The organism is Stenotrophomonas sp. Steno-Z2 (genome assembly GCF_056393235.1).
In genome coordinates this window covers 1-112,738 of record NZ_JBWJOY010000001.1, presented here as the reverse complement: position 1 = coordinate 112,738, position 112,738 = coordinate 1, and the positions used below count along the sequence as shown (strand labels likewise).

The 112,738-nt window shown below is 69.9% G+C and carries 100 protein-coding genes and 1 riboswitch (1 of these 101 cut by a window edge); of the genes, 45 read left to right on the top strand and 55 right to left on the bottom strand.

Annotated features, from left to right (window positions below; genetic code table 11):
- Nucleotides 1-287, top strand: the 3' end of a protein-coding gene (sucD, locus tag AC06FP_RS00500; protein WP_456116844.1) for a succinate--CoA ligase subunit alpha. 589 nt of this gene lie to the left of the window's left edge; only the last 287 of its 876 coding nucleotides appear in the window; its start codon lies beyond the left edge, outside the window; it ends in the stop codon at nt 285-287.
- 154 nt (nt 288-441) lie between these two features.
- On the opposite strand, the gene AC06FP_RS00495 is transcribed toward sucD, so the two are convergent.
- The 5 genes from AC06FP_RS00495 to purM are packed head-to-tail and all read right to left on the bottom strand — an operon-like array spanning nt 442 to nt 4,293.
- Nucleotides 442-1,125, bottom strand: a complete 684-nt coding sequence (locus AC06FP_RS00495; RefSeq protein ID WP_478074092.1) for a DUF3108 domain-containing protein — start codon at nt 1,123-1,125, stop codon at nt 442-444.
- Nucleotides 1,126-1,127: 2 nt separating this feature from the next.
- Nucleotides 1,128-1,898, bottom strand: a complete 771-nt coding sequence (locus tag AC06FP_RS00490) for a DUF3108 domain-containing protein (protein ID WP_478074091.1) — start codon at nt 1,896-1,898, stop codon at nt 1,128-1,130.
- Between the two features lie 60 nt (nt 1,899-1,958).
- Nucleotides 1,959-2,618 carry a phosphoribosylglycinamide formyltransferase gene (gene purN, locus AC06FP_RS00485; protein WP_478074731.1) on the bottom strand — a complete coding sequence of 220 codons (660 nt, stop codon included), beginning with the start codon at nt 2,616-2,618 and terminating at the stop codon, nt 1,959-1,961.
- The gene (locus AC06FP_RS00480) at nt 2,615-3,223 is read right to left on the bottom strand and encodes a DUF2238 domain-containing protein (protein ID WP_478074090.1); all 609 of its coding nucleotides are present in this window, start codon (nt 3,221-3,223) and stop codon (nt 2,615-2,617) included. Before AC06FP_RS00480 ends, purN begins: the two co-directional genes overlap by 4 nt.
- A gap of 11 nt (nt 3,224-3,234) precedes the next feature.
- Nucleotides 3,235-4,293: a phosphoribosylformylglycinamidine cyclo-ligase gene (purM, locus tag AC06FP_RS00475; protein WP_478074089.1), complete on the bottom strand. Its 1,059-nt coding sequence runs from the start codon at nt 4,291-4,293 to the stop codon at nt 3,235-3,237.
- A 46-nt stretch (nt 4,294-4,339) separates the two neighbouring features.
- Here purM and AC06FP_RS00470 point away from each other — a divergent pair, with 46 nt between their 5' ends.
- From AC06FP_RS00470 to hda, 3 genes are read left to right on the top strand one after another with little or no spacing between them, the layout of a single operon-like run.
- Nucleotides 4,340-5,500: a DUF2066 domain-containing protein gene (locus AC06FP_RS00470; RefSeq protein ID WP_478074088.1), complete on the top strand. Its 1,161-nt coding sequence runs from the start codon at nt 4,340-4,342 to the stop codon at nt 5,498-5,500.
- Nucleotides 5,497-6,672: an AI-2E family transporter gene (locus tag AC06FP_RS00465; RefSeq protein ID WP_478074087.1), complete on the top strand. Its 1,176-nt coding sequence runs from the start codon at nt 5,497-5,499 to the stop codon at nt 6,670-6,672. Before AC06FP_RS00470 ends, AC06FP_RS00465 begins: the two co-directional genes overlap by 4 nt.
- On the top strand, nt 6,669-7,364 hold the full coding sequence (gene hda / locus AC06FP_RS00460) for a DnaA regulatory inactivator Hda (protein ID WP_456116837.1): 696 nt from the start codon (nt 6,669-6,671) through the stop codon (nt 7,362-7,364). Before AC06FP_RS00465 ends, hda begins: the two co-directional genes overlap by 4 nt.
- A 101-nt stretch (nt 7,365-7,465) precedes the next feature.
- Here the strand turns inward: hda and murU are convergent, their stop codons facing one another.
- The 4 genes from murU to AC06FP_RS00440 all read right to left on the bottom strand — a co-directional run bounded on the left by murU (nt 7,466) and on the right by AC06FP_RS00440 (nt 11,105).
- The gene (gene murU, locus AC06FP_RS00455; RefSeq protein WP_478074086.1) at nt 7,466-8,176 is read right to left on the bottom strand and encodes an N-acetylmuramate alpha-1-phosphate uridylyltransferase MurU; all 711 of its coding nucleotides are present in this window, start codon (nt 8,174-8,176) and stop codon (nt 7,466-7,468) included.
- On the bottom strand, nt 8,173-9,186 hold the full coding sequence (locus tag AC06FP_RS00450; RefSeq protein WP_478074085.1) for an aminoglycoside phosphotransferase family protein: 1,014 nt from the start codon (nt 9,184-9,186) through the stop codon (nt 8,173-8,175). The genes murU and AC06FP_RS00450 overlap by 4 nt, the downstream gene beginning before the upstream one ends.
- A gap of 91 nt (nt 9,187-9,277) precedes the next feature.
- Nucleotides 9,278-9,547 (bottom strand): GlsB/YeaQ/YmgE family stress response membrane protein, encoded by a 270-nt coding sequence (locus AC06FP_RS00445; protein ID WP_054667206.1) that lies wholly within the window; start codon nt 9,545-9,547, stop codon nt 9,278-9,280.
- A gap of 64 nt (nt 9,548-9,611) precedes the next feature.
- A complete protein-coding gene (locus AC06FP_RS00440) occupies nt 9,612-11,105 on the bottom strand; it encodes a M20 family metallopeptidase (RefSeq protein WP_456116834.1) in 1,494 nt (497 codons plus the stop codon).
- Between the two features lie 127 nt (nt 11,106-11,232).
- Here AC06FP_RS00440 and AC06FP_RS00435 point away from each other — a divergent pair, with 127 nt between their 5' ends.
- Entirely contained in the window at nt 11,233-11,637 is a 405-nt protein-coding gene (locus AC06FP_RS00435; protein WP_456119465.1) for a ComEA family DNA-binding protein, read from the top strand.
- 617 nt (nt 11,638-12,254) lie between these two features.
- On the opposite strand, the gene AC06FP_RS00430 is transcribed toward AC06FP_RS00435, so the two are convergent.
- Entirely contained in the window at nt 12,255-13,661 is a 1,407-nt protein-coding gene (locus tag AC06FP_RS00430) for a GntP family permease (protein ID WP_478074084.1), read from the bottom strand.
- Between the two features lie 163 nt (nt 13,662-13,824).
- On the opposite strand from AC06FP_RS00430, the gene AC06FP_RS00425 reads away from it, so the two are divergent.
- Together AC06FP_RS00425 and AC06FP_RS00420 are read left to right on the top strand one after the other, a co-directional pair.
- Entirely contained in the window at nt 13,825-16,062 is a 2,238-nt protein-coding gene (locus AC06FP_RS00425; RefSeq protein ID WP_478074083.1) for a TonB-dependent receptor, read from the top strand.
- A gap of 282 nt (nt 16,063-16,344) precedes the next feature.
- Nucleotides 16,345-19,704: a PAS-domain containing protein gene (locus AC06FP_RS00420; protein ID WP_478074082.1), complete on the top strand. Its 3,360-nt coding sequence runs from the start codon at nt 16,345-16,347 to the stop codon at nt 19,702-19,704.
- On the opposite strand, the gene AC06FP_RS00415 is transcribed toward AC06FP_RS00420, so the two are convergent.
- On the bottom strand, nt 19,652-20,050 hold the full coding sequence (locus AC06FP_RS00415) for an ArsR/SmtB family transcription factor (RefSeq protein WP_478074081.1): 399 nt from the start codon (nt 20,048-20,050) through the stop codon (nt 19,652-19,654). The two genes, AC06FP_RS00420 and AC06FP_RS00415, sit on opposite strands and share 53 nt — an antisense overlap.
- Before the next feature lie 81 nt (nt 20,051-20,131).
- Between AC06FP_RS00415 and AC06FP_RS00410 the strand changes: the two genes are divergently transcribed.
- Genes AC06FP_RS00410 through AC06FP_RS00400 form a run of 3 tightly spaced genes read left to right on the top strand, consistent with a single transcriptional unit; the run spans nt 20,132 to nt 21,848 of the window.
- Nucleotides 20,132-21,019 carry an MBL fold metallo-hydrolase gene (locus tag AC06FP_RS00410; RefSeq protein ID WP_478074080.1) on the top strand — a complete coding sequence of 296 codons (888 nt, stop codon included), beginning with the start codon at nt 20,132-20,134 and terminating at the stop codon, nt 21,017-21,019.
- A complete protein-coding gene (locus AC06FP_RS00405; protein ID WP_456116828.1) occupies nt 21,016-21,429 on the top strand; it encodes a YeeE/YedE family protein in 414 nt (137 codons plus the stop codon). The genes AC06FP_RS00410 and AC06FP_RS00405 overlap by 4 nt, the downstream gene beginning before the upstream one ends.
- A complete protein-coding gene (locus AC06FP_RS00400; RefSeq protein ID WP_478074079.1) occupies nt 21,426-21,848 on the top strand; it encodes a DUF6691 family protein in 423 nt (140 codons plus the stop codon). Before AC06FP_RS00405 ends, AC06FP_RS00400 begins: the two co-directional genes overlap by 4 nt.
- 10 nt (nt 21,849-21,858) lie before the next feature.
- On the opposite strand, the gene AC06FP_RS00395 is transcribed toward AC06FP_RS00400, so the two are convergent.
- Both AC06FP_RS00395 and AC06FP_RS00390 read right to left on the bottom strand, forming a co-directional pair.
- Nucleotides 21,859-22,521, bottom strand: a complete 663-nt coding sequence (locus tag AC06FP_RS00395) for a response regulator transcription factor (protein WP_456116826.1) — start codon at nt 22,519-22,521, stop codon at nt 21,859-21,861.
- A 119-nt stretch (nt 22,522-22,640) separates the two neighbouring features.
- The gene (locus AC06FP_RS00390) at nt 22,641-23,438 is read right to left on the bottom strand and encodes a 3-hydroxybutyrate dehydrogenase (RefSeq protein WP_456116825.1); all 798 of its coding nucleotides are present in this window, start codon (nt 23,436-23,438) and stop codon (nt 22,641-22,643) included.
- 213 nt (nt 23,439-23,651) lie between these two features.
- Between AC06FP_RS00390 and AC06FP_RS00385 the strand changes: the two genes are divergently transcribed.
- The 3 genes from AC06FP_RS00385 to AC06FP_RS00375 all read left to right on the top strand — a co-directional run bounded on the left by AC06FP_RS00385 (nt 23,652) and on the right by AC06FP_RS00375 (nt 26,541).
- Nucleotides 23,652-25,385 carry a 3-hydroxybutyrate oligomer hydrolase family protein gene (locus tag AC06FP_RS00385; RefSeq protein WP_478074078.1) on the top strand — a complete coding sequence of 578 codons (1,734 nt, stop codon included), beginning with the start codon at nt 23,652-23,654 and terminating at the stop codon, nt 25,383-25,385.
- A gap of 105 nt (nt 25,386-25,490) precedes the next feature.
- On the top strand, nt 25,491-26,084 hold the full coding sequence (locus tag AC06FP_RS00380; RefSeq protein ID WP_478074077.1) for a HutD/Ves family protein: 594 nt from the start codon (nt 25,491-25,493) through the stop codon (nt 26,082-26,084).
- A gap of 70 nt (nt 26,085-26,154) precedes the next feature.
- Nucleotides 26,155-26,541, top strand: a complete 387-nt coding sequence (locus tag AC06FP_RS00375) for a DUF1801 domain-containing protein (protein WP_478074076.1) — start codon at nt 26,155-26,157, stop codon at nt 26,539-26,541.
- An 82-nt stretch (nt 26,542-26,623) separates the two neighbouring features.
- Here AC06FP_RS00375 and AC06FP_RS00370 read toward each other — a convergent pair whose 3' ends face one another.
- From AC06FP_RS00370 to AC06FP_RS00280, 19 genes are all read right to left on the bottom strand, one after another.
- Complete coding sequence (locus AC06FP_RS00370) at nt 26,624-28,231, bottom strand: sulfite reductase subunit alpha (RefSeq protein WP_478074075.1); 1,608 nt, start codon at nt 28,229-28,231, stop codon at nt 26,624-26,626.
- Nucleotides 28,228-29,199, bottom strand: a complete 972-nt coding sequence (locus AC06FP_RS00365; RefSeq protein WP_478074074.1) for an FAD:protein FMN transferase — start codon at nt 29,197-29,199, stop codon at nt 28,228-28,230. Before AC06FP_RS00365 ends, AC06FP_RS00370 begins: the two co-directional genes overlap by 4 nt.
- A gap of 195 nt (nt 29,200-29,394) precedes the next feature.
- Nucleotides 29,395-30,249, bottom strand: a complete 855-nt coding sequence (locus tag AC06FP_RS00360; RefSeq protein ID WP_478074073.1) for a DUF4198 domain-containing protein — start codon at nt 30,247-30,249, stop codon at nt 29,395-29,397.
- A gap of 24 nt (nt 30,250-30,273) precedes the next feature.
- The gene (locus AC06FP_RS00355; protein WP_478074072.1) at nt 30,274-30,792 is read right to left on the bottom strand and encodes a DUF2271 domain-containing protein; all 519 of its coding nucleotides are present in this window, start codon (nt 30,790-30,792) and stop codon (nt 30,274-30,276) included.
- 26 nt (nt 30,793-30,818) lie between these two features.
- A complete protein-coding gene (locus tag AC06FP_RS00350; RefSeq protein WP_478074071.1) occupies nt 30,819-31,472 on the bottom strand; it encodes a PepSY-associated TM helix domain-containing protein in 654 nt (217 codons plus the stop codon).
- 134 nt (nt 31,473-31,606) lie between these two features.
- Nucleotides 31,607-34,033, bottom strand: a complete 2,427-nt coding sequence (locus AC06FP_RS00345) for a TonB-dependent receptor domain-containing protein (RefSeq protein ID WP_478074070.1) — start codon at nt 34,031-34,033, stop codon at nt 31,607-31,609.
- 107 nt (nt 34,034-34,140) lie between these two features.
- Complete coding sequence (locus tag AC06FP_RS00340) at nt 34,141-34,548, bottom strand: hypothetical protein (RefSeq protein ID WP_478074069.1); 408 nt, start codon at nt 34,546-34,548, stop codon at nt 34,141-34,143.
- 132 nt (nt 34,549-34,680) lie between these two features.
- A complete protein-coding gene (locus AC06FP_RS00335) occupies nt 34,681-35,358 on the bottom strand; it encodes a Fe2+-dependent dioxygenase (protein WP_478074068.1) in 678 nt (225 codons plus the stop codon).
- A gap of 9 nt (nt 35,359-35,367) precedes the next feature.
- The gene (locus AC06FP_RS00330) at nt 35,368-36,093 is read right to left on the bottom strand and encodes a tetratricopeptide repeat protein (RefSeq protein ID WP_478074067.1); all 726 of its coding nucleotides are present in this window, start codon (nt 36,091-36,093) and stop codon (nt 35,368-35,370) included.
- Between the two features lie 97 nt (nt 36,094-36,190).
- Entirely contained in the window at nt 36,191-38,473 is a 2,283-nt protein-coding gene (locus AC06FP_RS00325) for a TonB-dependent receptor (protein WP_478074066.1), read from the bottom strand.
- 126 nt (nt 38,474-38,599) lie between these two features.
- Nucleotides 38,600-39,037 (bottom strand): hypothetical protein, encoded by a 438-nt coding sequence (locus AC06FP_RS00320; RefSeq protein WP_478074065.1) that lies wholly within the window; start codon nt 39,035-39,037, stop codon nt 38,600-38,602.
- Between the two features lie 72 nt (nt 39,038-39,109).
- Nucleotides 39,110-39,442 carry a non-heme iron oxygenase ferredoxin subunit gene (locus AC06FP_RS00315; protein WP_456116810.1) on the bottom strand — a complete coding sequence of 111 codons (333 nt, stop codon included), beginning with the start codon at nt 39,440-39,442 and terminating at the stop codon, nt 39,110-39,112.
- On the bottom strand, nt 39,439-39,975 hold the full coding sequence (locus AC06FP_RS00310; protein ID WP_478074064.1) for a GNAT family N-acetyltransferase: 537 nt from the start codon (nt 39,973-39,975) through the stop codon (nt 39,439-39,441). The genes AC06FP_RS00315 and AC06FP_RS00310 overlap by 4 nt, the downstream gene beginning before the upstream one ends.
- 102 nt (nt 39,976-40,077) lie before the next feature.
- Entirely contained in the window at nt 40,078-41,334 is a 1,257-nt protein-coding gene (locus tag AC06FP_RS00305; protein WP_478074063.1) for a cysteine desulfurase, read from the bottom strand.
- Nucleotides 41,331-42,593: a Fe-S cluster assembly protein SufD gene (gene sufD, locus AC06FP_RS00300; RefSeq protein WP_478074062.1), complete on the bottom strand. Its 1,263-nt coding sequence runs from the start codon at nt 42,591-42,593 to the stop codon at nt 41,331-41,333. Before sufD ends, AC06FP_RS00305 begins: the two co-directional genes overlap by 4 nt.
- Nucleotides 42,593-43,357 carry a Fe-S cluster assembly ATPase SufC gene (gene sufC, locus AC06FP_RS00295; protein WP_456116806.1) on the bottom strand — a complete coding sequence of 255 codons (765 nt, stop codon included), beginning with the start codon at nt 43,355-43,357 and terminating at the stop codon, nt 42,593-42,595. Before sufC ends, sufD begins: the two co-directional genes overlap by 1 nt.
- A gap of 38 nt (nt 43,358-43,395) precedes the next feature.
- Complete coding sequence (locus AC06FP_RS00290) at nt 43,396-43,806, bottom strand: lysozyme inhibitor LprI family protein (protein WP_478074061.1); 411 nt, start codon at nt 43,804-43,806, stop codon at nt 43,396-43,398.
- A complete protein-coding gene (gene sufB / locus AC06FP_RS00285; protein WP_456116804.1) occupies nt 43,803-45,278 on the bottom strand; it encodes a Fe-S cluster assembly protein SufB in 1,476 nt (491 codons plus the stop codon). The genes AC06FP_RS00290 and sufB overlap by 4 nt, the downstream gene beginning before the upstream one ends.
- A 17-nt stretch (nt 45,279-45,295) precedes the next feature.
- A complete protein-coding gene (locus tag AC06FP_RS00280; protein ID WP_478074060.1) occupies nt 45,296-45,742 on the bottom strand; it encodes an SUF system Fe-S cluster assembly regulator in 447 nt (148 codons plus the stop codon).
- Between the two features lie 154 nt (nt 45,743-45,896).
- On the opposite strand from AC06FP_RS00280, the gene AC06FP_RS00275 reads away from it, so the two are divergent.
- Nucleotides 45,897-46,364 (top strand): SET domain-containing protein, encoded by a 468-nt coding sequence (locus AC06FP_RS00275; protein ID WP_456116803.1) that lies wholly within the window; start codon nt 45,897-45,899, stop codon nt 46,362-46,364.
- A 97-nt stretch (nt 46,365-46,461) separates the two neighbouring features.
- Here the strand turns inward: AC06FP_RS00275 and AC06FP_RS00270 are convergent, their stop codons facing one another.
- The 3 genes from AC06FP_RS00270 to AC06FP_RS00260 all read right to left on the bottom strand — a co-directional run bounded on the left by AC06FP_RS00270 (nt 46,462) and on the right by AC06FP_RS00260 (nt 48,168).
- A complete protein-coding gene (locus tag AC06FP_RS00270; RefSeq protein WP_456116802.1) occupies nt 46,462-47,049 on the bottom strand; it encodes a DUF1439 domain-containing protein in 588 nt (195 codons plus the stop codon).
- Nucleotides 47,050-47,139: 90 nt separating this feature from the next.
- On the bottom strand, nt 47,140-47,445 hold the full coding sequence (locus AC06FP_RS00265; RefSeq protein ID WP_456116801.1) for a DUF3861 family protein: 306 nt from the start codon (nt 47,443-47,445) through the stop codon (nt 47,140-47,142).
- Between the two features lie 324 nt (nt 47,446-47,769).
- Nucleotides 47,770-48,168 (bottom strand): HU family DNA-binding protein, encoded by a 399-nt coding sequence (locus AC06FP_RS00260; protein ID WP_456119464.1) that lies wholly within the window; start codon nt 48,166-48,168, stop codon nt 47,770-47,772.
- 334 nt (nt 48,169-48,502) lie between these two features.
- Here AC06FP_RS00260 and AC06FP_RS00255 point away from each other — a divergent pair, with 334 nt between their 5' ends.
- From AC06FP_RS00255 to AC06FP_RS00235, 5 genes are all read left to right on the top strand, one after another.
- Nucleotides 48,503-48,937 (top strand): OsmC family protein, encoded by a 435-nt coding sequence (locus tag AC06FP_RS00255; protein WP_456116800.1) that lies wholly within the window; start codon nt 48,503-48,505, stop codon nt 48,935-48,937.
- 106 nt (nt 48,938-49,043) lie between these two features.
- Complete coding sequence (locus tag AC06FP_RS00250) at nt 49,044-49,736, top strand: glycine zipper 2TM domain-containing protein (RefSeq protein ID WP_478074059.1); 693 nt, start codon at nt 49,044-49,046, stop codon at nt 49,734-49,736.
- A gap of 122 nt (nt 49,737-49,858) precedes the next feature.
- Entirely contained in the window at nt 49,859-51,547 is a 1,689-nt protein-coding gene (locus AC06FP_RS00245; RefSeq protein WP_478074058.1) for an amidohydrolase, read from the top strand.
- Between the two features lie 588 nt (nt 51,548-52,135).
- Nucleotides 52,136-54,823, top strand: a complete 2,688-nt coding sequence (locus tag AC06FP_RS00240; protein WP_478074057.1) for a TonB-dependent receptor domain-containing protein — start codon at nt 52,136-52,138, stop codon at nt 54,821-54,823.
- Nucleotides 54,824-54,855: 32 nt separating this feature from the next.
- A complete protein-coding gene (locus AC06FP_RS00235; protein ID WP_478074056.1) occupies nt 54,856-56,802 on the top strand; it encodes a S9 family peptidase in 1,947 nt (648 codons plus the stop codon).
- A gap of 44 nt (nt 56,803-56,846) precedes the next feature.
- Here the strand turns inward: AC06FP_RS00235 and tolA are convergent, their stop codons facing one another.
- Both tolA and gshB read right to left on the bottom strand, forming a co-directional pair.
- Nucleotides 56,847-57,737, bottom strand: coding sequence for a cell envelope integrity protein TolA (gene tolA / locus AC06FP_RS00230; protein WP_478074055.1), 891 nt, complete (start codon nt 57,735-57,737; stop codon nt 56,847-56,849).
- The gene (gene gshB, locus AC06FP_RS00225; protein WP_456119463.1) at nt 57,734-58,684 is read right to left on the bottom strand and encodes a glutathione synthase; all 951 of its coding nucleotides are present in this window, start codon (nt 58,682-58,684) and stop codon (nt 57,734-57,736) included. The genes tolA and gshB overlap by 4 nt, the downstream gene beginning before the upstream one ends.
- A gap of 247 nt (nt 58,685-58,931) precedes the next feature.
- Here gshB and pilG point away from each other — a divergent pair, with 247 nt between their 5' ends.
- From pilG to AC06FP_RS00190, 7 genes are all read left to right on the top strand, one after another.
- Complete coding sequence (pilG, locus tag AC06FP_RS00220) at nt 58,932-59,333, top strand: twitching motility response regulator PilG (RefSeq protein ID WP_054667142.1); 402 nt, start codon at nt 58,932-58,934, stop codon at nt 59,331-59,333.
- Between the two features lie 16 nt (nt 59,334-59,349).
- A complete protein-coding gene (locus tag AC06FP_RS00215) occupies nt 59,350-59,712 on the top strand; it encodes a response regulator (protein ID WP_456116794.1) in 363 nt (120 codons plus the stop codon).
- A complete protein-coding gene (locus AC06FP_RS00210; protein WP_456116793.1) occupies nt 59,712-60,242 on the top strand; it encodes a chemotaxis protein CheW in 531 nt (176 codons plus the stop codon). The genes AC06FP_RS00215 and AC06FP_RS00210 overlap by 1 nt, the downstream gene beginning before the upstream one ends.
- Before the next feature lie 41 nt (nt 60,243-60,283).
- On the top strand, nt 60,284-62,320 hold the full coding sequence (locus tag AC06FP_RS00205; RefSeq protein WP_456116792.1) for a methyl-accepting chemotaxis protein: 2,037 nt from the start codon (nt 60,284-60,286) through the stop codon (nt 62,318-62,320).
- A gap of 108 nt (nt 62,321-62,428) precedes the next feature.
- Nucleotides 62,429-69,094, top strand: a complete 6,666-nt coding sequence (locus tag AC06FP_RS00200) for a hybrid sensor histidine kinase/response regulator (protein WP_478074054.1) — start codon at nt 62,429-62,431, stop codon at nt 69,092-69,094.
- Nucleotides 69,081-70,439: a chemotaxis protein CheB gene (locus tag AC06FP_RS00195; RefSeq protein WP_478074053.1), complete on the top strand. Its 1,359-nt coding sequence runs from the start codon at nt 69,081-69,083 to the stop codon at nt 70,437-70,439. Before AC06FP_RS00200 ends, AC06FP_RS00195 begins: the two co-directional genes overlap by 14 nt.
- A gap of 25 nt (nt 70,440-70,464) precedes the next feature.
- On the top strand, nt 70,465-70,935 hold the full coding sequence (locus AC06FP_RS00190) for a chemotaxis protein CheW (RefSeq protein WP_456116789.1): 471 nt from the start codon (nt 70,465-70,467) through the stop codon (nt 70,933-70,935).
- A gap of 212 nt (nt 70,936-71,147) precedes the next feature.
- Here the strand turns inward: AC06FP_RS00190 and AC06FP_RS00185 are convergent, their stop codons facing one another.
- A complete protein-coding gene (locus tag AC06FP_RS00185) occupies nt 71,148-71,882 on the bottom strand; it encodes a 16S rRNA (uracil(1498)-N(3))-methyltransferase (protein WP_478074052.1) in 735 nt (244 codons plus the stop codon).
- A 124-nt stretch (nt 71,883-72,006) separates the two neighbouring features.
- On the opposite strand from AC06FP_RS00185, the gene nudE reads away from it, so the two are divergent.
- The 11 genes from nudE to AC06FP_RS00130 all read left to right on the top strand — a co-directional run bounded on the left by nudE (nt 72,007) and on the right by AC06FP_RS00130 (nt 79,358).
- The gene (nudE, locus tag AC06FP_RS00180) at nt 72,007-72,555 is read left to right on the top strand and encodes an ADP compounds hydrolase NudE (RefSeq protein WP_478074051.1); all 549 of its coding nucleotides are present in this window, start codon (nt 72,007-72,009) and stop codon (nt 72,553-72,555) included.
- The gene (cysQ, locus tag AC06FP_RS00175; protein ID WP_478074050.1) at nt 72,552-73,358 is read left to right on the top strand and encodes a 3'(2'),5'-bisphosphate nucleotidase CysQ; all 807 of its coding nucleotides are present in this window, start codon (nt 72,552-72,554) and stop codon (nt 73,356-73,358) included. The genes nudE and cysQ overlap by 4 nt, the downstream gene beginning before the upstream one ends.
- A gap of 53 nt (nt 73,359-73,411) precedes the next feature.
- A complete protein-coding gene (mazG, locus tag AC06FP_RS00170; protein ID WP_478074730.1) occupies nt 73,412-74,188 on the top strand; it encodes a nucleoside triphosphate pyrophosphohydrolase in 777 nt (258 codons plus the stop codon).
- The gene (locus tag AC06FP_RS00165; protein WP_433854199.1) at nt 74,188-74,517 is read left to right on the top strand and encodes a YnfA family protein; all 330 of its coding nucleotides are present in this window, start codon (nt 74,188-74,190) and stop codon (nt 74,515-74,517) included. Before mazG ends, AC06FP_RS00165 begins: the two co-directional genes overlap by 1 nt.
- A gap of 37 nt (nt 74,518-74,554) precedes the next feature.
- Nucleotides 74,555-74,857, top strand: coding sequence for an Mpo1-like protein (locus tag AC06FP_RS00160; RefSeq protein WP_456116786.1), 303 nt, complete (start codon nt 74,555-74,557; stop codon nt 74,855-74,857).
- Between the two features lie 64 nt (nt 74,858-74,921).
- The gene (locus AC06FP_RS00155; protein ID WP_478074049.1) at nt 74,922-75,890 is read left to right on the top strand and encodes an SPFH domain-containing protein; all 969 of its coding nucleotides are present in this window, start codon (nt 74,922-74,924) and stop codon (nt 75,888-75,890) included.
- 3 nt (nt 75,891-75,893) lie between these two features.
- Nucleotides 75,894-76,325 (top strand): NfeD family protein, encoded by a 432-nt coding sequence (locus AC06FP_RS00150; RefSeq protein WP_456116784.1) that lies wholly within the window; start codon nt 75,894-75,896, stop codon nt 76,323-76,325.
- 86 nt (nt 76,326-76,411) lie between these two features.
- A complete protein-coding gene (gene gcvT / locus AC06FP_RS00145; protein ID WP_478074048.1) occupies nt 76,412-77,533 on the top strand; it encodes a glycine cleavage system aminomethyltransferase GcvT in 1,122 nt (373 codons plus the stop codon).
- 63 nt (nt 77,534-77,596) lie between these two features.
- Entirely contained in the window at nt 77,597-77,992 is a 396-nt protein-coding gene (gene gcvH / locus AC06FP_RS00140; RefSeq protein WP_456116782.1) for a glycine cleavage system protein GcvH, read from the top strand.
- Between the two features lie 282 nt (nt 77,993-78,274).
- The gene (locus AC06FP_RS00135) at nt 78,275-78,610 is read left to right on the top strand and encodes a hypothetical protein (protein ID WP_478074047.1); all 336 of its coding nucleotides are present in this window, start codon (nt 78,275-78,277) and stop codon (nt 78,608-78,610) included.
- Nucleotides 78,611-78,893: 283 nt separating this feature from the next.
- Nucleotides 78,894-79,358 (top strand): hypothetical protein, encoded by a 465-nt coding sequence (locus tag AC06FP_RS00130; protein WP_478074046.1) that lies wholly within the window; start codon nt 78,894-78,896, stop codon nt 79,356-79,358.
- Between the two features lie 485 nt (nt 79,359-79,843).
- Here AC06FP_RS00130 and AC06FP_RS00125 read toward each other — a convergent pair whose 3' ends face one another.
- Nucleotides 79,844-81,256 (bottom strand): serine hydrolase domain-containing protein, encoded by a 1,413-nt coding sequence (locus tag AC06FP_RS00125; protein ID WP_456116780.1) that lies wholly within the window; start codon nt 81,254-81,256, stop codon nt 79,844-79,846.
- A gap of 291 nt (nt 81,257-81,547) precedes the next feature.
- Between AC06FP_RS00125 and AC06FP_RS00120 the strand changes: the two genes are divergently transcribed.
- On the top strand, nt 81,548-82,849 hold the full coding sequence (locus AC06FP_RS00120; RefSeq protein WP_478074045.1) for an NTP/NDP exchange transporter: 1,302 nt from the start codon (nt 81,548-81,550) through the stop codon (nt 82,847-82,849).
- Nucleotides 82,850-82,882: 33 nt separating this feature from the next.
- On the opposite strand, the gene AC06FP_RS00115 is transcribed toward AC06FP_RS00120, so the two are convergent.
- The 4 genes from AC06FP_RS00115 to AC06FP_RS00100 form a co-directional block, all read right to left on the bottom strand.
- On the bottom strand, nt 82,883-83,266 hold the full coding sequence (locus AC06FP_RS00115; RefSeq protein WP_478074044.1) for a hypothetical protein: 384 nt from the start codon (nt 83,264-83,266) through the stop codon (nt 82,883-82,885).
- A 3-nt stretch (nt 83,267-83,269) separates the two neighbouring features.
- Nucleotides 83,270-83,746: a hotdog fold domain-containing protein gene (locus AC06FP_RS00110; protein WP_478074043.1), complete on the bottom strand. Its 477-nt coding sequence runs from the start codon at nt 83,744-83,746 to the stop codon at nt 83,270-83,272.
- A 67-nt stretch (nt 83,747-83,813) separates the two neighbouring features.
- Nucleotides 83,814-86,285 carry an acyl-CoA dehydrogenase gene (locus AC06FP_RS00105; RefSeq protein WP_478074042.1) on the bottom strand — a complete coding sequence of 824 codons (2,472 nt, stop codon included), beginning with the start codon at nt 86,283-86,285 and terminating at the stop codon, nt 83,814-83,816.
- The gene (locus AC06FP_RS00100; protein ID WP_456116775.1) at nt 86,282-87,172 is read right to left on the bottom strand and encodes an alpha/beta fold hydrolase; all 891 of its coding nucleotides are present in this window, start codon (nt 87,170-87,172) and stop codon (nt 86,282-86,284) included. The genes AC06FP_RS00105 and AC06FP_RS00100 overlap by 4 nt, the downstream gene beginning before the upstream one ends.
- Nucleotides 87,173-87,357: 185 nt before the next feature.
- On the opposite strand from AC06FP_RS00100, the gene AC06FP_RS00095 reads away from it, so the two are divergent.
- Nucleotides 87,358-87,960 (top strand): TetR/AcrR family transcriptional regulator, encoded by a 603-nt coding sequence (locus AC06FP_RS00095; RefSeq protein WP_456116774.1) that lies wholly within the window; start codon nt 87,358-87,360, stop codon nt 87,958-87,960.
- A 40-nt stretch (nt 87,961-88,000) separates the two neighbouring features.
- On the opposite strand, the gene AC06FP_RS00090 is transcribed toward AC06FP_RS00095, so the two are convergent.
- From AC06FP_RS00090 to hslO, 6 genes are all read right to left on the bottom strand, one after another.
- Nucleotides 88,001-89,287 carry a putative 2OG-Fe(II) oxygenase gene (locus AC06FP_RS00090; RefSeq protein WP_478074041.1) on the bottom strand — a complete coding sequence of 429 codons (1,287 nt, stop codon included), beginning with the start codon at nt 89,285-89,287 and terminating at the stop codon, nt 88,001-88,003.
- A 21-nt stretch (nt 89,288-89,308) separates the two neighbouring features.
- Nucleotides 89,309-91,225 (bottom strand): O-linked N-acetylglucosamine transferase, SPINDLY family protein, encoded by a 1,917-nt coding sequence (locus AC06FP_RS00085; RefSeq protein WP_478074040.1) that lies wholly within the window; start codon nt 91,223-91,225, stop codon nt 89,309-89,311.
- Entirely contained in the window at nt 91,218-92,210 is a 993-nt protein-coding gene (locus AC06FP_RS00080; RefSeq protein ID WP_478074039.1) for a class I SAM-dependent methyltransferase, read from the bottom strand. The genes AC06FP_RS00085 and AC06FP_RS00080 overlap by 8 nt, the downstream gene beginning before the upstream one ends.
- A 156-nt stretch (nt 92,211-92,366) precedes the next feature.
- Complete coding sequence (locus AC06FP_RS00075) at nt 92,367-95,012, bottom strand: TonB-dependent receptor plug domain-containing protein (protein WP_478074038.1); 2,646 nt, start codon at nt 95,010-95,012, stop codon at nt 92,367-92,369.
- Nucleotides 95,013-95,249: 237 nt separating this feature from the next.
- A complete protein-coding gene (locus AC06FP_RS00070) occupies nt 95,250-96,113 on the bottom strand; it encodes an XOO1806 family protein (RefSeq protein WP_478074037.1) in 864 nt (287 codons plus the stop codon).
- 119 nt (nt 96,114-96,232) lie between these two features.
- Nucleotides 96,233-97,126 (bottom strand): Hsp33 family molecular chaperone HslO, encoded by an 894-nt coding sequence (gene hslO / locus AC06FP_RS00065; protein WP_478074036.1) that lies wholly within the window; start codon nt 97,124-97,126, stop codon nt 96,233-96,235.
- Nucleotides 97,127-97,203: 77 nt separating this feature from the next.
- On the opposite strand from hslO, the gene mtgA reads away from it, so the two are divergent.
- From mtgA to AC06FP_RS00050, 3 genes are read left to right on the top strand one after another with little or no spacing between them, the layout of a single operon-like run.
- Nucleotides 97,204-97,935, top strand: coding sequence for a monofunctional biosynthetic peptidoglycan transglycosylase (gene mtgA, locus AC06FP_RS00060; protein ID WP_456116767.1), 732 nt, complete (start codon nt 97,204-97,206; stop codon nt 97,933-97,935).
- A 58-nt stretch (nt 97,936-97,993) separates the two neighbouring features.
- Nucleotides 97,994-99,013, top strand: a complete 1,020-nt coding sequence (locus AC06FP_RS00055) for a glycosyltransferase family 2 protein (RefSeq protein WP_478074035.1) — start codon at nt 97,994-97,996, stop codon at nt 99,011-99,013.
- Nucleotides 98,973-99,404, top strand: coding sequence for a CBS domain-containing protein (locus AC06FP_RS00050; protein WP_478074034.1), 432 nt, complete (start codon nt 98,973-98,975; stop codon nt 99,402-99,404). The genes AC06FP_RS00055 and AC06FP_RS00050 overlap by 41 nt, the downstream gene beginning before the upstream one ends.
- A 20-nt stretch (nt 99,405-99,424) precedes the next feature.
- On the opposite strand, the gene AC06FP_RS00045 is transcribed toward AC06FP_RS00050, so the two are convergent.
- The 4 genes from AC06FP_RS00045 to AC06FP_RS00030 form a co-directional block, all read right to left on the bottom strand.
- Nucleotides 99,425-101,395, bottom strand: a complete 1,971-nt coding sequence (locus AC06FP_RS00045) for an AsmA family protein (protein WP_478074033.1) — start codon at nt 101,393-101,395, stop codon at nt 99,425-99,427.
- A gap of 108 nt (nt 101,396-101,503) precedes the next feature.
- Nucleotides 101,504-102,157, bottom strand: a complete 654-nt coding sequence (gene trhA / locus AC06FP_RS00040; RefSeq protein WP_478074032.1) for a PAQR family membrane homeostasis protein TrhA — start codon at nt 102,155-102,157, stop codon at nt 101,504-101,506.
- Nucleotides 102,158-102,269: 112 nt separating this feature from the next.
- A complete protein-coding gene (locus AC06FP_RS00035; RefSeq protein ID WP_456116762.1) occupies nt 102,270-103,874 on the bottom strand; it encodes a peptide chain release factor 3 in 1,605 nt (534 codons plus the stop codon).
- Between the two features lie 58 nt (nt 103,875-103,932).
- On the bottom strand, nt 103,933-104,760 hold the full coding sequence (locus AC06FP_RS00030) for a M23 family metallopeptidase (RefSeq protein WP_478074031.1): 828 nt from the start codon (nt 104,758-104,760) through the stop codon (nt 103,933-103,935).
- Between the two features lie 113 nt (nt 104,761-104,873).
- Nucleotides 104,874-104,993: riboswitch (SAM riboswitch) on the top strand.
- Here AC06FP_RS00030 and metX point away from each other — a divergent pair.
- The 3 genes from metX (at nt 104,987) to AC06FP_RS00015 (ending at nt 108,395) form a co-directional block, all read left to right on the top strand.
- A complete protein-coding gene (gene metX / locus AC06FP_RS00025) occupies nt 104,987-106,090 on the top strand; it encodes a homoserine O-succinyltransferase MetX (RefSeq protein ID WP_478074030.1) in 1,104 nt (367 codons plus the stop codon). (Overlaps the previous riboswitch by 7 nt.)
- Nucleotides 106,087-107,331: an O-succinylhomoserine (thiol)-lyase gene (locus AC06FP_RS00020; RefSeq protein WP_478074029.1), complete on the top strand. Its 1,245-nt coding sequence runs from the start codon at nt 106,087-106,089 to the stop codon at nt 107,329-107,331. The genes metX and AC06FP_RS00020 overlap by 4 nt, the downstream gene beginning before the upstream one ends.
- A complete protein-coding gene (locus tag AC06FP_RS00015) occupies nt 107,328-108,395 on the top strand; it encodes a homoserine dehydrogenase family protein (protein WP_478074028.1) in 1,068 nt (355 codons plus the stop codon). The genes AC06FP_RS00020 and AC06FP_RS00015 overlap by 4 nt, the downstream gene beginning before the upstream one ends.
- 188 nt (nt 108,396-108,583) lie before the next feature.
- Here the strand turns inward: AC06FP_RS00015 and AC06FP_RS00010 are convergent, their stop codons facing one another.
- Nucleotides 108,584-109,450, bottom strand: coding sequence for a hypothetical protein (locus AC06FP_RS00010; protein ID WP_478074027.1), 867 nt, complete (start codon nt 109,448-109,450; stop codon nt 108,584-108,586).
- 125 nt (nt 109,451-109,575) lie between these two features.
- Entirely contained in the window at nt 109,576-112,671 is a 3,096-nt protein-coding gene (locus tag AC06FP_RS00005) for a diguanylate cyclase (RefSeq protein ID WP_478074026.1), read from the bottom strand.
- Between the last annotated feature and the right edge of the window lie 67 nt (nt 112,672-112,738).

Below are 112,738 nucleotides of genomic sequence, written 5' to 3'. Positions count from 1 at the left end.
TCAACGAAGACCCGCAGACCGAAGGCATCATCATGGTCGGCGAAATCGGCGGCGACGCCGAGGAAGCCGGCGCCGAGTACATCAAGAACCACGTGAAGAAGCCGGTCGTCGGCTTCATCGCCGGTGCGTCGGCTCCGGCCGGCAAGCGCATGGGCCACGCGGGCGCGATCGCCTCGGGCGGCAAGGGCACCGCGGAAGGCAAGTTCGCCGCGATGGAAGCCGCCGGCGTCGTCACCGTGCGTTCGCCGGGCGACCTGGGCGCCGCCATCGCCAAGCTGGTCAAGTAAGACCCGCCGCGACGCGCAACGAAAAGGCCGCCCTCGGGCGGCCTTTTCGTTTGTGCGCTACCGCTGCATTTTTGTAGGAGCGGCTTTAGTCGCGAGGGGCTTCACCGGGAAAGCTTCATCGCGACTGAAGTCGCTCCTACGGGGTTGCCACCGGTCAGCGCAGCGACTTGATCGTCAGGTCCAGCGCGTCCTTGCCGCCTTCGCGCTGCAGCAGGCGCACCGGCACCGGCATGCCCGGCGCGACCCAGGCGATCTGTTCCTTGTTGCCGTCCACGCGCGACACCTTGGTCGCCTCCACGGCCTTGCCGTCGACGGTCATGGTTTCCTTGCCGACGACGCGGTAGGAGAGCGTCTTGATCCGGCCGTCGTCCACCATGCGGTAGTTGAGCGGCCTGCCGGCGGCGACGTCGCGGGCGATGGCCAGGTTGATCAGCAGGCCGTCCATGTCGCCGCTCTGCAGGCGCACCGGCCCGCGCCGGTCCGGCTTCACGTCGCCGCTCCAGGTGGCCTGGCTGCTGCCCCAGTCGTAGCGGGCGTCGACCGCGCGGCGCTTGAACGGAATCACCGACGCGTCATGGCTGCTCAGCGGGCGCAGCTGGCCGTTCTGTTCGTCGAACAGCGTGCTCTGGCTCAGCTCGGCCAGCTGGTTCTTGACCTGCAGCGTGTAGCGCCACTTGCCGCCGTTCTCCGCGGCCAGGGTCATCACGCCGTTGGCCTGCAGGCCCATGTAGCTGGCCTGGTAGTCGGCGGTGAAGGGCTGCATGGCCAGGGCCGGCAGGCTGGCAAGGGCGGCGAGGGCCGCGACGGCCAGCGGAAGGGGGCGCAGGAAGGGTTTCATGCTCAGGCTCCTTGGTATTCGGTCAGGCGCAGGTCGATGGCGTCCTCGCCGTCCTCGCGCTGCAGGATGCGCACGGGGGTCGGTACGCCGTTGGCGATCCACAGGATGGTTTCGTCGTTGCCGCCATTGGTGCGGTACACGCGCAGCGCGTCGTAGCTGAGGTCGCCTACCTGTACGGTCTCGGTGGCGCTGGCGGCCTGGTACTCGTACTGGCGCACCCGGCCCACGTCCACGTAGCGGTAGCGCAGCGGCTGGCCGGGACGGGCATCGCGCATCAGCGACAGGTTGAGCAGCAGCGCGCTCTGGTCGCCGCGCTGCAGCGGGATCGGGCGTTGGCGCTCCTTCTTCAGGTCGCCTTGCCACTGCGCGGTGCCTTCCTGCCAGTTGTAGGTGCCGGTGACCTTCTTGCCCAGGAACAGCGCCTTCTTCACCGTGCTCTGGCTCAGAGGCACGTACACCGCGCCCTCGTTGTCGAAGACCGTGCTCTGTTCCAGGTTCAGGCCGAGCACGCCGGCGAAACCGCGGCGGCCGCGCACGGCCATGTCCACGCGCCAGCGGCTGCCTTCGTTGTGGACCACGCGCATGGTCGCATCGCCCGCTTCCTTGCCCTTGTAGAAGGCCTGGTAGGTGGCGACGAACGGCTCCAGCGCGGGCGGGTTCCATTCGGCCGGCGGCAGCGCCGCCGCGCCGGCGGGCGCCGCGTCCTGGGCCAGGACCGGCAGGGTGGTCAGCAGGCTTGCCAGCAGTACCGGTTTGAGGAAGGCGGTCGTCATGCTCGGATCGGGGCGGGTGGGAAGCGGATCATGCCAGCCTGCGCATCAGCGGCATGTGGATCAGGGCTGCAGCGTTCCGGCGGAATCTAGGCGCAGCGGTCTAAACAGGGACTGACCGTCGAGCAGGACCGTGCCGTCCCGTTCAGCTACGCGCCCTTCGACGAGCAGGCGCACCGTGGCCCGCAGCAGCGGGTGTTCGACCGCCAGTACCCGCGCGGCCAGGGTACTGGCGTCGTCGCCGGCCAGCACCGGCACCCGCGCCTGGGCGATCACCGCGCCGGCGTCCAGCTCCGGCACGACGAAGTGCACGCTGGCGCCATGTTCCGCGTCGCCGGCCTCGATGGCGCGGGCATGGGTATGCAGTCCCTTGTGCAGCGGCAGCAGCGAGGGGTGGATGTTGACCAGGCGGCCGGCGAAGCGCTGCACGAAGCCGGCGCCGAGGATGCGCATGTAGCCGGCGCAGACGATCCAGTCCGGGGCGCAGGCGGCCACGGCGTCGCCGAGCGCGGCATCGAAGGCCGCGCGGTCGGTGTAGTCCCGGGGCGGACGCGCCCAGCGCAGTGCCGGCGCTACCTTGTCCAGCGCCGCGGCGCCGGGTTTGTCGGAGAACACGCCGGCGATGCAGGCGTGCAGCTGACCGGCGGCGATGCCGTCGAGCAGGCACTGCAGGTTGCTGCCGCGCCCGGAGGCGAGCACGGCGATGCGGGCCGGCGCGCTCATCGCCAGGCCCGCCGCACCAGCGGCCATGCCAGCAGGCTGCCGATGGTGGCCAGCAGCATGTCGGCGTGCGCGTCCCAGATGTCGCCCTGCTGGCCGTTGTAGGCTTCGGCGGCTTCCGGCGACAGCGCCAGGGCGATGCCCCATTCCAGCCATTCGTAGACCAGGCTGGAGCACATGACCGCCATCACCGCCAGCGCGAACGCCTGCCCGCCGCGCAGCGCCGGCCAGGCATGGCGCGCCAGCTGGGCCAGCGCCGGGGTGAAGCAGGCACCATAGAGGAAATGGATCAGCCGGTCGAAATGGTTGCGCTGCCAGCCGAACGCCGCGCCGGGCGACCAGCCGGCCAGCGCCTGCAGCCATGCTTCGTACGGCACGTTGGAATACAGCCAGCGTGCGCCGATGCAGTGCAGGGCGACGAAGCCGCAGACCGCGGCGAAGGCGCCGCCGCCCAGTGGCCAGCGCCGGTCCACCCACCACAGCGCCGCCAGCCCGGCCACGGTCAGCGAACTGTGCAGGGCCTGTTCCAGCGGCCACAGCGGTTTGATCCACGTGAGCAGGAACACGGCGAGCACGCCGATGAACGCGGCCTTCTTGGCGGGGGACATGGGGCGGTGGTTCAGCCGATGCGGACGCGCTCGCCGCCGGCGGCCGCGACCACCTTGCCGATCTGCCAGTGCGCCAGCTGCAGCGCATCGAGCGAGGCGCTGATGGCGGCGATGTGGCTGGCCGGCACCAGCAGCACGAAGCCGATGCCGCAGTTGAAGGTGCGCCACATCTCGCTGTCGGCGACGTTGCCCTCGCGCTGCAGCCACTGGAATACCGGCGGCAGGGTCCAGCTGCCGGCGTCGATGTCCAGGCCCAGGCCGTCGGGCACGACGCGGATGATGTTCTCGGTCAGGCCGCCACCGGTGATGTGGGCCATGCCGTGGATGGCCGCGCCGTGTTCCTTCAGCAGCGACAGGATCGGCTTGACGTACAGGCGGGTCGGCGCCATCAGCGCGTCCACCAGCTTCACGCCGTCCTCCAGCACCAGGTCGGCCGGCTGGCCGGCGCGGTCGTAGATGCGGCGCACCAGCGAGTAGCCGTTGGAGTGCGGGCCGGAAGAGGCGATGCCGATCAGCACGTCGCCCTGCTGCACGGCCGAGCCGTCCTTCAGTTCGCTCTTCTCCACCGCGGCCACGGTGAAGCCGGCCAGGTCGTATTCGCCCGGCGCGTACATGTCGGGCATCTCGGCGGTCTCGCCGCCGATCAGCGCGCAGCCGGCCTCGGTGCAGCCGTTGGCTATGCCGCCGACCACCGCCGCGGCGGTGTCGATGTCCAGCTTGCCGGTGGCGAAGTAATCCAGGAAGAACAGCGGCTCGGCGCCCTGCACCAGCACGTCGTTCACGCACATGGCGACCAGGTCGATGCCGATGGTGTCGTGGCGGCCGAGCTGCTGGGCCAGCTTGAGCTTGGTGCCTACGCCGTCGGTGCCCGAGACCAGCACCGGCTCGCGGTACCTGCCCGACAGGTCGAACAGCGCGCCGAAGCCGCCCAGCCCGCCCATCACCTCCGGACGGAAGCTGCGCTTGACCAGCGGCTTGATGCGTTCGACCAGTTCGTTGCCCGCGTCGATGTCCACGCCGGCGTCACGGTAGGTCAGGGGAGAGTTGGCGGAGGTCGGGGAAGTGGTCACGGGCGGCTGCACTGGCGGGGTGAACGGGCGATTTTAACAGGCCACGTTGGCGCCAAGGCCGCATTCGGGCAACAATTCCCTCCGGAACCGTCGAGCAATGGAACCCTCAATGCGTCGCAGCCTGGCCTTTTCCCTGTTTCTGGCGCTCTGCCTGTCCGTCCCGGCGGCGCTTGCGCAGTCCGGCCTGCGTACCGAAGGCGACGTGGCCAGCGCGCAGAACCCCTATGAGGCCGAAGTGCCGGTCAACAGCCAGAGCGACGCCGACCGCAACGGCGCGCTGGCGCGTGCGCTGGGCGCGGTGCTGGGCAAGCTGTCCGGCGACCGCAGCGCGATGACCCGGCCGGGCGTGGCGCAGGCCCTGCGAAGCGCCAGGGACATGGTCGAAAGCTACGACTACCGCCAGGACCAGAGCGTCTCCGCGTCCGGCGCGCCGAGTTTCCGCACCATGCTGGTGGCGCGCTTCCACCAGGACGACGTGGACGGGCTGGTCGCGGCGCTGGGCCTGCCGGTATGGCCGCAGCCGCGGCCCAAGCCGGTGGTGTGGATGGCGATCGACGACGGCAGCGGCCCGCGCCTGGTGGGCGTGCAGCAGGCGAACGCGGCGCGTCCGCTGCTGGACCGCGCCGTCGAGCGCGGCTTCCGCCTCGGCCTGCCCGGCGGCGGCGCGGCCGAGCAGGCGCTGGTCGGCGCGATCTGGCGCCAGGACACCGCGGCCATCGCCCGCGCCTCGGCGCGCTACGCGCCGCCGATGCAGCTGGTGGGCAAGCTGTACCGCGCCAGCGGCGGCGGCTGGATGGCCGACTGGGTATTCGTCGACGACGGCCGCGAGCTGGCCAAGTGGACCACCCGCGACGGCGATGCCCGCCGCGCGATGGCCGGCGGCGCCGACGGCGCGGCCGATGCGCTGGTCAAGCGCTACGCCAAGGCGCCGGTGGCGGGCGCGGCCGGCACCTACCGCATCCGCGTCAGCGGCATCCGCAGCGCGGCCGATTACCTGCGCGTGGCCGCGACCCTGCAGTCGGTGGCGGTGGTGCGCTCGATCGTGCCGGTGCAGGCCTCCGGCGACGTCCTGGAGCTGGACCTGGAACTGATGAGCGGCCTGCAGGGGCTGAACCGCATGCTCGGTAACGATGCCGCGCTGCAACCGATGGCGCCGCCCACCGAGGGCGAGCCCGCGTCCGGCCCGGCCGAGTACCGCGTGCGATGAGCGGCACCGGCACCGCGGACTCGGAAATCGCGCTGTTCCTGCGCCGCCTGCAGCGCGGCGTGCTGGCCGCGTTCGGGTTGTGGGTGGTGTGGCTGCTGGCGCCGATCCTGACGCCGTTCGTGGTCGCGCTGATGCTGGCCTGGCTGGGCGACCCGCTGGTGGACCGGCTGGAGGCGCGCGGCCGCTCGCGCAACACCGCGGTGATCCTGGTGTTCGCCCTGATGATCCTGCTGATCGCGCTGGCGCTGCTGATCCTGGTGCCGATGATCCAGCGCCAGATCGTCACCCTGGTGGCCGCGCTGCCGCAGGCGCAGGAATGGCTGATGGGTACGGCGCTGCCGTGGATCGAGCAGCGTACCGGCGTGGAGATCCTCGGTTGGCTGGAGCCCGATCGCCTGTTCGAATGGGTGCGCACGCATTGGCAGCAGGCCGGCGGTGCGGCGACCACGCTGTTCGGCTACGTATCGCGCTCGGGCTTCGCGATGGTGACCTGGGTGGTGAACCTGGCGCTGCTGCCGATCCTGGCCTACTACTTCCTGCGCGACTGGGACCGGCTGGTCGAGCGCGTCGCGTCGATGATCCCGCGCAACCACATCGAGATCGTGTCGCGGCTGGCGCGCGAATCCAACGACGTGCTCGGCGCCTTCATCCGCGGGCAGATCGCGGTGATGATCGCGCTGGGCGTGGTGTACGCGGTCGGCCTGTCGGTGGTGGGGCTCAACCTCGGCCTGCTGATCGGCCTGGTCGCCGGGCTCATCAGCTTCATTCCCTACCTGGGCGCCACCACCGGCGTGGTGCTGGCGGTGCTGGCCGCGCTGGTGCAGTCGCAGGGCTTCGACGTGAAGCTGCTGGCGCTGGTCGGCGTGGTGTTCGTCGTCGGCCAGCTGCTGGAGAGCTACGTGCTCACCCCGCGCATCGTCGGCGACAAGATCGGCCTGCACCCGGTGGCAGTGATCTTCGCGGTGATGGCCGGCGGCCAGCTGTTCGGCTTCCTCGGCATGCTGCTGGCGCTGCCTGCGGCGGCGGTGATCAACGTGCTGCTGCGCTACGCGCACGAGCGTTACCGGCAGAGCGAGCTGTACGCCGGGCATGGCCCGACCATCGTGCTGCAGTCCAGCGGCGAGCCCGCCCCGGGCATGGGCATCGTGCCGAAGGACGTCGAACCGAAGTGAGCGTGCCGCAGTTGCCGCTGGCCCTGCGCTATCCGCCGGACCAGCGATTGGAGAGTTTCATCGGCGCCCCGGACGGGGCGCTGGCGCAGTTGCGCGCCGCCGCCACCGGCGGCAGCCGCGACTGGGTCTACCTGGTCGGCCCCGCCGGCAGCGGCAAGACGCACCTGGCGCTGGCCGTCTGCGCCGCCGCCGAGCAGGCCGGGCGCGGCTCGGCCTACCTGCCGCTGCAGGCCGCCGCCGGGCGCCTGCGCGATGCACTGGAAGCGCTGGAAGGGCGCGACGTGGTCGCGCTGGACGGCCTGGACGCCATCGCCGGCGACCGCGACGACGAGGTGGCGCTGTTCGATTTCCACAACCGCGCGCGTGCCGCCGGCGTGACCCTGCTCTATACCGCCACGGCCGCGCCCGACGCGCTGGGGCTGGTGCTGCCCGACCTGCGCTCGCGGCTGTCGCAGTGCGGGCGCATCGTGCTGGACGCGCTGGACGACGAGGGCCGCGGCGCCGTGCTGCGCGAGCGCGCGGTCCGGCGCGGGCTGGCGCTGGACGAGGCGGCCATCGACTGGCTGCTCACCCGCACCGGCCGCGACCTGGGCGGACTGGTCGTGCTGCTGGATCGCCTGGACCGCGAGTCGCTGGCCGCCAAGCGGCGCATCACCGTGCCGTTCCTGCGCAAGGTGCTCGACGCGTCCTGAGCGGCGTGGCGCAGGTGCGGAACTGACCCCGCACGGGCTTCGCCGGGGGCAAGTCCCGTAACTGCGGCGTCGGCTTCCCGACCGGTATGGCAGCGCGTGCGCTACGCGTGTCCGCGCAGCGCTTCTTCCAGCGCCTGCAGCCGCTGCGGCGTGCCGACGTCGGTCCACTGGCCGCGGTGGTGCTGGCCGGTGATGCGGCCCTGCGCCATGAAGTGCTTCTGCAGCGGCACCACGCTGAACCGCGGCGGGCTGCGTTCGCTGCCCGGCGCATCGCCGATCACCGCGCGCCAGCCCTCGAGGATCGACGGGCGGTACATGCCGATGCCGGCATAGGTCAGGCAGGGCGCATCGCGGTCGTGGTGCAGCACGCCCTGCGCGTCGATGCGGTAATCGCCCTGCGGGTGCTGTGGCGGGTTGTCCACCAGCACCAGGTGCGCTTCGCCGGCCGGTTCGCGCGGCAGCAGCGAGAAATCGAAATCGGTCCAGATGTCGCCGTTGACCACCAGGAATGGCGCCTGGCCCAGCAGCGGCAGCGCGTTGAGCATGCCGCCGCCGGTTTCCAGCGGCGTGGGCCCTTCGCAGGCGTAGTGCAGGCGCAGGTTCCAGCGGCTGCCGTCGCCCAGTACCTCGGGGAACTGCGCGGCCAGCCACGAGGTGTTGACCACCACATCGCGCACGCCCAGCGCGGCCAGCTTTTCCAGGTGCCATGCGATCAGCGGCTTGCCGCCGGCCTGCAGCAGCGGCTTGGGCGTGTGTTCGGTGAGCGGGCGCATGCGCTCGCCCAGCCCCGCGGCGAAAACCAGCGCCTTCATCGCGCGGCCCGCCCGACCAGCGCCGGCCTGATCCGCCGTTCCAGCAGCGCGTGCAGGCCGGACAGCTGCGGATGGCGCGGCAGCACTTCGTCCAGATAGGCGATGAAGCGCGGCACGTCCTCCAGGTAATGGCTCTTGCCGTCGCGGTAGTGCAGGCGCGAGAAGATGCCGAGGATCTTCAGGTGCCGCTGCACGCCCATCCAGTCGGCATCGCGCAGGAAGGTGGCGCGGTCGGGCACCGGCAGGCCGGCGGCGCGCGCGCGCTCGTGGTAGCGCGCCAGCCAGCCGTCCACGCGTTGCAGCGGCCAGCTCAGGAAGGCGTCCTTGAACAGGCTCACCGGGTCGTAGGCGATGGGGCCGCGCACCAGGTCCTGGAAGTCGAGCACGGCCGGGCCATCTTCCACCGGCATCAGGTTGCGCGGCATGAAGTCGCGGTGGGTCATCAGCTGCGCCTGGCCCAGCGCGTTGTCCATCAACCGCCGCTGCGCCAGCTGCAGCTCTTCGACCTCGCCGCAGTCCAGCTGCAGGCCGAGATGGCGCTGCAGGAACCATTCGTCGAACAGGCCGGCGTCGCGCTGCAGCAGGGCTTCGCCGAACTCGCCGAAACCGTCCGGCACCGGGATCGACTGCAGCCGGACCAGCTGCGCCATGGCGCGGTCGAACCATGCGTCGGCGTTGTCGGCATCCAGCAGCCGCGCCAGGGTCGGCGCGCCCAGGTCTTCCAGCAGCAGGAAGCCGGCGTCCAGGTCCTGCGCGAGCAGCGCCGGCACCCGCAGCCCATGGGCCAGCAGCAGCTCGCGCATGCGCAACCACGGCCGCGGATCTTCCAGGCCGGGCGGGGCGTCCATGACGATGTGGCTGCCGTCACGGCCGGTCACGCGCCAGTAGCTGCGGAAACCGGCGTCCACCGAGGCGCGCTCGATGCTGGCGGTGTCGTCGGCCAGGCGATGGCGGGCCCAGTCCAGGCGCTGCCGCGCGCGCTGCGGGTCGAGGGAAATGTCCGGGGTCATCGGTGGAGCGTGCTCGCAGGTGCCAAGGTGCAGGCCACGGGGCACTGGCGCACCGTGGCGTTGCCGTGTCCGAGGGAAAGGAGTGGAACGTTCAGCGCTTGCCGCTGACCAGCCGCAGCAGCGCCAGCAGGGCGATGGCGCCGATGATGGCGCCGACGAAGCCGGCCGGCTGCCCGGCGGCGTACCAGCCCATCTCGCGCCCGAACCAGCCGGCGAACACCGCGCCGGCGATGCCCAGCACGATGGTCAGCAGGCAGCCCATGCGGTTGTTGCCGGGCATGAAGAAGCGCCCCAGCAGGCCGACCACGAAGCCGACCAGGATGATGTACAGCCAGCTGTCGCTGCCAAACAATCCGCTCATGTGTCCGCCCGCTCCAGGGAAAAACGCAGCCTAGCAAGGCCAGGCTGCGTCGTCATCGCGCCGCTCAGCAGCAGCCGTGGCCGCCGTGGCGGGTGCCGCTGTCGGCCGCTACCGGCGAGCCGCTGGTCTCGCCGCGCAGGCTGGCCGCGTGGTGGTCGAACAGCACCTTGGACACGCAGGCGGTGACGCGCTTGCCCATCGGGATGTGCAGGAACTCGTTCGGGCCGTGCGCGTTGGAATGCGGGCCGAGCACGCCGGTGATCATGAACTGCGCGCCGGGGAACTTCTCGCCCAGCATGCCCATGAACGGGATCGAGCCGCCTTCGCCCATGTACATGGCCGGCTTGCCGAAGAAGGCCTGGCTGGCGTCGTCGATGGACTTCTCCAGCCACGGCGCCATGGCCGGGGCGTTCCAGCCGGTGGAGGCCTTTTCCAGGTCCAGGGTGACGTGAGCGCCGTTCGGCGGGTCGCGCAGCAGCGCTTCCTTCAGCAGCTCGCCGCAGGCCTTGCCGTTGGCGGTCGGCGGCAGGCGCAGCGACAGCTTCACCGAGGTTTCCGGGCGCAGCACGTTGCCGGCCGATTCCAGTGGCGGCATGCCGCCGATGCCGGTCACCGACAGCGCCGGGCGCCAGGTGCGGTTGAGCACCAGTTCGGTGAGGTCCTCGTTCATCGGCTTGAGGCCGTCGACCAGCGGGAACTTGTCGAAGATGGCGGTATCGACCACCTCGGCGGCGCGCCGGGCCTGCTCCAGGCGCTCGGCCGGGATCTCGGCGTGCAGGCCTTCGAGCAGGATGCGGCCGGTGTTCTCGTCCTCGATGCGCGACAGCAGCTGGCGCAGCAGGCGGAAGGAGGACGGCACCACGCCGGACGCGTCGCCGGAGTGCACGCCTTCGTTGAGCACCTTCACGGTGAAATTGCCGCCGGTCAGGCCGCGCAGCGAAGTGGTGCACCACAGCTGGTCGTAATTGGCGCAGCCCGAGTCCAGGCACACCACCAGCGACGGCTGGCCGATGCGCTCGGCCAGATGGTCCACATAGGCTGGCAGGTCGTAGGAGCCGGATTCCTCGCAGGCCTCGATCAGGATCACGCAGCGGGCGTGCGGCAGGCCCTGTTCCTGCAGGGCCAGGATCGCCGCCAGCGAGCCGAAGATGGCATAACCGTCATCGGCGCCGCCACGGCCGTACAGCTTGTCGCCACGCAGCACCGGCTTCCACGGGCCCAGGTCGGCGTCCCAGCCGGTCATTTCCGGCTGCTTGTCCAGGTGGCCGTAGAGCAGCACGGTGTCGTCGCCGGTCTCCGGACCGGAGGCCGGGATTTCCAGGAAAATCAGCGGGGTGCGGCCTTCAAGGCGGACCACTTCGACCTGCAGGCCGGGGATCTTCTGCGCCCTGGCCCAGCTTTCCATCAGCGTCACGGCCTGGTCCATGTACCCGTTGGCAACCCAGTTCGCATCGAACATCGGCGACTTGTTGGGGATGCGGATGTAGTCGACCAGCTGCGGGACGATGTCGTTGTCCCACTTGTCGCTGAGAAATTGGCCGAGCTTGGCGCTGTCCATTCGGGAACTCCGGTTGCAAGGTTTCAGATGCGCCCATTCTACGCCGTCCGTCTTGTAGGAATTTTCCTACAAGGAATCGGGCGGTTTGCCGGCTGTGGGCCGGAGGCGCGGCGGATAGGCTGTGTTCATGTGGCGCGGAACACTGGTCTTGCCGGCGGGGATGCCGGCATTCCAGTCCAAGCCACAAGGAGTTGCAGCGATGAAGCTTTTCACCGTGATGCTGAAGTCACTGGTTCTGGCGTTGTTGTTGACCGCATCGGCGCAAGCCACGGACAAGGTCGACATCAACACCGCCACCGCGGCGGAGCTGGACCGGGTATTGGTGAATGTCGGCGCCACCAAGGCGCAGGCGATCGTCGAATACCGGCAGGCGAACGGTCCCTTCAAGAGCGTCGAGGAACTGGCGCTGGTCAAGGGCATCGGGTTGAAGACGGTCGAACGGAATCGTGACCTGATCGGCGTGGGCGCAGGAACCGCCTCCGCCGCCGGGAACGCCAAGGCGGCGACGGCCAGACCGGTCGAGAGGCGTTGAGCGGAAGGGAATCGCAATTGTGCGTCGTCCGGATGACGGCCACACGGAGAACCCCGTACAGCCAGGAGGCAGGGGAGAGGCAGGAAGCCTACAGGGATGTGAAGTCGCCCGGTGTTGCACAGTGACGTGCAGCCGGGCGATCTTTTTTTGGGGCGGTGTCGGACGCCGGATGCCGGGTGACGGCACGGACTGTATCGGCGCCGGGTGCGGGCGCTCGCCGACTGTAGCGCGTGAGCCGTTTTCCGCTTCGCGGCCATGCAATGAAGCAGGCGACGCATGGCGAAGGCTGAGTCCGCCAGGCGCCTGAAGCCGCTGAACGGCCAGCGGGCAACGCGGGCAGGCAGGGCGTTGGTTGCCTTGTCGCGGGGCGGGCTTTGCCGGCTTTCCTGATCCTTCCATCCGGCCGGCGGCGGGCGTCAGCCTGCCAGGAGGAAGAGCATCGCCTCGCGGATGCATGACCCCCGGCGGCGACTGCGTGGTGTTGGCATCCGCCACCGCCGAGGCGCCCAGGGCGCCGGGCGTTGCGTTCCGGTACCGCCGGTTGTCAGCTGGCTTCGAGCCGGATGCCGGGCATGCCGCGTCCCTAGTCGCGACGGGACACGATGCCGGCCCGCGCCTCAGACCACGCCGGTGGCGTAGTACACGCCGATGATCGCGAATACCGCCAGGGTCTTGATGACGGTGATGGCGAAGATGTCCTTGTAGGACTGGCGGTGGGTCAGGCCGGTGACGGCCAGCACGGTGATGACCGCGCCGTTGTGTGGCAGCGTGTCCATGCCGCCGGAGGCCATTGCCGCCACGCGGTGCAGCACCTCCATCGGGATGCCGGCGGCCTGCGCGTTGGCGATGAAGCTGTCGGCCATCGCCGCCAGCGCGATGCTCATGCCGCCCGAGGCCGAGCCGGTGATGCCGGCCATGGCGGTGACGGAAATGGCTTCGTTGACCAGCGGATTGGGGATCGAGCCCAGCGCGTTGGCCACCACCAGGAAGCCGGGCAGCGCGGCGATCACCGCGCCGAAGCCGTATTCGGAAGCGGTGTTCATCGAGGCCAGCATGGCGCCGCCGATCGCCGATTTCGTGCCTTCGGCGAACGCGGCCAACACCGGCTTCCAGGCGAAGGCGATGACGCTGAGGATGCCCAGCAGCAGCGCGCCCTGTACCGCCCAGATGGCGGCGACCTTGGAGACTTCCTGCACCACCGGCGCCGGGTTGCCGATCACCGCCGGCACGAACGACTGGCTTTCGCCGTAGAACCCCGGAATCCAGCGGGTGAACAGGAAATTGGCCACGCCCACCAGCACCAGCGGCAGCACCGCGACCAGCGGATGGGCGAGGCGGTCGCCCTGGAAGGGTTCGGGTTCGTTGCGCAGTTCCTCGTGGGCGCCGGAATAGCCCTCGCCCCTGGCGATGGCGACACGGCGACGCCACTCCAGGTAGCTCATGCCCAGGATCAGAATCACCACGGTGCCGATCACGCCCAGCCACGGTGCGGCCCAGCCGGTGGTGCCGAAGAACGAGGCCGGGATGATGTTCTGGATCTGCGGCGTTCCCGGCAGCGCGTCCATGGTGAAGGTGAAGGCGCCCAGCGCGATGGTGCCGGGGATCAGCCGCTTGGGGATGTTGCTCTGGCGGAACAGCTCGGCGGCGAACGGGTAGACCGCGAACACCACAACGAACAGCGACACGCCGCCGTAGGTGAGCAGGGCGCAGACCAGCACGATGGACAGCATCGCGCGCTGCGCGCCGACCAGGCGGATGGTGGCGGTGACGATCGACTTGGAGAAGCCGGAGATTTCGATCAGCTTGCCGAACACCGCGCCCAGCACGAATACCGGGAAATACAGCTTCAGGAAGCCGACCATCTTGTCCATGAACAGGCCGGTGAACATCGGCTGCACCAGCGTCGGGTCGGTCAGCAGCACCGCGCCCAGCGCCGCCACCGGCGCGAACAGGATCACGCTGTAGCCGCGGTAGGCCACGAACATCAGGAAGCACAGCGCCGCCAGTACGATCAGAAACGACATCCACGGCTCCGCGGCCAGACACGATGCCGGCGAGTATCCGGAGCCGCGGCTGGCCGGCCCACTGTACGAACGGACGATGCTCCGGCTCCGGGCGCCCGGCTAACGTGCGCAGCATGGGCGGCATCCGTGTGCCGCCGTGTCATACCCGGGAGGAGGGAGACCAATGAAGCGCAAGTATCTGAGCATGGCCGTGGGCTGTGCCCTGCTGGCCCCGGCCGCATTCGTGCAGGCCCAGGAACAGCAGCCGGCCGGCCAGCCGCAGGCCACCCAGCTGGACGAAGTCACCGTGACCGCGCGCCGCCGCACCGAGTCCATCCAGGACGTGCCGGTGGCGGTGTCGGCCTTCGGCGAGGAGCAGATCAAGGACCTGCAGGCGTCCACCGTGGAAGGCCTGCAGGGCGCGGTGCCGAACATGAACATCGCCCAGGGCCGTGGCTCGGCCAACAGCGTCAACGTGTTCATCCGCGGCATCGGCCAGCCGGACGCGCTGCAGACCTTCGACCCGGGCGTGGGCATGTACGTGGACGATGTCTACTACTCGCGCATCAACGGCGCGCTGTTCTCGTTGTTCGACATCCAGCAGCTGGAAGTGCTGCGCGGCCCGCAGGGCACGCTGTACGGCAAGAACTCCACCGGCGGCGCGATCAAGCTGACCACCAAGAACCCGTTCGACAACGAGGGCGGCGCAGTGGAAGTCACCGCCGGCGACTACGGTCGCCTGGAAGGCCGCTTCTACGTGTCGGGCAAGCTCAGCGACACCGTCGCGGCCAGCATCGCCGGCGCCAAGATCACCAACGACGGCTACGTGAAGGACGCCGACACCGGCAGGCGCTACAACGACGACGACACCGAGGCGCTGCGCTTCAAGCTGGCGCTGAACCCGACCGACAATTTCCGCGCCACCCTGAGCGTGGACACCACCAAGCAGGACGCCGCGCTGACCATGGGCCGGCCGATGGCCGACCTGCGCCAGACCAGCCTGGCGCCGGCCGGCGTGATCGTGCTGCAGCCCGGGCAGACCGGCGAATGGAACCGCCGCGCCCGCACCTCGTTCCAGGACGGCCAGGGCCAGTACCTGAAGCACTCCGGCGCTTCGCTGGCGATGGACTGGGACATCAACGCGCAGTGGACGCTGAAGAGCATCAGCTCCTACCGCAAACTCAAGACCAGGTCCTTCATCGACATCGACGCCTCCGAGTACGAGCTGGGCGACGTGCTGGTCGCGCTGAACCAGGACCAGACCAGCCAGGAATTCCAGCTGCACTACGACAACGGCTCCAACCTGCACGCCACCTTCGGCGCGTACTACATGAAGGAGAACGTGCCCTCGTACCAGGAGGCCTATGCCGACGACCTGTTCTCGTTCCTGGGCGCGAAGGTGCCGTTCCTGCGTACCATCGACGACGACCTGACCACCACGTCCAACGCCGCCTTCGCCCACGTCAACTGGGAGTTCGTGCCGAGCTGGACCGTGGCCGCCGGCGTGCGCTGGACCAGGGACAAGAAGGACTACGACCGTTCCACCAGCACGTTCTGGGGCGCGCCGTTCTCCGCGGCGAACGAAACCGTGGCCTTCGCCGCCAATGCCTCGTGGACCGCGGTGACGCCGTCGATCAGCCTGCAGAAGGCCTTCGGCGACAACCTGATGGGCTACGTGTCGGCCAACCGCGGCTTCAAGTCCGGCGGCTTCAACGGTCGCGCCAACACCGTCTACGACACCCAGCACGCCAAGTTCGATCCGGAATACGTGTGGACCTACGAGCTGGGGCTGAAGGGCAGCTCGGCCGACCGCCGCTTCCGCGGCAGCGCGGCGGCGTTCTACAGCAACTACAGCGATTTCCAGGCGCGCGTATCGCAGGACGTGGGCACCTTCCCGGTGCTCAACGCGGCCAAGCTCAACATCAAGGGCATCGAGCTGGAAGGCAGCGCGCTGCTGGGCGAGGCCACCACGCTGAGCGCGCAGATCGGCTGGATGGATGCCAAGTACGACCGCTTCGAGGACTTCCGCCTGGATCCGTCCTACCCGGGCTTCGACCCGAACGTGAGCCACGACCACGTGCCGTTCTCGCCGGACTGGACCGCGCGCGTGGCGCTGCAGCACGTGTTCGCGCTGGGCGACAGCGGCAGCCTGACCTTCGGTGGCGACGTCTCCTACCGCGGCAAGACCTGGCTGAGCGTGGACAACCGCGACGTGCTGAGCCAGGACGCCTACACCCTGCTCGGTGTCTACGGCGTGTGGGATTCGCCGCAGATGGCCTGGCAGGTGCGCGCCGGCGTGCGCAACCTGACCGACAAGGAATACAAGACCGAAGGCCAGGAGTTCGCCAGCGTGGGCAACATCCAGACCGCCTACTACGGCCTGCCGCGCAACTGGTACGTGTCGCTGCGCTACAACTTCTGAGCCCACGCCAGGTTCGTGGAACCCAACCCTCCCTGCGCCAGCAGGGAGGGTTTTTCATGGCGTCGTCCGCGTGTCATCTCTCGCACGATCCCCGTAGGAGCGGCTTCAGCCGCGACGGGGCTTTCCAGGAATTGCTGGAGACAGCTTTCCCGGCGCGCGGTGATTCATCGGGAAGGCTCCATCGCGGCTGAAGCCGCTCCTACGGGAGGCGGCGCGCCGCGGTTCCTTCCCGCCGGCCGCGCGCCGTATCCTGCCCGCCATGCACACGGGGAACGCATACGCATGTTGAGTCTGGTGACGGTGGCGCTGGCCGGGGTGGCGTGGCTGGTGCTGATGTTCGGCGTCGCGCTGTACGGCGAGCGCCGGCCGACCGCGTTCGCGCGGCACTGGCGCCATGTCTATGCGCTGTCGCTGGCGGTGCACTGCACCTCGTGGACGTTCTACGGCACGGTGACCCAGGCCGCGCGCTATGGCTGGCCGCTGCCGCCGACCTTCGTCGGCGCGATCCTGTTCTACGCGCTGGCCATCGGCATGATGGTGCGGCTGGTGCGGCTGGCGCGCGAGACCAACGCCACCTCGCTGGCCGACCTGATCGCCGCGCGGCTGGGGCGCGATGCGTGGCTGGCGGCGACGGTGACGCTGATCGCCGCGCTCGGCCTGATCCCCTATATCGCGCTGCAGCTCAAGGCGGTGGCGATGAGCTTCGGCATGCTCACCCTGCGTTCGGCCGACGCCGTGCAGGACGCCGCGCCGTGGCGCGACAGCGCGCTGTACGTGGCGCTGGCGATGGCGCTGTTCGCGATGCTGTTCGGCGCGCGCCGCGCCGACGTGTCAGAGCACAACCGCGGGCTGGTGCTGGCGATGGCCGCCGAGTCGCTGTTCAAGCTCGGCGCGATGCTGGCGCTGGGCGCCTTCGTCTGGTTCGGGCTGGACGGGGTGGCGGTGCCGCCCCCGGCGCCCGCGGCGGATGCGCCGGCCGGTGGCTTCGTGCCGCTGGTGCTGCTCGGCGCGCTGGCGATGTTCCTGCTGCCGCACCAGTTCCACGTCGGCGTGGTCGAGTGCCGCGACCCGGCCGACATCCGTACCTCGCGCTGGCTGTTCCCGCTGTACCTGCTGCTGATCGCGCTGCCGATCCTGCCGCTGGCGCGCGCCGGCGGCGCGCTGCTGGGCAGCAGCGTGCCCAGCGACATGTACACGCTGGCCCTGCCGTTCTCGGCCGGGCACACCGGGGTGGCGCTGTTCGCCTTCCTCGGCGGGTTGAGCGCGGCCACCGGCATGGTGGTGGTCAGCACTCTGACTCTGAGCCTGATGATCGGCAACCACTGGTTCGCGCCGGGCCTGCTGCGCAGCACCTGGGCGCGCGCCGGCGGCGACCACCGCCGCGAGCTGGTGTGGCTGCGCCGCGCCGGCATCTGCGTGATCATGTTGCTGGCCTGGGCCTACAGCCGCTCGATCGGCGGCGGCAACGTGCTGGCCGACATCGGCGCGATCTCGTTCTCGGCGATGGCCACGCTGGTGCCGGTGCTGGGCTTTGCGATCTGGCGGCCGCAGACGCCGCCGCGCGCAGCCATCGCCGGCGTGCTGGCCGGTTTCGCCACCTGGGCCTGGGTACTGCTGCTGCCGACGCTGCTGGAAAGCGGCGGCCGGGTGCCGGCCTGGCTGGCGCAGGGGCCGCTGGGCTGGCGCTGGCTGGCGCCGGAAGCGTTGTTCGGCCTGACCGGCTGGAGCCCTCTGGGGCGCGCGGTGGGCGCCAGCCTGTTCGTCGGCACCGCGGTGACGCTGCTGGCGATGGCGTGGCGGCGCGATACGCCCGACCGCGCGCGGCGCAACCTGGACGCCGACGCGCTGCGCGATGCCGGCCGCCGCTTTCTGCCCTACGAGAAGGTGCAGCGCCTGCTGGCCGATGCGCCGCGGCAGGGGCCGGTACCGGCGGCGACCGAGGCTGGCGTGGAACGCGAGCTGTCAGCGGTGCTGGGCGCGGCGTCGGCGCGGCTGCTGCTGGATGCCGCGCGCCGCGAGAGCGGCGAACTGGCCACGGTCGCGGCCATCGTCAGCGAGGCCTCGCAGGACCTGCGTTTCAACCAGCAGGTGCTGCAGGCCGCGCTGCAGAACATGAGCCAGGGCATCAGCGTGATCGACCGCGAGCAGCGGCTGGTGGCCTGGAACCGGCCCTACGCGCAGCTGTTTGGTTTTCCCGAGGAACTGCTGCAGGTCGGCCGGCCGATCATGGACCTGACCCGCTGGGCGCTGCGCGCGATGCCACAGCGCGGCAGCGACGAACGCGCGGTGGACCGGCGCCTGGCGTTCATGCGCGCCGGCACCGCGCACCTGACCGAGCGGGTGTTCCCGGATGGCCGCATCGTCGAGATCCGCGGCAACCCGATGCCCGGCGGCGGCTTCGTCGCCACCTTCACCGACGTCACCGAGTTCCGCCGCACCGAGCAGGAGCTGATGCGCAGCAACGAGACGCTGGAGCAGCGCGTGGGCGAGCGCACCGCGCTGCTGGAATCGGCCAAGCGCGAGGCCGAGCGCGCCAACGACGCCAAGAGCCGCTTCCTGGCCGCCATCGGCCACGACCTGCTGCAGCCGCTGCACGCCGCGCACCTGTTCACCGACACGCTGGCGCAGCAGGTGGAGGAAGCGTCGCAGCGGCAGGCGGTGGTGCAGATCCGCGGCGCGCTGGATTCGACCACGCAGCTGCTGACCGGGCTGTTCGACATGTCGCGGCTGGAAGCCGGCGGGCTGGTGCCGCAGCCGCGCGACATGCCGCTGGCCGAGGTGCTCGATCCGCTGGCTTCCGAGTTCCGCGCGCTGGCCGCGGCGCGCGGGCTGGCATTCCGCTACGTGCCGACCCGCGCCTGGGTGAACAGCGACCCGCAACTGCTGCGGCGCGTGCTGCAGAACTTCCTGGCCAACGCGGTGCGCTACACCGCGCACGGCGGCGTGCTGCTGGGCGTGCGCCGCGACGGTGGACGGCTGCGCATCGAGGTGCACGACACCGGGCCGGGCATCGCCCGGGGCGAGCAGCGCCGCATCTTCGAGGAATTCCGGCGCGGCGAGGACAGCGGCGGGCAGGGGCTGGGCCTGGGCCTGGCGATCGCCGACCGCATCGCCGGCCTGCTTGAGGCGCCCTTGCGGCTGCGCAGCGAGCTGGGCCGGGGCACCGTGTTTTCGGTGGCGGCAGGCATGGCGCCGACGCCGCGCGCCAGTGCCACCGCCGTGCCAGCGCAGCACGGAACGGCGCAAGCAGGCGAGCAGATCCGGGTACTGGTCGTGGACAACGATCCGGCGGCGCTGGCCGGGCTGGCGGCGCTGCTGCGCGGCTGGGGCTATGACGTGGCCGAAGCCTCGGCCGAAGCCGGCGCGGTGGCGGCGATGCAGGCCGCACCGGCGGCGCTGTGGCTGTTCGACTACAACCTGGACGACGGCGACACCGGCACCGCGCTGCAGGCGCGGCTGGGCGAACGCTTCGGTACGCGGCCCACCCTGATCCTCAGCGCCGACGACAGCCTGGCCACGCGCCGCGAGGTGCTGGAGCAGGGGCTGACCCTGCTGCACAAGCCGGTGCGGCCGCTGGCGCTGAAGTCGATCATGGACCGGCTGCTGGCCGCACGCGCGGTCGCCCAGGCGCCAACGTCGTAGCCGCGTTTCCCGCCTGCGCCGAGCGCCTGCGCTTCTGCTTGCCGCAATACGCCTCGTGCAGCGCCTGCATCACTCCCAGCGCGGGGCTGTCGGCGAGCGCGTAGAAGATGGTCTGCGCCTCGCGCCGGGTGGCGACCAGCCCGGCGTCGCGCATCACCGCCAGGTGCTGGGACAGCGCCGACATCGACAGTCCGGCGCTGGCCTGCAGTTCGCCTACCGAGGCCTCGCCTTCCACCAGCTGGCAGAGCACGCGCAGCCGCGCCGGGTGGGCGATGGCCTTGAGCAGCTGCGCGGCCTGTTCGGCATGGGCCTGCATCTGCGCGATATCCAGGTCGGGCGTGTTCATGCGTGCGTCGAGGTTGGGGCTTGTGGTTCCGGGGAAGAGAGTTTAATTTAGAAAAATCTAAATTACAAAGCGGTGGCGCCCATGCATCCGACTCCACGACATTCCCCTCTGGTCGAAGCCTTCTTCGACAAGGACACCGGCACCTTCAGCTATGTCGTGTACGACGAACTGGCCGGCTCGGCGGCGATCATCGACCCGGTGCTGGACTACGAGCCGGCCGGCGCGCGCATCGGCACCGCCTCGGCCGATGCGCTGCTGGCCTTCGTGCGCGAGCGGGAGCTGAAAGTGGCGTGGATACTGGAAACCCACGCGCATGCCGACCATCTCAGCGCGGCCGGCTACCTGGCCGACATCCTGCATGCGCCGGTGGCGATCGGCCGCGGCATCGTCCAGGTGCAGGAGCGCTTCAAGGCCCTGTTCGGGCTGGGCGAGGACTTCATCGCCGATGGCCGCCAGTTCGACCGCCTGTTCGTCGATGGCGACCGCTTCAGCATCGGTACGCTGGAGGCGCGGGTGATCGCCACGCCCGGCCATACCGACGACAGCCTGACCTATGTGATCGGCGATGCGGCCTTCATCGGCGACACCCTGTTCGCCACCGATACCGGCACCGCGCGTGCCGATTTCCCCGGCGGCGATGCGCACCGGTTGTATGCGTCGATCCAGAAGATCCTCGCGCTGCCGGAAGATACGCGCCTGTTCCTGTGCCACGACTATCCGGGCGGCCGCCGCGACGCGCTGCCGCAGACCCGCATCGACGAGCAGAAGGCAGGCAACCCGCACCTGGTGGGCATCGACGAGGCGGGCTTCGTGCGGACGCGCCAGCAGCGCGACGCGACCCTGCCGGTGCCGCGGCTAATCCTGCCGGCGCTGCAGGTCAACATCCGCGGCGGGCGCCTGCCGGAACCGGACGCCAACGGCATCCGCTATTTCCGCCTGCCGCTGGACCAGATGGGGGGCACGCGATGAGCACCTGGCCTGTCGCGCTGGCTGGCGGCGTGCTGATCGGCCTGGCGGCGACCCTGCTGCTGTGGTTGAACGGACGCATCGCCGGCATCAGCGGCATCGTCGGCGGCGTGCTGCTGCCGCAGCGCGGCGAAGTGGCGTGGCGGCTGGCCTTCCTGCTGGGCCTGGTCGTGGCCGGCGCGGCATGGCTGTGGTGGGTGCCGGGCGCGCATGCGCCGCGGCAGGGCTTTCCGCCGGCACTGCTGGTGGCCGCGGGGCTGCTGGTCGGCTTCGGCACGCGCATGGGCAACGGCTGCACCAGCGGCCATGGCGTGTGCGGGCTGGGGCGGTTGTCGCTGCGCTCGCTGGCGGCGGTGCTGGCCTTCATGGCGACCGCGATCGCCACCACTTACCTCGTGAGGCACGTGGCATGAGCGGCCTCCGGACCGTGCTGGCGGCGTTGCTGGCCGGTGCGCTGTTCGGCCTGGGGCTGGCGGTGTCGGGCATGACCGACCCGCAGCGCATCCTCGGCTTCCTGGACGTGGCCGGCGCGTTCGACCCGACCCTGCTGTTCGTGGTGGGCGGCGCGGTGGGCACCACCATGCTGCTGTTCCGCTTCGTGCTGCGTCGTCCGGCGCCGCTGCTGGCAGAGCGCTTCCGGATCCCGGAGCCGCGTGGCGTCGATGCGCGCCTGCTGGCCGGCGCGGGCGTGTTCGGCGTCGGCTGGGGGCTGGCGGGTTATTGCCCGGGGCCGGCGCTGGTGGGCCTGGGCGTGCTGTCGCCCGAAGCGCTGTGGTTCGTGCCGGCGATGCTGGCGGGCATGGCGCTGCACCGCCTGTTGCGCGGACGCTGAGCCACGATTCCTACACGACCTGCCTGGCCGGGTCGCTCAGTTCCAGCTCGCGCAGCACCACGCTGGCCTGGGTGCGGTTGCGCACGCCCAGGCGCTCGAAGATCGCCGACAGGTGCGCCTTGACCGTGCGTTCCTGCACGTCCAGGCGGTCGGCGATCTGCTTGTTGAGCAGGCCCTCGGCGACCAGCGCCAGCACGCGGAACTGCTGCGGCGACAGGCTGGCCAGGCGCGCGGCCAGTTCGCTGTCGTGGCTGGAGGACTGCGCGCGCGCCACCGCCGCGCGCAGCGAGGCCGGCAGCCATTGTTCGCAGGCCATCACGCTGCGGATCGCTTCGCGCAGTTCGTTCAATCCCGAACTCTTAGGCAGGTAGCCGGCGGCGCCATGGTCGAGCGCGCGCCGCACCACGCGCGGGTCGTCGTTGGCCGACACCACGATCACCGCCACGCCCGGGTGCTGGGCGCGGATCGCCGCCAGCCCGGCCAGCCCGTGGTTGCCGGGCATGTGCAGGTCGAGCAGGATCAGGTCGGTCTGCGGCGCGGCATCGAGCGCGGCCAGCACGCCTTCCAGCGATTCGGCCTCGCGCACCTGCAGGTCGGCCACCGCCTCGCCCGCGGCCTGGCGCAGCGCGGCGCGGAACAGCGGGTGGTCGTCGGCGATCAGCAGGCTGGGCATGGGCATGTCGGCTGGAACGGAGACCTGCATTGTCGGCGAATGTCCGGCAGGCGCGCACCCCGCGGTGCGCGATGGGCAGCCGGGAAGGCCCTTCGCGCCCCAGGTGCGCTCCTAGGTGCTCACTGCGCGGTCCAGGCGCCGTCCATCGGCATCGCCGCGCCGGTGAGGTTGTGCGCCTCGCGGCGGCACAGCCACACCACCATCGCGGCGATGTCCTCCGGCAGCGACATGCGCAGGCTGGGCTGCTTTTCCTCCAGCAGGGCGCGCACGCCGTCGTCGCGGCTGCCGCCGTTGCGGTGCGCCTGGATCTGCGGCTCGATCAGCGGCGTTTCCACCCAGCCCGGGCACACGCAGTTGACGGTGACGCCGCCGCTGTCGCGGTTGCCGGCGGCCGCGTATTCCAGCGCCGCCACCTTGCTCAGGCCGACGATGCCGAACTTGCTGGCCACGTAGGGCGCCTTGTTCTTCGACGCCACCAGGCCGTGCACCGAGGCGATGTTGACCACCCGGCCGTAGCCGCGCGCGGCCATGCCCGGCAGCGCCTGCTGCATGGTGTGGAACGCGGCGCTGAGGTTGATGGCGATGATGTCGTCCCACTTCTGCGCGGGCTGCTCTGCCAGCGGCGCGGCGTGCTGGATGCCGGCGCAGTTGACCAGCACGTCGAGCGCGCCCCAGTCCTGCACCGCGGCCATCATCGCCTCGATCTCGGCCGGGTTGCGCAGGTCGGCGCCGAAATGGCGCGCCTGCCCGCCGGCCGCGGCGACGCTGGCGAGCGCGGCGTCGATCTGTCCGGCCGTGCCCAGGCCGTTGATCGCCACGCGGGCACCGGCCGCGGCCAGCGCCTGGGCGATGGCCAGTCCAATCCCCGAGGTGCTGCCGGTCACCAGCGCGGTGCGGCCCTGCAGGAAACGGTCCATGGAAACTCCGGAAAACGAGGTGGGGAAGGCTGCAGAACGTAGCAGCCGGAACGTAAGCGCCGCGTGGTACGAAAGTACGATGGGCCGGGCAGGGCGCTCTGCTAGTGTTGCGCCATGACCATTTCCGTCCTGCGCGCCGCCTGCGGCCTCATCGTCGGACTCGGCCTGGCGTCGTGCGCCAGCGGCCCCGTGTCCAAGTCCGTGGAGTCTTCCATGTTCAGCAACGAACTGCGCAGCGAACACCGCGGCGACGACGACCTGTTGACCGCTGGCCTCGGCCTGGCCGGGCTGCGCAGCATGGCGCCGCCGGCGTTCGCCGACGCCAGTGCGCCCACCGTGGAAGAACTGCGCCGGCGCGCGCTGTGGGGCAGCTGGCGCGGCATCGCCGATCTCGCGCCGGGCGGCGGCTATGGCGAGCTGTTCGGCACGCTGGAGGCGGTGCCGGGCCGCGAGTACTCGGCCTATGCGCGCCTGCCCGGCGCGAAGCAGCCGCACCGCGTGCTGGCGCAGGTGCCGGACCATTTCGACACCGGCAGGCGCTGCGTGCTGGTGGCGCCGGCCTCCGGTTCGCGCGGCATCTATGGCGCGGTGTCGGTGGCGGCGGCCTGGGGCCTGCCCAAGGGCTGCGCGGTGGTCTACACCGACAAGGGCGCGGGCAGCGACTACTTCGACCTGGATGCGCAGAGGGGCGTGCGCGCCAACGGCATGGTCGGCGCGCTGGGCGAGGCCGCCGACCTGGCCTTCGTGCCGGATGCGCCGGTCAACGCCTCCGGCGTGGCGTTCAAGCACGCCCACTCCAAGGACAACCCGGAAGCCGACTGGGGCCGCCACGTGAAGCAGGCCGCCGAGTTCGCGCTGCTGGCGCTGGACCAGGCCTTCCCGCAGGCCGCGCCCTTCACCTTCGCCAACACCCGCGTCATCGCGGTGGGCATCTCCAACGGTGGCGGCGCGGTGCTGCGCGCGGCCGAACTGGAAGGCGACTGGCTGGATGCGGTGGTTGCCGGCGAACCCAGCGTGCTGTCCGACGGTCCCGGCGCGCGCGCGCTGTACGACTACGCCACCGAGGCGGCGCTGCTGATGCCGTGCGCGCAGCTGCACATGGCCAACCTGCCGCAGCCGCCGCTCACCGCCGCGCTGCAGGCCGGCGCCACCGTGCGCTGCGCCACGCTGGCGGCTGAAGGCGTCATCGGCGGGGCGACGCCGGCGGCGCAGGCCAGGGCGGCCTATGAATTGATGTTGAGCAGGGGCTGGACCGACGCGGCGCTGCGCGCCGGCGCGCTGTCCACCGGCTTCGACCTGTGGCGCGCGGTCGCCGCCACCTATGCCTCGGCCTACGGCCGCTACGGCGTGGGCGAGCATCCCTGCGGCTTTGCTTTCGCTGCGCAGAACCCGGACTTCTCCCCGCGCGCGGTCACCGCCGCCGAGCGCGCGGCCTGGATCGCCGACGGCAGCGGCATTCCGCCGGGCGCCGGTGTCGGCCTGCTCGACCGCAAGGTGCAGTTGCCGGACCTGACCTACGCCGGCCTGAAGTGCCTGCGCGGCCTGTGGGACGGGCAGGGCGAGGACGCGCGCCGTGTGCAGGCCGGCATCCAGGCCACCCGCGCCGGGCTGCCGCGCAAGGGCCTGCCGGTGATGGTGGTGCATGGCACCGATGACGGCCTGATCCCGCCGGCGTTCAGCAGCGCGCCGTACGTGGCCGCGGCCAAGGCGGCCGGGCGCGAGGTGAACTACTGGCAGGTGCGGCATGTGCAGCACTTCGACGGTTTTCTCGGCCTGCCGGATTACGGCGCGCGCTACCTGCCGCTGCTGCCCTACGTGTATGCCGCGCTGGACCGCGTGCAGGCGCGGCTGGACAAGGGCGCGCCGCTGCCGGCCGACGCGGTGATCGAGACCACGCCGCGCGCGGGCAGGCCGCTGACCGCCGCGGATCTCGCCATTCCGCAATGAGCGGATGACCGCAGAGCGCACTTCGGTGCGCGCCGCGGCTCTGCCGGGAAAACCGTTGCGCACTGGAGCGCGCTCATTCGCGCGCCAGGCTGGCATCATGCCGCCATGGACATGCTGACGACGCCTTCCCGTGTGATTCCGGCCGCCACCTATCACCGCGAGCGGTGGCGCAACGGCCTGGGCTGGACCCGCGAAACCCTGCGCCTGCCGGAGCAGGGCGACTGGCAGCTGCGCCTGTCCATCGCCGAGATCGAACAGGACGCGGCATTTTCCGCGTTCCCCGGCATCGAACGCGAACTGGTCCTGCTGGAAGGCGAGGGCCTGCGCCTGCGTTTTGCCGATGGCCGCTGCGAAACCCTGTTGCCGCCCTACCAGCGGCTGCGCTTCGCCGGCGAGGACGCGCTGACCGGCGAGCTGGTCGACGGCGCCACCCGCGATTTCAACCTGATGTGGCGGCGCGCGGACCTGCATGCCGAACTGCTGCACCGGCCGCTGGTCGGCAGCATGCTGTTCTTCAGCGAACCGCAGACGGCCTGGGCGATCCACCTGCTGGCCGGGCAGGCGGGCTTCGAGGACGCGGCGCTGCCGCCGCTGCAGGCCGGCGACACCGCCTGGCTGGGCGCGGGCGAACGCCGGCGTTTCACCTTGACCGGCGGTGGCGAGCTGCTGGCGATACGGGTCACCCCGGCCGGCGGCTGACGCGGCGCGGATACGTGGACAGGCGCGCGGCGCGGCCGATGATGGCCCGACCAGGGTACGGGGAGCAGCGATGGGCAAGACCACGACCACGGATGTCGCTGCGTTCATCGACGCGCTGGATCACCCGCTGACGCCGGTGATACGCGCGCTGCGCGCCCTGCTGCTGGCGGTCGACCCGTCGATCGCCGAAGCGGTGAAGTGGAACGCGCCCAGCTTCCGCACCTCCGGGCACTTCGCCACGATGCAGTTGCGCAGGCCCGATGTGGTGCGCCTGGTCCTGCATCTGGGGACGAAGAAACGTGGCCTGCCGGCGGGCGCCATCGCCGATCCGGACGGTCTGCTCGCGTGGCTGGCACCGGACCGCGCCCTGCTCGAGTTCCGCGATGCCGCTGAACTGGAAGCCAGGCAGGCCGCGGTGGTGGCGCTGGTCAGGCAGTGGATGGCGCTGCTGCCGTAGAGGCGGGGCTCGCCCCGCATGGGGCTCTATCCCCTTACATCCCGGCAGACAGCCCCACCGTTCCCTGCTTCATTCGTGTCTGTCAGTAGACATCGCGCCGGTAGCGCCGCTGCATGACCAGCTGGTCCCGGCCTTCGCCGCCCAGTGCCTGCGCGATCACCGCGTCCACCGCCGGCGCCATGCCCTGCAGGCTGCCGCAGACCAGCACGGTGGCGCCTTCGTCCACCCACTGCCGCAGCCGCCCGGCGTGCGCGGCCAGCACGTCCTGCACGTAGCGGTGCGCTCCGCCGTCGCGGCTGAACACCGTATCCAGGTGCTCGATCCAGCCTTCGCGCCGCCACTGTTCCAGTTCGTCGCCGAAATGGAAGTCGTGGGCCTGGTGGCGTTCGCCGAACAGCAGCCAGTTGCGGCGCGCGCCGGCGTCGATGCGCGCGCGCAGGTGCGCGCGCAGGCCGGCGATGCCGGTGCCGTTGCCGATCAGCACCAGCGGCGCATCGCCCGCCGGCGGATGGAAGTTGGCGTTCGTGCGCAGGCGCAGGTCGATGCGCCCGCCGACGGCGGCGTGGTCGCACAGCCAGCCGCTGGCCAGGCCCGGCGTGCCGTCCGGATGCGACTGCCGGCGCAGCAGCAGCTGCAGGCTGCCCTCGGACGGCAGCGAAGCGATGGAGTACTCGCGGTGCGGCAGGGGCTGCAGCCTGGCGGCGATGGCGTCGGGATCGCCGCCGTCGAGGGCATCGGGCAGCTTCGACGCGGCCAACCGCTCGCGCAAGGCGCGGCCATCGGCCAGCGTCGTCCGTGGATCGAGGCCGTGCGCCCGCATCCAGTGCTCGACCCTGGCATCGGCGTGGCGCGGGCCGACCTCGGCGATGTCGCCGGCCTGCCAGGCGGGCAGGTCGCCATCGGCCGGCTGCAGGTGCAGCTGGAACACCGGGCCGCCGACGCTGCCGGGATTCAGCTGCCGACGCGCACGCAACCGCCATGGCTGGTAGTCCGGTGCGCTCCAGTCGGCCTGCACGCTGCCATCGCCGAACTGGCCGAGCAGCTGCTGCCAATGGCGCAGGGCGGCCGGATCGGCGTTGTCCACTTCCACGGTATCGAACAGCGGCCGCGCGCCGCGCCGGCGCAGCCAGTCGTCCAGGCGGTGGCCGAATGCGCAGTAATGCCCGTAGCTGCGGTCGCCCAGCGCCAGCACCGCGTATTGCAGGTCCGGCAATGCCGGCGCCTGCCGCATCACCTGGCCGAGGAAGGCCAGCGCGTGGTCGGGCGGGTCGCCTTCGCCGGTGGTGCTGGCGACGAACAGCGCCTTGCGGGCGCCGGCCAGCAGGGCCGCATCGACCTGGTCGAGCGCGCGCAGGCGCACCCGGCAGCCGCCATCGCGCAGGCTCTGCGCGGTGTGTTCGGCCAGCTGCCGGGCGAAGCCGGTCTGGCTGGCCCAGACCACCAGCAATGGCGGTTCGCCGGCCTCGGCAGCATCGTCCTTGCGCGGCCGCGCGCGCCACCACAGCGCCGCGCACCACGCCGCATAGCCGAGCAGCGCGGCCAGCGCGATCCAGCGCCGTGCCGGCAGCGGCGTGGCCAGCCACCATTCCTGCCCCAACTGCAGGCGCAGCAGCCCGCCGGCGATCGCCAGCAGCAGGGCGATGACCGCGGCATTGCCGGCGATGGCGCGCAGGGACGTCGAGCGGCTCATGCCTTGCCTGCATCCAGATGCCGCTGGAAGGCCCGCGACAGGGTTTCGACCGGGCCGTCGCCACCGCGCTGGAGGAAGCGCGCGGCCAGACCATGGGCGTCGGCGAAGGCCAGTCCTTCGTCCGCGCCCATCACCGTCAACGCGGTGGCCCAGGCATCGGCCAGCATCGCCTCGCGGTGGACCACGGTGACCGCCGCGGCCGCGCGCTCCACCGGCATGTGCCGGCGCGGATCCAGGGTGTGGCTGTAGCTCACGCCCTCGTGTTCGTAGCGGTGCCAGCGGTCGCCGGAGGTGGCCACCGCCAGCTCGTCGAGCGCCAGCACGCGCGGCGGGTGGTCGGCGCCGGCGTCTTCCTCCGGCGCCGATTCGACCAGCACGCGCCACGGCTGGCCGTCGGGTTTGCGGCCACGGCCATGCAGTTCACCGCCAACCTCCACCAGTGCCGCGTCGATGCCCTGTGCGCGCAGCCAGCTGCTGACCAGGTCCACGCCGTAGCCCTTGGCAATGGCGGACAGATCCAGCTGCAGGCCACCAGGCTGCAGCACGGCCTGCGCCTGCGCATCCAGCTGCAGGCGCTGCCAGCCGCAATGCGCGGCGACTTCGGCGATGCGCGCGGCATCAGGCCGGCGCTGGCGCTGCGCCCCGGCGCCGAAGCCCCACAGCGCCACCAGCGGGCCGACGCTGGGATCGAAGGCGCCGCCGCTGCGTCCGGCCACCTCATGCGCGGTCCGCAGCACGCGCCAGAAGTCGTCGGGCAGGGGCTGCCAGCTGCCAGCGGCGGCGCGGTTGTAGCGGCTGATGTCCGAGGCCGGCTCCCAGGTGCTCATCTGCGCGACCACGCGGTCCAGCTGCGCCTGGATGCCAGCATGCAGCGGGTGCAGGTCGCGGTCGCGCGGCGCCACCAGCTTCACGCTCCAGGTGGTGCCCATGGTGTGGCCGCCGAGGGCGACGATGTCGGGAGAAAGCATGGAGCGCGGGGCCAGGGGCGGGTGAAGAGGAACGAGGAGAAGGTGGAAGTGGAGGCCGCTCCTGCTCCTGTCAGAGATGAAGGCGACATGCGACCTCCGCCTTCGCGTGGACGGCGGAGCGCAGGGAGAGGAAGAACGCCGCCGACGCTGCCGTGGCCTTTACCCGTTCCTCGCTTCCCTGCGCCCGTTCCTGTTTTACTGCGGCAGCACTTCCAGCGTGGCGACGTAGCTCAGGCGGCGCTGGCTGGCCTGCGGCGCGCTGGCCTTGTCGTCGGTGGTCGAGGCCTCCAGCCAGTACATGCCTGCTTCCGGCCAGGTCACCGTGAAACTGCCGTCGGCGCCGGTGGTCGCCTTGATCTCGTCCTGCGCGTTGCGGTAGCGGGTGGCGCCGCGCACGATCTCCACTTCCAGGCCGCTGGCGGGCTTGCCGTCCACCATGAGCTTGAAGGTGGCCTCCTCGCCGGCGAACAGGTCGTTGGGGTGGGTGACCGGCACCAGCTCCAGGCCCTTGCCGATGGCGGCGACGCTGCTCGGTTCGCCCTTGGTGATGAAGGTCTCGACCCGGCCCATGCCCTCGGTGACCACCAGGTTCTGCGCGTCCTTCGGAATCTTGGTGGCCAGGTCCTCCGGCGTGGCGTTGCGCAGGAAACCGCCGCGGGCGCCGCCCATGCCGCCGGCGGCCGGCTTGTCCCTGGCCGCGGCCAGGCTTTCAGGGGTGTCCCAGCGCGCGGACAGGCCACGGTTGACGTTGGCGATGCGGTAGGTGCCTTCCTGCGCTAGCGGCACGTCGAACACGCTGCGGTACTTGCCGGTGGCCGGGTTCTGCGGCTGCAGGACGCTGCCATCGGGCGTGGCGATGGTGACGTTGTCCAGGCGCATGGCCACGTGGTCGGGGTAGTACAGCTGGTTGGATACCGCCGCATCGACCGTGACCCAGACATCGTTGCCGGCGACCACGGTGGACGAGGGCAGCAGCCACTGCTTGTGGGCCACGGCGGAGAACGGGAGCGCGGCGGCGATCAGCGCGGCGAGCAGGGTGGTGCGTTTCATGGTGTGTTTCTCCTTGTCCGTAACTCAGGGCTTGGTGGCGAGAGTGACCAGGCCGAGCTCGCTCTGGCCCTGGGCGCTGCCGTTGCCGGCCTTGCCCTTCCACTCGAAAGGAATCTTCAGCAGCTCGCGGCCGCCGACTTCGCGCACGGCCTCCACCACCAGGGTGTACTGGCCCGCGGGCAGGCCGCGCAGCTGCGGCTGGCCGTCGCTGAAGGCCAGCGCGTGCCGGCCGGCCGGGCGGGTCGGGCCGGTCACGCCGTCCACCGGCACCTGCAGGGTGCGGCCGCTCTTGCGCCACCACTGGCGCAGGTCGGGCAGCCATTTGGTGCCGTGGCCCTCGGCGTTGGCCGTCTGCTGGTACCACACCGACAGGTTGGCCACGGACTTCTGCGTGCCATCCTCGATCCACACCGCCACATAGGGACGGTGGTACTCGGCCACGTTGAGCTTGGGAATCTCGACGTTGATGTCCAGGCTCGCGGCATAGGCCGCCGGGGTGGCGGCGAGCAGTCCGCTCAGGGCGATGGTCAGGGTGACGCGCATGGTGCGACTCCGTAGGGGAAGCGTGGTCAATGGATGAGGAGCAGGGCGATCAGCAGCGGTATCAGCATGCCCAGGCCGACCAGCGGCCAGGTCATGCGCCGCTGCCGCGCATGCAGGTGCAGCAGGAACAGCCCGGTGATGCAGAACACCAGGCAGGCCACGGCGAACAGGTCGATGAACCAGCCCCAGCCCGGGCCGGCGTTGCGGCCCTTGTGCAGGTCGTTGAAGTACGACACCCAGCCGCGGCGGGTCTGTTCGAACTCCACCGCGCCGGTTTCGCGGTCGATGCTCAGCCACGCATCGCTGCCGGGGCCGGGCATGGACAGGTAGACCTCTTCCGGCGACCACTCCGCCGTGCGCCGGCCGATGGAAACGTCCAGCTCGCGCGACAGCCAGTCAGCGACCCGGGCCGGCAGCGGTGCGTTGCCGTCCTCGTGCGGCGCCGCCAGCACCTGCAGCAGCGGCGCCGGCAGTTCCAACTGCCGGGTGGTCACCTGCGGCTTGGCCTCGATCTTCGCGGCGTGGTTGAGGGTGATGCCGGTGGCGGCGAACAGCAGCATGCCGACCAGGCAGACCGCCGAGCTTATCCAGTGCCACTGGTGCAGCGTGCGCAGCCAGAAGCCGCGACTGGCCTGCTGCTGGACGAGATCGGCGGGAGAGCGTTCGGCGGACACGTGCATGGGGCGGGGGAAAGAGATGGAATTAGAACATTGATGAGAATGATTCGCAATTTGTCGCGGTCTGCGTGGTTGCGGCGCGCCGCAGTAGACCCGCCCCCGGAGAGGAGGACGGGCCCGCCACAGTGCCGGCCGGATCAGAACCGCAGGTTCAGGCTCACCCAGACGCTGCGCGCCTTGTCCTTGTTGTTGTAGTCGTCCTCGAACAGCACTTCGTTGGCCACGTCGCCGTAGATGCCATTGCCATTGAGGTCGTTGAACGAGGCCTGGTAGGTCGTGAAGTCGCGGTCGAGCAGGTTGTTGATGCGCGCGTTGATCGTCAGCCAGCGGGTGGCCTCGAACGAGGCGCCCAGGTGCAGCACCGTGTAGTCCTTGTAGTACAGCTCCCTGCCGGTGACGGCGCTGATGCCGCGGTAACGCCTGGAGCGCGCTTCGGCGGTCAGGAACACGCTGAAGCGGTCGCTGGCCTGCCAGTCGAAGGTGGCGTTGGCCATGTGCCGGGCGCTGTTGCCCAGCGGCAGGCCCTTCTCCGCGCCGCTCTTCTGCTCGCTGTCGGTAAAGGTGTAGTTGGCGCGGAAGCCGAAGGCCTCGCTGATCGCCCAGCGCCCGGCCAGCTCCGCGCCCCGGATCACCACTTCATCGATGTTCACCGTGCGGTTGCTGTTCGCATAGCCCAGGTCCGCGTACTCGCCGCTGCTAGTGCAGCTCAGCGCCAGGCCGGCGCCGCAGGGCTGGCTGTCGATCTTGTCGTCGAACCGGTTGTGGAACAGCGTGGCGTTGAAGTTGTGGCCCTGCGGATGCTGCCAGTACACGGCCAGCTCGGTACTGGTGCTGGTTTCCGGTTTCAGGTCCGGGTTGCCGAAGAACGGCGACGTGCCCTGGCCGCCGAAGCCGGTGACGCCGTCGTACAGGTCGGTGGTCCTGGGCGTCTTGAAGCCGGTGCTGATGCCGCCCTTGACCGTCCACTGCGCGCCGAGGGTGTAGACGCCGTACAGGCGCGGGCTCAGGTGGTCGCCGAATACCTCGTGGTCGTCGTAGCGCAGGCCGGCGGTGAGGGTCAGCGGCGCGCTTACCTTCCAGTTGTCCTCGACGAACAGCGACTGCATGTGGTGCTCCTGCTTCAGCCCGGGCGTCCCCTTCTCGGTGCCGAACACGCCATCGGTCAGCTCGCCGCGGATGACCTGCGTGCCCATCACCAGGGTGTGCTCGCCGGCGGCCTGGAACGGGACGTCGAGCCTGGCGTCCAGGGTGTACTGCGCGCTCTCCAGCGTGCGCTTGGGCCGCGGCAGGAAGGTGGACTCGGCCAGCGCGCGGCGCTCGGCCAGGCCCATGCCGGCATACGGGCCGGTGCCGTCTATCATCGCCAGCAGCCGTTCGCGCTCGGCCACGGTGAACGGCAGGGTGCGGCCGTCGTTGTTGGTGGCCACGTGCGCCAGCGAGACGAAGCTGTTGCCGAAGTCCCACTGGCCTTCGTGAGTCAGTGCCCAGGCGTCGCGGGTGAACGCCTGCGTGGAGCTGTAGCCGACGCGCGGATCGGCGCGGCGCGCCCAGGTGCCGCCATTGGCTTGGCAGGCGCTGGCGTTGGCCCCGGCCGCGCCACGGCAGAAGCTGGAGGCGCGCCAGACGCTGTTGATGTTGTCCACGGTACCGACCGGATATTCCTCCACCCCGCTGTCGTTGATCTTGATCCTGTTGTCGTACTCCTGCCGCGAGGTGTCGTAGTCCAGGGACACGGTCTGGTTGTCGGCCGGCATCCAGGTCAGGGTGATGCCGCCGGCCTTGTTGGTGTTGTCCACGGTCTTGCCGCCGCTGCCGAAGCCCAGCGGACGCGTGTGCAGGCCGCCGGCGGGATCGGTGGCCGGCGCGTACGTCGGGTTGGACGCCTTGCGGTCGTACCCGCTGCCGCGCGCGCTGAGGTTGAGCACGCCGGGCAGCAGCGGGCCGGTAAGGAAGAAGTCCACGGTGCTGTCGTCGCCGAACTCGTCGCTGGTCTCGACGGTACGGGCGATGCTGGCCGAACCGTGCCAGCGGTCGAGGGTGCGCCTGGTGATGATGTTGATCACGCCGCCCATGGCATCGGCGCCGTACAGCGTGGACATCGGGCCGCGGATCACCTCGATGCGCTCGATCGCGTCCAGCGGCGGGATGTGGTTGAACTGGTTGCCGCCGAAGTTGTTCGGGTAGATGTCGCCGTGGTTGTTCTGGCGTCGGCCGTTGACCAGGATCAGGGTGTAGTCCGAGCCCATGCCGCGCATGGAAATGCTGCCCTGGCCGGTCTTGTCGCGGGTTTCGCCCACGTCCACGCCTTCCAGGTCGCGGACCGCGTCCAGCAGGGTCATGTAGGGGCGCTTGGCCAGTTCCTCGCGGGTGATGACGGAGATGCTGGCCGGCGCGTCGGTGACCTTCTGCTCGAAGCCGGACGCGGTGACCACCACGGCGTCCAGCGTCGCCGGTTGGCCGGACGGTGCGCCGGATGCGTGGGCCTGTATCGACATCGCCGACAACAGCGCGAGGGTGAGGGAAGCGCGCGCAGCGGGCGCGCGGAAGCGATGGCGCAGAGCCATGGGATGACCTCGGAAACGAAAGGGAAGGGCACACCTGGCCGGTGGCGCATGCGGACGCCACGGCAGAGCGTGAAGAGGAAGGCGCGCCGCGGTGTCGCGGCGGAGGGTCAGGCCGCCGGAGGCGCCTGGCTGCGTTGCAGCCGCCAGCCCGCCGGCATGGCGCCCGGCAGCGTCGGTGTACCAACCGGAACGGTGGAGCGCGCGACGAATGCCTGATCGACCGCCGCCGGGCGTGGCGGGACCGGACGGCTCCAGGCCGCACGCGGCGTCTGCACTGTGGCCGCACGGCGGAGTTTGGCCGGATTTTCCCGTTCGACGGATTCGCCCGCCGGGCTTTCCTCGCCACTGGCGGGCGCATGGGTGGCCGCTCCGGCCGTCGCCGTCTGCAGGGCGCCGCCCGGCCAGCCGGGGACCAGCAGCGAAAACACCGCCAGCAATACCAGCACCTGCGTACGCAGGCCTGCGCGCAGGTGCGCGAAGGCTGACAGGCGAGATGGCTGGAGCAGGTGGTGCACGCGAATCCCCGTTGGCGGACATCGGCCAGACCGGCCAGCGTCATCGCTCAATTGTAGTTGGGATTCGTTATCTTATGCAAATAAGAATTTGTTTCATTTGGACTGGTGCGGACCAACCCGACCGTGGGACGCTCAGACCTCGGCCCATTGCCGCAGCAGGTTGTGGTACACGCCGGTCAGCTGCAGCACGGCACCGGCATCGGCGTCGCTGCGGCGCAGGGTTTCGATGGACGTGTCCATCTCGAACAGCATCCGCCGCCGCGCGTCGTCGCGGATCATGCTCTGCACCCAGAAGAACGAGGCCAGCCGCGCGCCGCGGGTCACCGGCGTGACCTGGTGCAGGCTGCTGGACGGGTACATGATCAGGTCGCCGGCCGGCAGCTTCACTTCGTGCTCGCCATAGGTATCGCTGATGACCAGCTCGCCGCCGTCGTACTCGCCGGGGTCGTTGAGGAACAGCGTGCACGACACGTCCGAGCGCAGCTGCTCGCCCTGTGACAGGTTCATCACCGCGCCATCGACATGGAAGCCGTAGGTACCGCCGCCGGTGTAGCGGTTGAAGCGCGGCGGCAGGTATTTCAGCGGCAGCGCGGCGCTGAAGAACAGCGGATTCTTCGCCAGCGCGACGAGAATGGCTTCGCCCAGCTCGCGCCGCAGCGGCGCGTCCTCCGGCAACTGTTCGTTGCGCTTGGCCTGCGCGCCGAGATGGCCGACCGTCTCGCGGCCGTCGGTCCACTGCGCGGCGTCCAGCCTGGCGCGGAATCCGGCGACCTGTCCGGGTGTCAGTACGTTGGGGATATGCAGCAGCATGTGGATTCCTCAGCCTGCGGGATGGGCGACCAGTTCCCGCACCTGCGGATGCGGTGATGCGGCCAGCTCCGGGACGATATGGGCCATGAACGCGGGGCTGCCGTGCGCGAGCGCGAGCCGCAGCCACTGCAGCGCTTCGTCGAGCCGGCCTTCCTGCAGCAGGATGGAAGCGTAATTGGCTTGGCCGCGGAAGTCGCCGGCTTCGGCCGAGCGCCGGTACCAGTCCAGCGCGGCCTGCGGATCGCGGGTGGTTTCCAGGCCGTCTTCCAGGTGGCGCGCCAGCAGGTTCATCGACTTGGCGTGGCCCAGGTGGGCGGCGCGGGCATAGAGCGCCAGCGCCTGGCGGCGATCCTGCGCCACGCCGCGGCCGGTGGCGAGCAGGTTGGCGTGGTTGTACATGCCCCAGTCCAGGCCGGCGTCCGCCGCGCGGCGGTACCAGACCGCGGCCAGCGCGAAGTCGACGGCGGTGCCCATGCCCAGTTCGTGGCAGCGGCCCAGCATGTTCATCGCCATCGCATCGCCGTTGTTGGCCGCGGTGGCGTACCACAGCAGTGCCGCTTCGGCGTCACGCGCGACGCCCTTGCCTTCCATGTACATCTGCGCCAGCAGCAGCTGTGCGGCGACCTGGCCGCCCTGGGCCGCGGCGCGGACATCGGCGAAGGCCGCATGCGGGTCTGCGCGCAGCCGCGCGGCCAGCGCATCGGCATCGAGGACGGGGCGGGATGACTCGGACATGGGTCGTTTCGATCGACCTTGGCGTTGAAGGGAAGGCGGCCCTGCCGGAAACACGAAAACGGCGGCAGGAGACCTGCCGCCGTCCATGTCGCCTGGATCAGAACCTGACGTTGAGCGCCAGCGTCGCCGAGCGCCCCGGCGCGATGCTCGCGTAGTGCGAAGCATAGGCCTTGGTGAAGTAGATCCTGTCGGTCAGGTTCTGCAGGTTGAGCTGCAGGCTGATGTTGTCCTGGATCGCGTAGCTGGCCATCGCGTCCCAGCGCGTATAGCTGGGGATCCATTTGGTATTGGCCGCGTCGCCGTACTGCTTGTCGACGTAGCTGGCGCCGCCGCCGAGGGTCAGGCCGAACGGGAACGCGTAGGTGGTCCACAGCGTGGCGGCATGCCTGGGCGTGTTCGGGAAGGCATTGCCGTTGTTCGGCGAGACGATCCACACGCCGGGCGCCGGGCAACCCGTGCGGCTGGGGACCGAACAGACGTAGCCATTGTCCTTCAGCTCCGAATCCATCCAGGTGTAGCCGCCGGCGACGTTCCAGCGGTCGGTGATCTGACCGTTGAGGCCGATCTCAACGCCGTTGATCGCCTTCCTGCCGGCGTTCTGGGTGCTGCCGTTGTCGATCACCACGCGGGCGTTGTTCATCTCGGTATGGAAGATGGCCGCCGTCAGGTTCAGGCGGTTGCCGAACAGATCCCACTTGGTGCCGAGCTCGTAGTTCTTCGTCTCCTGCGGCTTGAGGTTCTGGATGGCGGCGCTGATCGCATCGTTGCCTTCGCCGCTGTCCATGCCCGGCGGCGTGGACGAGGTGCCGTAGGACAGATAGATGCTGCCGTTCGCCGTCGGCTTGAACACCACGCCGGCCTGGTAGTTGAGGAAGTCCTCGCTGTTGCCCAGCACGGTCGGCGCCTTGCCCGCGACCGGCGTGACCTGCTCGGTGTCGTAGTCGTCCCAGCGCAGGCCGAGGTTGACCAGCCAGCGCGGGCTCAGTTCGATGGTGTCGAACGCATACACCGACCTGGTCCGGGTGGTCTGCCGGATGTCCAGCGCCTTGTCGCTGCGGGTGACCGGGTGGGTGGCCGCCCACGGGTCGTTCGGGTTCGGGTTGTAGAAATCGGTGCAGTTCCAGCCGGTCGCGGCGCCGGTGGTCGCGCAGGCCTGGGTGCCGTCGATGGCGTTGTTGGTACCCGCGCCGCCGATGACGTAACGGCCCTTGCTGCTCTTTTCCTCGCTGTATTCCACGCCGGCGCTGTAGCTGTGCTTCAGGCCGCCGGTCTGGAAGGCGCCGGTCAGGCTCAGCTGGTCGGCGAAGGTCCTGGTGTCGATGGCGCGATCATTGGTGCGGCGCCACAGGGTGCCGTACTTGTTCGGGTTGTTCTTGCTGTCGTCCGGCTGGGTCCACAGGTAGTCGTTGCTGGTGTTGCCCAGGCGCGCGATGTTGCGCAGCTTGTGGCCGCCCAGGTCGTAGCTGGCATCGATGGTGCTGATGTCGGCGCGGGTGCGCTGGAAGTCGCGGTCCTTCAGCCCGTAGTAGTTTTTGCGGTCGGGCACCAGCGGCCTGCCGACGGTGGTGCCGGCGGCCGGGTCGGCGTACGGGAAACCGCCGGCGTCGGGCAGATCATCGGTTTCCAGGTGGTAATGGCTGGCGATCAGCTGCAGCGGGCCGTTCAGGCCGAACGCGATCGACGGCGCGATGCCCCAGCGGCTGACGTTGGCGGCATCGCGGCCGGGAATGTCCGACTCGTGCTTGAGCAGGTTCAGGCGCGCGGCGATGCCGTCGCCCAGCACGTAATTGGCGTCCACGGTTCCGCGCGCGTAGCTGTCGGTGCCCACGCCCATGCTGGCATTGGTCTCGTTCTTCAGCTTCGGGGTCTTGCTGACCAGGTTGATGCTGCCGCCGCCGGAATCGCGGCCGCCGTAGGCCGAGCTCGGGCCCTTGACCACTTCCAGCTGCTCCAGGTTGAACACTTCGCGGGTCTGCGTGCCGACGTCGCGCAGGCCGTCGACGAACATGTTGCTCTGGCCGTCGAAGCCGCGCAGGAACGGACGGTCGCCGGTGGAATTGCCGCCCTCGCCGGCACCGAAGGTGATGCCCGGCACCATGCGCAGCGCGTCGACCAGATTGGTGGCGCCGATTTCCTGGATGGTCTTCTCGGTGACCACGGCCACCGACTTGGGGGTGTCCAGCAGTTCGGCGGTGAACTTGGGCGAGGACGGCGCGAACCAGCTGCCGCGGACCTGCACCTTGTCCAGGTCGGTGGCCTGCGCGCCGCCGGCATCCGCATCCGCGGCCTGTGCCGCCAGGGGGGAGAAACCGGCGGCAAGGGTGGCCGTGGCCAGCACGGTGGCGCGCGGCGCGTACTTGCGGGTCTTGATGTGCTTCATGGGGAGGATGTCCGGGAGAAGTGAGGACGAAAGCGCTACTGGAAGGCGCCGGCAGGCCGGACGCCCAGCAGAGGGTTTGGGGGGGCGATGCTGCCGGGCGTTACCCGCCCGGGAGTCCGCGCAGACTCAGCCCTGGCGGGTGGTCGGCGGCGCATGGGCCGGCGGCGACCGGTATACCCACGCGGCAGTCATGGCAGGAGCGGGGGCCGGCGGGCGCGGCGCGGCCAGGCGGACGGCATGCCGCTCCGGCCAGTCCGCCTGCGAAGCGTCCGCATGGCGCGGGGCACGAGCGGGTTTTGCGTCGGATTCGGCCGCCGCCATCCGGTGCATGGACGGCTCGCCCGGCGCCATCGGGTGGCCGGATTCGGCGATCAGGGACAGGTCGCCGGGCGGCCGCGCGCCGGCATGGGCAGGCGTGGCCGAAGCCAGTACCGCTGCCAGGCAGGTGGCGAGGATGAAGACCGCAAGCAGCCACAGGCGCCAGCGCTGCTGGACCGGTGTGGTCGGCAGGCGGAGGGGAGCCCCGTGGAAGGAGCCCCGCAGGCGCGGGCGGGCGGGATGCATAACGGTAAATTAAACGATAATGATTCGCATGTCCACCGCCGCGCGGGGCACGCCGATGTGTCTTGGGTCAGCTCAGTCGCGGTCGTCGCGGGCCCAGACCCCGCCGTCCTCGCGCTTGACCGGGAACTTCGGCACCGGGGTATAGGCCGGCGCGCACAGGGCACGACCGTCGCGGACATCGAAGCGGGCGCCGTGCAGGATGCACTCGATGCTGCCCTCGGCCGGATCGAGGTTGCCCGAGGACAGCTCGAACTCCTCGTGCGTGCACTGGTCTTCCAGGGCGTACAGCTCGCCGTCCAGGTTGAACACGACGATGGGCGCGCCGGTGACGTCGTCGAAGGCGGTCCTCATTTCCCCCGGCAGCAGTTCGTCGCTGGCGCAGACGTAGGTCCAGGTCGCGCTCATGCGGCCGGCTCCAGGCGCTTTTCCAGGATCTCGAAGCGCAGGTCGTCGCGCTTGGGGATGCCGAAGCGTTCGTCGCCGTAGGGGAAGGGCTTCTTGACCCCGGTACGGGCGTAACCGCGGCGCTCGTAGAAGGCGATCAGTTCGTCGCGGCAGTCGATCACCGTCATCTGCATGGCCGGCAGCCCCCACTGCACGGCCACATGGCGCTCGGCCTGCTGCATGACCTGCTTGCCGACGCCGCCACCCTGCGCCGCGGGGCTGACCGCGAACATGCCGAAGTAGCCGTGCCCGTCCTCGTCGGCGATGTGGCAGCAGGCCAGCAGCCGGCCGCCCTGCTCGGCCAGCAGGATCACGCTGCGCGGGCGGTTGATGTCGGCGAGGATGCCTTCGGCATCCACCCGCTGGCCGTCGAGAATGTCGGCCTCGGTGGTCCAGCCCACGCGCGAGGCGTCGCCCCGGTAGGCGGAAGTGACCAGTTCGATCAGGGCCGGAACGTCGTCCGGGGTGGCGGTGCGGAAGGTGAGGGCGTCCATGCCCGCATTGTAGCGATGCCGGATTTCCTTGTAGATGCGGGGCCTGCCCCGCATCCGGCGCTACCGGTACGGCTTCGTGCGGGGCAAGCCCCGCCTCCACGCTCAGCCCAGCAGGGTACGTACCTTTTTCAGCGCGGCCATGAACGCTTCGATTTCCGCGTGCGTGTTGTAGAACGCCAGCGAGGCGCGGCAGGTCGCGGCCACGCCGTAGTACTGCAGCAGCGGGTGCGCGCAGTGTTGGCCGGAACGCACCGCAACGCCCTGCAGGTCGAGCAGGGTGGCCAGGTCGTGCGCGTGCGCACCCTCGACCAGGAAGGACACCACTGCGGCCTTGTGCGGGGCAGTGCCGAAGATGCGCACGCCGTCGACGCGCTGCAGCTCCTCGGTGAAGTGCGCCAGCAGTTCCTGCTCGCGGGCGGCGACGTGGTTGCGGCCGAGGCCGTCCAGGTAGTCCACCGCCACGCCCAGGCCGACGAAGCCGGCGATGTTGGGGGTGCCGGCCTCGAACCTGTGCGGGGCGTCGTTGAACACGGTGCCTTCGAAGCTGACTTCCTTGATCATCTCGCCGCCGCCAAGGAAGGGCGGCATGTCCTGCAGCAGTTCGCGGCGCGCCCACAGCGCGCCGGTGCCGGTGGGGCCGCACATCTTGTGGCCGGTGACCGCATAGAAATCGCAGCCGATGGCGGCGACGTCCAGCTCCAGGTGCGGGGCGGCCTGCGAGCCGTCGATGACGGTGACGATGCCGCGCCTGCGCGCTTCGCGGCAGATATCGCGCACCGGATTGACCGTGCCCAGCACGTTGGAGACATGCGCCAGCGCCAGCAGTTTCACCTCCGGCGTCATCGCCGCGTGCAGCGCGTCCAGGTCCAGGCTGCCGTCGGGCGCGATCTCGGCCACGCGGATGGTCGCGCCGGTGCGCTGGGCCACCAGCTGCCACGGCACGATGTTGGCGTGGTGCTCCATGCGCGAGACCAGGATCACGTCGCCGGCCTTCAAACGCGGCAGCGCCCACGAGTAGGCCACCAGGTTGATGGCGAAGGTGGTGCCGCTGCACAGCACCAGTTCGTTGGCGCGCACGTTGAGGAAACGCGCCAGCTTGGTGCGCGCGCCTTCGTAGGCGTCGGTCGCCTCGGTGCCCAGCGCATGCACCGCGCGGCTGACGTTGGCGTTGTAGCGGCGATAGAACTCGTCCACCGCGCCGATCACCGGCAGCGGCTTCTGCGCGGTGTTGGCGTTGTCGAAATACACCAGCGGCTTGCCGTTGACCTCGCGCATCAACAGCGGGAAATCGGCACGCACGCGCTCCCAGTCGGGGGCGCTGCCGGCGGCGGGAATCGGCCGCGGTGAGGAAAGGTTCATGCCATGCCCGCCTGTTGCAGCACCTGGTCCAGGTGGCGGACCAGCTTTTCGGTGAGGAGGCCGTCCACCGCGGCCAGCGGCTCGTGGCAGAACGCGGCGCTGAGCATGGCGCGCGCCTGCTCGGCCGGCACGCCGCGCGAACGCAGGTAGAACAGCGCATTGGCGTCGAGCTGGCCGACGGTGGCGCCGTGCGCGGCCTTGACCTCGTCAGCATCGATCACCAGCGTCGGCTGGGTGTCGATCTCGGCATCGGCGGACAGCAGCAGGTTCTTGTTGGACAGGTTGGCGTCGGTGCCGTCGGCGCCTTCGCGGATGTGGATGCCGCCATGGAACACCACTCGGCTGCGGTTGGCGGCCACGCCGCGCCACAGCAGCTCGGCGCTGGTGTCGCGGGCGATGTGCTCGATGCCCAGGCGGGTGTCGATGTGGCGGCGGCCGGTGCCCAGCAGCACGCCGTTGGCGACCAGCCTGGCGTTGTCGCCTTCCAGGCGCACGTTGAGCTCGTGGCGGCTCAGCGCCGCACCCAGTTCCAGGTCGATGCGGCGGTACTGCGCATCGCGCGCCAGCACCGCGTCGGTGCGCAGCAGCGAGGTGGCGCGCGCGCCACCGGCCTGCACGCGGGCGTGCGAGAGTTGCGCGTCCTGGGCCAGATGGACGTGCACCAGGGTGTTGTCCAGGTGCGCGCTGTCGCCGGCCTGCAGGTGGTGTTCGACCAGGTTCAGCGCAGCGCCGCGGCGCAGTTCGACCAGGTGGCGGTGGTGCCAGGCGCGGTCGGCCTCGTCCGGTGCGTTGACGAAGACCAGGTGCAACGGCGTCGCGCCGGCGGCGCCTTCGGCCACCTGCACCAGCACGCCCTCGTCGGCGAGCGCGGCGTTGAGCTGGGCGAAGACTTCCTCGGCGCGGTCGAAGCGGCGGGCGAGGAAGCGTGCCGCTTCCGGTTCGTCCCGGCGCACGGCCGACAGCGTGCGTACCTGCACGCCGGCGTCCAGCCCGGACAGGTCGCTGTGCGCCTCACTGGGGCGGCCATTGACGAACACCAGGCGCGGTGCCGGGATGTCGGCCAGCAGCGCGGCGTCGATGGCGGGCGCCTGCAGCGGCGCGGCGCTGAAGCTGCGGCGTTCGAGCTGGCGCAGCGAGGTGTATTTCCAGGCTTCGTTGCGTGCGGCCGGCAGGCCGGCGCGCAGTGCGGCATCGAGCGCTTCGCGGCGCTCGTCGCTGCCGCAGAAGGCGGCAGCCAGCGATTGCAGGAGCGGGCTCATTACTTGGCCGCCTCGCGCACCACACGGTCCTTCAGGAAGTCGTAGCCGTGCGCTTCCAGTTCCAGCGCCAGCTCCGGGCCGCCGGTCTTGACGATGCGGCCGTCGGCCAGCACGTGCACCACGTCCGGCTTGATGTAGTCGAGCAGGCGCTGGTAGTGGGTGATGACCAGGAACGAACGTTCCGGCGAGCGCAGCGCGTTGACGCCGTCGGCCACGCTCTTGAGCGCGTCGATGTCCAGGCCCGAATCGGTTTCGTCGAGGATCGCCAGCTTCGGCTCCAGCACCGCCAGCTGGAAGATCTCGTTGCGCTTCTTCTCGCCGCCTGAGAAGCCCTCGTTGACGCCGCGGTGCAGCAGCTCGTCCTTCAGGTGCAGCACGGCCAGCTTCTGCCGCACCAGCTTGAGGAACTGCATCGAGTCCAGCTCGGGCTCGCCGCGCGTCTTGCGCTGGGCGTTGAGCGCGGCGCGCAGGAAATAGGTGTTGTTCACGCCCGGGATTTCCACCGGGTACTGGAACGCCAGGAACAGGCCGGCGGCGGCGCGCGCTTCCGGCTCCAGCTCCAGCAGGTCGCCGCCTTCGAACTGCACGCTGCCGCCGGTGACGTCATAGCCGTCGCGGCCGGACAGCACGTTGCCCAGGGTGGACTTGCCGGCGCCGTTCGGGCCCATGATGGCGTGGACTTCGCCGGGCTTCACGTCCAGCGACAGGCCCTTGAGGATTTCCTTGCCGGCGATGCTGGCGTGGAGGTTTTCGATCTTCAGCATGAGGGTACGGTCTTCGATTTGAATATGGAGCGGGGCGATCAGAGTTCGCCTTCGGCGCGATCGATGAAGGTGGCGCGCAGCCAGCGGGTGCGCTGCCGGGTCAGGTCGGCCTTGTTGGCCGAATACAGCATCGGGTACATCGAGCCATACAGGATGCGTGGATCCTCGTCCCTGCCGACCGGGTAGCGCGCTGCGATGTCGGCATCGCGCAGCTGGATCCACAGGCGTTGCGCTTTGCGCAGGTTCTCGATGGCGACCGGGTGGCCCTGCAACCGCTGCATCACCTGCCGGTACACGGTGTTGAGCTCGGCATCGGCGGCATCGGAGTCCTTGCCCGCGCACTCGTTCATTTCCGGCTGGGTGCGGGCACGGTCGCAGGCCTGGTCGAGCGGCGCGGCCAGGGCCAGGGCTGGCAGCAGCGCCAGCAGGAGTACGGGCAGGCGGCTCATCCCACCGAGCCTTCCAGCGACACTTCCAGCAGCTTCTTGGCTTCCACCGCGAATTCCATCGGCAGTTCCTTGAACACCTGCTTGCAGAAGCCGTCGACGATCATCGATACCGCGTTCTCCTGGTCGATGCCGCGCGAGCGGCAATAGAACATCTGGTCGTCGGAAATCTTGGACGTGGTGGCCTCGTGCTCGACGGTGGCGCTGGGGTTCTTCACCTCGATGTAGGGGAAGGTGTGTGCGCCGCACTTCTTGCCGATCAGCAGCGAGTCGCACTGGGTGTAGTTGCGCGCGCCGTCGGCGCCGGAAGCGACCTTGACCAGGCCGCGGTAGGTGTTCTGGCCGCGGCCGGCGCTGATGCCCTTGGAGACGATCTTGCTCTTGGTGCGCTTGCCGACGTGGATCATCTTGGTGCCGGTGTCGGCCTGCTGGCGGTGGTGGGTGAGCGCCACCGAGTGGAATTCGCCCACCGAGTCGTCGCCCAGCAGCACGCAGGACGGGTACTTCCAGGTGATGGCCGAGCCGGTCTCCACCTGCGTCCAGGTCACCTTGGAGCGTGCGCCGCGGCACTCGGCGCGCTTGGTGACGAAGTTGTAGATGCCGCCGATGCCGTTTTCGTCGCCCGGGTACCAGTTCTGCACCGTGGAGTACTTGATCTCGGCATCTTCCAGCGCCACCAGCTCGACCACCGCGGCGTGCAGCTGGTTTTCATCGCGCATCGGCGCGGTGCAGCCTTCCAGGTAGGAGACGTGGCCGCGGTCCTCGCAGATGATCAGGGTGCGCTCGAACTGGCCGGTGTTGTTGGCGTTGATGCGGAAATAGGTGCTCAGTTCCATCGGGCAGCGCACGCCCTTGGGAACGAACACGAAGCTGCCGTCGGAGAACACCGCCGAGTTGAGCGCGGCGAAGTAGTTGTCGCCCACCGGCACCACCGAGCCCAGGTACTGGCGGACCAGGTCGGGGTATTCGCGGATGGCCTCGGAGATCGAGCAGAAGATCACGCCCTTGTCGGCCAGTTCCTTGCGGAAGGTGGTGCCGACCGAGACCGAGTCGAACACCGCGTCGACCGCCACGCCGGCCAGCTTGGCGCGCTCGTGCAGCGGCACGCCGAGCTTGTCGTAGGTGTCCAGCAGTTCCTTGGGTACTTCGTCCAGCGACTTGTACTTCGGGCCCTTGGGCGCGGAGTAATAGCTCAGCGCCTGCAGGTCGATCGGGCCGATCTGCAGCTTGGCCCAGTCCGGCTGGCGCATGGTCAGGAAGTGGCGGTAGGCGTCCAGGCGCCACTGCGTCATCCATTCCGGCTCTTCCTTCTTGGCCGAAAGCGCGCGGATGATGTCCTCGTCCAGGCCCGGCGGGAACGAATCGGATTCGATGTCGGTGACGAAGCCGGCCTCGTACTTGCGGCCCAGCTGTTCGTGGATCTGGCGGTTGGGGGTGTCGGCGCTGCCGACGTTTTCGATGGTTTCGGTGGCCATGAGGCTGCCTACGGAATTCAGGAAACGATGCTGACGTCGATGCGGCGACGGTCGGCAAGTGGGAGGGGGTGCAGCATCTGCGCCAGGGTCACGCCGCGCAGGGCGTCGGCGACCACGTCGTTGATCAGCCGCCAGTTGGAGCGCACGCCGCACTGGCTGGCGATGCCGCACTGGCTCTGGCCCTGGCTGCATTCGGTGATGGCCAGCGGGCCTTCCATCGCCTCGACGATCTCGATCAGGCTGATCTCGCTGGCCGGGCGGGTCAGGCGGTAGCCGCCGCGCACGCCGCGCAGGCCCTCGACCAGCCCGGCCTGGGCCAGCGGCTTGAGCAGCTTGCTGACGGTCGGCGGTTCCAGCCCGGCGGCCTCGGCCAGTTCGGTCGCGCTCAACACCTCGTCCGGCCGCGTGGCGAGCACGGTCATGACGACGCTGGCGTAGTCGGTGAGCTTGGTGACGCGGAGCATGGGGGAGGCGGGAAATCAATGTGGACCGAAATTGTACGCTTTTGTGCGCGACGCCTCAAACCCGGCCCATGGCGGGCCATCGATGCAGTTCAGGCTTGGGAAGCCCGCGCGACTGCGCGAGAATCCCCCTTCCCACCGTTTCCCGGCCATGTACATGCCCAAGAAGATCCAGGCGCGCAAATCCTCCATCCACGGCAATGGCGTGTTCGCGCTGGCGGCCATCGCCAAGGGCGAGCGCATCATCGAGTACAAGGGCCTGCGCCGGACCCACGCCGAGGTGGACGCCGACGACGCGGGCGACGTGGAAAGCGGCCACACCTTCCTGTTCACGCTGAACGACGACTACGTCATCGACGCCAACCACAAGGGCAACGACGCGCGCTGGATCAACCACAGCTGCGACCCGAACTGCGAGGCGCTGATCGAGGAAGCCGAAGGCGACGACCGCACCGCCGACAAGGTGTTCATCGAGGCGATCCGCGACATCCGGCCGGGCGAGGAGCTGACCTACAACTACGGCATCACCCTGGCCGAGCGGCATACCCCACGCCTGAAGAAGATCTGGGAGTGCCGCTGCGGCTCGCCCAAGTGCACCGGCACCATGCTGCAGCCCAAGCGCTGATCTGAAGCGGGGAAGTGGGGAAGGGGGACGCGGGAAGGGAGTGGTCTGCGGGCTTCCTGCTCAATGCACCCCCTGCTTCCCACTTCCCGCTCTGGCCTCAATTTCCCAGCAGTCCCTGCGGCACCAGCCTGCCCAGGTCCTGGTTGAAATCCACCGCGATGCGACCGTTCTCGATGCCCACCGACTTCACCTGCAGCGCGCCCATCACGTTGGCGATGGCCGGCTCGATGCGGTAGATCGGCTCGCGGCGCGCATAGTCGGCCAGCCAGGTGTTGAGCAGGCCGCGGGTGCCCGAGTCGAGTTCGGCGCCGGCCACCGCCGGGCGGAAGGTATCGATGGTGGGCTGTTCCAGGTGGAAACCGCGCGTGGCCGCGTCGTAGCGCAGGCCGCTGCTGAGCTGCACGTTGCCTACCGGCATCGGCGCGCCGCCGGCGGCGGCCATGGCCAGGTCGAACTGCAGGTTCAGGCGGCTGCCGGCCGGCAGCGTCAGCCGCGGCTGGCTGACCGTCAGCGCGAGCAGCCCGCCCAGCGCCTTCTGCGAGCGCGGAAAGCTGCCGTCCAGGTACTGCTGCACGTCGGCCGCATCGACCATGAGCCTGTGGCCGCTGACCTGCGGCGAGGCGTGGGCGCTGCCCGCCATGAGCACGCAGGCGACGGCAGGCAACAGCAGGGAGCGGAGGTTCATCGTATCGGCCCGGGAAGAGTGCGGTGGAAGCAACGCACGATACCCGGAAACGGTGAATGTCCGGTTAGCGGAATGGCGTCGCCGCCGTGCTCACTGCGCGTCGCGCAGCGTCTGCAGTTTCGCGATCAGGCCGTCGAGCTCGGGCTGCAGCGCGGCCAGCGGGTGGCCGTCCTCGCGCGCCGCCGCGGCCAGGGTCTCCAGCAGGCCGGTGGCGACCACCACGCTGGCGTCCTCGTTGCAGGACAGGCGCCGCTGCCGCTGCGCGCCTTCCAGCTCGCGCATCCAGTTGCGCGGGCTGCGCTGTTCGAATTCGATGGTGCAACGGCCGCTGCACTGCAGGCCATCGGCTTCGATGGGCGTGACGGTGATGCGGTAACGGTGCTTGCTGCTGGACATGGCGTGGGGTACGACTGTGGCTTGGCGACCACCATAGGCCCGCGGCGCGGCCGGGGCGAGGCGCCACCCCATGACGCTGTGTTCCAGTGCCCGACGCCCCCTGTCGCATCCGCCACCTCTCCCGCGACGGGCCGGGTGCCGCCGCGTGCAACGCTGCGTGCCGCCGTCACGATGCCCGTGCGGACCGGGTGCCGGCCGCCGCGGAGGGGCGTCGTCGGCGCGATTCCAGCGGCCGTCGTCCCGCCGACGATGGACGCCACCGGCTTGGACGCAAAAAAAACGGGACGGCAGCGCCGTCCCGTTTTTCGCCGAAGGGCGCGCGGATCAGACCGCGGCGTCCTTGAGCTTCTTGAGCGGGCGCACCTTGATCTTGGTGGAAGCCGGCTTGGCGGCGAACCACTGCTCTTCCTTGGTGAACGGGTTGATGCCCTTGCGCTTCGGCTTGGCCGGCACGTTCACGGTGGTGATCTTCAGCAGGCCCGGCAGGGTGAAGTGGCCGGCGCCCTTCTTGTTGATCGATGCGGCCACGGCACCTTCCAGCGCGGCCAGGACGGAGCGGACATCCTTGGCGGCGACGCTGGTCGCCTCGGCCAGGTGTGCAACCAGACCCGACTTGGTCAGGGCTTCCTTGATCGGCTTGGGAGCGGCCGGCTTGGCGGCTGCCTTCGTAGCGACTTTCTTCGCTGCCTTCTTCGGGGCAGCCTTCTTAGCGGTCTTTGCCATGATTTCCTGTTCCGTGAACGGTTGGTTGTTGGTCGTGCCGACCCCGTCGGCAAGCGAAATGTAGGGCATGCGCGGTGCATCGCCAATAGGGCAGGACACAAAAACCCCATAAAAATTGCATCCAACCGGCTTCCGCCAGCGGCATGAGGCGGCGGCTGCGGGAAAATAAGGCGGGAAATGCAGGGGTCTGGCGCGCGCACCGTGGTTGCCCGGCGCCGGCGCCGGCCATGTCGGGGGAGCGCCTGCCGCGCGCGATGCCGCTGCGGCGCACAAGGCGCTAACGAACGCTGCCCTAGGCTGGAGCGACCTTCCACGCACGCACAGGAGACATGCCATGGGTATTTCACGCCACGCCACCGCGCACTGGGAGGGCGACCTCAAGAGCGGGCAGGGGCGGTTGAGCACGCCGCAGAGCGGGCTGATGGAGAACACGCGCTACGCCTTCTCCAGCCGCTTCGGCGACGAGAAGGGCACCAACCCGGAAGAACTGATCGCCGCCGCGCATGCCGGCTGCTTCACCATGGCGCTGTCGGCGAAGCTGGGCGAGGCCGGCTTCCCGCCGCGTTCGCTCGACACCCGCGCCGATGTCGACCTGTCGATGGACGGTGGCCCGCAGCTGTCGCAGATCCGCCTGAAGGTGAAGGCGGTGGTGCCGGGCATGGACGAGGTGAAGTTCCGCGCGGTGGCCGAAGACGCCAAGCAGAACTGCCCCGTGTCCAAGGCGCTGAGCGCGGTGCCGATCAGCCTGGAAACCGAGTTTTCCGCCTGAGCCCGCGGCCGGGGCGGCGGCCGCGCCGCTCCGGCGTTCCGGTTCAGGGGCGTTTCACGCGCCGCGCCGGAGCATCCGTCCATCTCCATCCGCCGGTACGGCCGCCATGTCCCGATCGTTGCCTCTTGCAGGTGTCCTGGTCCTCGGTTGCCTGCTGGCGTTCCCCGCCACCGCGCAGCGATACGACGACGGCCGCTATCGCCCATCGCCCACCAGCGGCGACTGGCGCCAGGACGATGGCCGCTACTACGACGGCGACAACGGCCCGGTCTACGACTATGCCCGCGTGGTGCGGGTGGACCCGATCATCGTCGATGGCGGTGGCCGCCAGGGCCGCTGCTACGAGCGCGCCGATGGCGACTACGTATACGGACCGGATGGCTACCGGCGCGATGAGCGCGATTACCGCGACGACCGTTACGCCGGCGGCTACCGCCAGGGCAGCGATGGCGGGCGCCAGGTCGCCACGGTGATCGGTGGCCTGGCCGGCGCCATCATCGGCAGCCGCATCGGCGGCGGCGATGGCCGCTACCTGGGCACCGCGATCGGCACCGTCGCCGGCGGCGCCGCGGGGCGCGCAATTTACGATGCGAACAACCGCCCGGTCTACCGGCGTTCGGACGTGCGCGTCTGCGAGCCCGGGCGCGATGGTTACGGCCGCGATGGCTACGGCTACGAAAGCGAGCGCGTGGACGGCTACGACGTCACCTACGAGTACGGCGGCCGCGAATACCACACGCGCCGCGACTACCACCCGGGCGAGCGCATCCGGGTGCGGGTGGACGTCAGCGCCGACTGATCCGGCGCGGCGCCGGGTCGCCGTCGAGCGCCGGCATTCGGCGCAGGCCGGTCCCGGTTTCGTTGTCACGCCTGGCCGATGGCGGCATAGTCGCCGTTCACCTTGGCCAGGAGTGTCTCCGCATGCGCCGTACCGCCGCCTGTCTCGCCGTCCTGCTTCCCTGCCTGTATCTGGCGCCGGCCTCGGCCGAGGTGCGGGTGCTGCTCGCCGACACCATCCGCACGGGCGATCCCCAGCAGCCCACGGCCAGCGCGCTGGCGTGGGACACGGACAACGGCCGCCTGCTGGCGGTGGGCGAACGCGCGGCGGTGCTGCAGCGTTATCCGCAGGCCAGGCGCATCGACGCCGGCAAGGTCACCGTGGTGCCGGGGCTGATCGACGCGCATGCGCATCTGGTCGGCCTCGGCGACACGCTGGCGCAGGCCGACCTGACCGGCGCGCGCAGCCGCGCCGAGGTGGTGGAACGCCTGCAGGCCTTCGAAAAGACGCTGGCGCCGGGCGAATGGCTGCTGGGCGCGGGCTGGGACCAGAACCGCTGGGACGACACCGCGTTTCCGACGGCGGCCGACCTGGACGCGGCTTTCCCGGAGCGGCCGGTGTATCTGGAGCGCATCGATGGCCATGCCGGCTGGGTGAACGGCGCCGCGCTGCGCATCGCGGAGAAGGCGGGCAAGCCGCTGTCGGGCGACTGGCAGCCGGAGGGCGGGCGCATCCTGCGCGATGCCGCCGGCAAGCCGACCGGCGTGCTGGTGGATGGCGCCTCGTCGCTGGTGAGGACGCATATCCCGACGCCGGACGAGGCGGTGCGCGAGAAGCGCCTGCAGGCCGCAGTGCAGCTGGCGGTCAGCAACGGGCTCACCGGCGTGCACGACATGGGCGTGTCGCGCGAGGACCTGGCGGTGATGAAGCGGCTGGCCGACCAGGGCAGGCTGCCGCTGCGCGTCGATGCCTACGCCGATGGCAACCACGGCGCGCTGGACGACCTGTGCGCCAACGGCCTGTACACCCATCCGGGGGGGCGACTGCAGATGCACGGGGTCAAGCTGTTCATGGACGGCGCGCTGGGCAGCCGCGGTGCGGCCCTGCTGGCCGACTACAGCGACGATCCGCACAACCGCGGCCTGCTGATGACCTCGCCGGAGGATTTCGAAGTGGCGGTGCGCAAGGCCGATGGCTGCAAGGTGCAGGTGGCCACGCACGCGATCGGCGACCGCGGCAACCGCATCGTGCTCGATACCTACGAGAAGGTGCTGGGCGCGCACAAGGGCAACGACCACCGCTGGCGCGTGGAGCATGCGCAGGTGGTGGCGCTGGAGGACATCCCGCGTTTCGCCCGGCTCGGCGTGATCGCCTCGATGCAGCCCACCCACGCCACGTCGGACATGGGCTGGGCCGAGCAGCGCGTGGGGCCGGAACGGATCAAGGGCGCCTATGCCTGGCAGCGTTACCTGCACAGCGGCGCGCGCCTGGCGCTGGGTTCGGATTTTCCGGTCGAGCAGGTCGATCCGCGCCTGGGCCTGTACGCAGCGGTGACCCGCCAGGACCGCGACGGCCAGCCGCCGGGCGGCTGGCAGCCGGAGCAGCGCCTGAGCGTGGCCGAAGCGCTGCGCGGTTTCACCAGCGATGCCGCGTACGCCGGACATGACGAGGCCCAGGTCGGTCGCCTGCGCAGCGGCATGCGCGCGGACTTCGTCATTTTCGACCGCGATCCGCTGGACGAAAACGGGGGGCGCCTGGACGAGCTGAAGGTGCTGTCCACCTGGGTCGATGGCGAGCCGGTCTACACCGCCACGCCGGCCGGACAGGGCTGATGCCCCGGCGCCGCGGAGCCACCGCGCCGCGGCGCTGAAACCGCGCTGCAATCCTGGCGGCCCATGCTGTGCGCGCTTCCATCGCGTGCTTCCGCACCGGCTTCGGGGCGAACGCCAGGCACTGGCGTGATCGGGAACCGCGTAACGGCGATCTGCAACGAACCGTGCATCGCCCGTGTTTCCGTTCAACCGTGAGGTGCGCTGATGTGGCCTGGGCAGACATTCCACCCCGTGCGGGCGCGGAAAATCTGCGCAATCCAGGGCCATGATCCGCGTTGAAGGCGAAGTTGCGGAAGAAACAATGCGCCCGCCGCCGTTTCGTCGACTGTGACGGAATCGGTCCAACGAAAAAGAGGGCGGATTTTGAAATGGAATCCGGGTAAGATGCGCCGCACGCTGCGAAACAAGCACTTTCCAGCACATGCGATGCTTGCGCTTCGATGCCGCTGTCGGTAGTCGAATCCCGTTGCATCGGTAATGAAGTTTGTCTTTCCATAGACATTACGCATTGTTCGTTCACGAGCCGGCACTGTCGGCGCGCCCGCACACCGGGCGCCCCCAGTCATTGCGAATCCGGGTAACGAACACATGCGCAAGCCACTCCTGCTCCACCCCCTGACGTTGTGCGTCCTGGCGACCCTGGCCGCTTCGGCCGGCGCCCAAGCCCAGACCAAGGACGAAGGCAGCGACCGCAAGGTCAGCGATCTCGCCACGGTCAGCGTGTCCGCATCGCGCATCGATCGTCCCGACCTGGTGGCGCCGACGCCGACCCTGCCGATCACCGCCGAGGAACTGAAGCTCGACTCGCGCACCAACGTCGGCGCCGCGCTCAACGACCTGCCGCAGTTCCGTGCCACCAGTTCGCCGCAGACCACCGGTTCCAACACCGGCGCCGGCAACGCGCCGGTAGACCTGCGCGGCCTGGGCATCTCGCGCACCCTGGTGCTGCAGGACGGCCGCCGCATTTCCAGCGACAACGACCTCAACACGATTCCCTCGATCGTCGTCAAAAGCGTCGACGTGGTGACCGGCGGCGCTTCCGCGGCCTGGGGGTCGGGCGCGGTGGGCGGCGTGGTCAACATCAGCCTGGACCACGACTTCATCGGCTTCAAGGCCGGCGCGCAGGCCGGGCAGTCCACCTACGACGACGGCAAGGAGAAACGCTTCGAGGCCGCGTGGGGCACGGACTTCGCCGATGGGCGCGGCCACTTCCTGGTCGGCGGCGAGTTCCTGGACAACGACGGCATCGTGCCGCGCAGTTCGCGCAGCCGCGCCGGCCGCTGGTCGACGCTGTCCATCGGCAACGGCCAGTACCAGCTGATGCCCGATGTCGGTTTCTCCGATGCCGGCTATGGCGGCCTGATCCTGTCCGGCGTGCTCAAGGGCAAGGCGTTCAATCCGGATGGTTCGCTGCGCGACTTCCAGTACGGCCGCGTGGTCGGCGCGCTGATGAGCGGCGGCGAGGGGCCGTCCAACGACGATTACAGCCCGCTCAGCGCGCCGCAGAAGCGCTACGCGGTGCTGGCCAGCGGCCGCTACGACCTGACCGACGACGTGCGCCTGACCGCCGAAGTGCGCCATTCGCGGATGTACAACAACTACATCTGGTTCGGCGACCACAACCGCAACAACCTGGACATCGGTATCGACAATGCCTTCCTGCCGCAGCAGGTGCGCGAGGCGATGGAGCAGGCCGGGGAGACCACGCTGCGGATCGGCCGCTTCAACAACGACATCAACTACCCGCACATCGATTTCGAACGGAAGACCACCCAGGCCACGCTGGCGCTGGACGGCTACGCCGGCGACTGGCGCTGGAGCGCCTACTACAGCCATGGCGAGGCCGAAGCCAACTTCGACACGCCGGGGTTCATCCTGCGCGAGGCCTGGGCCAATGCGGTCGATTCGGTGCTCGACCCGGTCACCGGCAAGCCGGTCTGCCGCGTCAGCCTGGCCAACCCGGCGGTGCACTGCGTGCCGATCAACCTGTTCGGCGAGGGCGCGCCCTCGCAGGAAGCCATCGACTACGTGACCGGCACCCCGCAGCAGCGCGCCAAGACCACGCTGGACGTGTTCGGCGCCAGCCTGCGTGGCGAGCCTTGGGAACTGCCGGCGGGCGCGGTCTCGGTGGCATTCGGCGTGGAAGGGCGGCGCGAGGCGATCGACCAGCGCGTCGGCGAGCTGGACGCGGCCAAGGCCTTCCGTTCGTTCAACTTCAGCGCCATGAAGGGCTCGTTCAACGTCAAGGAGGCCTTCGGCGAGGTGCTGGTGCCGCTGGTCAAGGACGTGCCCGGGCTGAACAACCTGGCGCTGAGCGCGGCCGCGCGCATTTCCGACTACAACACCACCGGTTCGATCTGGTCGTGGAAGCTCGGCTTCACCAATGAGTTCTTCGAGGGTTTCCGCGGCCGCATCGCCCGTTCGCGCGACATCCGCTCGGCCAACCTGGGCGAGCTGTTCACCACCACCACGACCGGCTGGAGCTACGTCACCGATCCGACCAACAACCAGACCGTCTACGCGTTGAGCAACGGCGGCGGCAACCCGGGGCTGCGGCCGGAGACCGCCGACACCCTGACCGCCGGCCTGAGCTGGTCGCCGCGCACGGTCGAAGGCCTGGATTTCTCGGTGGACTATTTCAACATCGACATCAAGGACGTGATCACCACGATCGGCCTGCAGGACATCCTCAACCGCTGCGCCGCCGGCAACGCCGAGCTGTGCAGCCGGGTCGAGCGCGACGCCGGCGGCAACATCACCCGCATCGTCTCCACCTACACCAACCTGTCGCAATACAAGACCGACGGCGTCGACCTGGAAGCCTCCTACCGCCGCGACGCCCGCCTGTTCGGCGTGCCCGGGCGGCTGCGCCTGCGCACCCTGGCCACCTGGGTCAACAGCCTGAGCACCGACGATGGCGTCAAGCGCATGGAGTACGTGGGCTCGCAGGGCTATGCGTTCGGCCTGGGCGTGCCGAAGTGGCGCGCAGTGTCCAGCATCGCCTTCGACAGCGACGTGTTCTCGGTCAACGCACGTGCCCGCTACCTGTCCGCCGGCGACTACGACCGCAACCAGAACATCGTCAACAACCGCATCGGCAGCTACGTCTACTACGACGTGGGCGGCGCCTACCGGCTGGGCGGCGAGGGCAGGGTGGAGCTGTACGCCAGCGCCAACAACGTCTTCAACAAGAAGGCGCCCATCGCCGCGACGTTCTCGCCCTACTACGACGTCATGGGCGCCTACTACACCGCCGGCGTGCGGGTGAAGTTCTGAGCGGCCCCGCCGCCAACCGACGAGGAGCACACATGCATCATGCAATCCGTACCCTGCTGGCCGCGGCATTGGCCGTCGCCGGCACTGCGGCGGCAGCGGTCCCGGTGCCGCCGGCGATCCATGCCGACGGCGTGCCGGCCATTCCCGAGGCGACGGCCGAGGCCAGCGCCCGCTACCTGGAATTCCGCCGCGCCGCCTTCCTCGGCTGGGACCCGCAGACCCGCTCGGTGCTGATGAAGACCCGCTTCGGCGGCACCGACCAGCTGCACAGCGTGCGCTCGCCCGGCGCCGCGCGCACCCAGCTCAGCTTCGAGGCCGAACCGGTGCCCTTCGCCAGCCACGCGCCGGGCGACAGCGGCCACCTGGTGGTGCAGAAGGACGTTGGCGGCAACGAGTTCTTCCAGTTGTACCTGCTGAAGGAGGGGCGCCTGGAACTGCTGACCGACGGCAGGTCGCGCAACTGGTTCGGCAGCTGGAGCCGCGATGGCCGCCTGCTCGGTTACGCCTCCTCGCGGCGCAACGGCGCGGACATGGACCTCTACGTGCTGGACCCGTCCCGGCCCGGCAGCGACCGCATGGTCGCGCAGGTCAGCGGCGGTGGCTGGAACATCTCCGACTTCTCGCCCGACGGCAGCCGCGCCCTGGCCATCAACCGGCTTTCCATCAACCACGCGGTGCTGGCCGAGATCGACCTGCGCAAGGGCGGGATGAAGGTGCTGACCCCGGCGCGCGGGCAGGCGTCCTACGCCGATGCGCACTACGCCCGCGATGGCCGGATCTGGGTGCTGTCCAACCGCGATTCGGATTTCGTCCGGCTGGGCAAGCTGGATCCGCGCAGCGGAGCGTTCACCGCGGTGAGCCGCGAGCCGCGCTGGGACGTGACCGACTACGCGGTGTCCGACGACGAGCAGGTGCTGGTCTACGCGATCAACGACGCCGGCGTGTCGCGGCTGCGGGTAGGCGATGGCGATGGCGGCAACCTGCGGCCGGTCGACGGCCTGCCGGAGGGCGTGCTGGACTGGAGCATCGGCCGGCTGCTGCAGATCGCGCCGTGGGGCGAGATCGGCCTGAGCCTGTCCTCGGCCCGGGTGCCGGGCGATGTGTATTCGATCGAGCCGAAGACGCTGGCGGTGAAGCGCTGGACCTGGAGCGAGGCCGGCGGCCTGGACCTGGAGCGCAACCGCGAGCCGGAACTCGTGGAAGTGGCCAGTTTCGACGGCGAGAAGGTGTCCGGCTTCCTGTACCGCCCCGATCCGGCCCGCTTCCCCGGCAGGCGGCCGCTGATCATGGACATCCACGGCGGCCCGGAAGGGCAGAGCCGGCCGGGTTTCCTCGGCGCCGACAACTACCTGGTCAACGAACTGGGCGTGGCCCTGTTCCTGCCCAACGTGCGCGGTTCCTCGGGCTACGGCACCCGCTTCCTGGACCTGGACAACGGGCCATGGAAGCGCGAGGACTCGGTCAAGGACGTGGGCGCGTTCATCGACGCGCTGGCGGCCGACCCGGCGCTGGATGCGGCGCGGTTCGCGGTCTACGGTTTCAGCTACGGCGGCTACATGTGCTACGCCTCGGCGGTGCACTACAGCGACCGCCTGCGCTCGGCCAGCTGCGCCGTCGCCATTTCCGATTTCGTCACCTTCCTGGAGAACACCCAGGCCTACCGGCGCGACCTGCGGCGGGTGGAGTACGGCGACGAACGCGATCCGGCCCAGCGCGCCCGCCTGGCGGAGATATCGCCGCTGCGCAACGTCGGGAAGATCCGCATCCCGCTGATGGTCGCCGCCGGCGGCAACGATCCGCGGGTGCCGGCCTCCGAGGCCGAGCAGATCGTCAGGGCGCTGCGCGGGCAGGGCGGCGAGGCCTGGCATGTGCTGGCGCGCAACGAAGGCCATGGCTTCCACAAGCGCGAGAACCGCGATTACATCTTCTGGGCCGGGATCGAGTTCTGGAAGAAGACCCTGCTCGGCCAGGCGGACTGACGGACGGAGTGGATGGGGCGCCGGCGATGGCCGGCGCCACCGCTTCAGCGGTCGTCGTGCAGTTCGCCGCCGGGCAGGAACACCCAGGTGCGGGTGACCTGCAGGATGTCGATGTCGTCGCTGGTACGGGGCAGGGGCGGGAACGGCTGCGCCAGCTCCACCACCCGCAGCGCGGCGGCATCCAGCAGCGGCGTGCCGCTGCTGCGCAGGATGCGGCTGCTCTCCACGCTGCCGTCGCGGCGCACGCCCACGGTGATCACCACCTGGCCGCCGAGGCGGCGCTGGCGCGCCTCGTCGGGGTAGTTCAGGTTGCCCACGCGCTCGGCGCGGTCCACCCAGGCGCGCAGGTAGTTCGCATAGGCGTATTCGCGGGTGCTGGCCGAGACGAACTTGCGGTTCGGGCGTTTGGCGTATTGCTCCGAGCGCAGGTGCACCTCGGCGGCCAGCCGCGCCATTTCCGCGTCGCGCTGCTCGCGCGCGGTCATCGGCGCGTCCAGCTCGGGGCGTTCGGGCAGCGGCCGCGGCTGCGCCTCGGCGACGGCCTGCTCGCCGCGCGTGCTGCTGACCACGCGCGCCTGCGGCGGCGGGGGCAGCGCCGCCGCCTGGCGCTGCATCGGCACCGGCGCCAGGCCGGCGCCGGGCTGCGGCACGATGCCGGCCTGGCTGTCGCGCGGGCGCTGCGGCCGGTCGTGGTCGCCGCCGCCCTGCTGGTTGGCCTGGGCCAGGAAATCGGCCTGCTTCGGGGTCAGCGGCGTGCTGGTCTGGCTGAAGATCACGTCCAGCGTCGGCACCAGCGGCGCGTTGCCGCCCACCGCGAACCCCACGCCCAGGATCAGCAGGCCGTGCACCAGCAGCGACAGCGTCAGCGTGGCGCCCAGCCGCTGCTGCTCGGTGACGCGCGCCGGCGGCGGCAGGGCATCGGCGGGGGCGCTCATCGCGGCAGGCCGGCCTCGAGCGCGTCGAACAGCTGGCCGGCGATGTTCAGCCCGAACTGGGCGTCGAGCTCGCGGGCGCAGGTCGGGCTGGTGACGTTGACTTCGGTGAGGTAGTCGCCGATCACGTCCAGGCCGACGAAGCGCATGCCGCGCCGCTTCATTTCCGGGCCGACCTGGGCGGCGATCCAGCGGTCGCGCTCGCTCAGCGGGCGGCCCTCGCCGCGGCCGCCGGCGGCGAGGTTGCCGCGGAACTCGTCGCCCTGCGGGATGCGCGCCAGGCAGTAGTCCACCGGCTCGCCGTCGATCAGCAGGATGCGCTTGTCGCCGGCGCTGATGTCCGGGATGAAGCGCTGCGCCAGCGCCAGCCGGCGGCCGCCGTCGGTGAGCGTCTCCAGGATGACGTTGAGGTTGGGGTCGCCGCTGCCGCTGCGGAAGATCGAACGCCCGCCCATGCCGTCCAGCGGCTTGAGCACCACCTGGCCGTGCTCGAGGGCGAAGGCCTTGAGCGCGGCGGCGCCGCGGCTGACCAGGGTCGGCGGGCAGCACTGCGGGAACAGCAGCGCGGCCAGCTTCTCGTTGTAGTCGCGCAGCCCCTGCGGGTCGTTGACCACGCAGGCGCCGGCGGCCTGGGCCACCGACAGCACCTGGGTGTCGTAGAGGAACTCGCTGTCGAACGGCGGGTCCTTGCGCATCAGCACGATCTGGCCCGGGCCGAACGCGGTGCGCGCGTAGCTGCCCAGGGTGAACCAGCCGGCCGGGTCGTCGCGCACCTGCAGCGGCGCGGTCTCGGCCACGGCGGTGCCGCCCTCCAGCGCCAGCCCGCCGGGGCGCACGTAATGCAGGCGGTGGCCGCGCCGCTGGGCTTCCAGCAGCATGGCGAAGGTGGTGTCTTTGGCGATCTTGATTTGGGCGATGGGGTCCATCACCACGATGACGTCCAGCATGATCCACGGCCGTTCGGGTCAGGCGGCGATGGTAGCGTCCCGGCGCGACGGGCGCCCAGCGCCATGCGCGGTCCGGTGCGTTGCGTGGCTGAATGGCCCTGCGCAGCGACTGCGATGGCGTTCACACTGCATGCGGCGCCAGCCCCGCGACGACGTCGGCCCTTGACAGTTCGCGGCCGGGCTGGGATATAGACCGCTTTCGCAGCAGCGCCACGTTCAGATGGCGCGCTGCGCGCCCGGGGAAATCGCAATGGTTGAAAACATGGCTGCGGGTGGGGAACTCGCAGGGCTGAAGGTGATGGTCATCGACGATTCGAAGACCATCCGGCGTACTGCCGAGACACTGCTCAAGCGCGAAGGCTGCGAGGTCGTGACCGCGACCGACGGCTTCGAGGCACTGGCCAAGATCGCCGACCAGCAGCCGCAGATCATCTTCGTGGACATCATGATGCCGCGGCTGGACGGCTACCAGACCTGCGCGCTGATCAAGGGCAACCAGCTCTTCAAGTCCACGCCGGTGATCATGCTGTCCTCCAAGGACGGCCTGTTCGACAAGGCGCGCGGGCGCATCGTCGGCTCCGAGCAGTACCTGACCAAGCCATTCACTCGCGAAGAACTGCTGGGCGCCATCCGCACATACGTCAACGCCTGACCAGGGGGTAAGGCACATGGCTCGAATCCTGTTGATCGAGGACTCACCGACCGACCGGGCGGTGTTCACGCAATGGCTGGAAAAGGCCGGCCACGAGGTGCTCGCCACCGACAACGCCGAAGACGGCCTGCAGATGGCGCGCAGCCAGGGGCCGCAGCTGGTGCTGATGGACGTGGTGCTGCCCGGCATGAGCGGCTTCCAGGCCACCCGCGCGCTGTCGCGCGACGAGGCCACCCGCGGCATTCCGGTGCTGATCGTCAGTACCAAGAGCATGGAGACCGACATGGCCTGGGGCATGCGCCAGGGCGCGTCGGATTATGTGGTGAAGCCGCCGCGCGAGGACGACCTGATCGCGCGGATCAACAAACTGGTGGGTTGATGCGCTCTCCCTTCGACATCCTCGAAGCCTACGAACGGCGCAGCCTTGCGCACGCGGTGCAGCTGCCGGAACGCCACTTCTCCGCCGACGTCTGGCGCGGCGTGGGCTACCGCATCGGCAGCCGGCGCCTGGTGTCCGATTTCCGCGAGGTGGTCGAGATCGTGCCGATGCCGCCGGTCACGCCGGTGCCCGGCGCGCAGCCATGGCTGCTGGGCGTGGGCAACCTGCGCGGCAACCTGTTTCCGGTGGTGGACCTGAAGTACTTCCTGGAGGGGCAGCGTACCGTCCAGCAGGAAGGCCACCGCGTGCTGATCATGCGCCAGACCGGCGGCGACGTCGCCATCAGCATCGACGAGCTCTACGGGCAGCGCAGTTTCGAGCTGTCCAGGCAGGTCCCGGCCGGCGCCATCGCCCAGGGCCGCTACGCGCATTTCGTCGAACACGCCTTCAACGACGGCGACCACGACTGGGGCGTGTTCTCGCTGTCCCTGCTGTCGCGCACGCCTGAATTCCGGCAGGCCGCCGCCTGAGCGCGGGCCTGCCTTTCCGCATTGGATACCGAGGTCGAAACATGAGTACTGCTCCGGACGCCGCCAAGGCCCGCAAGCTTGGCAACGTGGGTACCAACTTCTGGCTGGGCCTGCTGGTGCTGTCGATGATCGTGTTCGGCGCCAACACCGGCGTGGCCACCTGGCAGGGCAGCCGCCTGGCCGGCGCCGGCACCGGTGCGGCCGACCTGCAGGTGCTGTCGCAGCAGCTGGCCAACCAGGGCCGCGAGGCGGTGGCGGGCAACCGCGAGGCCTACGCCGCGTTCAAGGACACCCGCGCCAAGGTCGACCGCACGGTGAGCGAACTGAAGGGCCGTTTCGGCGAGGAAGCCGGCGTGGCCGCGCCGCTGCGCCAGCTGGTCGAGACCTGGCAGCCGCTGTCCAGGAGCGCCGAGCAGATCGTGGCCAGCGAGCCGGCGGTGCTGGCGCTGGCCGGCAACGCCGACAGCTTCGTTGGCGCGGTGCCGCAGCTGCAGGCGCAGCTGAACGAAGTGGTGCGCGCGATGACCGCCGGCGGGGCCCAGTCCACGCAGATCTACAACGGCCTGCAGCAGGTGGTGGTGGTAGGCTCCATGGCCCGCCGCGTCACCGAAATCCGCGCCGGCGGCCCCGGCGCCAGCGGTGCCGGCGACGCGCTGGCGCGCGACATGACCGTGTTCACCCAGGTGCTGGAAGGCCTGCGCAACGGCAACGAGGAACTGGGCATCGCCGCGGTGCGCAACCCCAACGCGCAGGTCGCGCTGGAGCAGTCGGCCAACCAGTGGACCAAGATGAAGAAGGACGCCGACGCGATCCTGGCCAGCTCGCGCAACCTGTTCGCCGCGCAGTCCTCGGCCGCGGCGCTGGCCGGCGGCTCGGACCGCATGCTGGACAACAGCCGCAAGCTGTTCGACGCCTTCTCCGCCTTCGGCTCCACCCGCGACACGCGCATCTTCCCGAACTTCTGGTGGAGCGTGGTGTTCGGCGCGCTGTCGGTGCTGTCGATCATCGGCTTCGTGTGGAGCACGGTGCGCAGCCGCTCGCGCGAGCAGGAACTGCGCTACCAGACCCAGGTGGAATTCAACAGCCGCAACCAGCAGGCGATCATGCGGCTGCTGGACGAAATCAGCTCGCTGGGTGAAGGCGACCTGACGGTGAAGGCCTCGGTGACCGAGGACATGACCGGCGCCATCGCCGACGCGATCAACTACGCGGTGGACGAGCTGCGCCACCTGGTGACCACCATCAACGACATCTCCAGCAAGGTGGCGGTGTCGGCGCAGGAAACCCAGGCCACCGCCATGCAGCTGGCCGAAGCGGCCGGGCACCAGGCCGACGAGATCACCAGCGCCTCGGACCGCATCGGCGAAATCGCCTCGTCCATCGAGCAGGTGTCGCGCAACTCCAGCGAGTCGGCCGAAGTGGCGCAGCGCTCGGTGGTCATCGCCACCGAGGGCGCCGGCGTGGTGCGCCAGACCATCCAGGGCATGGACCAGATCCGCGACCAGATCCAGGAAACCTCCAAGCGCATCAAGCGCCTGGGCGAGTCGTCGCAGGAGATCGGCTCGATCGTGGAACTGATCAACGACATTTCCGAGCAGACCAACATCCTGGCGTTGAACGCGGCGGTGCAGGCGGCGTCGGCCGGCGAGGCGGGCCGCGGTTTCGCGGTGGTGGCCGACGAAGTGCAGCGACTGGCCGAACGCACCTCCGGCGCGACCCGACGGATCGAAGGCTTGGTGCAGGCCATCCAGGCCGATACCAACGAAGCGGTCACCTCGATGGAGCAGACCACCGCCGAAGTGGTGTCCGGTGCGCGCCTGGCCGAGGACGCCGGTACCGCGCTGACCGAAATCGAACGCGTGTCCAACGCGCTCAACACCCTGATCAAGAACATCTCCATCGCCGCCCACCAGCAGGCCGCCGCCGCTACCGACATCACCCAGACCATGGGCGTGATCCGGCAGATCACCGGCCAGACCTCGCAGGGCGCCGGGCAGACCGCCGATTCGCTGGGCCAGCTCAACCAGCTGGCCGCGGACCTGCGCCGTTCGGTGGCCGACTTCAAGCTGCCGGCCTGAACCGGTTGAACGGGCGGGGATGGAAAGGAACCAGCAGATGATGTGTCGTCATACCGCAGAAAACGGCCGCCCGGATGGCAGGCGAACGATGCTGCACGGGGGAGTGCGATGAGTACCTTGCGCGATGCGATGAGCCACGCGGCGCTGGGCTGGGTCAAGCCGGAGCTGGACGAGACCCTGCGCCAGGCGCGCAGCGAGATCGAGTACTTCGTCGAGGACCCGGCCGACACCAGCCGCATGCGCTTCTGCGCCGGCTTCCTGCACCAGGTGCAGGGCACGCTGCGCATGGTCGAGCTGTACGCCCCGGCGATGGTGGCCGAGGAACTGGAGCTGCTGGCCGACGCCGTGCGCGATGGCGCCGTGCCCGACCGCGACGAGGCCTGCGCCACCCTGATGCGCGGCACCGTGCTGCTGCCCGATTACCTGGAACGCCTGCAGAACGGCCACCGCGACATCCCGATCGTGCTGCTGCCGCTGCTCAACGAGATCCGCGCCGCGCGCGCCGCCGAGGGCATCAACGAGGGCGTGCTGCTGGCCTTCGACCCGGAGGCGGGCAAGGCCAGCGAGGCCGAACTGGAGCACGCGCGCGGCAGCCTGCAGGGGCGCAACCGTGAGCTGCTGGACACGGTCGGCAACGCGGTGAAGGAAGAACTGCTGCGCATCAAGGACGCGCTGGACCTGCACGTGCGCATGGGCGGGGCCACCGCCGACCTGCAGACCCAGGTCAACGAGCTGGGCGCGGTGTCCGACACGCTGGGCGTGATGGGGCTGGGCGTGGCCCGCGGCGTGGTCGCGCAGCAGCGCGACGCGCTGCGCGAAGTGGTGGACGGCAGCCGCCCCATCGACGACAACCTGCTGCTCGACATCGCCGGCGCGCTGCTTTACGTCGATGCCTCGCTGGACGACCAGGTCGCCTACCTCGGCGCCAACCTGGAAGGCGACGAGGACCCGGCCGCGGTGGAGACCCGGCGCACGGTGGAGGTGCTGGCGCACGAGGCCATCGCCAATTTCGCCGCCGCGCGCGAGGCCTTCGTCGCCTTCATCGAGACCAACTGGGACCACGCGCGCCTGCACGACGTGCCGCGCCTGCTGGACGAGGTGTCCGGCGCGCTGCGCATGCTCGACCTGCAGGCGCCCGCGGACTACATGAACGGCATCCGCCAGTACATCGGCGTCGAACTGATCGGGCGCAGGCGCATCCCCGGCGGGCGCCAGCTGGACACGCTGGCCGACGCCATGGCCAGCCTCGAGTACTACCTGGAAGCGCTGCGCGAGCGGCGCCCCGGCCGCGAGGAAATCCTCGACATCACCCGCAGCAGCCTGGAGGCGCTGCGCTACTGGCCGGTGCCCGCGGCGGGCGCGCAGGACGATGCCGGTACCGCCGCCGCGCCGGCGCCGGTCGCGGCGTTCGCCATGGACGATGCACCGGGCACGCTGGAAATGGCGCCTTCCGTCGAGGAGGCGCAGCCTGCGTTCGACTCGCCGGCGGCATACGACGCCGAGGTCGCCGCATCGCCCGCCGCGCCGGTTCGACCGCTGGTGTTCGGCGACGCGATCCATGCGCGGCCGGTGCCGGTCGCGCCAGCCGCGGCCATCGAGCCGCCGGCGTTCGATGCGGCCGCGGCCTTCCCGGCCTTCGATCCGGTAGCGGCCGAAGGCCTGCCGGCCGGAACGGACGGCGCGCAGGCGAGCGTCGCGCCGCTGGAGTTCGATGTGGGTGCCGGCTTCGCGCCGGTGCAGGACACGGCGCCCGGCGATGGCCTGCAACAGGCGGAATACACGGCGTCCAGCGCGTTCCCGGCTTTCGACCCGATCGCCGCGGAAGTGGACGCCACGCCGCAGGCGGACAGCGGGCTGGCGCCTTTCGCCGCCGACGCGGCCGACGATGCGGCTGCGGCCCACGCCGGTTCCGGCGACTTCCTTACCCTCGACCCGGCCAGCGCCGGGCCGTGGACGCCGGTCGAGGCGACGGCCACGGCGGACGAGGCCGTCGCGCCGCTGTCCATCGACGCGTCGCCGTTCGAATTCACGCTCGATGAGCCGGTTGCCGCGGAAACGCCCGTGCAGCCGCAGGCGGAGGCCGCGGAGGCCGCCGCCGCCGCGCCGGAAACCCCGGCTTCTGCCGCCATCGGCCCCGCCGACGAAGCGCCCGCGCCGGACCACGAGATCGCGGCCTTCATGGCCGAGCTGGACAAGGCCGCCGCGTCCTTCGATCCGTTCGCGGCGCCGGCCGAAGCGGAAGCGGTGCCCGCCGCGCCCGCGCCGGCCGGAACGCCTGTCGCCGCCATGGAGGCGGGCGAGGGCGTGGACGGTGGTTTCGACGACGATGCCGAGCAGATCGACCAGGACATCCGCGAGGTGTTCATCGAGGAGTTCGACGAGGAACTGCTGAACCTGGGCCGCCTGCTGCCGGCGTGGCGTGCCGCGCCGGACAGCATGGAGCGCCTGCGCCCGGTGCGGCGCGTGTTCCATACGCTCAAGGGCAGTGGCCGACTGGTCGGCGCGCGCACGCTGGGCGAATTCAGCTGGAAGATCGAGAGCATGCTCAACCGCGTGCTCGACGGCAGCCGCCCGGCCAGCCCCGCGGTGGTGGCCCTGGTCAGCCAGGCCGTCGACGTGCTGCCGCAGTTCAACGCCGCGCTGCGCGGCAACGGCCGCATCCACGCCGACGTGGCGGGCATGCAGGACATCGCCGACCGCATCGCCGCCGGCGAGGAAGCCTTCCATGTCGCCGGCGCCTCCGCCGCCCCGGCCGTGGTTGCGGCCGCGCCGGCCGCCGCCGCTCCGGCCGCCGGCACGCCGGCCTCGGTGGACAGCGTGCTGCGCGAGATCCTCGAAGCCGAAGTGGGCCAGCACCTGGCCACGGTCGAGGCCTGGCTGTCGCAGTCGCGCCCCGAACCGCAGCCGGTGAGCGAGGAACTGCTGCGCGCCGTGCATACCATGAGCGGCGCCTTCGCCATGACCGAGGTGCCGGAGATCACTGCGGTGACCGCGCCGGTCGAGTCGTTCGTGAAGCGCTCGCTCGCCAACGCCGTGGTGCCGTCCGCCGAAGGCGTGGCCGCGCTGGGCGAAGCCGCCACCGCCGTGGCCACCACCATCACCGCGCTGCAGGCGCCGTCGCCGCTGATCCCGTCGTTCGCCCCGCTGGCCGCGCGCCTGCAGGCGCTGGCCGATGCCCTGCCGGAGGTGCAGTGGCCGCCGCAGGTGCACGAGGACCTCGACGACGAAGACGTGCCGGCCGCTACAGCCACTACGCCGGCAACCGAGCCGGAACCGGCACCGGCGTCGCTGCCGGTGCAGGAACTGGCCGGCATCGGCGATCTTTCCGCCTATTTCGATCCCGCGCTGCTGGAGGCCTCGTTCGCCGGCCTGCCGGATCAGGCCGCCGCCGATCATCGCGCGGCGGACGAAACGCCTGTCGCCGCCGCGGAAGAGCCGGCCGTGTCGGTCTTCGAATGGCCGCTGGAACCGGAGGGCGAAGCGCAGCCGGACGTGTCCGGCCTGCCGCACGATGCGCCCGAAACGCCGCTGGCGCTGGACGAGACGGTGGACGATGGCGGAACCGAGCCGCCGCAGGATGCCACCGCACCGGAAGAAGATGCAGGCATCGAATGGCTGGCCGGACCGGTGCTGGAAGACGCCCCGGTTGCGGTCGAGCCCGTCGAGATGTCGCTGGCGGACGACGCGCCGCCCGCGGTGTCGATCGAGGCGCTGCCGCCTGCCGGGCCTGCGCAGGTGGACGACGCCGTCGCCGCGCAGGAACCGGCGTTCGAGGAGACGGTGGGCGTCGCTGCCGAAGCCGTGTCCGAAGAGTCGATCGCCGTGCCGGCCGCGGAACAGGCGGTCGAGCCGGTGCTGGACACCGAGGAGCCGGTGGTCGGGCATGAGGAGTGGACTGAAGCCGCCATCGAGACCACGGAAAACGACGCTGTCGCCGAAGCCGAAGCCGAAGCCGAAGCTGACGCTGACGCCGAAGTGGCAGTCGAGATGGCAGTCGAACCTGCGGCCGAGTCCGGGCAGCCCATTGCGGCCGAACTCGTGGCCACGACGGGCGATGCTGTCGCCGAATCCGAATCCGAATCCGAATCCGAATCCGAAGCCGAAGCCGAAGCCGAAGCCGAAGCGGCCGTCGAAACCCGGGTCGAACCGGCACTGCTGGTCACGCCGGTGCAGGAAGCCGCGGTGCCGGCCGCCGTCGAAGCGGCGGCATTCGATGCCGGTCCGCTCGATTTCGACGACCTCGACCGCGAACTGGTCGATATCTTCGTCGAGGAAGGCAAGGACCTGCTCGACCACTGCGACCGCCTCATCAGCGAACTGCGCGCGGCGCCGGAAGACCGCGAACTGCTGGCCGGGCTGCAGCGCGACCTGCACACGCTCAAGGGCGGCGCGCGCATGGCCGGCATCAACGCCATCGGCGACCTGGGCCACGCCATCGAATCGCTGCTGGAAGCGGTGGCGGCCAGCCGTACCGAGATCGGTCGCGGCGACGTGCAGCTGCTCGAGCGCGGTTTCGACCGCCTGCACCAGCTGCTGATCCGCACCGGCGCGCACCGCGCGGTGCAGATGCCGGTGGATCTCATCGAGGCGTTCGAAGCGCGCACCGCCGGCAGCGCGGAAGCGCCGGAAGCGGCCGTGGCCGCGGAAACCGCCGCGCCGCCGGTGGCGCCGGTGGAGTCGATGCCGGCCGCCGAGGTCGCAGCATCGCCGGAGCCGGAAGCGGCCACGATCGCCGTCGAGGCGGAGCCGTCGTCGACGGCCGAGACCGGCGACGCCGCCATGACGGATGCTCCGTCCGACGCCGACGCCGACGCCGACGCCGACGTGATCGTGCAGCCCGCATCCGCCGCCGCGGCACCGGACATCGAGCCGCAGCCGCTGCCGCTGGCCGGCATCGCCGCCGAGCCCTTGTCGCCGCCGGTGGTCGAAGCGCAGGCCGTCGACGAGGAAGGCACCGTCCGCACCCAGGAGCAGGTGCGCGTCCGTGCCGACCTGCTCGACCGCCTGGTCAACCACGCCGGTGAAGTGGCGATCTACCGTTCACGCCTGGAACAGCAGCTGGGCGCGTTCCGCAGCGCCATGGGCGAACTGGACCGCACCAACGCCCGTCTGCGCGACCAGCTGCGCCGCCTGGACCTGGAAACCGAGGCGCAGATCGTCGCCCGCTACCGCCGCGAACAGGAGCAGGCCGACCAGGCGTTCGATCCGCTGGAACTGGACCGCTTCTCCACGCTGCAGCAGCTCAGCCGCGCGCTCAACGAATCGGCGGCCGACCTCGGCGGCCTGCAGGGCGTGCTCGACGACCTGTCGCGCAATTACGACGCCCTGCTGCAGCAGCAGTCGCGCGTCAGTTCGGAACTGCAGGACGGCCTGATGCGCGCGCGCATGGTGCCGTTCGACGGCCTGGTGCCGCGCCTGCGCCGCGTGGTGCGGCAGGCCGCGCACGACATCGGCAAGCAGGTGCACCTGAACCTGGAAGGCACGCACGGCGAACTGGACCGCAACGTGCTCGACCGCATGGTCGCGCCGCTGGAACACATGCTGCGCAATTCCGTGGCCCATGGCCTGGAGACGCCGGAGCAGCGCATCGCCGCCGGCAAGCCGGAAGAGGGCAGCATCACCCTGCGGCTGCGCCGCGAAGGCTCGGAAATCGTGCTGGAAGTGGCCGATGACGGCGCCGGCCTGGACCGCGAGGCGATCCGCCGCCGCGGCGAGCAGCGCGGCCTGATCCAGCCCGGCGAGCAGCTCGACGACGCGCAGCTGGACAACCTCATCTTCGCCTCCGGCTTCAGCACCAGCGAGCAGGTCAGCCAGCTCGCCGGCCGCGGCGTGGGCATGGACGTGGTGCGCAACGAAGTGCGCCAGCTCGGCGGTTCGGTGGACATCCACACCGTGCGCGGGCAGGGCGTCACCTTCACCCTGCGCCTGCCGCAGACGCTGGCCGTCACCCAGGCGGTGTTCGTGCGCATCGGCGAGACCACCTTCGCCGTGCCGGTGGCCTCGGTCAGCGGCATCGGCCGCATCGCCCGCGAGCGTTTCGAATCCGGCCAGGGCGGCTACCACTACAACGGCGAGGACTTCGCGCTGCACGACCTCGGCACGCTGGTCGGGCAGGCCGCGGCCAAGGCCGAGGGCCAGCCGCAGATTCCGCTGCTGCTGGTGCGCGCCGGCGACCTGCGCGCGGCCGTGGCGATCGACCAGGTGCTGGGCAACCGCGAAATCGTGGTCAAGCCGGTGGGCCTGCAGATCGCCTCGGTGCCGGGCATCTACGGCGCCACCATCACCGGCGAAGGCAACGTGGTGGTGATCCTGGACGTGGCGCCGCTGGTGCGCCGCCACCTGGCGCAGCCGCAGCAGCCGGTGGAAGCGGCCGCGGTGAGCCAGCAGCGCCATGTGCCGCTGGTGATGGTGGTGGACGACTCGCTGACCATGCGCAAGGTCACCGGCCGCGTGCTGGAGCGCCACAACTTCGAGGTGGTGGCCGCGCGCGACGGCGTGGAGGCGCTGGAGCGGCTGGAAGAGCGCGTGCCGGACCTGATGCTGCTGGACATCGAGATGCCGCGCATGGATGGCTACGAGCTGGCCACCGCGATGCGCGCCGATGCGCGCTACAAGGACGTGCCGATCGTGATGATCACCTCGCGCAGCGGCGACAAGCACCGCCAGCGCGCGTTCGAGATCGGCGTGCAGCGCTATCTCGGCAAGCCGTACCAGGAGCTGGATCTGATGCGCAATGTCTACGACCTGTTGGGGATCGCCCGTGTCCGCGAGTGAGCATTCGGCCCGGCCCGTCGCCCTGCTGGCGCGGCCCGGCGCGGCGCGCGAGCGCCTGAAGGAGGCGGTGCTCGCCGCCGGCGGCGCGCTGGTGCTGGAAGAAGACCCGGGCGCGCTGGACCCGGCCGCGCTGCGGGCGCTGGGGCCGGCGATGGTGCTGGTGGCGCTGGAGCCGGCGGTGGAGGACGCGCTGGAGCGCCTTGCGCCGGCGCTGGACGCGCCGCAGCTGGAGCTGATGTTCGAGGAAGCCGAACTGGCCGCGCGCCGCGAGGGCTGGGACGCGCAGCGCTGGACGCGCCACCTGGCCGCCAAGCTGCACGGCCATGACCAGGTGCTGCCGCCGGGGCAGGAAGAAGAAGCGCTGCCGCTGCCCGAGCCGGGCATGCCCGAACGCCCGGACGAGCGCCATGCCGATGCGCCGCTGCAGTTCCATGTCGACGAGGCCGTGCTGCACGTCGACGAGGTGCCGGCCGACACCCTGTATGTGCCGCCGGCCAACCTCGACCGCTCCGAGGTGCTGACCTTCGAGGAACTGATGGCGATGGCGCCGTCCAGGCCGGAGCCGGCAAGCGAGCCGGTGCTGCCGCCGGAACTGCCGCCGCTTGCGGACGCCGCGGCGCCGGCCGGCGCCGCGCCTGCGCCCGGCAGCTTCCACAGCTGGTCGCTGGTCGAGGACGATGCCTACATCGCGCCGGCCCCGGCCCCGGCACCGGCCGCGGCGCCGGCAACGGACGACACGCAACTGCAGGGCGATGCCGATGCTGTCGGTACGCCCGGCCTCGGTACGCTGTCGCTGGTCGAACTCGAATCGGAAGCGGCCGCCGCCGCCCAGGGCGCGGTGCTGCTGCTGGCCGGCATCGGCGGGCCGGACGCGGTGCGGCGCCTGCTGGGCGCGCTGCCGGACGACTACCCGCTGCCGGTGCTGGTGCAGATGCGCCTGGACGGTGGCCGCTACGCCAACCTCGTCAAGCAGATGGCGCGCGTGACCCCGCTGCCGGTCGCGCTGGCCGAGGCCGGGCAGGCGCTGGAAGGCGGCAATGTCTATGTGCTGCAGGACGGCGTCGGCGTGATCCAGCAGGCGGGCGGGCTGCGTTTCGCGGATGCGTCGGCACCGGCGCTGCAGGCCCTGCCGGTGGAGCGCTCGGCGGTGGTGATGCTCAGCGGCGCCGATCCGTCGCTGGTGCCGGAGGCGCTGGAATTCGCCGGGCGGGGCGGCTGGGTGGCCGGGCAGAGCGGCGATGGCTGCTACGACCCGGAAGCGGCCAGCCAGCTGGCCGTGGCCGGGCATCCGGCCGGTCCGCCGGAATACCTCGCCGGCGAACTCGTCCAGCGCAGCTTCGGCTGAGCCGCACACGATCAAGGAACCGACCATGAGTTATGCAAGCAACGACGAAGTCCGCGGCGTCCTGATCCAGGCCGGCGCCGAGCGCGTGCTGCTGCCCAACGCCACCGTCGCCGAAATGATGTCGCGGGTGGCGGTGCAGCCCATCGAGGGCGCGCCCGACTGGCTGGCCGGCTACATCGCCTGGCAGGGCTGGGAAGTGCCGCTGCTGTCCTTCGCCCGCTTCAACGGCGGCGACGAGCCGGTCGCCGGCAGCAACAAGGTGGTGGTGCTCAAGGCGCTGGGCGGCAACCCGGAGATGCCGTACTTCGCGCTGCTGACCCAGTCCTTCCCGCAGTTGATCGCGGTGCCGCGCGACGGCCTGCTGGCCGACGCCTCCGAGGAAAGCCTGCCGCAGGGCGTGCACATGCGCGTGCTGCTGGGCGAGCAGAGCGCGCTGCTGCCGGACCTGGACGCGATCGAAAGCGCGGTGCTCACCGCGTTGGCAGAGGTGGCCTGAAACACCTGCAGGAGCCGCCGCCCCGGCAGCTGCGGGCGGAAGCCCTCGTCGTTTCGCGCTCGTTGCCCATCCGCAGGGTGTGGGGTTTGCCCCGCACGGGCTATATCGATGCGGTCGCGTTGCATGCGGGGTTTGCCCCGCATCGACGGTGTCCCGTGAGGCCTTGTCGATGACGCACAGCGCGCGCTGAAGTGCGCGCCCGCGGTGCGTTGCTACAGGTCGCCCAGCCGCGCCTGCAGCGCCGCGATGGCGGCCAGCCCGGCGGTCTCGGTGCGCAGGATGCGCGGGCCCAGCTGCAGGCCCTGGAAACCGGCATCGGCCAGCTGCTGGCGGTCGCGCGGCGACCAGCCGCCTTCCGGGCCGATGGCGATCACTACGCCGCCAGCGGGCGCGGGCGGCAGCGCGGACAGGCGGTGTTCGCCCTGCGGGTCCAGGGTCAGGCGCAGGCTCTGCGCCGGCAATGCGCCCGCGGCGGCGGCCAGCGCCTGCGGCGGCGACAGCGCCGGGATGCGCGCGCGGCCCGACTGGCCGCAGGCCGAGCCGATCACACTGCGCCAGTGCGCGATGCGCTTTTCCGCGCGTGCGGCATCCAGCTTCACCTCGGTGCGCTCGGCATTCACCGGCACGATGGCGGTCACGCCCAGCTCGGTGGCCTTCTGCAGGATCAGGTCCATCTTCTCGCCGCGGGCGATGCCCTGCAGCAGGGTGATGGCCAGCGGCGATTCGTTGCCCAGCGCCTGCGCGGTGTCGATGCGCACCTGCACCTCGCGTTTGCCCACCGCCACCAGCGTTGCCGCGTAATCGCTGCCGTCGCCGTTGAACAGCACGCAACCGTCGCCCTCGCGCAGGCGCATCACCCGCACCAGGTGGTTGGCGGCCTCCTCGGGCAGCGGCAGGGTCTGCCCGACCTGCAGCGGCAGTTCGACGGGGCAGCGGGTCAGGCGCATGCGCGGCTCCCACGGAGCGGGAACGACGTCGTGGCGGCGGGGTCTGCTAGCATTTCGGACTCATGGAAACGTATCTGCCAGCGCGCATTCTAGCGATCCGCCCATCCTCCGCCCGGGGCCGCGCATGAGCCGGCCGCTTCCGCTCATCCATCGGGTGCAGGAAGAGGACATCGGCCCGTTCCACCAGGAACACCTGGACCTGGAGTTCTCCAACGGCGAGCGCCGGCATTTCCAGCGGCTGGTCAGCCGCGGCCATGGCGCGGTGGTGGTAGTGCCGATGCTGGACGAGGACACCGTGCTGCTGGTGCGCGAATACGCCGCCGGCCTGCACCGTTACGAACTGGGGCTGGTGAAGGGCCGCATCGACGCCGGCGAGACGCCGGCGCAGGCGGCCGACCGCGAGCTCAAGGAGGAAGCCGGCTATGGCGCGCGCCGCATCGACGTGCTGCGCGCCCTGACCCTGGCGCCGACCTACATGAGCCACCAGTCGTGGCTGGTGCTGGCGCGCGATCTCTATCCCGAACGCCTTGCCGGCGACGAACCCGAGGAGCTGGAAGTGGTGCCCTGGAAACTGGCCGACCTGGACGGCCTGATGCTGCGCGAGGATTTCTCCGAGGGGCGCTCGCTGGCGGCCCTGTTCATCGCCCGCGAATGGCTGGGGAAAACCCGGTGAGCGCCCTGGACGCAGCCCTGCGCGAAGCCGTCATCGCCATCGCCGGGCAGGCCGGCGCGGCGATCATGCAGGTCTATGCCGACGGTTTCGACGTCGAGCACAAGGACGACCTGAGCCCGCTGACCAGCGCCGACCTGGCCGCGCACCACGTGATCGTGGGCGGCCTGTCGCAGCTGACCCCGGAGCTGCCGGTGTTGTCGGAGGAATCGGCGCAGCTGCCCTGGGAAACCCGCCGCCGGTGGCAGGACTACTGGCTGGTCGATCCGCTGGATGGCACGCGCGAGTTCATCAAGCGCAATGGCGAATTCAGCGTCAACATCGCCCTGATCCGCCACGGCCTGCCGGTGTTCGGCGTGGTGCAGGCGCCGGTGACCGGCGTCGTCTGGCACGCCACGCGCGGCGAGGGCGCCTGGCGCCGCGACGGCGGGCGCGAGGACGCCATCCTCACCCGGCGGCCGCCGGCGCTGCCGCTGCGGGTGGCCGCCAGCCGCTCGCACCGCGATGCGCGCACCGGCGAACTGCTCGCGCGCATGGGCGAGATCGAACTGGTCGCGCAGGGTTCCTCGCTGAAGTTCTGCCGCATCGCCGAGGGCACCCTGGACGTGTACCCGCGCCTGGGCCCGACCAGCGAGTGGGATACCGCCGCCGGGCAGTGCGTGCTGGAAGCGGCCGGCGGCGTGCTGCTGGCCGCCGACAGCGGCGAACCCTTCCACTACAACCGGCGCCCGCGCCTGCTCAATGGCGACTTCGTCGCGCTGGGCGACCCGGCGCTGCCGTGGCGCGACTGGGTGGCCGGGCTGTGAGCGGTGCCGGCGACCTGGGCGCGCCAGGCGAGATCGGCACCCTGCTGCGGATCATGGCGCGGCTGCGCGATCCGCAGGGCGGCTGCCCGTGGGACCTGGAGCAGGATTTCTCCAGCATCGCGCCGTATACGATCGAGGAGGCCTACGAGGTCGCCGACGCCATCGACCGCAACGACCTGGCCGATCTCAAGGACGAACTCGGCGACCTGCTGCTGCAGGTGGTGTTCCATGCGCAGATGGCCAGCGAGCAGGGCGCCTTCGACTTCGCCGACGTGGTCTCCGCGATCAGCGGCAAGATGCTGCGGCGGCACCCGCATGTGTTCGGCGATGCACGGGCCGGCGATGCCGGCGAGGTCGTCGCCAACTGGGAGCAGATCAAGCAGCGCGAGCGCGCCGACGCGGGCGACACCGATGGTTCGGCGCTGGCCGGCATCGCCCGCGGCCTGCCCGAGTGGCAGCGCGCGCTGAAACTGCAGAAGCGCGCCGCGCGCACCGGCTTCGACTGGCCCGACGTCGCGCCGGTGCTGGACAAGCTGCGCGAGGAGCTCGGCGAGGTGCAGGCCGAGTTCGAGAGCGCCCGGTATGCGGACAACCACGCGCGGCTGGAGGACGAAATCGGCGACCTGCTGTTCGTCTGCGCCAATCTTGCGCGCCACGCGAAGGTGGACCCCGGCAGCGCGCTGCGCCGCGCCAACCACAAGTTCGAGCGCCGATTCCGCGCCATGGAGGCGCTGGCCGCCGCGCGCGGGCAGTCGATGGCCGCGCTGGACCTGGAGCAGCAGGAAGCGCTGTGGCAGGCGGTCAAGCGCGAGGAAAAGGGCGCACCGTGATCAGGACCCTGGCGCTGTTCCTGTTGACCGCGCTGGCCGAGATCGTCGGCTGCTACCTGCCGTGGCTGTGGCTGCGCCAGCAGGGCAGCGCGTGGCTGCTGCTGCCGGCGGCCGCCAGCCTGGCGCTGTTCGCCTGGCTGCTGACCCTGCACCCCACCGCCAGCGGCCGCGTTTACGCCGCCTATGGCGGCGTCTATGTCTGCGTCGCGCTGCTGTGGCTGTGGCGGGTGGACGGGGTGGCGCCGACCCGCTGGGACCTGCTCGGTGCCGGCCTGTGCCTGCTGGGCATGGGCGTGATCATGGCCGGTCCCCGCGCCGCCGCGGCCTAGCGCTATGCTGCGCGCATCGCCCGTCGAGGGATGCGCCATGGCCCGTTTCGGCAGTTTCCGCGAGTTCTATCCGTACTACCTGGGCGAGCACCGCAACCGCACCTGCCGCCGGCTGCACGTGCTGGGCAGCAGCGCCGCCCTGCTGTGCCTGCTGGCGGCGCTGCTGACCGGGCGCTGGCCGTGGCTGCTGGCGGCCCTGGCCTGCGGCTACGGGTTCGCGTGGGTGGGGCACTGCTTCTTCGAGAAGAACCGCCCGGCCACGTTCAGCCACCCGCTGTATTCCTTCGCCGGCGACTGGGTGATGTTCGCCGATGTGCTGCGCGGCCGGTTGCCGTTCTAGCCTGCGCGGGCTGGCTATACTCGGGCCGGAACCCCGGTGAATCGAACTGACAAGGAGCGTACTGATGGGCGGCGGCTTTTTTCTCGCGTTGGTGGTGCTGGTGGGCGGTGCCATCGTCCTGTTCAAGACGGTGCGCATGGTGCCGCAGGGTTATGAATGGACGGTGGAGCGCTTCGGCCGCTATACCCACACCATGTCGCCCGGCCTGCACTTCCTGATCCCGGTGGTCTACGGCGTCGGCCGCAAGGTCAACATGATGGAGCAGGTGCTGGACGTGCCCAGCCAGGACGTCATCACCAAGGACAACGCGGTGGTGCGCGTGGACGGGGTGGTGTTCTTCCAGGTGCTGGACGCGGCCAAGGCCGCCTACGAGGTCGCCAACCTGGAGGTGGCGATGATCGCGCTGGTGCAGACCAACATCCGCACCGTGATCGGCTCGATGGACCTGGACGAATCGCTGAGCCAGCGCGAGACCATCAACGCGCAGCTGCTGAGCGTCGTCGACCACGCCACCAACCCGTGGGGGATCAAGGTCAACCGCATCGAGATCCGCGACATCCAGCCGCCGCGCGACCTGGTCGATTCGATGGCGCGGCAGATGAAGGCCGAGCGCGAGAAGCGCGCGCAGATCCTCGAGGCCGAGGGCCTGCGCCAGTCCGAGATCCTGCGCGCCGACGGCGAAAAGCAGGCCGCCGTGCTGGAGGCCGAGGGCCGCAAGGAAGCCGCGTTCCGCGACGCCGAGGCGCGCGAGCGCCTGGCCGAGGCCGAAGCCAAGGCCACGGCGATGGTGTCCGAGGCCATCGCCCAGGGCGACGTGCAGGCCATCAACTACTTCGTCGCGCAGAAATACGTGGAAGCCTTCAAGGAACTTGCGAGCTCGCCCAACCAGAAGCTGGTGCTGATGCCGATGGAAGCCAGCGGCGTGATCGGCTCCATCGCCGGCGTCGCCGAACTGGCGCGGGAGGCGTTCGCCAAACAGGAAGAACGCAAGGCATCGCCGTCGCGCGGCAACCCGCCGCCGCTGGGGCGCTGAGCCATGCGCTGGGAAGTGGTGGGCTGGGCGGCGCTGGCGGTGATCCTGTTCGCCGCCGAGGCGATGGCCCCGGGCGCGTTCATGCTGTGGATGGGCTTGGCCGCCACCGCCGTGTTCCTGGTGGTCTGGGCCTACGACGGGCTGGCCGTGCTGATGCAGGTGGTGCTGTTCGTCGTGCTCAGCTTCGTCTCGATCCAGGTCTACCGCACCTGGTTCCGCCGGCGCGCGCGGCCCAGCGAGCAGCCATTGCTCAACCGCCGCGCCGAGCAGTTGGTCGGGCGGGTGGTGGTGCTGGACCAGGCCATCGCCAACGGCGCCGGCCGGGCCAAGGTCGACGATGCGTTCTGGGTGGTGGCCGGCCCGGACCTGCCCGCCGGCAGCCACGTGCGCGTGGTCGCGGTGGATGGCATGACGCTGAAGGTGCAGCAGGCCTGAGGCGACGGCGGCGCGGTGCCCGCGCCGTCATGGGCTTTGCCCGCGGCCATCTGGGATAATGGCGCCTTTCCTCGCATGGAACGGCCATGACCCTGAAGACTCTCCTCAACGAAACCCACCGCGCGCTCGGCGCCAAGATGGTCGACTTCGGCGGCTGGGACATGCCGATCCACTACGGCTCGCAGATCGACGAGCACCACCTGGTGCGCCGCGCCGCCGGCATGTTCGACGTCAGCCACATGACCGTGGTCGACCTGAAGGGCGCGCGCAGCCGCGAGTTCCTGCGCCAGCTGCTGGCCAACTCGATCGACAAGCTCAAGGTCGCCGGCAAGGCGCTGTACTCGTGCATGCTCAATGCCGAAGGCGGGGTGATCGACGACCTGATCGTCTACTTCCTGGCCGACGATTTCTTCCGCATGGTGGTCAACGCCTCCACCCGCGAGAAGGACCTGGCCTGGATCCGCCAGCATGCCGCCGCCTTCGGCGTGGAAGTGGTCGAGCGCGAGGACCTGGCCATCGTCGCCGTGCAGGGGCCGCAGGCGCGCGCGCTGGTCGCCGGCCTGGTCGCCGACGCCGGCCGCGCCGCGCTGGACAGGCTCGGCCGCTTCGCCGCGCTGGACGTGACCTCGGTCGACGGCGTGCCGCTGTTCGTCGCGCGCACCGGCTACACCGGCGAGGACGGTTATGAAGTGCTGCTGCCGCAGACCGCGGTGGTCGCGTTCTGGAACGCGCTGCTGGCCGCGGGCGTGAAGCCGGCCGGCCTCGGCGCGCGCGACACGCTGCGCCTGGAGGCGGGCATGAACCTCTACGGCCAGGACATGGACGAGAGCGTCAGCCCGTACGAGGCCGCGCTGGCCTGGACCGTCGCCCTGGACGAGGGCCGCGATTTCATCGGCCGCGGCGTGCTGGAAGCGCAGAAGGCCGCCGGCAACGCGCGGCAGATGATCGGCCTGGTGATGGACGAGAAGGGCGTGCTGCGCCACGGCCAGAAGGTGCTTACCGCCAACGGCGAGGGCGAGATCCTGTCCGGCACGTTCTCGCCGACGCTGGGCAAGGCCATCGCCTTCGCCCGCGTGCCGGCCGGCGACATTCCGCTGGGGGCGGCGGGCAACGTGCGCGTGGACATCCGCGGCAAGGAAGTACCGGTGCGCGTGGTGAAGTTCCCGTTCGTGCGCGACGGCCAGGCCCAGCCCGGCATCGACGCCTGATCCGCCCCGCGGTCCGCTAAACTAGCCCCCCATCCCGTCCACCGTTTCTTCCGGAGCAGTTCCATGAGCGAGATCCCTGGCGACCTCAAATTCCTCAAGTCCCACGAATGGGCCCGCGTCGAAGGCAATGGCCGCGTCACCGTCGGCATTTCCGATCATGCGCAGGGCCTGCTGGGCGACCTGGTCTATGTCGAGCTGCCCGGCGTGGGCGACACGGTGCAGGCCGGCAACGCCGCCGCCGTGGTCGAGTCGGTCAAGGCCGCCTCCGACGTGTACAGCCCGGTCTCGGGCACCGTGGTCGAAGTCAACGAAGCCCTGGCCGACAAGCCGGAGACCATCAACGAGGACGCCTACGGCGAAGGCTGGCTGTTCGTCGTGGAGATGTCCGAGCCGGAGCAGGTGAACGAACTGCTCGGCCCGGACGACTACGCCGAGCTGCTGGAAAACGACGACCACTGATCCGGTCGCACAGGACGAACAGGACGGCCGCCCAGTGCGGCCGTTTCTGTTTCCGGCATCCGCGTCGCGGGCATCGCACTGCCGGGCCGGCGCCGAAGGTGCGTCCCGCCCGCCATGGCGATTGCCGGCGCGATGACGGCCGGCATCGATCGGTTCGGAAGCCGTCGCCGCCGGCGGATGAGTGCCGCGCACGATGGTCGAGCAGGGCGAGGAGGGTGACGCCTGGACGCCGTCGTCGCCGTTGTTCGGAAGGCCGCACCGGCTCGCGAAGGTGCGAAGTGTTTGCGCAAAACCTTCGTCGCGCCGCGCGAAAGTGCGATCGCGGAGGAGGGAATCCAGGAGCCGGCGACATTTTTTTTTCACGCGGCCGGAGCCGCGCCGCCGGCACGCGGTGCGCGCGCGAGGCGCAACGCCACGCAACGTCGCGCGCGCATGCCTCGAACGAATAGTGCTTTTTTTACGGTGTTTTCTGCACGCCTCGTCGTCACGTGCGCGTTGCGTGCGGCGTCCTGCGCCGATGCGGGCGTGGCGAGGACGGGCGCCGCCGCCGCGGTCGACGTGAAGCTTTCCAAAAAAAGTTGCGCGCGGGTAGTTGACAGTAAAAAAAACCGTGATTAGGTTTCGCCCAGCAGACCTTTGCTGCGGAAGCGAGTGAGCCGGATCAACATTCAGACGCGAAGCACAACCTGGACGTCCGCCACGCGCACAGATGGTGGAGTAGGAGTCGCTTCCTTCCGCGAAACACCCCCGAACAAGACATGGCACCCGTGGCGGGAATCGTTGCGGGTGTTTCTGTATCCGTCACGATGCGGTTGACGCATCGTCGGTCCTCCGCGATACACCGCGGATTTGCTTCAACTGGGCATTTCAATTCCATAGATCACTGACGAGGAGCCATCCAATGGCCACGAAGAAAGCTGCGAAGAAACCGGCCGCCAAGAAGGCGGTGAAGAAGGTCGCCAAGAAAGCTGCCGCCAAGAAGGCGGTGAAGAAGGTCGCCAAGAAGGCCACCGCGAAGAAGGCGGTGAAGAAGGTCGCCAAGAAGGCCGCCGCCAAGAAGGCGGTGAAGAAGGTCGCCAAGAAGGCCACCGCCAAGAAGGCGGTGAAGAAGGCGGCGAAGAAGGTTGCCAAGAAGTCCACCGCGAAGAAGGCGGTGAAGAAGGTCGCCAAGAAGGCCACCGTGAAGAAGGCGGTGAAGAAGGTCGCCAAGAAGGCCACCGCCAAGAAGGCGGTGAAGAAGACCGCGAAGAAGGCGGCTGCCAAGAAGCCGGCCGCCAAGAAGGTCGCTGCCAAGAAGAAGCCGGCTGCCCGCAAGAAGAAGGCGGCTCCGGTCGCGCTTCCGGCCACCCCGGCGCCGCTGATCTGATCCAGCGCTGAAGCTGTACCTGGAACTCCTTCCCCGACTGCCCAGCGGGGAGGGAGTTTTTTTATGCGCGTCTGTCGCCGGCGATCCGGCCGGCGTGGGCGAGGGGATTGCGCTGTTCGAGGGAAGGCCGGGCGGGCGATGACGGCGGTGACGGTGTGCACCGCCTGCAGGGCGTCCGCGGCAGGGTGCGGGAGCGCATCGACTCCGTTGATCCGCCTGCTCCATCTGCTGGCGCTGGTGGTCCAGCGCTTTCGTCGCAGCGATACGTCCCCCGTCCCTGCGGCCGCCTGTCCGGCGCCCGCACATGAAAGCGGGACAGCCGTACCCACGGCGAAGCCGCCGGAAGGGGCACACAAGGATGCGCCATGAAAAAACGGCAGGACAGCCGTACTCACGGCGAAGCCACCCGAAGGGGAGCGCACAGGGAGGTGCGCCATGAAAAAGGCGGCCGAAGCCGCCTTGCCAGAAGTCTTCCCGGCGCCGGGTCAGCGCGGGGAGGCGGTGGCGCGGTCGGAGGACACGCCTTTCCTGCCGCGCGGCGCATTGGCCGGCGCGTCCTCGGCCATCAGGTTGTCGCTGCCGAAGTCGGTGTCCACGTCCAGCCAGCGCTGCGTCGGCAGGCCGATGGCGCGGTCGAGGATGGTCGGCATCAATCCGCTGGGCACGCTGCTCTCGCCGTTCCACAACACCGCGATGCCGAGGTCGCGCTCGGGCACCAGCGCGACCAGGCCGCGATAGCCCTGCACCGCGCCGGCATGGAACACCACGGTGTGGCCGGCGTAATCGAACACGCGCCAGCCCAGCGCGTAGCCGGCCGAGTCCAGCCGCTCGCGGCGCCAGCCCGAGCGCATCTCGCCCGGCGTGTTGACCAGCGGCGCATGCAGGGTGGCCAGCAGCGGCGCCGGCAGCACGTCGGGGCGGTGCCCGGTGTGCGCCAGCAGCCATTGCGCCATGTCGCTGGCACTGGCATTGACGCCGGCGGCCGGGGCGACGCGGTAGTAGGTGGGCTTGGGCGACAGCGACACCCAGCCGTTGCGGCTGCGCACGTGCGGGCGCGCCCAGCGCGGACTGGCCTGGATGCCGGCCAGTCCGAGGCTGGCGTCGTTCATGCCCAGCGGCTTGAAGATGCGGCGTTCGACCGCCTGCTCGTAGAAGCTGCCGGAGGCGGCGTAGACCACGTCGCCGATCAGGCTGAAGGCGACGTTCTGGTAGGCATAGCAGTCGCCCGGCTCGCACTTGAGCGGCGCGCTGGCGAGCTTGCGGGTCAGCGTGTAGTAATCGGCGTTAGCCTCGATGTCGCGGTCGTAGGCGTTGTACGGCAGGCCGACGCGGTGGCTCAGCACGTCGGCCACGGTCAGCCGGCCGGTCGCCTCGGGCGTGGCCAGCTGAAAGCCGGGCACGTAGTCGGTGACCTTGCTGTCCCAGCGCAGGGTGCCGTCGTTGACCAGCAGCCCGGCCATGGTGCCGGCGAAGGCCTTGGACAGCGAGGCGAGGCGAAACACGGTATGCGCGTCCACCGGCTGCGGGTTGCCGATGTCGGTGACGCCGAAGCCGCGCGCGGACAGGACGCGGCCGTTCTGCACGATCGCCATGGCCAGGCCGGGCACGCGGTTGCCGTAGGTGAGCTGTTCGGCCATCGATTCGATGGCGGCGACGTTGAAGCCTTCCGGCAGCGCCTGCACCTGGTCCGGTCGCAGCGCGACCCGGTAGGGCATCGGCTGCGTCGGCGACGGCGCCGGCGCGTTTTCCAGGTTCACCGGCAACCGCGGCGTCGATTCCGGCAGCGGCTGCGGTGCGGTGGGCGTCTGGGCGGTGGTCGACAGCGCGAAGGGCATCAACACACCGAGCAATCCCGATGCCACCGGACGGAAATGCCGGCGCCTGCTGTTCTGTTTCATCGTGATCGATGCCTGCTTGCTAAGGCTGTCGGCGATTCTAGCGCCGCTTTTCCCGATTGCACAAACAAGAGCAAGATGAATGGGCATCGCGTTGATATTGCTGATTTTTGTCCTTGCACCCGCAGCCGCGACCCGCAGCGGCCGGAGACCGTGGCCGATTCGTCGCGATGGGCCGCCCCGGTGCTGCCGGCGATGCGGCGGGAGATCGGGGCCGGGCATTCCCTGTGCGCACTGGCGATGTTGCAGTGCATCGGATACCTTGCGCGCTTCGTTGCAACGGAAGACAGGCCGATGCGGTCGGGTCAGGGCAGGGTTCGGACGGGCGAGTGGCTGGCGGTCGCGCTGTCCTTCGCCTATTTCTTTTGCGTGCTGGCCGCGTACTACGTGATCCGCCCGCTGCGCGAGCAGCTGGCCGCGGCCGTCGGCTCGACCCAGCTGCCGTGGTTCTACGGCGCCACCTTCATCGGCACCCTGCTGCTGTCGCCGCTGTTCGGCGCACTGGTCACGCGCTGGCCGCGCCGGGTGGTGATGCCGGTGGTCTACGTGTTTTTCATCGCCTGCCTGATCGGCTTCGTGCCGCTGTTCGCCTGGCCGGACTTGCTGGCGCCGAAGACGCTGGGCGTGATGTTCTTCGTCTGGGTCAGCGTGTTCAACCTGTTCGTGGTGTCGGTGTTCTGGAGCTTCATGTCCGACATCTGGGACAGCGAGCAGTCGCGGCGACTGTTCCCGGTCATCGCGGTGGCCGGCACGATAGGCGCGGTCACCGGGCCGATGCTGACCCGCACGCTGGTCGGCGTGATCGGCGTGGCGCCGCTGCTCGTGGTATCGGCGGCGCTGCTCTGCCTGGCGCTCGGCTGCGTGGTCGCGCTGGGGCGCTGGGCGCGGCGGCATGGCGCGCGCCGCCACGAGCCCGGGCACGAGGCGGCGGTCGGCGGTGGCATGTTCGACGGCCTCAAGCAGGTGTTCGCCGATCCCTTCATCCGCAACATGTCGATCCTGCTGCTGCTGGCCGACGGCATCGGCACGGTGAACTACGCGCTGGTGACCGACTATTCGGGCGCCACTTTCACCGATGCGGTGGCGCGTACCCGCTTCGCCGCCAACATCGACCTGGCCGGCAACGTGCTGACCGCCATCACCCAGCTCACCCTGACCCGCTGGCTGCTGCCGCGGAAGGGGCCGGGCATCGTGATCATGATCTGGGCGCTGGTCAGCGTCTGCGCGCTGTCGCTGGTGCTGTTCGCGCCCGATCCGCACGCGCCGCTGCTGCTGGGCATGCCGGCGGTGGCGATCGCGCTGGTCGTCAGCCGTGGCCTGGCTTACGGCATGGCCGAGCCGGCGCGGCACAGCCTGTACACGCGCGTGCCGCGCAACGTGCGCTACAAGGGCCAGAACGCGGTGGATACGGCGGTGTGGCGTTTCGGCGACATGACCATCGCCCTGGGCATGAACGGGCTGCGCCTGCTGGGCGTGGGCGCTGCCGGTTTTGCCGGCGTCAGCGCGACCGCGGCGGTGATCGCCGCCAGCATCGGCTGGCACCTGTCGCGCCGCCCCGAAGGCGTGTCTGCGCCAGAGGCGTCGCCACCCCGCTGAGCAGGCGCAGGGCGCGCGGCTCGACGGCGCGTCTCAGGCCAGCCACAGCGGCACGGCATGCAGCGCCGCGCCCAGCGTGAACAAGGCGCTCAACAGGTGCACGCGCCAGTCGTGGATGCGCAGGAACACGCACTGCTCCACGCCACGGCCCACCCAGAACAGCGCGATGAATCCCAGCAGCGCCCGTCCCAGCGGCGTGGCGGCCAGCTCACCGCCGAAGGCCAGCGCCAGCGCGCCCATGCCCAGGAAGACGTAGACCAGGCGCAGGTTGAGGATCTGCATGATCGCGCGGTTGGCCGGGCTGTTGCGGGCGAGGTCGCGTTTCCAGTCGAACAGTTTCCAGAACGCCAGGTGGAAGGCCGCAAAGCCCAGGCTGTGCACGCCGCCCAGGCGCACCAGCAGTCCGGCGGTGTCCATGGCTCACCCGTCGCCGCGGCGCGGCGACACCCACATCGCGATGCGCGCGACGAACACCTCGGTGCCGGCGGCGTCGCTGATGCCGACCCGTACCGGCAGTTCGTAACCGGCCGTGGCGCTGGCGATGGGCCGTTCCGGCACGGCCACCGCCTTCAGCGTGCCGCGGGCCCTGGCCTGGTAGCGCACGTCCATGCCCTTGGGAATCCAGCGCATGTCGGCCGGCAACGACGCGTCGGTCATCAGCCCGGCGGTCAGTTCGGCCAGGTTGCACAGCGCGATCGCATGCACGGTGCCGATGTGGTTGCGCACCTTGCGGCGGTCGGCCAGCGTGCCTTCGCAGCGGCCGGCCTCGAGCAGGGTGATGCGCGGGGAGATGCTGGCGAAGTAGGGCGCCTTGAAGCACACCGCGCGGGTGAACAGCCAGCGGCCGCCGGGCCAGCGCGACAGGCGCCGGTAGAGCGGGAGCAGGGGAGCGGTCATGGCTTCCTCCGGAAAGGAAACGGCGGGCAGTGCCCGCCGTTTCCGGTTGCAGGATGGCTGCCTGGACTCAGGCAACCTGCGCGGGCCGCTGGCCCCCGCGGTCGTAGTACGAGGCCGCGCGCAGCTCGTGCGGTTCGAAGTCGTCCACGGTGATGGTGTCCAGGGTGATCGCGCGCAGTTCTTCCAGCAGGGTGCGCTCGTCCTGGGTGATGACGCCTTCGGCCACGGCTTCGTCCAGCTGCGCGGGGAAGGTGAGCGCCTCGATGCCCTTGGTCTTGAGTGCCTTGAGGAACTTGCGTTCCACCGGCTCGGCCATGACCGCCTTGGTCAGGTAGCTGGCGATGCGGCCGCCCGGGTTGTTCTCGCACGGGGTCAGGAACACGCCCTGCGCCAGGCGGTCGCGGGCCTCGTTGGGCGACATCAGGGTGGCGGCCACGCGGCGGCTCAGGCGGTCGCCCGGCGCTTCGGCGCGGCGGCCGAACGGGAAGATCAGCGCCCACATCAGCCAGCCCACCGGGCGGATCGGGAAGTTGCGCAACGCCGCCGACAGCGACTCCTCGATGCGGTGCACGCTGTCATGGAAGGCCCAGGCCAGCAGCGGCTGGTCGGTGGCCGGCGCGCCCTCGTCGTGGTAGCGCTTGAGCATCGCGCTGGTCATGTAGATGTGGCTGAGCACGTCGCCCAGGCGGCCGGACAGCGATTCCTTGAACTTGAGCTTGCCGCCCAAGGTCATCATCGAGATGTCGGCCATCAGCGCCAGGTTGGCCGAGTAGCGGTCGAGCTTGCGGAAGTAGCGGCGGGTGTAGGCATCGCCCGGCGCGGCGCCGAAGCGCGCGCCGGTCAGGCCGAACCAGAACGAACGCACGGCATTGGAGATGCCGAAGCGCACATGGCCGAACAGCGCCTGGTCGAACTCGCGCAGGCCGGTCTTGCGGTCTTCGTCCTGCGCGGCCTTCATTTCCTTCAGCACCCACGGATGGCACAGGATCGCGCCCTGGCCGAAGATCAGCAGGCTGCGGGTCATGATGTTGGCGCCTTCCACGGTGATCGCGATGGGCGCGGCCTGCCAGCTGCGGCCGGCGAAATTGCGTGGGCCCAGGATGATGCCCTTGCCGCCGATGATGTCCATCATGTCGCTGATGCACTCGCGGCTCATGTTGGTGCAGTGGTACTTGGCGATGGCCGACGGCACCGACGGCACGTCGCCGCGGTCCACCGCCGCGGCCGTGGCCTGCGACAGCGCGCTGATCTTGTAGGCCTTGCCGCCGATGCGGGCCAAGGCTTCCTCCACGCCCTCGAAGCGGCCGACCGACAGGCCGAACTGCTTGCGGATGCGCGCATAGGCGCCGGTGATGACCGCGCCGGCCTTGGCGCCGCCCGAGGCGGTGGACGGCAGGGTGATCGAACGGCCGACCGCCAGGCACTCGTTGAGCATGTTCCAGCCCAGGCCGCGCTTCTCCGGGCCGCCGATGATCTGGCTGAGCGGGATGAACACGTCCTTGCCGCGGATCGGGCCGTTCTGGAACGGCGAGTTCAGCGGGAAGTGCCGGCGGCCGATCTCCACGCCGGCGGTGTCGCGCGGCAGCAGCGCCAGGGTGATGCCGATGTCCTTGGTGTCGCCGAGCAGGCCGTCCGGGTCGTACATGCGGAACGCCATGCCGATCAGCGTGGCCACCGGCGCCAGGGTGATGTAGCGCTTGTCGAAGGTCAGCTTCAGGCCCAGCACCTCCTCGCCGTTCCACGTGCCCCTGCAGACGATGCCGAAGTCGGGGATGGAGGTGGCGTCGGAGCCGGCGAACGGGCCGGTCAGGCCGAAGCACGGCACTTCGATGCCTTCGGCCAGGCGCGGCAGGTAATAGTCCTTCTGCTCCTGCGTGCCGTAGTGGTTGAGCAGCTCACCCGGGCCCAGCGAGTTGGGCACGCCGACTGTGGAACTGACCACGCTGGAAATCGAGGCCAGCTTCTGGATCACCTTGTGGTGCGCCAGCGCCGAGAACCCCAGGCCGCCGTACTGCTTGGGAATGATCATGCCGAAGAACTTGTTCTTCTTGATGAAGTCCCACAGCTCCGGCGGCAGGTCGGCATGGACGTGGGTGATTTCCCAGTCGTTGACCATCCGGCACAGCTCTTCGACCGGGCCGTCGAGGAAGGCCTGCTCTTCGGCGGTGAGCTGGGGCTTGGGATAGTTCAGCAGCTTCTGCCAGTCCGGGTCGCCGGTGAACAGTTCGCCCTCGAAGCCGACCGAGCCGGTTTCCAGCGCGATGCGCTCGGTCTTGGACAGCGGCGGCAGCACCTTGCGGAACACGCCCATGAACGGCGAGGTAATCAGCGGCTTGCGCAGGAACGGCAGCAGCACCAGCGCGCTGACCAGCGCCAGGATCGCCGCGGCGACCACGACTGCGGTCTGGTTGACGCCGGCGAACCAGCAGATGCCCAGCAGCACGGCGCCGATCACCGTCCAAGTGACCAGCCGCATGCGGTGATAGGCGACGAAGGCACCTGCCAGCAGCAGGGCCAGGAAGGGAACGACAATGCTCATGGACTTGCTCCGGTAACGTGCTCGGTACGGGCGGACGCTGCGGCGGAAGCCGGGGGGAGTGCGTCCAGATAGTTCAACACGGCGGCGGTAAACGCGTCGTTGTCATCGCCTGCCACCATATGCGTGGCGTCGGGCAGATGCACGTGTTGCGCATGCGGCACCAGCGCCAGGAACTCGGCCACCGTCTGCGGCGTGACCAGGTCGCTGCGGCCACCGCTGACCAGCAGCAGCGGGCATTCGACGCGGCGCGCGGCCTCGGCGATGGCCTCCTGGTGCTGCTCGCTGTCGCGCGCCAGCTCTTCCACCAGGCGCGGGTCCCAATGCCAGCTCCAGCGGCCGTCCGCGGTGGGGCGCAGCAGGGCGCGCAGCGCGTCCTCGCTCTTGCGCGGGCGGTGCGGCAGGTAGGCGGCGATGCTGTCGGCGGCTGCTTCCAGCGAGGCGAAACCTTCCGGATGCGCGCTCATGAAGGCCAGGATGCGCTCGACGCCGCGGGTTTCCCAGCGCGGGGTGATGTCCACCAGCACCATCGCCGCGAACAGCCCGGGCCAGCGCGCCTCGGCCATCAGCCCGAACAGCCCGCCCATCGACGCGGCCACCAGCACCGGCGGACGCGGCAGTTCGCCGGCGACGACGATCAGGTCATCGGTGAACTGTTCGCCGTGATATGGCAGATCAACTGGATTCCAGTCCGAGCCGCCGTGGCCGCGCGCATCGTAGGCCAGCGTGGCATGGCCGGCCGCATGCAACGCCGCGGCGGTTGCCGTCCATGCGCCGCGGGTCTGGCCGAAACCATGCGCGAACAGGATCGGCGGCTTGCTTCCGGGGGTCTTCGATGCGGCCAGTCCGATGCCATGGGCACCTTCCAGCCGAATGTCTTGCGCGTGCATGCGAGGTCACAGAGATGGAACCGTACCCGATGGTATGGATTCGCAGCCACGCCTGTCAATACTGATGGGTATGGACTGGAATGCCTTGTCGGCCGCGGCTTTGGCCGGCATCCACGGTGCTGTCGCGCGGGCCGATGGCGCGACGCATACTGCAACCAGTCCCCGCCGTATGGTTAAATCAGGCGATGAACGAATCTTCAGCTTCCCCGGCGGAAACCCGCGGTACACGCAACAGCCGCCTCAGTGCGGACGACTGGGCCCAGGCGGCCCTGGACCTGATCGCGGAGCAGGGTGTCGGCGCCGTCGCGGTGGAGCCGCTGGCCCGCCGCCTCGGCGTCACCAAGGGCAGCTTCTACTGGCATTTCCCCTCGCGCGACGCCCTGCTGCAGGCCGCGCTGGAGCGCTGGGAACTGGTCGAGCAGCAGCAGGTGTTCGGCAGCCTGGAGGAAGTGCCCGATCCACGCACGCGCCTGCGCGCGCTGTTCCAGCTCGTCGCCCACGAGGTGACGCCGCACGTCATCTACAGCGAACTGCTCAAGGCGCTGGACAACCCCTTGGTGCGCCCGGTGATCGACCGCGTCTCGCAGCGCCGCCTGGACTACCTGATGGCCTCGTTCCGCCAGGCCGGCCTGAGCTCCACCGACGCCCGCCACCGCGCGCGCCTGGCCTACGCGGCCTACGTCGGCTTCCTGCAGCTGTCCCTGCAGCTGCAGCAGCCGAAACAGGCGCGCGAGGAATTTGAGTCCTACGTCGAGCACGTGATCGAGACGCTGATTCCGAACGGATGAGTGCGGCACGCCGCCTTTGCCGGAAGGGGGGTCCCTGGCCTCAGCGGATTGGAACAACGTCGAAGGCGATGCTGATCCTTGGGGATGGCCCCTGGTAGGCCACAGTGTTGTGGAAAAAGTAGGAAGGGAAGGTCACCAGCCGGCCGGATGCCGGGATTACCCGGTGATCGAGATCAGGCCGCTGCAGGGGAAGCCCTTCTTGCGGATGACCGAACAACAGGTTGCCCGCCGCGGGGGCGCTGGGCTGGCCGGCGTCGACATAGAACACCCCGCTGAGCCAGCCGGCAGGATGGATATGCGGCGTCTGGTGCCCGCCCTGTTCGAGCACGGTGATCCAGGATTGCAGCCGCCAGCGCTTCGGCATTGCCTGCATCCAGGGGTGGTCAGCGAGTGATGTGGACCTCGACAGCACCTGCATCCTTGATTCGACTGCCTGCAGCAGACGCTGCTCGAAACGCTGCAGCACGCGGTTCTGCGAGAGATCCAGCATCGGGCTTTGCCGCCCGAGCGAGGTGGAGCGCCCGGCGGGTTCCCATATCAGCCCGCCGTGCGAAAGCGACAGCTCGCGCAGGGCGTCCAGATCGATCGTCGACTCGGCCAGCGCTTCATCGCTGCCAAGAAGGTGGGGGTAGTCCATCAGGCGCTCGGCCAGTAGCTGGTCCCCCAGTTCCTTCGCTGTCATGTAGAGGCCTGCCAGCGCGGTCTGGTCGGCCGGGTCGAGCCCGAGCACGCGACGGTAAAGCGCATCGGCCTGCGCGACCTTGCCCAGCGACAGCAGGCACAGGGCATAGTCGGTCAGGGCCGCGGGATCGGACGGGGACGCGGACAGCACCCGCTGGTGGACCTCGGCGGCCTCATGCACCTGGCCGGTGTCGCGCAGCGCGTTGGCAAGGCCGCGCAGAATGACCGGATCATCGCCGCGCAGGCGGTCGGCCCTCTGGAGGCTGTCCAGGGCGGCCTGCGCGCGGCCGGAACGCGCATGGATGAGCCCGATGTTGGTCCAGGTATCGGCATCGGAGGGATCGATCCGGCTGAGCAGCTCGAAATCCGACAACGCCTCTTCCATCCGTTCCATCCGGAAGAGCACCAGCCCGCGATTGAACAGCAGCGGGGGTACCTGGGGCGCGGCCTGCAGCGCGATGTCGAAGTCATGGATCGCCTGCAGGTTGCGGTTGGCGGCCGCGTGCAGCATGCCGCGCAGATAGCGCCGCTCCGGATCGTAGGGCATGGCCGCCAATGCCTGGTTCAACGCTGCCATCGCGGCCTCGCCCCGTCCCTGGCGGATCAGGCCGCGGATATGTTCGGTGCTGGCGACATGGTCGGGCATTGGCGATCTGCGGGTGGAAGATCAATGGTTCAGCTGCTGGAGCACGGCGGCTTCGATGGCAGCGGCCACGCGGCGTGGGTCGAACAGACCACGGTCCATGGCTTGCCGGTGCAGGCGTTGCCGGCACGCGGACAACAGGGCTGGGGACCGTGCCAGGCGCACGGCGGAGTCGACATAGTCATCCACGTCGCGGCAGACCAGCTCGTCCATGCCGAGGAAACGATTGATGCTGGCACCCAGCCGGGCCAGCGGCTCCTGTCCCTCGAGGCACAGCAGCGGCAGGTCGTTGCCGATCGCATGGATCGCGGTGGCACCGGCCTGGTACCGGAAGGCATCGAGAAACAGGTCGCAGCTTGCAGCGCGATCAGCTTGTTCTTCGATATCGACCTTGTCGACCAGGTGCAGCCGTTCCAGGGAGCCACCCCATGATTTCCATCGCTGCAGGAAGCCGGCGCGGGCTGCCGGCGGCAGATACACCATCAGGTGGGCCTCGCCGGCCTGGGCGAGGATGCGGCTCCAGCTGTGGATCAGTGCGGGGCACAGCTTGTAGGTGTTGTTGAAACTGGCCAGCACCACGGCATCGTCGGGCAATCCGAAGCGGGCACGGTCGCGCATGCCCCGGCGCACGGGCGAGGCGGGGAACAACGAACCTGGCAACCGGATCCGCTTGTCGTCGTAGGGCCATTCCGCGCCAGCGGGCTGGATGTTCGAGTCCAGCAGCAGCCCGTCCAGCCATGGTGCCTGTTGGCCATGGATGAAGCCCAGCCATCCCCATTGCACCGGTGCCGGTCGTCTGGCCAGTACGGCCGGGCGTGCCCCGAGGGTGAAGCCGGTCATGTCGATCAGCACGTCGATGCCCGCCTGTGCGATGTGTCCGGCAAGCGCCTCGTCGTCCAGCTGGGATGCATCCACGAAACTGTCGAATCCCCTGACGACATCGGGTTCGATATCGCAGGACGGCGCCAGGGAGTAGCCGAGCACTTCGAAACGAGCACGATCGTGGGCCGCGAAGTGATCACGGACCAGTGTGCCGATTGCATGTTCGCCCAGGTCGGCGGACAAATAGCCGATCCTGATCCGGCGCCCTGCGCCAAGGGTCTCGTGCCGGTTTCGTGCCTGTACAACGTGGACCGAGCCCGCAATCGCGTGGCTGTAGCGCTGGATGGATCCGGCTTTCAGCTCTGTCGGAACATCCAAGGTGGAAAGCAGGAAAGGCTCCGGCTCGATACCCGTACCTCCACCAGCCAGCAGCCTGCCAAGCGAACGGACGCTCGACGCTTCGGCGTCGTGCAGACAGAGCATCGCCTGGCAATGCGCAAGTTGAGCCAATACGTCGGCACGGGCCGGCATCATGCGATGGGCTGTTTCCAGATCCCGCAGTGCCACCTCCGTACGGCCAGCCATCGCATGGCAAAGCGCGATATTGAGGATCTCGGTCGGCTGCTGGGCCGAAGCATGTCGATAGGCCTGGATTGCTTCATCCCAGCGACGTTGCGCCTGCAGCGACTCGCCGAGGTAATGCCAGGCTTCGCCCAGTCCCGGCTCCAGCGCGACTGCACGACGCAGCGGCACTTCCGCAGCCGTCGTCGCTCCCATAGCAACCATCAGGCTGCCCAGCAGCAGCCATCCCACCGCATTGCGCGGGTCGCGGGCCGTGATTTCGCGTGATGCTTCGAGCGCGCGCTGATGCTGCGCGGTTGCACGCAGGCAGAGCGCGAGGATCGTGAGCAGCTCTCCGTCCGCTCTGTTCAGAAGCCCCTCCTGGTCGAGCAGGAGGGCCGCCTCTGCTTCGTTCCCGGATTGCATCAGCAGCACCGCGAAATCCCGTCGGAGCGAAAGGTCGTCGGGAGAGGCGTCGAGTGCCTTCCGATAGGCCGGCGCCGCTGCTTCGAACTGGCCGGCGGCGTGAAGCCCACGGGCCCGGTCGGCTTCATTCATGGCCAATCACCAGCGTCCAGCCCATGGGCATCGCATTCTGGTAAAGCAGCTTCCCGGTTCGAACAGGGAGGCCGGTTTCGCCGAACAGACGGGCCACGTCCTGCAGGGCTGTCGGATCGAGTGCCGCGTCCAGCATGAGTTCCAGCCTTGCATGCTCGTCCTGGGCCCAGGCGCGCAGCGAACCTACCGCAATGTCCGCGTCATCGGGGCTGTTCCAGGGATGCTGGAGCATGCGCCCCAGTTCTTGTGCCAGTGTCTGCAGAACCCTGGCATCGGGCGCATGCTCGATCCTTTCCATCAACAGGGTAGCGGCTTCGTTGAAGGCCGCGCGTGCGGATTCGGCCAGTGGATCAAGCTGCAGCCGACTGCGCATTTCAGCGTCTTTGGCGCCTGCCAGGTATTGCAGCAGACTTCGAGCGGTGTCGAATATGCGGCTTTCCCGCAGCAGCCAGGTGCACGCCTCAGCCTGGCTGCGACTGACCCTGTGGATGACGGAGTCATCGCTGTGGAGGACCATTGCGGCATGACCATCCTTGCCGATCACGCGCAGGATCTCGCGCGCCGCGCGCTCGCGGGGCGCGTACTCGAATGCGAACTGCGAGCAGACAAGATCCACGGAGCCATCGGCGAACGGCAGTTCGGTCATCGACGTATTGGGGTGGAAGTGGATGTCTCCGTATCGGCCTGCCGCCTCGCCGGCTACGCCGGGTGGGTCGATGTCGGCCAGGTCCACGCCGTGTATCTGCCAATGTTCTCCACGGCGGCCAGCGGTGGAGTGCGCCAACAACGGAATCGCCCCGTTCCCCGTGCCGACGTCCACGAGCGTGGCGCCATCACGCAGTGAGGCGAAACGCAGCTGCCAGAAGCGTGCAACCTCATCGTCGTAGTTGCCGGATATGCCGGTTGCGCAGGAATGCAGAACGCCGGTCCTCCACAGGCGCGTCCACGGTACCGCGGTCGATGGATGGACTGGCGCTTCGTGCATCTGCCGGCTATCGAAAAGTCAGGAGGACAGCTTGCGCGAGGCCTGGCGGCAGTTCAAGGCCAGGTTGCTCGTTGACCCACATTCCATGCGGTCCGGAAGGTAAAAGAACGGCCCGCCGAAGCGGGCCGTTCCAGATCACGCGTTCTGATCAGGCGATCAGAAGTTCTGCTCGTAACGCAGGTACGGGGTGCGGCCCCAAATGTTGTACAGCGAGTTGTTGTAGTGCGGGAAGCCCAGAGCCGTGGTGAACTGCGGCATCTTGTTGGCGACGTTGCGCACACCCAGCGTCACGCGGCCGTTCCACGGCAGGGCGACACTGGTCTGCACGTCGACGGTGGTCTGCGAGCTGAACGTAGTGGCCTTGGTGCCGTTGCTGTGGCTGGAGATGTAGTTGCCGATCACGTTGGCCGACCAGTCACCCCTGTTCCAGCCCAGGCCCAGCTGGCCACGGTCCTTCGGGTAGCCGAACTTGCCTGCGCGCTCCTGGGTGGCACCTGCGCCTGCCGGAGTGAAGTTGAACTCCAGGGTATGCGACCAGGCCAGCTTGGTGCTCAGGGTGCCGAAGTTGCCGACGTCGTAGCGGTAGTTGAACTCGAAGTCCAGGCCGCGCGAGGTCTGCATCGCGCCGTTGTCGATCGGCAGGTAGATCAGGTTGGCAGCGCCCGGCAGGGTGGTGCCGGTCGGGGTGGTGATGTCGGCACCGCGGACGACGCCGTAGGCCGGGCGGCCTTCATCGCCATAACGGAACGCCAGCGCGCGCGGAACGGTCGCGATGATGTTCTTGATCTCGATGTCGTAGTAATCCAGCGCCATCGACAGCGATTCGGACGGGCTCCACACCACGCCCAGACCCCAGTTCTGGGATTCTTCCGGCTTCAGCAGCTTGTTCGAAGTCTGCAGCCAGGTGAACTGGTCAGAGGTGCTGCAGGGGTTGAACGGGTACGGCTGGTAGGTCGCGTTGCCGGAGGATGCGCGGTAGGCGGCCAGGGCCTTGCAGGCCAGTTCGTCACCGCCGGCATGCGGGATGGTGACGTCCGACGGCGAGCTCAGGTTGGTCGACGAAGCGGAGCCGTGCAGGTCGGACAGGGTCGGGGCACGGAAGCCCTTGCCCCAAGAGCCGCGGACCAGCAGCGATTCGATCGGACGGAACTCCAGCGAGGCGCGCGGCGAGAACTTGCTGCCGACGTCGCTGTAGTCGTCGTAACGGCCGGCGAGGGTCAGGTTCAGGCTTTCCAGCAGCGGGAACAGCGCTTCGAAGTAGAGCGCGCCGTAGTTGCGGTCGCCGCGGGTACCGGCACCGGCCGAACCGAACACATTGCCTGCGGCGCTCTGGGCGTCGTAGACCTGCTTCAGCGCGTCTTCGCGGTACTCGAAACCGGTGACGAAGCCGACCGGGCGGTCACCGATGTTGAACAGGTCGAACGAAATGTTGCCATCGACGCCCTTGGTGGTGTTGACCGACTCGACATACACGGTGTGGCCGATCTTGCCAGCCGCAGCCTTCACGCTGGGGTGGGTCGGATCGAACGGGTTGAAGCTGCCGGAATCGATCAGCTGCTGCAGGGTGCTGCCGATGCCGTAGTTCAGGCCGACACTGGACTGCGCCGAGGTGCCATGGTTGACAGCAACTTCCCAGTCAGCGCCGCCGAACAGGTCCAGATTGCCGCGCAGGCCCAGGGTGTAGTCGCGCAGGGTGTCCTTGCGGTGCGTGTCACGGGTGCCCAGCGGGGTGAAGCGGTAATACAGGGTGCCGGCCACACCGAACGGGTTGAACGGGTTGTTGGCGGCGATGGTCGGCAGGATGCCCGGGCCGCGGCCCGAGTTGTCGACCGGAGCCGATGCATACACGCCCAGGCTCTTGGTTTCCGAGGTCAGCCCGCGGAAGAACATGGTGGTGTTGTCGGTGATGTTGTAGTTGCCGTTGACCAGCAGGGCATTACGGCGCAGCGAGGATTCGTTGGCCGAAGTGGCGCCGTGGTCGAAGCCGCAGCTGTTCGGGCCGGTGCGGATGCTGTTCTCGAAGGTGTCGCAGTTGGCGACGCTTTGCAGGCCGTTCGGGGTCAGCAGTCCGGCCGAGGAGTTGTAGGCACTGGTCGGCCAGGGCAGGCCGGCGCCGGTGACCAGGTTCTTGATCTCGCGGTTGTACATCATCTGGCGTTCCTGGAAATCCAGGACGAAGGTGATGTTGCCGCGATCGGAACTGATGCCGGCCGATGCGCTGCCGGTGGTGCCGGCCGGGCCGACCTTCGGGCTCTCGTAACCGAGCTGGATGTTGGCGCCTTCGTAGTCCTTGCGGGTGATGATGTTGACCACGCCGCCGATCGCATCGGAGCCATACACCGCGCCGGCGCCTTCGCGCAGGATTTCGATGCGCTCGATCGCCGAGGTCGGAATCATGTTGATGTTGGCCGCGCCGCCGGCCAGGGCGCCGGACGGAGTGATGCGGCGGCCATCCAGCAGCACCAGCGTATAGGCCGAACCCAGACCGCGCATGCTGACGGTCGCCTGCGAGCCGGTCGCCGAGCCAGAGGACTCGCGGGTCGAGCCGAAGGAGTTGTAGACATTGTTGCGCAGGAAGTCGGCGACCGAAATTTCACCAGCGGCTTCCATCTCCACGCGGGAGATCACCGTGACCGGGTTCGGGCCTTCGACGTCGGTGCGCTTGATGCGCGAGCCGGTGACTTCGATGCGATCAAGGCTGGTGGGGGCGCTGTCCTGGGCGAAGGCCGCGCCGGTGGTGCCGGCCGAGGCCATCAGCGCCAGCACGACCGCGTCGCGCAGCTTGTTGGACTTGCAATACATGGGCTCTCTCTCCAAGTGATCTTGGTTGTGTGGAATGGCCTGCGCACGGAGCCAAAACGTGGTTCCAAATTTGCGAGGCTGTCCCGATAGTACTTGCCTCTTTCTGAAAATTAAAGCTTCGTTAAGAAGTTGGTTGGATTCGGTGAAATCGGCCGACGGATATGCTGCGACCGCAACAAAAAACGCCTCCTTGCGGAGGCGTTCGACTGACTGCGAATGGCTTGATCCCCGCAGGTCTCAAAGATCCTGCTCGTACCGGACGTAGGGGATCGCCCCCTCGTCATTGCTCTCGTTGCGCGGGGAGAACGGGTTCTTGCCGCGGGTGATCACGTTCTCGGCGCCCACGGTGAGCTGGCCGCTCCATGGGGTGCGCCAGGTCAGGCCGAGGCCGATGCCTTCCCACTTGCCGGCCTGGCCGGGGGCGTCGACCACGCGGCCGATGATGTTGGCGCTGAAGGGGCCGTAGCCGCCGCCGATGCTCAGGCTCTTGCTGTCCCACTGGTCGACGAGGGCGGGCGAGGCGTCGCTCAGCGGCACCAGGCGGGCCTTGGCGTAGGTGCCGCCGATGGAGACGAAGCCTTCGCGGCCGATGTTCTTCTGGCCGAAGACGGTCAGGTCGTTCTGCTCCATGCGCGCGGCAGGCGCGCGGGGAGTGCCGGAAAGCCAGGCCGGCAGGGTGTCGCGGCCGGTGCCGGCGCTCAGGCCGACGCGCCCGCCGGGACGGTTGAAGGCGGTGGTCGCGGACAGGTGGCGGCCGCTGCCGGCATCGTCATCGTCGCCCAGGCTGGCGAGCATGCAGTGGCTGGCCAGCCCGCTGATGCTGCTGCCGCGGCTGCTGTTGCACAGCAGGCCAAGCGAATCGCCGGACGAGAGCCCGAAGGCGGCATCCAGCGAGTTGCGGCCGAAGTGCCAGCGCGCGCCGGCGATCTGTTCGCCGGTGGGCTCCAGGTACAGCAGCGCCTCGACCTTGCCGCTGCCCTTGTTCCAGACCGGCAGCACGGTGCTGTCCGGGGTGGCGCGCGGCCTGGCCTGCGCATGCGCGCCCGTGGCCACCCCAAGGGCGATCAGCATGGCTAGCGGCAGGCGCAGGAAGGCGTTCATGGACTCAATCAGACAGGGCCAAGGCCGGGGAGTTCCCGGCGCGTGAGGTTCTGATCGTATGTTGTTTATGTTTTCTTAACAAGACTCCGTCCTCCCCGGAACGCAGCTCGTCGATGCCGTTACTGCAGCCGCTCTGGAGCGGCCTGGCTGGCTGGTGTAGCTGCGAACAATACGCCGAATTCGGTCAAAGGGAAGTGATATTCGCGCCCGCAGAACTCGCAGCGCACGTCCACCTGGCCGGTGTCGGCGGCCGCGGCGCGGGCTTCTTCCTCGCCCAGCGACTGCAGCATGCCGATCACCCGCTCCCGCGAGCAGGAGCAGCCGAAACGCAGCGGCTTGTCGCCCAGGATCTCCGGGCGTTCTTCATGGAACAGGCGGTGCAGCAGCTCGGGGCCGGCCACGGCCAGCAGTTCGTCGCGGCCGAGCGTGTCGAACAGCGCGCCCGCGCGGGCCCAGCCGTCGTCGTCGCCCTGGTCGCCGGGGAGCTTCTGCAGCAGCAGGCCGGCGGCACGCTCGCCGTCGGCGGCCAGCAGCAGGCGCGTGGGCAGCTGCTCGGAATGGCGGAAGTAGTCCTCGAACGCTTCGTCCAGGCTGCTGCCCTGCAGCGACACCAGGCTCTGGTAACGCTGCGGCTCGCGCGGGTCCAGGCCCGGATTCTCGATGGTGATGGCCAGCAGGGCGCCCTCGCCGAGCCGGGACAGGTCGGCCGGGGCGTCCTGGCCTTCCTCGACCTGGGCGATGCCGCGCAGGGTGCCGGCGGAGGTGCATTCGGCGAACAGGGTGCGCAGCGGCGAGCTGCTGCGCAGCTGGACCGACAGCCGCCCGTCGATCTTGATGTGGCCGGTGAACAGGGCCGAGGCGACGCAGGCCTCGCCCAGCAGGCGCTGGGCCGAGGGCCGGTAGCCGCCGTGGGACAGGATTTCGCGCCAGCTTTCGGAGAGCTGGACATGGACGCCGCGCACGCCGGCCTCGGGCAGGAGGAAGCGGACAAGGAGGTCGGACGTTTCGGTCATCATGGGAATCTGCACGTAGGAGGACGCCGGTGCCGGATAATGCACCGATGTCGGGATTCATGGGGTCAGGCGGACAGATGGGGACGGAGCAGGACAAGCGCAAGGTGCGGCCGCGGCGCCGGTGGCGGCGCTGGCTGTGGATCACGCCGTGCGCGCTGGTGGTGTTCAGCATCGTGCAGGTGGCGGTGCTGCGGTTCGTCGACCCGCCGTTTTCCACGGTGATGGCGCTGCGCCAGGTGGAGGCCTGGGGGCAGGGCGACTGGGGTTTCCGCATCCATTACCAGTGGCGCGACCTGGACGCGATGGCGGCCAGCGTGCCGATCTCGCTGGTGGCCGCGGAGGACCAGCGCTTCCCGCTGCACAACGGGTTCGACCTGGAGGCGATCGAAAAGGCCATGGACCACAACGCCCGCGGCAAGCGCCTGCGCGGCGGCAGCACGATCAGCCAGCAGGTCGCCAAGAACCTGTTCCTGTGGCAGGGGCGCAGCTGGCTGCGCAAAGGGCTGGAGGCCTGGTACACGGTGCTGATCGAGGCGTTCTGGCCGAAGCGGCGGATCCTGGAGATGTACGCCAACGTGGCCGAATTCGGCGATGGCGTCTATGGCGTGCAGGCCGCGTCGCAGCGCTTCTGGCGCAAGGACGCGGCGCGGCTGTCGGCGGGCGAGAGCGCGCGCCTTGCCGCGGTGCTGCCGTCGCCGCGCCGTTACAGCGCGACCAGCCCCGGCCCGTTCGTGCAGCGCCGCGCGGCCTGGATCCAGCGCCAGGCGCGGCAGCTCGGCGGCTCCGGTTATGCCGTGGGCGACGACTGAAGCCACCGTGCGCGGGCTGCATCCGGGCCTGCGTTCCATACTTGCGTAGAATGCGCGCATGACAGACCGCGACAGGCTGACCATCGTCATTGCCGCCTGCAACGAGCAGGACGCGCTGCCGTTGCTGCACCCGCGCATCCGCGCCGAGCTGGAGCGCCTGCCGGACATCGATGGCCGCGTGCTCTACGTGGACGACGGCAGCACCGATGCGACCTGGGCGCTGATCCTGCAGCTGGCGGAGGTCGACCCGCAGGTGTCCGCGCTGCGGCTGTCGCGCAACTTCGGCAAGGAGGCCGCGCTCACCGCCGCGCTGGACCTGGTGGACGAGGGCGCGGCGCTGATCCTGGACGCGGACGGGCAGGACCCGCCGGAGCTGATTCCGCAGTTCGTGGCGCTGTGGCGACAGGGCCACGACGATGTCTATGGCACGCGCCTGGTGCGCGACGGCGAGGGCTGGCTCAAGCGCGCCACCGCCGCGGCGTTCTACCGGGTGATCGGGCGCCTGTCGAAGACGCCGATCCCCGCCGATACCGGCGATTTCCGCCTGCTGTCGCCGCGCGCGCTGGCCGCATTGCGGCAGCTGCGCGAACGGCAGCGCTTCATGAAGGGCCTGTTCGGCTGGGTGGGTTTCCGCCGCGTGGCGCTGCCGTACCATCGCGCGCCGCGCATGGCCGGGCGCAGCAAGTTCGGCTTCTGGAAGTTGTGGAACTTCGCGCTGGAAGGCATCACCAGTTTTTCCACCGCGCCACTGCGCGTGGCGACCTACCTGGGCCTGCTGACCGCCGCGTCGGCGTTCGGCTTCGGCGCCTGGGTGGTGGGCAAGGCGGCGCTGTACGGCGACCGCGTGGCGGGCTGGCCGACGATGATGGCGGTGATCCTGTTCCTGGGCGGCGTGCAGTTGATCGCGCTGGGTCTGATCGGCGAGTACCTCGGCCGCCTGTACATGGAAGCCAAGCAGCGGCCGCTGTACCTGGTTGACACCTGGCGGCCGGCGGACGTGGCACTATCGGGCGCATCCGCCAGCAAGGGAGAACGCCATGCAGACCGTTCGTCAGTTGCTCGGGACCAAGTCCCCTGAGATCCACGCGGTAGCGCCACAGAGCGCGGTGATCGACGCGATCCGGTTGATGGCCGAGAAGGGCATCGGCGCGGTGCTGGTGATGGACGGCGCGCGGCTGGCCGGTATCCTTTCCGAGCGCGACTACGCACGCAAGATCGTGCTGCGCGACCGCTCCTCGCGCGATACGCCGGTGGCATCGATCATGACCGCCGACCTGGTCACGGTGACGCCCGCCGACACCGTGGAGGACTGCCTGCAACTGGTGACCGACCGCCGCATCCGCCACCTGCCGGTGGTGGAGGGCGGTGCCGTGGTGGGAGTGATTTCCATCGGCGACCTGGTCAAGGCGGTGATCGAGCAGCAGCGGCGCGAACTGGGGCAGCTGCAGCAGTACATCGTCGGCGGCTGAGGCGCCGGCATGGCGGCGCGCTATTTCGCGTAGCGGCCGCCGCAGTCCGCGTCCTTGCCGGGCCCGGTTTCGATCAGGGCCAGCAGCGCGGCCGGCGGCGCGATGCTGCCGAGCGTCAGCGCGACGGCGCCGCGCAGGCCCAGCGCCTTGAAGTCGGGACGGAACGACGGGTCCTTGAAGCTGCCGGCGATGTGCAGCGGCGAACGCAGCACGAGGATGCTGACGTCCTTCGGACGCGGCCGCAGCAGCAGGTCCAGCCGTTCGTGGGTGAGATCGATGCTGCCCTCGCCGACGATCAGGGTGTCGGTGGTGTCGAAGGCCAGCGCGTTGGCCTGCATCTGCCCGTCCTTCACGTCGAAGTCGGCGAAGGCGCAGCGCAGCGGAATCTGGCGGTCGCCGGTGAACAGGAACTTCACCGATTCGGCCACGTCCAGCCCGGCCAGTTCCATCAGCAGGTTGCCGATGTGGCCGCGGCCCATGCCGATGGCCACGCTGCCGTCGCTGCTGCCGAGCATGGCGGCGACCGAGTTGCCGTTTCCGCTCAGGCGCAGCTGGCCACCGATGCCGCCGGATGCCTGCTGCGCCAGGCGCGCGTCGGGAAACAGCTGGCCCAGTTGCACGCCGCGCACGCTGGCATCGAGCGCGGTGGTGATGCGCGGCTGCCGCGCGTCCATGCGGATGGTGCTGCGGATGGTGCCGCCGGCGACGCCGAAGTTCAGCGGTTCCAGCCGCAGCAGGCCGGCGTCGAGCAGCAGGTGGGCGTCCATGTTCTCCAGCGGCAGCGACGGCGAATTGATGTGGTGGGCCTTCCAGCGCACGTCCGCGTCCATCGCGCGCAGCTTGCCCAGGTTGTACGGCGTGTCCGGCAACACAGTCGGCTTGGCCGCCAGTGCCGCCGCTTTGGCCTTCTGCTCGGGGTTGGCGGTCTCGCCGGCGCCGGTTTTCGGCGGCGCGCCGACGAAGCCGGCGAGATCGTCGAAGTCCAGCCGCCGCGAGACCAGATCGGCGGTCAGGCGCGGGCGCTCGTCGGTCACGTCGATCTGCGCATCGCCGGCGAGGTCGCTGTCGCCCACCTGTCCGCTGAATTTCTCGTAGCGCCAGACATCATGGTCGCGGCTGAGCCGGCCCTCGAGGCGGTAGGGCGGCGACGACGGCATGGCGATCCCGATCAGCGGATACAGGTCGTCCAGGTCATTGCCGCTGAGGCGGAACTGCAGGTCGAATACCTGCAACTGGAACGGGTTGGTCAGCGTGCCACTGGCGATGGCATGGGTGGCGCCAGCGCGGCCGTCGAGGTGGAGGCGGAAGGGGTGGTCGCTGTCGGCCAGTTCCAGCGGCGATTCGGTGCCGCCGCGCACGGTGAACGAGGCGCCGCGCCAGCGGCCCTTGCCTTCCAGCAGCAGCGGCGGCGCGGCATTGGCCTGCTTCGGCGCACCGCTGTGGACGTCGAGCTGGATGTCGGTGCGGCCGGCTTCGTCGAGGAACTGCAGCCTGCCGTCGGCCACGCGCAGCCGTTTGAGCTGCAACGGCTGGCCGCCACCGCCGCCGAGGAAGGACCAGTTGCCAGGTTCGCCGCGACGGGGGGCGGTCTGCAGCAGCACGTCGGGACGGGTGAGGCGAACTTCCGGCAGCCGCACGCGGCCGCGCAGCAGCGGCCACAGGCGCAGGTCGACCTCGACCCGGTCGGCGCGGGCCATGTCCGGCCGCTGGGCCCAGGATGCGTTGGCGAAGGTGACGCGGTCGGCGCGGAGGGTGCTGGTGCTGCCCAGGTCCACGTCGAGATGGCCGATGTGCAGGGCGCGGCCGGTACGCGCCTGCACTGCGCGCTCCAGCGGGCCCTTGAACCAGTTCCAGTCCCACAGCAGCAACAGCACGACGATGGCCGCAAGCAGCAGGCCGGCCGCCGCCAGCCAGCGCTGGCCACGCTTGCCGGGGCGGCGGAAACGCCAGCGCGACGCGCGCGGCGTGGCGGGGGCAGGCGGAGTGTTCACGCGGCCATGGTTACCGCCGCGTCGTGCACGCGGCGCGAAGCGCTCATTCGCGTTGCGTGCAGGCCGCGTTGCCGCGGCGTGCGCGGCGCCGGTGGGGTGCCGTGGGCGCTAGAGGATCTGCGCGGTCACCGAGACGAAGTGGCAGACGCTGCCGCCGATCACGAACAGGTGCCAGATGGCGTGCGAATAGCGCACCGATTCGCGGTGGTAGAAGTAGGTGCCCAGCGTGTAGAAGACGCCGCCGGCCAGCAGCCAGCCCAGGGTGAAGCCGTCCAGCGAGTTCCACATCGGTTCGATGGCGACGATCACCAGCCAGCCCATGGCGATGTAGATGGCGGTGGACAGGCGCTTGAAGCGGCCGGTGTAGAACAGCTTGAACACCACCCCGCCCAGCGCCAGCGTCCAGATCGCGGCGAACAGCCCCCAGCCCCACGGCCCGCGCAGGCCGATCAGGGTGAATGGCGTGTAGGTGCCGGCGATCAGCAGGTAGATCGCGCAGTGGTCGAAGATCTTCAGCCGTCCCTTGGCCACCGGGTGCTGGATGGCGTGGTACAGGGTGGAGGCGGTGTAGAGCAGCAGCAGGGCGATGCCGAAGACGATGGCGCTGGCCAGTTGCCAGCCGTCGCCGTAGATCGCGGCCAGCGTGATCAGCACGGCGCTGGCGCCGAGGGCGGTGACCGCGCCCAGACCGTGGGTCAGGGCGCTGGCGATTTCCTCGCGGATATCGGCGGCGTGATGCGACAGGGGGGCGGTGGCAGGCATGGGCCGAAACTTACCGCAATGCAGCACGGGGTGCATCCCTACGCCCGCCGCCTGTTCCGGATGGTGTCAGGCGGCGGAGCAGGAGCGCGCCAGGGGGCGCTCCTGGGCGCGGTCATTCCACCGAGACGGTGTGCGCGGCTTCGCGCGTGGCGGAAAAGCGCACGTCCGGCGCGCGTTCCTGCGCCAGCTGCAGGTTGACCCGGGTCGGGGCGAGGTAGACCAGCTGCCCGGCGGCGTCCACCGCCAGGTTGTTGGCGTTCTTCTCGCGGAACTCCTCCAGCTTCTTCGCGTTGTCGCAATGCACCCAGCGCGCGGTGACCACGCCGACCGGCTCGAAGATGGCTTCCACGCCGTACTCGTCCTTCAGGCGGTAGGCGGCCACGTCGAACTGCAGCACGCCGACCGCGCCCAGGATCAGGTCGTTGCTCATGATCGGGCGGAAGAACTGGGTGGCGCCTTCCTCGGACAGCTGCGCCAGGCCCTTCTGCAGCTGCTTGAGCTTGAGCGGGTCCTTCAGGCGCGCGCGGCGGAACAGTTCCGGAGCGAAGTTGGGGATGCCGGTGAAGGTGACCGCCTCGCCCTCGGTGAAGGTGTCGCCGATGGAAATGGTGCCGTGGTTGTGGATGCCGATCACGTCGCCCGGCCACGCCTCGGCGGCGATCTCGCGGTCGCTGGCCATGAAGGTCAGTGCGTTGGCCAGCTTCATTTCCTTGCCGGTGCGCACGTGGAAGGTCTTCATGCCGGCGCTGAACCTGCCCGAGCACACGCGCATGAACGCCACGCGGTCGCGGTGCTGCGGGTCCATGTTGGCCTGGATCTTGAACACGAAGCCGGTCAGCCTGTCTTCCTGCGGGGCGATGTCGCGGCCGGTGGTGGCGCGCGGCTGCGGCGCCGGCGCGTGCTCGACGAAGAAGTCCAGCAGCGGCTGCACGCCGAAGTTGTTCACGCCCGAGCCGAAGAACACCGGGGTCTGCTGGCCGCGCAGGTAGGCGTCCTTGTCGAACGGATGGCTGGCGCCCTGCACCAGTTCCAGTTCCTCGCGCAGGTCGGCCAGCATCTTCTCGCCGATGCGCTCGGCCAGGCCGGGCGCGTCCAGCGACGGGAAGATGGTCGAATCCTGGCGGGTGAAGTTGCGGCCCGGTTCGTACAGGTGCACTTCGCCGGTGAGCAAGTGCACCACGCCCTTCAGGCGCTGGCCCATGCCGATCGGCCAGGTGACCGGCGCGCACTGGATGCCGAGCACGGTTTCCACCTCGTCCAGCAGTTCGATCGGGTCCTTGCCCTCGCGGTCGAGCTTGTTGATGAAGGTCATGATCGGCGTGTCGCGCAGGCGGCACACCTCCATCAGCTTGATGGTGCGCTCCTCCACGCCCTTGGCCACGTCGATCACCATCAGCGCCGAGTCCACCGCGGTGAGCACGCGGTAGGTGTCCTCGCCGAAGTCGGCGTGGCCGGGGGTATCGAGCAGGTTGACGATCTTGCCCTCGTACGGGAACTGCATCACCGAGGAGGTGACCGAGATGCCGCGCTCCTTCTCCAGCGCCATCCAGTCCGAGGTGGCGTGGCGGCTGGTCTTGCGCGACTTCACCGAACCGGCCATCTGGATCGCGCCTCCGAACAGCAGCAGCTTTTCGGTCAGCGTGGTCTTGCCGGCGTCGGGGTGGGAAATGATGGCGAAGGTGCGGCGGCGCGCGGCTTCGGAGGCGACTTCGGACATGGCGGCTGCGCCCGCGGCGGGCGCGCATTGGGAAAGGGAAGCCGGCGATTATAGCCTCTCAGGGCGCGGCGCCCGTTTCGCGGGCAAAGCGCAGCTCGCCACGCGGGCCGGCCATGCGGAACGGGATCGAGGCCAGCGCCAGCCCGGTATTGGCCTGCACGGCGAAGTGCAGGTGCGGGCCGGTGCTGCGGCCGGTGTTGCCGGAGCGGGCCAGCACCTGGCCGGCCTGGACCGCCTGCCCGGGGCGGACCGCCAGGCTGCCGGACTGCAGGTGGGCATACAGCGCCATGCCGCCATCGGCGTGCAGGATCCGGACCAGGCAGCCGTCCTCGGCCGGATCGGCCACCACCTGCATCACCGTGCCGGCGCGGGCGGCGAGGACCGGCGTGCCTTCGGGCAGGGGAAAGTCGATGGCGTGGCGGTTCTGCGCGTCGCCGTGGCTGCGGTGGCCGTCGATGCCCTGGCTGACGCGGACCGGCGCGCCGTCGAACGGCAGCCGGTAGAGGTGGTCGGCGGGGCGGGCGGACGGATCGCCGGGGAAGGCGTCGAGCAGCAGGCGCACGGCCTTGCCCTCGTCGGCCAGCCACAGCAGACGGCGCTGCGCGCCGGCCGGCAGCAGCACCGGCGCGGCCATCGCGCCGCCACTGCCGCCATCGCGCAGGCGGACCTGGACCGGGCCGGCCAGCAGGTTGCGCACCTGCACCTCGTGGCCGCCGGCGCGGCGCTGCAGCTCCAGGCGGGCGAAGCCGGCGCCGTGGGCAATGCCGTTTCCCTGCGGTGTCGAAGCGGTCAGCCCCCAGCCCTGGCGCCAGCGCGGTGCGGCGCCTTCGCCGTGGGCGGGCAGGGCGAGTGTCGCGGACAGGAGCAGGAGCGGCAGCTGGCGCATGCGGTGACGGCGGAGGCGGGCCCCGGATTATGCCGGCATGGTTGCATCGGAAACTCCATCGCTCCATCCGAATAAAGAGATTGACAGGGGGCGGGGCGGCTGGCATCGTGTGCCCACCATCGAGACCGGCGGAGGGACAGGCCCTTTGATGCCGGGGCAACCAGCGGGTGCGCAAGCGCCTGTGTTTGGTGCCAAATCCTGCGGTGACCACTGTGTCCGCCGAAAGATGGTTCGATCCGTGCCAGCGCACGGCGAACACGGGCCCGCGAAGCTCGATGGCTGCTCCTTACCGGATATCGCCATGAGTTTCGCCACCGCCACCGCCCTCCGTGAAATCCCGGCCGCCGCGCACGACGGCGCGACGTCTGCCATTGCCGCCGTGCGCGGGGAAATCGAGGTGCGCCTGGCCATGCGCCATGCTGGCGCACGCGCGCTGCGCCTGCGCTACGAGCTGGTCGGCCGCGCCGACGCGCCGGTGGTGCTGGTGGCCGGCGGCATTTCCGCGCACCGCCACATCGCCGCCAACGCGGTATTCGGCGAGAAGGGCTGGGCCGACGGCCTGGTCGGCGCCGGCCGCGCGCTGGACCCGTCGCGTCGCCGCCTGCTCGGCTTCGATTTCATCGGCGCCGATGGCGGGCTGGACGCGCCGATCGACACCGCCGACCAGGCCGACGCCGTCGCCGCGCTGCTGGACGCGCTGGGCATCCACTGCCTGCACGGCTGCGTCGGCTATTCCTACGGCGCCCTGGTCGGCCAGCAACTGGCCATCCGCCACCCGCAGCGGCTGGGCCGGCTGGTGGCGGTCAGCGGCGCGCACCGCCCGCATCCCTATGCCTCGGCCTGGCGCGCGCTGCAGCGGCGCGCGGTCGCACTGGGCCAGCTGCAGTGCGCCGAGACGCACGGGCTGGCGCTGGCGCGCCAGTTCGCCATGCTCAGCTACCGCACGCCGGAGGAGTTCGGCGAGCGCTTCGACGCCGCGCCCGAGGTGGTCAACGGCCGCGTGCGCGTGGCCGCCGAGGACTACCTCGACGCCGCCGGCGCGCAGTACGTGGCGCGCACTCGCGTCAACGCCTATCTGCGCCTGTCTGAATCCATCGACCTGCACCGCGTCGATCCGGCCGCCATCGGCGTGCCGACGCTGGTGGTCGCGGTGGAAGGCGACCGCCTGGTGCCGCTGTCCGACCTGGTCGCGCTGGTCGAGGGCCTGGGCACGCGCGGCAGCCTGCGCGTGCTGCGCTCGCCCTACGGCCACGACGCCTTCCTGAAAGAAACCGATCGCATCGACGCGATCCTCGCCAACGCCCTTCGCCTTCCCGGAGAAACCGCATGAGCCTGTCCACCGTTTCCGACGTGTCCTGTTGCCGCGCCACCGCGGCCGTGCGTGCCGGCATCGACCGCGATGCCGCCTTCGGCGCGGTGACGCCGCCGATCGTGCTGTCGTCCAACTTCAGCTTCGACGGCTTCGGCAACAAGCGCCAATACGACTACACGCGCAGCGGCAACCCGACCCGCGACCTGCTGGGCGAGGCGCTGGCCGAACTGGAAGGCGGCGCCGGCGGCGTGATCACCTCCACCGGCATGGGCGCGATCAACCTGGTGCTCAACGCGCTGCTGCAGCCGGGCGACAGGCTGGTGGTGCCGCATGACGCCTACGGCGGCAGCTGGCGGCTGTTCAACGCGCTGGCGAGCAAGGGCCACTTCGAGCTGATCACCGCCGACCTGACCGATCCGCGCGCGCTGGCCGAGGCGCTGGCGCAGGCGCCGAAGCTGGTGCTGGTGGAGACCCCGTCCAACCCGCTGCTGCGCATCACCGACCTGCGCTTCGTGATCGACGCCGCGCACCGGGCCGGCGCCCGGGTGGTGGTGGACAACACCTTCCTGTCGCCGGCGCTGCAGAACCCGATCGCCTTCGGCGCCGACCTGGTGCTGCATTCGACCACCAAGTACGTCAACGGCCACAGCGACGTGGTCGGCGGCGCGGTGATCGCGCGCGACGCCGAGGTGCACCAGCAGCTGGTGTGGTGGGCCAACGCGCTGGGCCTGACCGGCTCGCCGTTCGACGCCTTCCTGACCCTGCGCGGCCTGCGCACGCTGGACGCGCGCCTGCGCGTGCACCAGGAGAACACCCGCGCCCTGGTCGATCTGCTCGCCGGCAGCGACGTGGTGGCCAAGGTCTATTACCCGGGGCTGGAATCGCACCCGGGCCATGCGGTGGCCGCGCGCCAGCAGAAGGGCTTCGGCGCCATGCTGTCCTTCGAGCTGGCGCAGTGCGAGGGCGCCGACCCGCACGCGGCGGTGCGCGCCTTCGTCGAAGGCCTGCGTTACTTCACCCTGGCCGAGTCGCTGGGCGGCGTGGAGAGCCTGGTCGCGCACCCGGCCACCATGACCCACGCGGCGATGACCGCCGAAGCGCGCGCCAAGGCCGGCATCAGCGATGGCCTGCTGCGCCTGTCGGTCGGCATCGAGGCCAGCGAGGACCTGGTGGCCGACCTGCAGGCGGGCCTGCGGCGCGCCGCGCGCGTGCTGGCCGACAGCCGGCTCGCCGCGCAGCGGAAAACGGTGGACGCATGAGCGCGCAGCTGCGACCGCAGGCGGCCGCGCAGGCGCGGCTGGTGCTGTTGGGCACCGGTACCGTGGGCTCGGCCTTCGTCGCCCGTTACCAGGCCCTGCGGCAGCGGCAGCTCGCGCTGCCGTCGCTGCACGTGGTGGCGAACTCGCGCATCGCGCTGGCCTGCGGCGATGCGCCCGAGGCGGTGCTGTCGCGCGCCCGCGACGCGGACCGGCAGGGCGGCGCGCCCGCGCACCAGGAGGAAGTGGGGCGCCTGCAGGCCGGCGACATCGTGGTCGATGCCACCGCCAGCGAGGAGGTCGCCGCCGAGCACGCGCACTGGCTGGCGCGCGGCATCCATGTAGTCACCGCCAACAAGCTGGGCAACGGCACCGCGCTGGCGCGCGCTCGGCAGATCGGCGCGCTCGTGGCCGGCGGCGGCGCGCGCTACGGCGATGCGGCCACGGTCGGCGCCGGCCTGCCGCTGCTGTCCAGCATCCGCGCGCTGGTGGCCGGCGGCGACCGCGTGCATGCCATCGAAGGCGTGCTGTCCGGTTCGCTGGCCTGGCTGTTCCATCGTTTCGATGGCAGCCGGCCGTTCTCGGACTGCGTGCGCGAGGCCGCCGCCGCCGGTTACACCGAGCCGGATCCGCGCATCGACCTGTCCGGCGAGGACGTGCGCCGCAAGCTGCTGATCCTGGCGCGCGCGGCCGGCGTGGCGCTGGAGGCCGGGCAGGTGGCGGTCGAATCGCTGGTGCCGCCGGCGCTGGCCGCCTTGCCGGCCGCGCAGGTCGATGCCGCGCTGGCGCAGCTGGACGCGCCGCTCGCCGGACGTTTCCGGCAGGCGCGGGAGCAGGGGCTGACGCTGTGCTTCGTCGCCCGCCTGGACGCGCACGGCGCCCGCGTCGGCCTGCGTGCCCTGCCTGCGGACCATCCGCTGGCCGGCGGTCGCGGCACCGACAACCGCGTGGCGATCCACAGCGATCGTTACCACCGGCAGCCGTTGCTGATCCAGGGGCCGGGCGCGGGCGCCGACGTCACCGCGGCGGCGCTGCTGGACGACGTGCTGGACATCGCCAGGCGCTGAGGGCGAAGCCCGGCCGCCGTCGGGCGCTGCGGCGCCTGTCGTGGAGGCGGAGCGCGCCCGCCTGGGATTGGCCGGTGAGGGGCCAGCGCAGCATGCTGCGCTCCACGGGATCGGGAGGGGACTGAAAGCTCCCGCCCGGTCAACGGCCGGGAGACACCCTGGAAGCGCGATCGCCGGCGGGCCGGCTGTCAGTGCCGTGCGAGTTTCGCGGCGAGAAAACGCTCCACTTCAGCGCGGCCCATGCGCGTTCCGTCGCGGCCGACGACGCTGAAATCCACGCCGTTGTCCCACAGCTGCGGCGCCGCCAGCACGGCGATGTCCTCCGACGCGGTACGCGCCTGCAGGTCGAGCAGGCGCTGGTTGAAGCCGGCCGCCTGCAGCCAGGCGCGGTAGCTGGAATCGTGTTCGGTGGCGAACTGGTCCTGGTAGTGGCATTCCTCGCGCGCCGGCGAGGGCAGGGCGTCGCACTGCGCGTTGCGCTGGTGCAGGCCGATCACCGCGTCGGGCTCCATCTGCCGCTGTGCCGCGGCGGCCCAGAGCGCGACGCAGATGCTGGCGCAGTAGCCGCGCACGCGCACGGTGAGGTTGTTGCGGCGGACGATGCGCGCGGCCTCCAGCCCGGTGACCGCATAGCCGCCACCGCTGGTGATGTCGATGCGCCGCACCGAGGGCGTCGCGTCCAGCAGCGCCTTCAGGTCGTTGGCGAAACTGCGGCCCACCCCGCCTTCCACGCGCAGGGCATTGCCCTGCTCCTGCAGCGACATGCGCGCTTCGCCGATGTCCACCAGCGTGGTGGATTTTTCGCCATGGACGACATGCGCCTGCGGTCGCGTGGCCGGGGCGGCGTCGGCCGGCGCGGCGGTTTGCGCCGTGGTCGCGGCATCGGTCGGATCGACCGCCGGCCGCCTGCCGATGAACCAGGCCAGCACCAGCAGCCCGATCACCGCGAGCACGAGCCGCGGCAGGGTCAGGACGCTCCCGCTGCGCGGGGCCGGGGTGGCCGTGCGTGGACGCCGCGGCGTCGCCGGCCCACCGGGTTGCTGTCCGCTCTGCATCCGTAAATCCCCAAGGCGTCCATGGCGAGGCGGAATTCTGCTGTGTCGCCGGGAACCGGCGCAATACGGCGTGGCTGGCAGCGGAAGAGCCGTCCGTGCGCGCCGGGGCACCGGGCGTGAGCAGGCTACGAAGTGGCTTCGCAGCGGATCTCGCCTTCGATGCCGAACATTTCCAGCAGGCCGTTTTCCACCAGCCACCACGGGTCGCCGCTGAGCACGGACAGGTCGTCGGGCAGGCGCGCGCCCGGCACCGGCTGGTAGGCGATCCAGCCGTTGCGGCCGGACGTCTTGGCCCGGTACAGCGCGCGGTCGGCGAGGGTGACCAGCTGTTCCCAGCCGAGCAGGCGCGGATGGCTGGGGAACAGCGGGCATTCGATCAGCCCGACCGAGGCGGTGAGGCGGTGCCGCTGGCCGTTGCCCAGGTCGAAACTGTGCTCGGCGATGCGCGTGCACAGGCGCTGGCCCAGCCGCGCCAGGCTGCCGCGCGGCAGCGGGCGGAACACCAGCAGGAATTCCTCGCCGCCCCAGCGCGCCACGTAGTCGCCGCTGCGCTTGAGTTCGCCCAGCAGCTGGCCGATCTGCTCCAGCACCCGGTCGCCGGCGGCGTGGCCGTGGGTGTCGTTGACCGATTTGAAGTGGTCCACGTCGAGCAGGGCGAACACCACCGCCTCGCTGCCTTGCCGGTAACCCTCGTCGCGCTCGTAGAACGACAGGTCGGTGGGAATCTGCTGGGACAGGTAGCGCCGGTTGTGCAGGCCGGTGAGCGGGTCGGTGAAACTGATCGCCTTGAGCTGCGCGTTGGCCGCCTGCAGGTCGCGGGTGCGCTCCTGCACCAGCCGTTCCAGCTGCGCGCGCTGGCGCGCGTAGCGGTGCTGCAGCCCGAGGTAGCCCAGCCAGATCAATCCCGCCAGCCCCAGCACCGCCAGCAGGCGGAAGGCCAGGGTCTCGTGCAGGCGCCGCGGGATTTCCACCGCCACGTGCGCGGCGTGGCGCAGCGGCTCGGGGTGGCTGAAATCGGCGACCTCGAAGGTGTAGTAGCCGGGCGGCAGGCTGGCGTAGCTGGCGTTGCGCATCGCCGGGTTGTCCAGCTCGCGCCAGTCCTTCTCGTAGCCGGCCAGGCGGTAGCGCAGCTGCGGGGTGTGCATCGGCTGGAAGTCGGGCAGGCTGAACTCGAAGCGCAGGTCGCGGGCGTCGAGCGGGAGCTTGAGCGTGCCCTGGCCGGCGGCCAGGCGGCGGCCCTGGACCTGCACATCGTCGATCCTGATCGTGCGCGGCACGCTGTCCGCCGCCGTGCCCACGTCCACCAGCAGCGCGCCGTCGCGGGTGGGCAGCCACAGCTGGCCATCGCGCAGCACGCCACGGCTGTTGCCGGCGCCGTTGCAGCATTTGTCCTGCTGGCCGCCGGCGCGGTCGGCGCCGGAGTTGATCACGATCTGCGCGCCCAGCGGCTGCCGCGGATCGGCCAGCGACCGGTCCAGCGACGCCAGCGGCAGGCGGTAGACGCCGCGCATGCCGGCGACCCACAGGTCGTTGCCGTGCTCGGCCAGGTGGAAGGCGACGTTGGCCGGCAGCTCGCGTTCGCGGTCCAGCCGGTGCCAGCGGTGGCCATCGTAGAGGCGCAGGCTTTCGCCATTGCTGGTGCCCAGCACCCAGCGCCCGTCCTCCAGTTCGAGCAAGGCGGTGACCGGGGTGTCGTCGGACAGCCCGGCCTGCCGGCCGGTCGGCAGGATGCGGCCGTCGCGCCATTCGTACAGGCCCTGGTAGGTGCCCAGCAGGATGCGGCCGTCGCGGGTTTCGTGGACCAGGCGGATGCGCGGATCGGCCAGTCCATCGCGTTCGCCATAGCGCGACAGGCGCTTGCCGTCCTCCAGCAGGAACAGCCCGCGGGTGGTGGCGAACCACAGCCGGTCGGCGTGGTCGCGGACGATGCCGTTGATCTGCGCGTCGCGCAGCGGGGCCAGTTCGGCCGGTTGCTCGAGCCGGCCCTGGCGCAGCAGCGCGACGCCGGCGCGGGTGCCGATCCAGGTCTGCCCGCGTTCGGGCAGCAGGCTGTAGGCCTCCGGGTGCGGCAGCCGGTTGCCCGGCACGCGGTTGTGGAAACGGCCATCGCGCCAGACCGCGACGCCGTCGCTGCTGCCGACCCAGATGCTGCCGTCCGGCGCCGCGGCGATCGACCACAGCAGCGGTTCCTCCAGCCCGTCGGCCTGGCTCAGGCGCCGCGCCCAGCCGTTCCATGCGCGGGTCACGCCCTCGACCATGCTGCCCAGCCACAGGTTGCCGTCGCGGTCCTCGAAGATCGAGCGGACGGCGATGGCGCCGGGCGCGTTGCGGATGCGTTCGGGCGGCTGGCCGGGGCGCAGCCGTTCCAGGTATTGCGGCGTGGCCACCCACAGGTTGCCGTCGCGGTCGGCCTGCATCGCTTCCACGGTCAGGGTGTCGTCGGCTGCCTGCCAGTTGCCGTTGCGCAGGCGGAACAGGCCATGGCGGGTGCCGGCCCACAGGTCGCCACCGGCCTGTGCCAGCGAGGTGACCGGGGCCGCCCTGGCCGCCGCCGGCAGCGGCAGGCTGCGCACCTTGCCGCCGGCGATGTGGAAGACCCGGCCTTCGCCGCCGGCCCACAGCCCGTCGGCGCGCGCCAGCAGGCTCAGCGCCGCTTCCGGCAGGGCGTGCACGCGCCGCAGCCGTCCGTCCTGCGGCGCGCAGATGCCTTCGGCGCAGCCCACCAGCAGGCGGTCGTCGAGCTTCAGCAGGGCGCTGGCCGGTGCCGGCCGGTCGGCGACGGCCGGGGCGATGGCATGGAAGCGTTCGTCCTCCAGCACCAGCAGCCCCTGCGAGGTGCCGATCCACAGCCGGCCCGCGTCGTCGGCTAGCAGGGCCAGGATGTTGTTGCCCAGCTCGGGCGCGTCGCGCTGGGTGTAGCGCACGAAACGCACGCCGTCGAACCGCGCCAGTCCGGTCTGGGTGCCGAACCACAGGTAGCCGGCCGGGTCCTGGGCGATGGCCAGCACGCTGATCTGCGGCAACCCCTGGTCCACGCCCCAGGTGTCGGTGACGTAATCGCGGAAGGGCTTGCCCGCATCCAGGGCGGCAGCGGGCAGGGAAACCGCCAGCAGGACCAGCAGCCACAGGCGAGCCAGCAGTCCGGCGCCGGTTGCCAGCGGCCGGCGCGGATGGCGGATGGTGGATGGCTTGTCGATCGAGATTCCCCCTGAATCCCGCACTGACGTCAGGTTACATCGAAAACCATAGCGGCTCCGCGCGTGCCGACTTGAATCCGCCGTGCCGCAT

Coding starts and splice junctions, on each gene's coding strand:
- AC06FP_RS00100 (WP_456116775.1), bottom strand. CDS start 87,172: ATGCACGCGCAAGACATTCGGCTGGAAGGTGCCCATGGCATCGGACTG.
- gcvH (WP_456116782.1), top strand. CDS start 77,597: ATGAGCGAGATCCCTGGCGACCTCAAATTCCTCAAGTCCCACGAATGG.
- AC06FP_RS00275 (WP_456116803.1), top strand. CDS start 45,897: ATGCCCAAGAAGATCCAGGCGCGCAAATCCTCCATCCACGGCAATGGC.
- AC06FP_RS00415 (WP_478074081.1), bottom strand. CDS start 20,050: ATGAACACGCCCGACCTGGATATCGCGCAGATGCAGGCCCATGCCGAA.
- AC06FP_RS00425 (WP_478074083.1), top strand. CDS start 13,825: ATGAAGCGCAAGTATCTGAGCATGGCCGTGGGCTGTGCCCTGCTGGCC.
- AC06FP_RS00335 (WP_478074068.1), bottom strand. CDS start 35,358: ATGCTGCTGCATATCCCCAACGTACTGACACCCGGACAGGTCGCCGGA.
- AC06FP_RS00235 (WP_478074056.1), top strand. CDS start 54,856: ATGCATCATGCAATCCGTACCCTGCTGGCCGCGGCATTGGCCGTCGCC.
- AC06FP_RS00160 (WP_456116786.1), top strand. CDS start 74,555: ATGGCCCGTTTCGGCAGTTTCCGCGAGTTCTATCCGTACTACCTGGGC.
- AC06FP_RS00480 (WP_478074090.1), bottom strand. CDS start 3,223: ATGTCCCCCGCCAAGAAGGCCGCGTTCATCGGCGTGCTCGCCGTGTTC.
- AC06FP_RS00280 (WP_478074060.1), bottom strand. CDS start 45,742: ATGCTCCGCGTCACCAAGCTCACCGACTACGCCAGCGTCGTCATGACC.
- nudE (WP_478074051.1), top strand. CDS start 72,007: ATGAGCCGGCCGCTTCCGCTCATCCATCGGGTGCAGGAAGAGGACATC.
- metX (WP_478074030.1), top strand. CDS start 104,987: ATGGTTCGATCCGTGCCAGCGCACGGCGAACACGGGCCCGCGAAGCTC.
- AC06FP_RS00110 (WP_478074043.1), bottom strand. CDS start 83,746: ATGACCGCTCCCCTGCTCCCGCTCTACCGGCGCCTGTCGCGCTGGCCC.
- AC06FP_RS00105 (WP_478074042.1), bottom strand. CDS start 86,285: ATGAGCATTGTCGTTCCCTTCCTGGCCCTGCTGCTGGCAGGTGCCTTC.
- AC06FP_RS00390 (WP_456116825.1), bottom strand. CDS start 23,438: ATGGACCGTTTCCTGCAGGGCCGCACCGCGCTGGTGACCGGCAGCACC.
- sufD (WP_478074062.1), bottom strand. CDS start 42,593: ATGAGCCCGCTCCTGCAATCGCTGGCTGCCGCCTTCTGCGGCAGCGAC.
- AC06FP_RS00015 (WP_478074028.1), top strand. CDS start 107,328: ATGAGCGCGCAGCTGCGACCGCAGGCGGCCGCGCAGGCGCGGCTGGTG.
- AC06FP_RS00050 (WP_478074034.1), top strand. CDS start 98,973: ATGCAGACCGTTCGTCAGTTGCTCGGGACCAAGTCCCCTGAGATCCAC.
- AC06FP_RS00420 (WP_478074082.1), top strand. CDS start 16,345: ATGTTGAGTCTGGTGACGGTGGCGCTGGCCGGGGTGGCGTGGCTGGTG.
- AC06FP_RS00150 (WP_456116784.1), top strand. CDS start 75,894: ATGCGCTGGGAAGTGGTGGGCTGGGCGGCGCTGGCGGTGATCCTGTTC.
- AC06FP_RS00365 (WP_478074074.1), bottom strand. CDS start 29,199: ATGCTTTCTCCCGACATCGTCGCCCTCGGCGGCCACACCATGGGCACC.
- AC06FP_RS00095 (WP_456116774.1), top strand. CDS start 87,358: ATGAACGAATCTTCAGCTTCCCCGGCGGAAACCCGCGGTACACGCAAC.
- AC06FP_RS00120 (WP_478074045.1), top strand. CDS start 81,548: ATGCGGTCGGGTCAGGGCAGGGTTCGGACGGGCGAGTGGCTGGCGGTC.
- AC06FP_RS00070 (WP_478074037.1), bottom strand. CDS start 96,113: ATGAACGCCTTCCTGCGCCTGCCGCTAGCCATGCTGATCGCCCTTGGG.
- AC06FP_RS00450 (WP_478074085.1), bottom strand. CDS start 9,186: ATGACCCCGGACATTTCCCTCGACCCGCAGCGCGCGCGGCAGCGCCTG.
- AC06FP_RS00130 (WP_478074046.1), top strand. CDS start 78,894: ATGGCCACGAAGAAAGCTGCGAAGAAACCGGCCGCCAAGAAGGCGGTG.
- AC06FP_RS00380 (WP_478074077.1), top strand. CDS start 25,491: ATGGACATGCTGACGACGCCTTCCCGTGTGATTCCGGCCGCCACCTAT.
- AC06FP_RS00410 (WP_478074080.1), top strand. CDS start 20,132: ATGCATCCGACTCCACGACATTCCCCTCTGGTCGAAGCCTTCTTCGAC.
- AC06FP_RS00305 (WP_478074063.1), bottom strand. CDS start 41,334: ATGAACCTTTCCTCACCGCGGCCGATTCCCGCCGCCGGCAGCGCCCCC.
- AC06FP_RS00075 (WP_478074038.1), bottom strand. CDS start 95,012: ATGTATTGCAAGTCCAACAAGCTGCGCGACGCGGTCGTGCTGGCGCTG.
- AC06FP_RS00020 (WP_478074029.1), top strand. CDS start 106,087: ATGAGCCTGTCCACCGTTTCCGACGTGTCCTGTTGCCGCGCCACCGCG.
- AC06FP_RS00155 (WP_478074049.1), top strand. CDS start 74,922: ATGGGCGGCGGCTTTTTTCTCGCGTTGGTGGTGCTGGTGGGCGGTGCC.
- AC06FP_RS00055 (WP_478074035.1), top strand. CDS start 97,994: ATGACAGACCGCGACAGGCTGACCATCGTCATTGCCGCCTGCAACGAG.
- AC06FP_RS00290 (WP_478074061.1), bottom strand. CDS start 43,806: ATGAGCCGCCTGCCCGTACTCCTGCTGGCGCTGCTGCCAGCCCTGGCC.
- AC06FP_RS00435 (WP_456119465.1), top strand. CDS start 11,233: ATGTGGCGCGGAACACTGGTCTTGCCGGCGGGGATGCCGGCATTCCAG.
- AC06FP_RS00085 (WP_478074040.1), bottom strand. CDS start 91,225: ATGAATGAAGCCGACCGGGCCCGTGGGCTTCACGCCGCCGGCCAGTTC.
- AC06FP_RS00465 (WP_478074087.1), top strand. CDS start 5,497: ATGAGCGGCACCGGCACCGCGGACTCGGAAATCGCGCTGTTCCTGCGC.
- mazG (WP_478074730.1), top strand. CDS start 73,412: ATGGCGCGGCTGCGCGATCCGCAGGGCGGCTGCCCGTGGGACCTGGAG.
- AC06FP_RS00090 (WP_478074041.1), bottom strand. CDS start 89,287: ATGCCCGACCATGTCGCCAGCACCGAACATATCCGCGGCCTGATCCGC.
- AC06FP_RS00375 (WP_478074076.1), top strand. CDS start 26,155: ATGGGCAAGACCACGACCACGGATGTCGCTGCGTTCATCGACGCGCTG.
- hslO (WP_478074036.1), bottom strand. CDS start 97,126: ATGACCGAAACGTCCGACCTCCTTGTCCGCTTCCTCCTGCCCGAGGCC.
- AC06FP_RS00315 (WP_456116810.1), bottom strand. CDS start 39,442: ATGAGCGCGACCTGGACCTACGTCTGCGCCAGCGACGAACTGCTGCCG.
- AC06FP_RS00200 (WP_478074054.1), top strand. CDS start 62,429: ATGAGTACCTTGCGCGATGCGATGAGCCACGCGGCGCTGGGCTGGGTC.
- AC06FP_RS00260 (WP_456119464.1), bottom strand. CDS start 48,168: ATGGCAAAGACCGCTAAGAAGGCTGCCCCGAAGAAGGCAGCGAAGAAA.
- AC06FP_RS00405 (WP_456116828.1), top strand. CDS start 21,016: ATGAGCACCTGGCCTGTCGCGCTGGCTGGCGGCGTGCTGATCGGCCTG.
- AC06FP_RS00360 (WP_478074073.1), bottom strand. CDS start 30,249: ATGAAACGCACCACCCTGCTCGCCGCGCTGATCGCCGCCGCGCTCCCG.
- AC06FP_RS00400 (WP_478074079.1), top strand. CDS start 21,426: ATGAGCGGCCTCCGGACCGTGCTGGCGGCGTTGCTGGCCGGTGCGCTG.
- AC06FP_RS00250 (WP_478074059.1), top strand. CDS start 49,044: ATGTCCCGATCGTTGCCTCTTGCAGGTGTCCTGGTCCTCGGTTGCCTG.
- AC06FP_RS00205 (WP_456116792.1), top strand. CDS start 60,284: ATGAGTACTGCTCCGGACGCCGCCAAGGCCCGCAAGCTTGGCAACGTG.
- AC06FP_RS00310 (WP_478074064.1), bottom strand. CDS start 39,975: ATGGACGCCCTCACCTTCCGCACCGCCACCCCGGACGACGTTCCGGCC.
- gcvT (WP_478074048.1), top strand. CDS start 76,412: ATGACCCTGAAGACTCTCCTCAACGAAACCCACCGCGCGCTCGGCGCC.
- AC06FP_RS00080 (WP_478074039.1), bottom strand. CDS start 92,210: ATGCACGAAGCGCCAGTCCATCCATCGACCGCGGTACCGTGGACGCGC.
- sufB (WP_456116804.1), bottom strand. CDS start 45,278: ATGGCCACCGAAACCATCGAAAACGTCGGCAGCGCCGACACCCCCAAC.
- AC06FP_RS00350 (WP_478074071.1), bottom strand. CDS start 31,472: ATGCACGTGTCCGCCGAACGCTCTCCCGCCGATCTCGTCCAGCAGCAG.
- AC06FP_RS00255 (WP_456116800.1), top strand. CDS start 48,503: ATGGGTATTTCACGCCACGCCACCGCGCACTGGGAGGGCGACCTCAAG.
- AC06FP_RS00445 (WP_054667206.1), bottom strand. CDS start 9,547: ATGAGCGGATTGTTTGGCAGCGACAGCTGGCTGTACATCATCCTGGTC.
- AC06FP_RS00115 (WP_478074044.1), bottom strand. CDS start 83,266: ATGGACACCGCCGGACTGCTGGTGCGCCTGGGCGGCGTGCACAGCCTG.
- AC06FP_RS00215 (WP_456116794.1), top strand. CDS start 59,350: ATGGCTCGAATCCTGTTGATCGAGGACTCACCGACCGACCGGGCGGTG.
- AC06FP_RS00430 (WP_478074084.1), bottom strand. CDS start 13,661: ATGTCGTTTCTGATCGTACTGGCGGCGCTGTGCTTCCTGATGTTCGTG.
- mtgA (WP_456116767.1), top strand. CDS start 97,204: ATGGGGACGGAGCAGGACAAGCGCAAGGTGCGGCCGCGGCGCCGGTGG.
- AC06FP_RS00245 (WP_478074058.1), top strand. CDS start 49,859: ATGCGCCGTACCGCCGCCTGTCTCGCCGTCCTGCTTCCCTGCCTGTAT.
- trhA (WP_478074032.1), bottom strand. CDS start 102,157: ATGCCTGCCACCGCCCCCCTGTCGCATCACGCCGCCGATATCCGCGAG.
- AC06FP_RS00395 (WP_456116826.1), bottom strand. CDS start 22,521: ATGCCCAGCCTGCTGATCGCCGACGACCACCCGCTGTTCCGCGCCGCG.
- AC06FP_RS00035 (WP_456116762.1), bottom strand. CDS start 103,874: ATGTCCGAAGTCGCCTCCGAAGCCGCGCGCCGCCGCACCTTCGCCATC.
- murU (WP_478074086.1), bottom strand. CDS start 8,176: ATGAAGGCGCTGGTTTTCGCCGCGGGGCTGGGCGAGCGCATGCGCCCG.
- AC06FP_RS00190 (WP_456116789.1), top strand. CDS start 70,465: ATGAGTTATGCAAGCAACGACGAAGTCCGCGGCGTCCTGATCCAGGCC.
- pilG (WP_054667142.1), top strand. CDS start 58,932: ATGGTTGAAAACATGGCTGCGGGTGGGGAACTCGCAGGGCTGAAGGTG.
- AC06FP_RS00030 (WP_478074031.1), bottom strand. CDS start 104,760: ATGCGCCAGCTGCCGCTCCTGCTCCTGTCCGCGACACTCGCCCTGCCC.
- AC06FP_RS00320 (WP_478074065.1), bottom strand. CDS start 39,037: ATGCATCCCGCCCGCCCGCGCCTGCGGGGCTCCTTCCACGGGGCTCCC.
- AC06FP_RS00330 (WP_478074067.1), bottom strand. CDS start 36,093: ATGTCCGAGTCATCCCGCCCCGTCCTCGATGCCGATGCGCTGGCCGCG.
- AC06FP_RS00490 (WP_478074091.1), bottom strand. CDS start 1,898: ATGACGACCGCCTTCCTCAAACCGGTACTGCTGGCAAGCCTGCTGACC.
- AC06FP_RS00495 (WP_478074092.1), bottom strand. CDS start 1,125: ATGAAACCCTTCCTGCGCCCCCTTCCGCTGGCCGTCGCGGCCCTCGCC.
- AC06FP_RS00185 (WP_478074052.1), bottom strand. CDS start 71,882: ATGCGCCTGACCCGCTGCCCCGTCGAACTGCCGCTGCAGGTCGGGCAG.
- AC06FP_RS00345 (WP_478074070.1), bottom strand. CDS start 34,033: ATGGCTCTGCGCCATCGCTTCCGCGCGCCCGCTGCGCGCGCTTCCCTC.
- AC06FP_RS00370 (WP_478074075.1), bottom strand. CDS start 28,231: ATGAGCCGCTCGACGTCCCTGCGCGCCATCGCCGGCAATGCCGCGGTC.
- AC06FP_RS00355 (WP_478074072.1), bottom strand. CDS start 30,792: ATGCGCGTCACCCTGACCATCGCCCTGAGCGGACTGCTCGCCGCCACC.
- tolA (WP_478074055.1), bottom strand. CDS start 57,737: ATGAGCGCCCCCGCCGATGCCCTGCCGCCGCCGGCGCGCGTCACCGAG.
- AC06FP_RS00265 (WP_456116801.1), bottom strand. CDS start 47,445: ATGTCCAGCAGCAAGCACCGTTACCGCATCACCGTCACGCCCATCGAA.
- AC06FP_RS00270 (WP_456116802.1), bottom strand. CDS start 47,049: ATGAACCTCCGCTCCCTGCTGTTGCCTGCCGTCGCCTGCGTGCTCATG.
- purN (WP_478074731.1), bottom strand. CDS start 2,618: ATGAGCGCGCCGGCCCGCATCGCCGTGCTCGCCTCCGGGCGCGGCAGC.
- AC06FP_RS00240 (WP_478074057.1), top strand. CDS start 52,136: ATGCGCAAGCCACTCCTGCTCCACCCCCTGACGTTGTGCGTCCTGGCG.
- AC06FP_RS00010 (WP_478074027.1), bottom strand. CDS start 109,450: ATGCAGAGCGGACAGCAACCCGGTGGGCCGGCGACGCCGCGGCGTCCA.
- AC06FP_RS00325 (WP_478074066.1), bottom strand. CDS start 38,473: ATGAAGCACATCAAGACCCGCAAGTACGCGCCGCGCGCCACCGTGCTG.
- AC06FP_RS00125 (WP_456116780.1), bottom strand. CDS start 81,256: ATGAAACAGAACAGCAGGCGCCGGCATTTCCGTCCGGTGGCATCGGGA.
- AC06FP_RS00210 (WP_456116793.1), top strand. CDS start 59,712: ATGCGCTCTCCCTTCGACATCCTCGAAGCCTACGAACGGCGCAGCCTT.
- sufC (WP_456116806.1), bottom strand. CDS start 43,357: ATGCTGAAGATCGAAAACCTCCACGCCAGCATCGCCGGCAAGGAAATC.
- AC06FP_RS00385 (WP_478074078.1), top strand. CDS start 23,652: ATGTTCAGCAACGAACTGCGCAGCGAACACCGCGGCGACGACGACCTG.
- AC06FP_RS00440 (WP_456116834.1), bottom strand. CDS start 11,105: ATGGACAGCGCCAAGCTCGGCCAATTTCTCAGCGACAAGTGGGACAAC.